Consider the following 100,064-nt stretch of genomic DNA (forward strand, 5'->3'; position numbering starts at 1 on the left):
GCCCCCCCCCCCCCCCGCGGCGGGGCGCCCCCCCCCCCCCCCCCCGCGGGCCCCCCCCCCCCCCCCCCCGCTTCTCGGCTTGGCGCTGACGCACCGCTCGTTCGCCTACGAGAGCGGCGGGATCCCGCACAACGAGCGCCTCGAGTTCCTCGGCGACTCGGTGCTCGGTCTCGCCGTGACGACGATGCTCTACACGCGCTTCCCCGAGCTCGAAGAGGGACAGCTGGCGAAGCGGCGTGCGAGCGTCGTGTCGACGGTGGCGCTGGCCGAGGTCGCGCGCGCGATCGGGCTGGGCCAGCACCTTCGCCTGGGCAGGGGTGAGGAGCTCACCGGCGGGCGTGACAAGGACTCGATCCTCGCGGACGCCATGGAGGCCGTCATCGGCGCGACGTATCTGTCGGCCGGCAGCGAGGTCGCGGCCGCGATGGTGCTGCGCCTCGTCGAGCCGCTGCTGCAGGACCCCGAGCGCTACGGCGCCGCGATGGATCCCAAGACGGCGTTGCAGGAGATCGCGGCGAGGCAGGGACTGACCCCTCCTGCGTACGCGGTGGAGGCGAGCGGCCCCGATCACGACCGTCGTTTCGTCGCGACGGTGACCGTGGGCGAGCTCGTCGCCACGGGCGAGGGAACGAGCAAGAAGACGGCCGAGATGGCCGCCGCGCTCGACGCCTGGCGTCGGCTGAGCGAGCCTGCCGGCGCGCGCGCCTGACGCATGCCCGAGCTTCCGGAGGTCGAGGTGGTCCGCGCGGGCCTGGCTCCCGCCGTGGCCGGTGCGCGCGTGCGGGGGGTGGAGGCGCATGACCCGCGGGCCCTGACCCGTCACGTCGGCGCTCCGGCCGACTTCGAGGCGCGCCTCACCGGCCGGGAGATCGCCGGCACGGCGAGGCGCGGCAAGTTCCTGTGGATGCCCCTCTCCGACGATCCGGCCCGCGGGCCGGAGGCGGTGATGGTGCACCTCGGAATGAGCGGCCAGATGCTGCTGCGCGCTCCGGGGGCGCCGGCCGAGCGGCACGAGCGCGTGCGGGTCTGGATCGAGCATCCGGATCACGGTGAGCTCGCGGTGGTCTTCGCGGACCAGCGCACGTTCGGCTCGTTGGCGATCGACGAGCTCGTGCCCACTCCCGACGGGAACCCCGGCGGCTTCGGCGACGCGGCGCCCCTCGTGCCGCGTCAGGCGGCGCACATCGCCCGCGATCCCCTCGACCCCGCGTTCGACGACGCGCTGTTCCGGCGGAGGCTGTCGGGCAAGGCGTCGGCGGTGAAGCGCGTGCTGCTCGACCAGACGGTCGTGAGCGGCGTCGGCAACATCTACGCCGACGAGGCGCTATGGGCGTCGCGCATCCACCCCGAGACGCTCGGTCGCGATCTGTCGACGCGAGCGGCGAACCGCCTGCTGGCGGAGGTGCGGGCCGTGCTGGCCAAGGCCCTCGCCGAGGGAGGCACGAGCTTCGACGCGCAGTACGTCAACGTGAACGGCCAGGCGGGGTACTTCGCGCACTCCCTGAACGCCTACGGGCGGCGCGGCAAGCCGTGCCCCCGCTGCGGCACCACGATCGTCCGCGAGCGGTTCACGAATCGTTCGAGCCACGTCTGCCCGCGCTGCCAACGCCGACCGATGCGCGTCGAGACCTGAGCGCAGCCGTGCGACGGCGCGCCGTCGGCGGGGTTCTCCCACTGCTTCGGCGTCACGACGGCTCGTCTAATCCGGCGCCGTTCTCGTCGTGATAGACGTCGCGCGCGACCGGCACGGCATACGTCCAGTCGAACGGGAAGAGGTCTCGCTCCTCGGCATCCAGAGCACGGCGGACACGCGTCGTGTCCGAGGGGGACATCCACGCTCCGTCGATCTTCCACTGCACGCTCACGAGGCCCCCGCCCGCTGAGGTGTCGACCTCGAAGACGGAGGGGATGCGATCGCCGCGTGGCAGGGTCGTCGTTCCGGCGATCCAGTACACGCCGTCGTCCTCGGGCACGATCTCGACCTGAAGCACCGTCGGAGCGTGCGAGCGAGGGGCGATGCGGATGACGAAGCTCGGCGACCCGTTCAGCAGGTTCAGCCATCGGACCGTAGCGGCGTCCGGCTCGGTCATCGGCGATCAGCTTCCGGCCGCTCGGTACCTGCGCAACTGCATCCTCTTCGGCGGCTCCGGGCCGCCGCGATGACCTGCCGGGTCGCGGCGAGCTTCTCGTCGTAGCTGCCGGGCGCGCTGCCGGAGGACTTCTGCTCCCAGCCCGGGGGCGCATGCAGCGCATCGCTCCAGGCGAACAGCTCGGGCTGCGCCGGCACCTCGCCGAGCGTCGCGCGACCGTCGCCCGCCGGCTGCTCCGGCGCTGTCGGCACCGTCATGAGCGGGGACCGAACACGTCGGCGGAGGTCAGGTCGTCGAAGCGGGCGAGCAGCCGGTATCCGTCGTAGACCTCGGTGCGGTCGGCGAAGACCCGGGCGGTGCGGATGATGCCCGTGCCGCGCATCGAGGGGGCGCGAACCTGGTCCGGCTCTCCGGCGATGTGGATCACGACCTCCATGCCAGGGCCGCCCGTGCCGGGAGGGAGCGGCCCGATCGCGTCGAATCCGCCGTACTGCTCGCCGATACGGGTCAGCACCTCCGCGATGAACGGTGTGGGTCCCAGGGGTGGCTCGGGCTCGGAGGGCGTGCGTCGGAACAGTCCCATGTGTCGTCTCCTCAGCGGCGGTCGGTGGCGGGTCGGGTACGCGCAGCCGAGCAGGCGAGCCCGATGCCGTGCAGGATCGCCTCGGCCTGCTGCCGGCGATCGGGCGCGCTGCGGTGAGCGATGCGCGGGAAGTCCTGAAGGGGGTCGGCGTCGCGGATGGCGTCGGTGCCGGATGTCCAGCCCTCGCCGTCGAGGACGCTGCTGCCGTAGAACCAGCCGACGACGAGGTCGTGCGCGTCCCGGGGATCGAGTCTCCCGTGCTCTGTGAGCGCCATGATCGTCTCGCTGAGGATGAAGGAGCATCGCCCGAGCACTGGGCCCCGGCGCAGCAGCGAGACCGTGCCCGGGGTGGACAGGACGCGCACGGCTCGGTCGGCGAGCTCGAGGAGCGCGCAGTGGGCGCACTCGTGATCGAGCAGCTCCTGCGGCTCGAGACGTCCCAGCCGCTCGTCGGCGAGGTCGTGCCAGATCGCGTCCAGCGACGGGAAGTAGGTGTAGAGCGCGTTGACGGCGACGCCGACCTCCGCGGCGACGCCTCGCAACGAGATGCCCTCGACCCGCCCGCGGTCGACGAGAAGCCGGTCGGCGGCGCGAAGGACGCCCTCCGCCGTGATGCCCCCGCGCGGGCCGCGTGCCGCCATGGACTCCTCCTCGAGATCGCTGGTCGACAGACGTCGCCGCTCCGTGTACAACTAAGTATGTACAGTGTACAGACTCGAGTTGGAAGACAGAGTGACCCCGCCGACCGACCGCCCGCTCCGTGATCCCGCATCCGAGCTCGCCGAGCGCATCCGTGCCAGGCGGCTGCCCGAGGCCGTCGTGCAGATCGCCACCCGCGGCGGTGCGGCGGTGCATCCGGCCCTCGGGTATCGCGCCGCAGACGTGTGGGAGAGACCGGACGGGCCTGCGTGGGAGATCGTGGCCGCCTCGGGTCGCCAGGATCTCGTGCCGCTGTGGACGTGCGGGACCGTGGCGGTCTTCTCCGCCGCCGACGGCTCGTTCCTGCAATGGGACGCGGAGGAGGACGGGCCGTGGGCGGTCTGGCCGGACTTCGCCGGGGCGGTGCGCGACCTGCTCACCGATCTCTGGGAGGACGACGCCGACGACGGAGACCGTGCCGTGATCGCACGGCTGCTCCTGCCGGAACATGAGATCGCCGCAGCGCTGGTCCCGGAAGAGCGGTGAGGACGACGGACGCATGAACATCTTCTTTCCCGAGGTCGAGCTGCCCGGGTCGCGACAGGTGCGAGTGCATGAGCGCATCGCCGCGCATCGTCGCGGGACTGCGCGGCGTGATCGAGGAGATGTTCTCGAACGACTGGTACGACGAGCGCGCAGAGGCGCTGTTCGCTCGTCCGGCGGTCGGAAATCCGGTCCATCGTGCTGACCGGCGAGCCGCCCGCGGCCGTCGGCGATGTCATGGATCAAGTGATATCACGAATTACTTAAGCTAAAACGCTTAATTGAGCGACCGTATTAGTGTACTGTCGTCGCATGGCCGTCACGATCATCTCCGACGTCGTCTCGTCGCGGAACGCTCCGGACCGGAACGCGCTGCAGCGCGAGATCGAATCGGCGGCGCTGGCCGTCGAGAAGGCGCATCCGCGCGCGGCGCAGCCATGGTGGCCGACTGCCGGAGACGAGTTCCAGGCCGTGTACGACACGATCGAGGACGCTCTGGTCGCCACCCTGTATCTGCAGCTCGCGCTGCCCGAGGGCATCGCCTGTCGGTTCGGGATCGGCGTGGGCGACATCACGCCCGTCGAGTCGTCGCTCGCCGACGCCATCCAGGATGGTCCGGGCTGGTGGGCCGCACGCGAGGCCGTGCAGCGTGCCGAGGAGCGGGACCGGGGCCGGTTTCCCGGAGGACGCTCCTGGCTGACCGTGCACGAGACCGCGTCGGCGGAGCTCCGCGCCCAGGAGGGCATCGTCAACGCCTACCTGCTGCTGCGCGACCAGGTCGTGGCCGACATGAACGCGCGCGCCCGTCGTGCCGTGTTCGACAGCTGGCTCGGGCTGCAGCAGAAAGAGATCGCGGAGAAGGAGGGCGTCACTCAGGCGGCCGTGTCGCAGGCGATCAACAAGCCGCTGGTGCGGGCTCTGCGGCTCGGGGCGAAGGATCTGGGCCTTCCCACCGGCTGACGTCACCGCAGCGCGGCGGACAGCTCCAACGCATCGGCCGCGAGCTGCGCCGAGGTGTCGGCGTCGCGCATCCACAACGGCACGGAGCGGGTCGCGATGCCCGCTCGCTCCAACGGCGCGACGGCATCGCCGTCGGCCTCGTCGACCAACCACCCGTCGAGCACCCCGCCGGCGTCCCGGGCTCCGTAGAGACGCCCGACCGCCTCCGCGGACGTCTCCACACCGATCGCGGCGAGGCACGCGTCCGCCATGCCGCGCACGACGCCGCCGGAGATGATGCCCGACACGCCGACGACCGGGGCCCCTGCGGCGGCGAGAGCCTCGCGGATCCCGGGCACCGCGAGGAGGGGCCCCACCGAGACGACCGGGTTGGAGGGGGCGATCAGCACGGCGTCCGCGCCGGCGATGGCCTCGAGCGCACCGGCCGAGGGCGTCGCGCGTCCGATGTCGCGCTGGACGAAGCCCGTCGCGGGCAGCTGCGCGCGGTGACGGACCCACCACTCCTGGAAATGGATCCGCTCGCCGTCGGCCAGGAGGACGTGGGTGTCGATCTCCGCATCGGTCGCGGGGTGCAGCGTCGCGCCCAGGTCCCAGCGCGACCCCAGACGGCGATACACCTCGGACACCGACAGCCCGTCGCGCAACCACGCCGTCCGGGCGATATGCGTGCCGAGGTCGAGATCGCCGAGCGTGAACCAGTCGGGCGCGGTGCCCCACGCGGCGAGCTCCGCGGACACGCGCTCCGACTCGTCGGCGCGCCCCCACCCCCGCTCGGCGTCGTTCACCCCCGCGAGCGCATACAGCAGGCTGTCGTGGTCCGGGGCGATCCGGAGCCCCGACACCCACCAGTCGTCGGCGGTGTTGACGACCACGTCGATGCGGTGGTCTCCTCCGTCGCGTCGCACGTGCTCGCGCAGGCCCTTCACGAAGCGGGCGCAGCCGACGCCGCCGCCGATCACGGTGTAGTTCACCCCACAACCGTAATCGGGGCGGCGCCGCGCAGGCGCCGAGGCCTCCGTGCGAGCGCGCCGGGCTCAGGCCAGCCTCTTCTCCCACGCGCCCGCGTAGCCCGCGGGTGCGAAGCCGACGGCCTCGTTCACGTCGAGCATGTACCGGTTCTCCTCGGCGTTGAACGTCGAGACGACGGGCGACTCCGGGACGTGCTCGTGCCAGCGCTGCAGGCCGATGCACTTGACGATCGTGCCCAGGCGCCGACCGCGGTGCTCGGGCATGACGAGCGTGCCCCACTGGCTCGTCGGGCGTGTGCGATCGCGTGCGATCGACAGCTCGTTGAACGCGGCGACCTCGCCCGTCGGCTCATGGATCACCAGGGTGACGCCCATGAGCACTCCCGCCTCCGCGAAGCGGACGTCGCGCTGCAGCACCCGTTCGGCGTCCCACACCGACTGCTCGAACGACAGCTCGCCCGCGGGCACGTCCGAGCTCATCCGGGCGATCGCCTTGGCGTAGCCTGCCGCGTACGCAGGGGGAGTGGCGCCGACCCACCAGACCGGGCGGTAGTCCGGGCCGGCCTTCGTCAGCGCCGACTCGAGCAGGCGGCGGACGGCGTCGTACGGGCCGTCGAGGTCGAACGCGCTGTTGCGCTCGACCTGGCCGAGCGCATAGCCCGCGCGGAGCATCCGTCGCGTGGCCGCATCCCTCTCGGGGATCCAGCCGGCGCCCGTCGGCGGCACGAGACGGTCGTCGACCGGGTCCGGCCGGTGGATCGTCCAGGTGTGCAGAAGGGTCCTGCCGTGCCGCCGCGCGATGCGCTCGCTCTCGGCGAGCAGCGCGTCGGCGACGGAACCGTCGTCGTGGCCCTCGGCGAGGACGAGGTCGACCTCGGCCGACTCGCTGGTGGTCTTGTCGATGTCGACGCGCGTGCCGCCGACGACGCGGCCGTCCACGCGGGCGACGGCGCCGACGGTGACGCTGTACGGCGTCTCACGCAGCCGGCCGAGCAGCTCGTGGGGGTCGTCGTCGTGCAGGTCCGTGCCCGAGGCGCGGCGCCATTCCGCGTTGCCGATGCGCACGAGGTCGACGAAGTCCGCCGCGTCGGCGGCGTCGAGCGTCGCCGGCACGACGAGGGGGTCGATGCGGATGTCCATGGGTGGTGCTTCCTTCTGGGTGGTCCTCGTCGAGAGGATCGGTGCCGGGCGGGACGTGCGTCCCGCCCGGCCGGGTGGGATCAGCGGCCGTACTGGCCGGTGTGCGCCGTCAGGGCGCTTCGTGCGCGAGCGCGTTCGACGTCGAGCAGGTGCTCGCGCATCGTGCGTTCGCTGAGCGAGTCGTGGTCGCTCGGAGCAGCCCAGCGCCGCGGCCTCCTCGGCCGCTCCGGCCTGGTGCTCCACAGCAGCAGCTCGAGCCCGACCCACAGCGTCAGCCGCCTGCGCCACCCGACGGAGTCGTGCAGGGCGGTGCGTGCCTCGGGGGCCCGCAGCGCGCGCACGGCCTGTTGGGGAGGGCCGGGCGGATGCGCGAGCTGCGCCGCGCGAGCCTGCGAGTCCTGACCGTGCTCGCGGGCGTCGGCGGGCGCGGTGGTGTTGAGGATGTTCGACATGGTGTCGCTCCTAGGTGTCGGCGCCCCGGCGGGACGCGGTGAGTGCGGCCCCGGACGGGGACGGATGATGGCCCCTTCGGGGCGGATGAGGGCCCCGATCGGGGCGACGGAGCGCGGCGGGACGCGCGCCCGTGACGTGCGGGACGGGTCGGACCGAGCGGACGAGGTCGCGGCTCAGACGCGGTGCAGGGGCTCGTACGAGCCGGCCGCCGACACGATCGCCGTCCGCGTCGTCAGTGGCGACGAGTCGCGCTCACTGCTCGCTCGTGACGAGAGAGGGGAAGCGTGGCCGTCCGATGTCAGCCGAGGACTCGGGACGAGCGGATCGCGCGACGATCCGCTCCCCGTGCCGCGCGAGCGGGGACGGGCGTCGTGCCGCAGAACGGGTTCACTGGCGTGGTGATCATGGCGCCCTCCTCTCAGGCTCGTGGGCTTGCGGAGGACGACACTATCCGCGCCACTCAGCCCACGTCAAGCCGATTCTCAGGATCCGTCCCGCTTCGTGTGCGCGTCGCGCGGCCCGCGGCGGGCCGTCCGGTAGCGTGAATCCCGGCGTTTTCCCGCGATCTGACGGGAAAAGACGGTTCGAGGAGAGGGAGGCGCGAATGCACCTGAAGAGCGTGACGCTCAAGGGCTTCAAGTCGTTCGCGCAGCCGACCACGTTCGCGCTGGAACCGGGCGTGACCGCGATCGTCGGTCCCAACGGATCCGGCAAGTCCAACGTCGTCGACGCGCTCGCGTGGGTGATGGGGGAGCAGGGGGCCAAGACCCTGCGCGGCGGGAAGATGGAGGACGTCATCTTCGCCGGTACCTCGACGCGAGGGCCGCTCGGCCGCGCCGAGGTGCAGCTCACCATCGACAACGCCGACGGTGCCCTGCCCATCGAGTACAGCGAGGTGACGATCAGTCGCACGCTGTTCCGCAACGGCTCCAGCGAGTACGCCATCAACGGCGAGTCGTGCCGACTGCTCGACGTGCAGGAGCTGCTGAGCGACTCGGGTCTGGGGCGCGAGATGCACGTGATCGTCGGGCAGGGGCGGCTCGACGCCGTGCTGCAGGCGACCCCGGAGGACCGGCGCGGGTTCATCGAGGAGGCGGCGGGCATCCTGAAGCACCGGCGCCGCAAGGAGAAGACCCTCCGAAAGCTCGAGGCGATGGAGCAGAACCTGACCCGCCTCAGCGACCTGGCCGGCGAGATCCGGCGTCAGCTCAAGCCGCTCGGCAAGCAGGCCGAGATCGCCCGCGAGGCGCAGACCATCGCGGCGATCGTGCGCGACGCCAAGGCCCGGCTGCTCGCCGACGAGGTCGTGCAGCTGCGCGCGGCGCTCGCCGACCACGCCCGCAGCGAGCATGAGCGCCACACCGAGCGCCTGGTGCTGCAGGAGCAGGTCGACGGCGTGCGGGCGCGCATCGCTCAGCTCGAGCGCGAGCAGAACGCCGAGGCCGTCGACGAGGCACGGCGCGTGGCCTTCGCGCTCGAGCAGGTTCAGGAGCGCCTGCGCGGCCTGTACACCCTGGCGAACCAGCGCCTCGCGCTGCTCGGTGCAGACGACGATCCCGATGCCGTCGCGATCACCGTCACACAGGCGGCGATCGACGAGGCCCGTGCGGAGATCACCGAGATCTCGGACGGTCTGGGCGCCGCCCAGGACGCCGTGCAGGAGGCGGCACGCGCCCTCGTGCGTGCCCGCGGGGAGCTCGACGCCCTCGATGCCGACATCGCGGAGCAGAGCGCGCTGGTCTCTGAGCACGATATGAGGCTGACGGCTCTTGGCGGATCCGCGGAGGCCGCGCAGTCGGCGCTCGCGGCGGTCCGCGGAGGCGTGCTGAGGCAGCAGAACGCGCTCGACGCCGCCAACCAGCGCCGCATCGAGGCCTCCGAGGAACTCGAGCAGATCGACCCCGCCACGACCGTCGAGGGGTCGGCGGCCGAGCACCAGGCGGCGTACGAGGCGGCGCAGCGCGAGACGAACGAGGCCGAGTCGGAGCTGGAGCGCATCCGCGAGGCGCACCGCGCCGCGGAGCGCGAGGCCGACGCGCTGACCGCGAAGGTCGCGGCCCTGTCGAGCGCGCTCGACGTGCAGAACGGCGCGGCCGCGCTCATCGCACGCGGGGGCGAGGGCGTACGGGGGCTCGTCGGCGACGAGGTGCACGTGGAGGCGGGATACGAGGCGGCCATCGCCGCCGTGCTGGGCCCCTTGGCAGAGGGCGTGCTGGTGGAGACCCGCGCCGCGGCGTACGCCGTCGCGCAGGCCGCGCCGGAGTTCGGCGTCGTCGACATCGTGATCGCGGACTCCCACGGGGCGTCGCCGTCTACTCCCGTGGTCCCGGGCGTCGTGGCCGCGAGCGACGTGGTCCGAGCGCCCGAAGGGGTGCTGCGCATCCTCGGGCATGTCGCCGTCGCCGACGATCTCGAGGCCGCCCGCGCCGCGTTCGACGCCGCGGAAGCCGGCGCGAGCGAGCGACTGACCATCGTGACCCGGTCGGGCGAGGTGTGCACGGCGCAGACGCTGCGCGCCGGCACCGGCGAGCGGTCGCGGCTCGAGCTGCAGGCGGAGCGGGACACCGCGGCGAGCCGTCTCGACGAGGTGCGCGTGCAGGTCGACGACCTGTCCATCCAGCGCGCAGAGGCCACGGAGCGCCTCCAGACCTCGCGCCGGCTCGCGAAGGAGGCGCTGCAGGAGCTGCGCGAGCACGACGCCCAGCTGGCGCAGCACGCGGAGCGGCTCAACAAGGCGACCGTCCGCCACGAGGCGGCCGTCGCCGAGTGCGACAGGCTCGAGGCCGGGCTCGCCCAGGCTCAGGGCGCCGTCGCCGACGCCGAGGCCAAGGCGAGGGCCGCCTCGGACGAGCTGAACTCCGCGCTCGAGGCCCCACGGCCCATGCTCGATGCCTCCGCGCGCGACGGCTACCTCGCGGCTCTCGAGGAGGCCCGCGAGGAGGAGATGCGGTCGCGCCTCGAGGTCGAGACCCTCCGCGAGAGGGTGCGCGCCGCCGAGGCTCGGGCAGCGAGCCTCGAACGGCAGCGAGAGCGCGAGAGGGAGGCCGCCGCGGCGGCGGCACGGCGGGCCGTGATCCGCCGTGCCCAGCGAGAGGTCGCCGAGGGGGTCGCGGCCGAGCTGCCGCATCTGCTCGACTCCGTGGATCGGTCCGTCACCGAGGCGCGGGTCGCGCTGGCGGAGGCGGAGGGGGCTCGCGCGACCGTCACGAGCGAACTGCGCGAGCTGCGCGGTCAGGAGGCGGGCCTGCGCGAGCGCCTCGCCGGTCTGACCGAGAGCGTGCACGGCCTGGAGCTGCAGATCCACGAGAAGAAGCTGCACGTCTCGAGCCTGCTGGAGCGTGTCTCCAGCGAGCTTGGTCTCGGCGAGCAGATCCTCGTCTCGGAATATGGACCGGATCAGCCCGTTCCTCGGGATACGGCCGACATCCGACCCGTCGCGGACCTCGTCGAAGGGGTCGAGCGTGACGAGCATGCCGACGAGGGAATGCCTGCGACGATCCCCTTCGATCGGAGGATGCAGGAGCGACGCCTGCGCGACGCCGAGCGCAAGCTGGGTCAGCTCGGACGGGTCAACCCGCTGGCGCTCGAAGAGTTCGCGGCCCTCGAACAGCGCCACAAGTTCCTGACGGAGCAGCTCGACGACCTGGTCGCGACCCGCAAGGACCTGATGACGATCATCGCCGATCTCGACGAGCGCATGCAGACGATCTTCGAGGCCGCGTTCGAGGACACCCGGGTCGCGTTCACCGAGGTCTTCCCGATCCTCTTCCCCGGCGGCACGGGGTCGATCGCCCTGACGAACCCGAACGACCTGCTCACCACGGGCATCGAGGTGTCGGTCAGGCCCGTGGGCAAGAAGATCGAGCGGCTCTCGCTGCTGTCCGGCGGTGAGCGCTCGCTGGCCGCCGTGGCGTTCCTGACGGCGATCTTCAAGGCGCGCCCGAGCCCGTTCTACATCCTCGACGAGGTCGAGGCCGCGCTCGACGACGCGAACCTGGGCCGCCTCCTCGGGGTGTTCGAGCAGCTGCGCGAGTCGAGCCAGCTCATCGTCATCACGCACCAGAAGCGCACCATGGAGATCGCCGACGCGCTCTACGGCGTCTCGATGCGACAGGACGGCGTCTCGGCGGTGGTGGGGCAGCGCATCTCCGAGCGCGCGGCCTCGTGAGCCTCGCGGTCGAGGCCTTCGATGCGATCGCGCCGCGGCTGCGCCGATGGCCCGACGTCGAGGCGCACGACCTGGTCGCGGCCGACGCGAGCGATCGGCTCATCCTGAGCGAGGCGGGCGAGATCGGCGGCGAGGTCGCGGTGATCGGCGACCGCTACGGCGCGCTCGCGCTGTCGCTGCTGACGGCGGATCCCGGCATCCGGATCCGGATCCATCAGGACGCCCTCACGGGGGAGCGGTCGCTCGCAGCGAACGCCGAGGCGCTCGGCATCCCGTTGGACCGCGTGACGTGGCATGACCTCGATTCGTCGCTCGTGGCCGGGGCTCCGCTCGTGCTGCTGCAGCTGCCGCGGTCGCTCGATGCGCTGGACGAGATCGCCGGCGTCGTCGCGACCGCGCCGGACGTGCGGATCGTCGCGGGCGGGCGCATCAAGCACATGACGCTCGGCATGAACGACGTGCTGGCGCGTCACTTCTCGGAGGTGCGCGCGAGCCGCGCCGTGAGCAAGTCGCGCGTGCTGCGCGCAAGCGGGCCCATGACGTGCCGCGGCGACGCGTGGCCACGGGCTCAGGAGCATCCGGACCTCGGCATCACGGTGCGCGCGCACGGCGCGGCGTTCGCGGGCACGTCGGTCGACATCGGCACGCGGTTCCTGCTGGACTTCCTGCCGGACATGCGTGCGGCCGACACGGCGATCGAGCTCGCCTGCGGCACGGGCGTGCTCGCGACCACGCTCGCGAGGCTGCGCCCGGGCGCGCGGACCATCGCGACGGACCAGTCCTCCGCGGCCGTCTCGTCCGCTCGCGCGACAGCCGCCGCGAACGGCGTCGAGATCGAGGTCGTCCGCGACGACGGGCTCGGCGCGCAGCCGGACGCGTCCGCCGACCTCGTCCTGTTGAACCCGCCGTTCCACTCGGGCGCCGCGGTGACCGATGCGATCGCTCCGCGGTTGTTCGCGGACGCCGCGCGCGTGCTGCGCCCCGGCGGCGAGCTCTGGTGCGTCTTCAACTCCCACCTCGGCTACCGCCCGGTCCTCGAGCGCACGGTCGGGCCGACCCGCCAGGCCGGTCGCAACGCGAAGTTCACCGTGACGGCGAGCGTCCGGCGCTGAGACTGATCGGGCGCTCGGCCGTCGGAGACAGCGGGCGCCGCCCCAGTGACATCTGGAAGCGCAGCAGATATCCGTCCGGATCGGCGACGAGGAACTGCCGCACCCCCGCTTCTTCCGCGCCGATTCGGTACCACCTGGTCTCGGGCTCCATGAAGAGGGGGTGTCCCGCCTCGTGCAGCGCCAGGATGATCGGCTCGACGTCGGGGACGGAGATCTGGAAGTTCACGCCCCGCCCGAGCGGACGATCGAGAGGCGCGGTGACCCAGTTCCTTCCGATGCCCTGCTGCTCGAGCATCACGTGCGCGGATCCCGATGAGATGTAGGCGAAGCCCTCGTCCTCGCGCTGGTAGTCGATCGAGAACCCGCAGAGGTCGCACCAGAACGCCATGCTCGCGCGCGTGTCGGTGACGAGAAGCTCAGGGACGAGTCCGGGATCCGCGGGTGAGGTCATGGCTTCATCGTGTCAGCCGTACGAGCGGCCGATCGCCCGGAGTCAGCCGGCGAGCACGTCGGCGTAGAGCGCCCGGGTGCGATCGGCGATCGCGAGCCACGAGAACTCGTCCTCGGCCCGGCGCCTGCCGGCCTCGCCGAGCGCGCGGGCGCGATCCGGCTCCGCCACCATCTCGATGAGCGCGGCCGCGAGGTCGGCGACGAAGCGGTCGGGATCGGTCGGGGTGCCGGTGCCGTCGTCGAGCTGGTCGAGCGGCACGATGGCACCGGTCGTCCCGTGCGCCACCACCTCCGGGATGCCGCCGGTGCCCGTCCCGACCACGGGCGCGCCGCACGCCATGGCCTCGAGGTTCACGATCCCCAGCGGCTCGTAGACCGACGGGCAGACGAACGTCGTCGCCGCGCTCAGCACCGCGCAGAGCTCATGGCGGGGCAGATGACGGTCGATCCAGACGACGCCGTCGCGCGTCTGGCGGAGCTCCGCGACCAGAGCCTCGACCTCCGCCAGGATCTCCGGGGTGTCGGGCGCGCCCGCGCACAGCACCAGCTGCACGTCGGGCGGCAGCAGGCGGGCCGCGCGCAGCAGATACGGCAGGCCCTTCTGACGGGTGATGCGACCGACGAAGACGACCGACGGGCGATCCGGGTCGACGCCGAGGGAGCGCACCGCGTCCGGCGCGTGCACGGGGCGCCAGGCGTCCAGGTCGATGCCGTTGTAGACGACCTGCACCCGCTCCGGGTCGAGGTCGGGGTAGACGCGCAGCAGGTCTCGTCGCATCCCCTCGCTCACGGCGACGACCGCGTCGGCCGCGCCGAGGGACTCGCGCTCGATCCAGCTCGACAGGCGATAGCCGCCGCCGAGCTGCTCGGCCTTCCACGGCCGCAGCGGCTCGAGGCTGTGCGCGGTCGCGACGTGCGGGATGCCGTGCAGCAGCTTCGCGACGTGGCCGGCGAGGTTCGCGTACCAGGTGTGCGAGTGCACCAGATCGGCGCCCGCGGCGTCCCTCGCGATCTCGAGGTCGACGCCCATGGTCTGCAGCGCGCCGTTGGCGTCGCCGAGGCCCGCGGGCACGTCGTACGCGAACGTCCCGGGCTCGTCGCGCGCGGCGCCGAAGCAGCGCACGACGACGTCGATCGCCTGCTCGCCGGAACGGCGGAGCGCCTTCACCAGCTCGGCGGCATGGACCCCGGCACCGCCGTAGACGTCCGGTGGATACTCCCGGGTGAGCAGGTCGACGCGCATGGTGTCAACTTAGTGCGGCGAGGGCGTCGGTGACACTAGTGTCGGCACCAGGTCCACGGAAGGGCGAGGTGGCGCATGGCCGCGACGAAGAAGGTCCTCGGCATCGTCCTCGCGGGCGGCGAGGGAAAACGGCTGATGCCCCTCACCCTCGATCGCGCGAAGCCCGCGGTGCCCTTCGGCGGACACTACCGCCTGATCGACTTCGCGCTGTCGAACCTGATGAACTCCGGCCTGCGACAGGTGGTCGTGCTGACCCAGTACAAGTCGCACAGCCTGGATCGGCACATCTCGACGCTGTGGCGGATGAGCGGGATGTTCAACTCGTACGTCACGTCGGTGCCGGCGCAGCAGCGTCTGGGCAAGCGGTGGTACCTGGGATCCGCCGACGCGATCCTGCAGAGCCTGAACCTCGTCTACGACGAGAGGCCCGACTACATCGTGGTCGTCGGCGCCGACCACGTCTATCGCATGGACTTCGAGCAGATGATCGACGCGCACATCGCGTCCGGGGCGGAGGCGACCGTCGCCGCGATCCGACAGCCGATCTCGCTCGCCGACCAGTTCGGCGTCATCGACGTCGATCCGGACCGCCCCGCCGAGATCCGCGAGTTCCTCGAGAAGCCGGCGGATCCGCGCGGCCTGCCCGACTCTCCGGGGGAGGTGCTCGCGTCCATGGGCAACTACGTCTTCACCGCCGACGCGCTCGTCGAGGCCGTGCGGGCGGACGGTGAACGGGCCGACTCGAACCACGACATGGGCGGCGACATCGTGCCCTACTTCGTCGAACGCGGCACGGCCGGCGTCTACGACATGAAGCACAACGAGGTGCCGGGCAGCACCGCCCGCGACCGGTACTACTGGCGCGATGTCGGCACGATCGAATCGTACTTCGACGCGCACCAGGACCTGATCTCGGTGCTGCCGATCTTCAACCTCTACAACGACGCGTGGCCGATCTTCAGCCGCCAGGACAACCTGCCGCCCGCGAAGTTCACCCGTGACGCACGCGGCACCCTGAGCACCGTGATCGACTCGATCGTCTCCCTCGGATCGGTCATCTCGGGGGCGCACATCGAGCGCAGCGTGCTGGGCGCGCGGACGGTGGTGGAGTCGGGGGCCATGCTGAGCGACTCGATCGTGTTCGATCACACGCGGATCGCCGCGGGCGCGACCGTGCGCCGCGCGATCGTCGACAAGAGCGTCACCGTGGAGACCGGCGCGACGATCGGCATCGATGCCGCGCTCGACCGCTCCCGCGGGTTCACGGTCACCGACACCGGGATCACGGTGGTCGGCAAAGGCGTGACCGTCACTCGGGACTGAGACGGCGCGGCCCCGACGCGAGGCGGCGCGGGCCTGCGTCCGAGGCCGCCCGCGTCCGTGGCCGCCTGCGTCCGAAATAGAGTGGACACCATGGCAGAGAAGTGGTCCCTGGGGCGTGCGCTGCGCGGAGTGTTCGTACGGCCGACGATCGACGACAGCACGTGGGAGGACCTCGAGGCCGCGCTGATCACCGCCGACTTCGGGCCCGACATCGCCGATCAGGTGATCGAGGAGCTGCGCGAGAGCGTGGAGCGCTTCCGCACCACCGACCCGCGCGACCTGCATCGGATGCTGCGGGAGACGCTGGAGGAGCGCTTCGCGAAGTACGACTCCACGCTCACGCTCACGGAGCGCCCGGCGGTCGTGCTCGTGGTCGGCGTGAACGGGGTGGGGAAGACGACCACGATCGGGAAGTTCGCGAACTTCCTGCGCCGTTACGACCGCTCGGTCGTGGTCGGCGCAGCCGACACGTTCCGCGCCGCCGCCGTCGACCAGCTCGCGACGTGGGCCGAGCGCGGCGGGGCGGCCATCGTGCGCCCGGATCGCGAGGGGCAGGACCCGGCCTCGGTCGCCTTCCAGACCATCGACTACGCCAAGCGCGAGGGCGTCGAGATCGTGCTCGTCGACACCGCCGGTCGTCTGCACACCAAGGGCGGGCTCATGGACGAGCTGACGAAGATCCGCCGGGTGATCGAGAAGCAGGCACCGATCAGCGAGGTGCTGCTCGTGCTCGACGCCACCACCGGTCAGAACGGCGTCATGCAGGCGGAGGCCTTCCTGCAGCACGCGGGTGTGACGGGCCTGGTGCTCTCGAAGCTCGACGGCTCGGCCAAGGGGGGCTTCGTCCTGGCGGTGCAGGAGAGGACCGGCATCCCGGTGAAGCTGCTGGGCCAGGGCGAGGGCATCCGCGACCTCACGGGCTTCACCCCCCACGTCTTCGTCCAGTCGCTCGTCGAAGGCTCGATCTAGCGCCTGGGCGGCGGCCGCGGCGGCGAGGGACGGTCGCGCGCGACGCTCAGTCGTTCGGCGCCCGGAGGATCCGGTGGGCGACGTGGACGTCGTCGCCGAGAGCGACGAGTCGATGCGCCAGCTCGGCGGCCGCGGCCTCGAGGGCGTCGTCGTCGAGCGGACCGAGCGCGTCGAGGATGAACAGCGCCGACGTCGTCTCGTCCGTGAGCTGCGTGCGGCGGCCTTGGCGCCAGTTCCATCGTCGGCAGGTGACGCCCCCGTCATCCCGCCAGACGACCTCGCCGCCGTCAGGGTGCTCCGTCGAGGGGGTGCCTCCCGCCATGGTGTCGAACAGCTCGTCTCCGGTGGCGCGCACGAGCTGCGGCGCGCCCTCGTAGCGGTCGAGGTCCTCCCCGCCGATCGGCAGGAGGTGCAGCACCGAGATCGCGTTGTAGAGGTCGGTGAGCCGGTTCACCCGCGGCAGGCCGTCCGATGCCGCGCGGCGCAGCAGCGCCTCGAGGCTGTGACGCGTGCGCTGCGGCTTCGCGCCGAAGTCGCGGTAGGCCTCGCGCCAGGCGGCCACGTGCGGGATCTCCTCGAGCGGGCCCGCTGCGAGGGCAGCCGACGCGGCGGACTCCGCCTCGCGGAGCAGCGCCTCGCCGGCCGCGTCGGTCGGCCCGGGGGAGAGACCGGTCACCCCGAGCAGCGCTGCGCGGTAGTCGGGGCGCAGGGAGAACACCTCTGCCGAGACGACGGCGTGGTCGAGAGCGTGGGTGGGATCAGGCATGCGGGGTCTCCTCCGTGACATGGCCGCCGGCACTCGGGACGCGGCCTCGGGAGCCGGGCTCGAACACGCTCAGCGTGAAGCTGGTGTGGTGCTCCCCGCGGTTGCGGTAGGCGTGGGGGTGATCCCCGGGGAACGCCGTCGCGTCGCCGGGGTGCAGCGTCACCGTGCGGTCGGCGGCGTCCAGGGTCAGGACGCCTTCGCGCACCTGCAGAAGCTCTCGCGTTCCCGGGATGTGGGCGTCGGACTCGTGGGAGTCGCCCGGTGCGAGGGTCCACTCCCACAGCTCCACGACATCGGGGCGGTCGAAGCCGGCGACCAGCGCGCCGCGCCCGCCGCCGGGGCTGCGCCAGAGGATCGCGCCCTCGCCGGCGCGGGTGATGCTCATGGGCCGGTCCCGCACGCGCTCCACCAGCGCCGGCAGCCCGATACCGAGCGCGTCGCTCAGACGGAGCAGGGTCGCCAGGCTGGAGTTCACCGCGCCCTGCTCGACGCTCACCAGCATGCGTCGGCTCAGCCCGGCCTCGGCGGCGAGACGATCGAGGGTCCAGCCATGGGAGAGCCTCGCGGCGCGCACCCGCTCTCCGAGCTCGGCGGCCAGTCGCATGGTCTCCCCGTTCGTGAGTGCAGCATAGTGCACGCTCAGTGCACTATGGACTTCTTCTCGGAACCGCCCTCTCCGGCACGGGCCCCACCCGGGTCTGCCCTCGGGTGTGACGGACACGCGCGGCGACGGGGCGATCTACCGCCGCGGGGGCACGACTGCTTACATAGGGCTATGGCGATCGAACACGACTTCTTCGGGCTGCTGGAGTCGGGCCCCGACGGCTCGATCTTCTGGTCCGAGAACGTCGACCTGGGGGACCAGAACGTGACAGTCGACCTGACCGCTCCCGATCAGGACGACGTCTCCCAGGCCGCCCTCGACGCGGCCGCGGCGATGGTCTCCGCGCTCGAGGAGCTCGACCGCCGTTCGCGCGTCGCGATGCTGGCGGAGGTCGACAACCGGGCCAGCGAGGTGACCGAGTACATCCTCATGCAGCAGGAGACGCTCGGCGACGAGCTGGAGGACTTCCTGGTCGACGTCAGCACCGACCCGGCGGTGGACATCATCCGCTCGCTGCAGCTGATGAGCATGACGATCCTCGCCGACGAGCACGGCGGCGAGGACCCGTTCGCGGTGCTGGAGTACGCGCTCGACCCGGACGCGGCCGACGACGTCCTGCTGGTGAACCTCGACTCCAGCGGGACCGTCCTGTCCGTCACCAGCGCCGACTGAGGAGCCGCCGCCGCCGCGCGGCACGCCGTCCGCCGGTGCGTCAGTCGAGGAGGCTCGCGGCGTCGATGAGCTCGCGTGTGAAGGCGTGCTGCGGCGCGGCGAACACGCGCTCGGTGTCGCCCTGCTCGACGACGCGACCGTGCCGCATCACCGCCACGCGGTCGCTGACCCGTCTGACGACAGCGAGATCGTGCGAGATGAACACCATCGCCAGCCCGTCGTTCCTCTGCAGGTCGAGCAGCAGGTCGAGGACGCCCGCCTGGGTGGTGACGTCGAGGGCCGAGACCGGCTCGTCGCACACGAGGACCTCGGGGCGCGCTGCGAGCGCCCGGCCGATCGCCACGCGCTGCCGCTGACCGCCGGAGAGGGCGGCCGGCCGGCTGCGCGAGAGGTCCGCGTCCAGGCCGACCCGCGCGAGCAGCGCGGCCGGCGAGGGCGCGCCGTCCCTGCGTGCGTCGCGCAGGATACGGCCGACGGTGTGTCGGGGGTCGAACGAGCCCAGCGGGTCCTGCGGGATGAGCCGCAGGCGTGCCCCGGCGCGCGTCCGCACCTCGCCGTCGTCCGGCCGCTCGAGCCCGACCAGCAGGCGCGCGAGGGTCGACTTGCCCGATCCCGATTCGCCGGCGACCCCGAGGACCTCGCCGTCGTGCACCGTCACGTCGACCCCTCCGACGGCCTCGATCGTCCCGCCCGGGGCGGGGTACCGCCGCACCAACGCGGTGCCGGACAGCAGCTCGGCACCGCCCGCGGCCGCGGGTCCTCCGGGCTTCGGCCCGCGGGGCGCGGCACGCAGCAGCGTGCGAGTGGTCGGATGGTCGGGCGACGAGAGGATCCGCGCCGCGTCGCCCTGCTCCACGACCCGTCCGTGCTCCAGCACGGCGATCCGGTCGGCGACGCGCGCCACGGCGGCGAGGTCGTGACTGATCAGGATGAGCCCCGTCCCTTCGTCGCGCAGGCGCGCGAGCAGGTCGAGCACCCGCACGGCGGTGGTGGCGTCGAGCGCCGTGGTCGGCTCGTCGGCGACGATGAGCGGTGCGCCGCCGACGATCGCCGAGGCGATCAGGGCGCGCTGTCGCATGCCGCCCGAGAGCTGGCCGGGGCGCTGCCGGAGGCGCGCCGGGGCCTCCGTGCGTGCCGACCCGCCCAGCGGCAGCCCCGCCGCGTCGAGCGCATCGAGGACGCGGGCGCGGCGATCCGCGCGCCGCACCCCGCGGATCGCCAGCGCCTCGCCGACCTCGGCGCCGATCGTGCGCAGCGGGTCCAGCGACTGCAGCGCGTCCTGGAGCACGAGCGAGACCTGCCGGCCCCTGATCGCGCGCCAGGATCGTTCGGGCAGGCGGCGAACGTCGTCGCCTCCGACCTGGAAGGCGTCCGCCGACACGCGCGCTCCCTCACGGAGTGACAGACCGAGGACCGTGCGCGCGAGCACCGACTTGCCCGCGCCCGACTCGCCCACGATCGCGAGGCACTCGCCGGGCGCGACCTCCAGGTCGACGCCGCTCAGCGCCTCGTGCCACGCGCCGCGGGGGCTGCGCAGCGACACGCGCAGGTCGCGCAGCCGCAGCAGGGGAGCGGTGCCCGTCATCGTCCCTCCGATCCCGCGCCCGACGCGCGGCGGCCGAGCACGGTCAGCACGGTCGCGGTCGCGACGATCGCGGCACCCGGCAGGACCGTCATCCACCACGCCGACGAGATGTACACGCGTCCGGCGTTGAGCATCGCTCCCCACTCGGGCGACGGCGGGAGCGCGCCGAGGCCGAGGAAGCTCAGCGCCGACACCCAGACGATCGCCTGCCCGACGCCCAGCGTGGCCGTGGCCACCAGTGGCCACAGCGTGTTCGGGGCGATGTGACGCACGAACACGGTGAGCGGGCCGGCGCCCTCGTGGCGCGCATAGGCCACGTAGTCGCTGCGCACCACACCGCGCACCCGAGAGCGGAGGATGCGCGCATAGCCCGGTGCGGTGGCGACGCCGATGGCGATGACCGACGCCTGCGTGCCGGGACCGATCACCGCCACCAGCAGCAGTGCCAGGACGAGCGTCGGCAGGGCGAAGAGGACCTCGACGACCCGGGCGATAGCCGTGTCGATCGCCCGGGGCCCCAGCGCTCCGGCGAAGCCGAGCACCAGACCGGCGCCGATCCCGATCGCCGTGGCGGCGAGGCCGATGCCGGCCGAGGCGGCGGCACCGTGAACGACCCGTGCGAACAGGTCGCGGCCCGACTCGTCGGTGCCGAAGGGATGTGTCCACGACGGCGGCGAGAACGCCTCCGACGGTGCGATCGCCAACGGATCGCGGGGGGTCAGCGCCTCCGGAGCGATCACCGCGAGGAGGATCAGCGCCAGCCCGAGCGCGGCCAGGACGCCACCGGGCCTGAGCCTGCGCAGAAGCCTGCCGGTCGGCGTCTCCGTGCCGAGCACGCTCACGAGCCGACCGCCAGCTCGGGGGTGCGTTCGTCCGAGCCACGGCCGCGGAGCGTGCCGGCGGTGCGCAGGCGCGGGTCGACGAGCAGCTCGAGGGCGTCGACGACCGTGACGACCACGACGTACATCACCGCGACGACCACCACCGCGCCGATCACGAGCGGGACGTCGCGGCTCATGGCGGCGTCCAGCAGCAGACGACCGAGCCCTGGCCGCGCGAACAGCGACTCGACGACGACGGCGCCGCTGAGGAGGTTGCCGAACGCCCAGCCCGACAGCGACAGCGCGGGCAGGCTCGCGTGACGCAGCGTATGACTCAGCAGCACCCGCGTCTCACCGGCCCCGCGAGAGCGGGCCGTGACGGCAAACGGCGCCCGATCGGCCTCCTGGAGCGCGTCGCGCGACACCTGGGCGAGGAATCCCGCGATCGGGATGGCGAGCGTTACCACCGGCAGCACCAGGCCCGCCGGGTCTGCGCCGCCGCTGGTCGCGGGCAGGATCCGCAGGGACGAGGCGAACACGAGGATGAGGACCGCGCCCAGCCAGAACTGCGGCATGACGGTGGACACCAGCTCGAGACCGCGCAGCGCCCCCACGGCTGCTCGGCCCGCCCGCCCGCGGGCGGTCTGCGCGATGACCGAGCCGACGAGCGCCAGGATCCAGGCGAGCAGCAGCGCGAGCGCGGCGAGGACGAGCGTCCCCGGCAGCTGCGCCCCGATGAGCTCGGCCACCGGCTGCCGGCGGGCGTACGAGTCGCCCAGCTGGAACGTCGCGACGCGCCACAGCTGCAGCGCGTACTGGACGATCAGCGGCTGGTCCAGCCCGTAGGTCTCTCGCGCGAGCGCCACGGCCTCCGGCCCCGCCTGGGAGCCGGGCCCGCCGAGGATCGCCTCGAGGGGGTCTCCCGATGCCCGCAGGGCGAAGAAGACGATCGTCGCCACGATCCAGACGACGAGCAGCGCGGACCCGATCCGCCGGGCGATCCATGCCGTGACGGATCGGGCGCGCGCCGCCGCTCCGCCCGGCTGCGGGGCAGGGGAGCCCGCCGCGACCACCGGCCGGCTAGCCGGCGAGGCGGGCATCGACGAACGTCGGCGTGGACACGGTGCCGAGCGTCGTCACGCCGTCCACGCCCCGCGTGAGGAAGTGGTTCTGCTGGTCGTACAGCGGCAGGATCGAGTAGCTCTCCAGCACGACACGCTGCGCCTGCGCGTACAGCTCCGCCCGCGCCTCCTCGTCGTGCGTCGCGGAGGCCTGGTCGAGCAGCGCGTCCAGGTCGGGGTCGGAGAGCTGCGACAGGTTGGCGAAGTAGCCGGACGGCGCGGGCGTGATCCCGTCCGAGTGGTAGAGCACGCGCAGCACCTCGGCGCCGACGCGCGTGTACGGCGCGTCCACGGCCTCGTACCGGTACTCGGACTGTCCCTCCGTGTAGCCGATCTCGCCGTACCAGGTGCCGAGGTCGACGGGGCTCAGGATCACCTCGAAGCCCACCTCCGCGACGTTGGCCTGGATCTGCTCGAAGAGCGACTGCTCGGCGGCGACCGACTGGTTGGTGCTCACGGGGAACCTCACCGTCAGGCGCTCCCCGTCCCGCGTGCGCACGCCGTCGTCGTCGCGTTCGGTCCACCCGGCCTCGTCGAGCAGCGAGTTCGCCTCGTCCACGTCGGTGGCGAACAGCGACTCGTCGGAGATGCCCATGGGCTCGCGGCTCGACAGCGGCGAGTAGGACCGCTCGACGGTGTCGAGATAAAGGGACTCGATGCCGGGGCCGGGGTCGGCGGCGCGGACGAACGCCTCGCGCACGCGGACGTCGTCGAAGGGCGCCTGGCTCTGGTTCAGCTCGATGCGGTTGACGGAGCCCGGACGCGGAGCGTTCAGATGCGTGATCTCGTCGCCCGCCTCGGCCGACACGATCGCGTCGGGCTGCGGGTTGTCTATGACGTGCACCTCGCCGGACGTCAGGGCCGCCTGTCGTGTCGCGGCGTCGGGGATGAAGCGCCACACGATCTGGTCGACGTACGCCGCGCCGTCGTGCTGCGCCTCGGGTCCGGGCGTCGCGTAGTCGTCGTTCCGGACGAGGGTGACCTGCTGCTGCGGGACCCACTCGTCGACGATGAACGGACCGGTGCCGATCGGCGCCGCGCAGTTCTCCTCCATGCCGCGAGCGATGCCCGCCGGCGACTGGATCGCGGTCCACGGCATCGACAGCGACTCGAGCAGCGCGGAGTCGGGCTCGGACAGGTGCAGACGCGCGTGCGTCGCGTCGACCGGCTCGACCTCCTCGATCTTCTGCACCGCCAGGTACCCCGTCGACGACTGCGTGGCGGGGTCCTGGAGGTGCTCGATGTTCGTCTTGACCGCCTCGGCGTCGAGCGGAGTCCCGTCCGTGAAGGTGACGCCGTCCTTCAGCGTGATGTCCCAGGTGAGACCGTCGTCCGACACCGCCCATTCCGTCGCGAGCCAGGGCTGGATGACGCCGTCGGCGTCGCGTCCGACGAGGGGCTCGAGGTACTGGGTGCTGAGCAGCGCCTGCGGGTAGTTGCCGCCGACGTGCGGGTCGAGGCAGGTCGGCTCGCCGTCGCCGGTCGCATAGACGAGGGTGCCTCCCTCGACCGGCTCCGACGACTCCTCGCCGGACGGAGCGCACGCGGTGGCGACGAGGGCCACGGCGGAGGCGAGGGCGAGCACGGGCAGGGCGCGACGGAGCATGGGCACCTTCAGGGTGATCGGGTGTTGCCGGGGAATCCGGACTCTGTCCAAGAATACATCCGGAGGCCCGCCCGGGGGCTCGTCCGGGCGAGCGTCGCCGACGGCGGCACCGCGATTCGTCTCGACGGGGCCGACGGTTCCTCCCGGGCCCCGCGCCGCACCGTGAGGCGCGGGGCCCGGCGTCGGTCAGCGTTCGCTGTCGAGATCCGCCATGAACGCGGACGGGTAGCGTTCTCCATGCGCGGCTCCCGCCGGCAGGAGCTCGTCGATGAGCGCGAGGTCCGCCTCGTCGAGGGAGATGGCGCTGTCCAGCATCGACGCGACCTGCTCCGGCCGCCGCGCGCCCACCACGGGCACGATGCCCTCGTCCTGAGCCGCGACCCAGGCGATCGCGAGCTGGGCGCTGGTCGCGCCCTTGGCCCGCGCGAGCTCCTGCAGCCGCTCGACGAGCTCGGCGTTGCGGCGCCGGTTCTCGCCCTGGAACCGCGGGAACATCGCCGCAGCGTGATCGGCGCTGGCACCGGTGCCGCCGATCAGCCCCTTCGCCAGCACCCCGTAGGCGGTGATGCCGATGCCGAGCTCGCGACACGTGTCGAGGATGCCGTTGCCCTCGATGCCGCGACTGAGCAGCGAGTACTCGATCTGGAGGTCGGAGACGGGCGCCACGGCGGCCGCGCGTCGGAGGGTGCCGACGCCCACCTCGCTCAGGCCGATGTGGCGGATGTATCCCTGGTCGACGAGCTCGGCCATCGCGCCGACGGTCTCCTCGATCGGGACGTCGGGGTCGAGCCGGGCAGGACGGTAGATGTCGACGTGGTCCGTCCCGAGGCGCTGCAGCGAGTAGACGAGGGAGCGGCGCACGTTCCGCGGCGAGCCGTCGAATCCGACGGGCGGGGCTCCCGGGGCGAGGTTCGCGCCGAACTTCACGGAGAGCACGACGTCGTCGCGCGAACGTTCGCGCAGGGCGCGGGCGATGAGCATCTCGTTGTGGCCCGCCGCGTAGAAGTCGCCCGTGTCGAGGAGGGTGCCGCCGGCGTCGAGGTACGCGTGGAGCACGCGGATGCCCTCGTCGTCGTCGGACGGGCCGTAGGCGCCGGACAGTCCCATCGCGCCGAGACCCGGGGTGGTGACGGCGGGGCCGGTGCGGCCGAGTGAGCGGATCGGAGGATTTGCGTGTGTCATGTCCTCGACGCTCGTCGTATCCGCGGGCCGCGGGCAGGCGCAGCTCATCCGGGGACGTGCCGTCCCTGGATGGGGCGCGGCGTCCGGAGAAGAATGGCGGGATGATCGATCGCCCCGCCCTCGCCGACTTCCTGCGACGTCGTCGTGAGCAGGTGAGGCCGGCCGACGTCGGGCTGCGCGGCGGCTCTCGCCGGCGGACCCCGGGCCTGCGGCGGGAGGAGGTCGCCCAGCTCGCCGGCATCTCGACCGATCACTACACCCGACTCGAGCAGGCCCGCGGCTCGGCGCCCTCGGCGTCCGTGGTCGCGGCGGTCGCTCGTGCGCTGCAGTGCGACGAGGACCAGCGCGACCACCTCTTCCATCTCGTCGGCATCGAGCCGCCGCGCCGGCGTGGCGAGCCGCACGTGCGCCCGGGCCTGATCCGGCTCGCCGGCCTGCTCGGCGATGTCCCCGTCATCCTCTTCACCGACGTCGGCGAGGTCGTCTGGCGCAACCCGCTCGCCGCCGCGCTGATGACGGACCTCCCGGAGGAGCCGGGACGTGCGCGCAACGTGATCTGGCGGTGGTTCACCGACCCGGACGGCCGCATCGCCCCGCGCGACGACTGGGAGCGCCTGGGGGCCGCGCATGTCAGCGACCTCCGGGCGACCCACGCTCGTCGCGCGGGGGACCCGGACGTCTCGCGGCTCGTGGCCGACCTGCTCCGCGTGAGCGAGGAGTTCCGAGAGCTGTGGCAGCGGCACGACGTCGCGGTGCGCCGGCAGGACCGCAAGACGTTCCTCCACCCGCGCGTCGGCGCGGTCGAGCTGAGGTGCGAGGTGCTGGTCAGCGAGGCGGGCGACGTGCGCCTGCTGGCGTACTTCCCGCTGGAGGGCACGGACGCCGCGGACAGGCTCGACCTGCTCCGCGTGATCGGCACGCAGGACCTGCGCATCGACGCGACCTGACCCCCTCCCGACGCCGGGGCCGGCCGCGGGCGTCGTCGTACGCTGTACGCATGACCACCGCGCGCGCCGGACGCCCGAAGGCCTCGTCGCGCGAGACGCTCGCCGAGGCGGCGTGCGAGCTGTTCCTCGAGAAGGGGTACGAGGCGACGTCCATCGCGGAGATCGCCGCGCGTGCCGGCGTGAGCCGTTCCAGCTTCTTCAACTACGTCGACTCCAAGGGCGCCCTGCTGTGGGGCGGCCTGGACGAGCGCCTCGACGCGCTCGAGCGGCGGCTCGCCGCTGCCGACGGCGACGGCGACGGGACGGCCGCGGTGCGCGAGGGCATCGGCGAGCTCGGTCAGGGGTTCGCGCCCGACGCGCTCGCCCTGGCCTTCGCGAACGCCGAGGCGATGGAGATCGAGGCCGAGCTCGAGCGGGAGACGGCGCTGCGTCAGGCCCGCGTCGGACGGCTGGCGGCCGCGCGGCTGCGCCGCGGCGGGGTGGGCCCGCTCGAGGCGGAGGTGCGTGGAGCGGCGTTCGGCGGTGCGGTCATGGCGTCCATCCGGGCATGGTCGGCCAGCGGCCCCGGTCTGCGTCCGCTCGACGAGGTCCTCGCCTCCGCGCTCGACCTCGTGCCCTGACGCGAGAGCCCCCGCGGGGATCGGAGGCTCTCGCGGCGGTCCGGTCTGGTCATCGGCCGGCGGGCCGCCGAGGGGATGCCCGCGCCGGCTCAGACCGCCTGCAGGAATCCGGCGTCGGCGCCTTCGGCGATGTGCGCGAGGTGCGGCGGGATCTCGCGTCCCTTCGACAGCATCGACTGCGCCCACAGGCGGCCCGCCCGGTACGACGAGCGCACCAGCGGCCCCGCCAGCACGCCCAGGAAGCCGATGCGCTCCGCCTCCGCCTTGAACTCGATGAACTCCTGCGGCTTCACGTAGCGCGCCACCGGCAGGTGTCGCGGGGTCGGACGGAGGTACTGCGTGATCGTGATGATGTCGCACCCGGCGTCGTGCAGGTCCTGCAGGGCCGACACGACCTCCTCCGGCTCCTCGCCCATGCCGAGGATCAGGTTCGACTTCGTGATGAGGCCCGCCTCGTGCCCCTGTGTCAGGACGTTCAGCGAGCGCTCGTAGCGGAACGCGGGACGGATCCGCTTGAAGATGCGCGGCACGGTCTCGACGTTGTGGGCGAACACCTCCGGCCGGGCGTCGAAGATCTGGCCGAGGAAGGCCGGGTCGGCGTTGTGCTCGTTCGCCAGCAGCTCGACGCCCGTGTTCGGGTTCAGGCTGTGGATCCTGCGCACCGTCTCGGCGTTCAGCCAGGCTCCCGTGTCCGGGAGGTCGTCGCGGGCGACGCTCGTCACGGTCGCGTAGCGCAGCCCCATCCGCTGGACGCTCTCGGCGACGCGACGCGGCTCGTCCGTGTCGTACTCGGCGGGCTTTCCGGTGTCGATCTGGCAGAAGTCGCAGCGCCGGGTGCACTGCGAGCCGCCGATCAGGAACGTCGCCTCGCGGTCCTCCCAGCACTCGTAGATGTTGGGGCAGCCGGCCTCCTGGCAGACGGTGTGCAGCTCCTCGCCCTTCACGAGCGACTTGAGCGCCCGGTACTCCGGTCCCTGTTTCGCGACCGTCTTGATCCACTCGGGCTTGCGCTCGATGGGCGTCTGCGCGTTGCGCACCTCGAGTCGCAGCAGCTTGCGGCCCTCGGGCGCTGTGGGCTTCGTCTCGGTCATCTCGTGCCCTCCGTCGTGCTGGTCGGATCCGGTCGCGGATGTCGACTCGGTCACTTCGTTCCCTCGCTCGATCTGGTCGAGCACGGTCGACGCATCATGCGGCGAGCTCCGTCGCGAAGGCCCCGAGGAGAGCCCTTTCGACGGGATCGAGGAGGTCGGCCGGCGACATCCTGCGTCCGAGGACCTCGCTGACGGTGGTGACGCCTGCGTCGGCGATGCCGCACGGCACGATCGCGCCGAACCCGTCCAGGGCGTTGTCGCAGTTGAGCGCGAAGCCGTGCATGGTCGCACCGCCCGCCACGCGCACGCCGATCGCGGCGATCTTGGCGGGGGAGGACCCCGGACGAGACACCCAGACGCCGCTGCGGCCGTCGACCTGCGTGCCCTGCACGTCGACCTCGTCGAGGGCGGCGATCAGCGCGCGCTCGATCCTGCGGACGTGACCGACGACGTCCTTCGGGTCGGGCAGTCGCACGATCGGATAGCCGACGAGCTGGCCGGGACCGTGCCAGGTGATGCGTCCGCCCCGGTCGACCTCGACGACCGGGGTGCCGTCCACGGGAAGGTCCGACGGCTGCGTGCGCACGCCGGCCGTGTACACGGCCTCGTGCTCGAGCAGCAGCAGCGTGTCCTGACGCCGGCCGGCCCGCACCTCGGCGTGCACCCTCCGCTGCAGCTCCCATCCGTCGAGGTACGGCACGTACGTCGGTGCGAGGCCGGCGTGCACGATGTCGAGCATCGGGATCCCTTCGATCATTTATGAACCGCGTCCAACAATACTCTTCCTGATCCGCCCTGGACGTTCCGCCCGTTGCCGGACAGGCGATGGATAAGGGATGGTCTCGATGTGAGGAGTCGCTCATGCCCGATCTGCTCGACCAGCTGCTCGACCGCTCGGCGCCGCCGGCGCCCCGCCGGATCGACACGACGAAGGTGCGCGCGATGGTCCGCGACGCGCGTGCACAGTCGCGGCCGCGCCGCCGTGTGCGCGCCGCGGCCCTCTCCGGTGTGCTCGCCGGCCTCCTTCTCGGAGGGGCGGGCGCGGCGACGGCGGCCTCCGTGTGGGACTGGGGGCCCGACATGGGCGATCCCGACCGGAGCTACGCCTACACGTCGCCCACCTGGGGCGAGTGCGAGCTCCGCTTCGGCGGCTTCGCCGCGTTCAGCGTCTTCGAGCAGGGCGAGGTCGATCGGATCATCGACGACTGGTTCGCCCGGACCGACCTCGACGCCGAGGTGGAGCCGCTCGTGCCGGGCTACCTCGACGGGCTGCAGCGCGATCAGGCCGGCGACCCGGACATGGCGGCCGACCCTCGACTGCCCGACCTCAACGCGTGGACGGCACGAGAGCAGGCCGTGCTGGAGCTCCTCGATCGCGAGCTCCGGGCGAACGGCTACGACGGCACGCTCGGCACCGGAGTCGCCGAGTCGGCGTCCCAGCTGCACTGCGAGGACGAGCAGTGGGGATGAGACGGGACACGGAGCGGCTCACCCGGGCCGTGGAGGCGTCCGCCGACGATCTGCTCGCCTACCTGCAGCGCCGCGTGGGGCCGGACGACGCCCCCGATCTGCTGGGTGAGACCATGGTCGTCGCGTGGCGACGGGTCGGAGAGCTCCCGGGCGACGCGGAACGTGCGCGGATGTGGCTGTTCGGCGTCGCGCGCGGCACGCTGCTGAACCACGCGCGCGGCGAGCGTCGGCGGTGGGCGCTGGCCGACCGCATCCGGCAGCACGCCGCCGACGGCGCTGCGCCGGCGGCGGACGAGGGCGCCGAGGTGCGCGACGCGATCGAGAGGCTCGACGCGGACCTCGCGGAACTGGTGCGCCTCGTGCACTGGGACGGCTTCTCGCTGGGAGAGGCGGCGGAGATCCTGGGGATCCCCGCCTCCACCGCGCGGGGGCGCTACGCGAGGGCGAAGCAACAGCTGCGCGCCACGCTGGCGGTGCGGGCGCCGCTCGGGTGAACGGCGCCCGCCAGGACGGTCTTGCCTCGCGGCTTCCCCGGTGCGTAGCGTGGTGCCCGTCGGCAATCGAGTCTCGGAGGCCAGGATGACCACGACGGATACGACGCAAGGGAAGCTGCGCGGGGCGAGGATCGCGGGGCTGCTGGTGATCATCGGCGGACTGGCGCTGATCGTGGTCGGCGTGGCGATCTGGATCGCCGTGTCGATCCAGCTGCGCGCGGAGAACATCGTGGTGCCGGATGACGCCATGGCGTTCCAGGGGCAGGTGGTGGCCGGCCCGTTCACCGCCTTCGTGCAGGCGGACATCATCCAGCACCATGCGCTCACCGCCAGCGGCGGACTGACGTACGCCGAGCTGGAGCAGGACGACCCCGTGCGCGCGACCATGATGAACGCGTCGTTCCTCAGGGCGTCCCTCTTCACCTCGGTCGTGTCGTTCGGCGTCGCCGCCTTCGCGGTCGGGGTCGGGGTCATCTCGATCCTCCTCGGCTGGGGGCTGCGCAGCGTCGCGAAGTCGCGCGCCGCGCTCGGCGCCTGAGCGTCGCCGGACACTCCGGCCCGCGCCGGTAGAATCGGAGGATCATGGCTACCTTCGGCACGCTCTCCGATCGGCTCACCGAGACCTTCCGCAACCTCCGCACGAAGGGCAAGCTGACGCCCGCGGACGTCGACGGCACCGTGCGGGAGATCCGTCGCGCGCTGCTCGACGCCGACGTCGCGCTGACCGTCGTGAAGGACTTCACCGCGAAGGTCCGCGAGCGCGCCCTCGGCGACGAGGTCAACCGGGCGCTCAATCCCGCGCAGCAGGTGGTGCAGATCGTCAACGAGGAGCTCGTGGGCATCCTCGGCGGCGAGCAGCGCCGGCTGCAGTTCGCCAAGACGGCGCCGACGGTCATCATGCTCGCGGGGCTGCAGGGATCCGGAAAGACGACGTTCGCCGGCAAGCTGGCCCGTCAGCTCGAGAAGGACGGCCACACGCCTCTGCTCGTCGCCGCCGACCTGCAGCGGCCCAACGCCGTGAACCAGCTCCAGGTCGTCGCCGAGCGCGCCGGCGCCGCGATCTACGCCCCGGAGCCCGGCAACGGCGTCGGCGACCCCGTGAGGGTCTCGCGCGACGGCGTCGCGCACGCCAAGCAGAAGCTGCACGATGTCGTCATCATCGACACCGCCGGACGCCTCGGCGTGGACGCCGAGCTGATGAAGCAGGCTGCGGACATCCGCACGGCGACGAGCCCCGACGAGGTGCTGTTCGTCATCGACGCGATGACCGGCCAGGACGCTGTGAACACCGCGAAGGCCTTCCAGGAGGGCGTGGGGTTCACCGGCGTCGTGCTGTCGAAGCTCGACGGCGACACCAAGGGCGGCGCGGCGCTGTCCGTGGCCTCGGTGACCGGACAGCCGATCATCTACGCGTCGACGGGCGAGAACCTCGAGGACCTCGAGCCGTTCCACCCGGACCGCATGGCGAGCCGGATTCTCGACCTCGGCGACATCCTCACCCTCATCGAGCAGGCCCAGCAGGCCTTCGACGAGGAGGAGGCGGCCAAGGTCGCCGAGAAGTTCGCGAAGGACCAGTTCACGCTGGAGGACTTCCTCGAGCAGATGCAGCAGCTCAAGAAGATGGGCTCGATGAAGAAGATGCTCGGCATGCTGCCGGGCATGGGCCAGATGAAGCAGCAGCTCGACGACTTCGACGAGCGCGAGATCGACCGTACCGAGGCCATCATCCGGTCGATGACGCCGGCCGAGCGCGGCAACACCAGGATCCTGAACGGCTCGCGCCGCGCCCGCATCGCGCGCGGCTCGGGGATGACCGTCACCGACGTCAACCAGCTCGTCAACCGCTTCGAGCAGGCCGCCAAGATGATGAAGACCGTCGCCCGCGGCGGAACGCCGAACATCCCCGGCATGGGCCCGATGCCCGGCATGGGCAGGCCCGGCGGGTCGTCGAAGCGCGGCAAGCGGGCCAAGAAGGGCGGGTCGCGCTCGGGCAACCCCGCCAAGCGCGCGGCCGAGAACGCCGGTCTCGCGGCCGCTCCCCAGCAGCCGACGGGCTCCGGCTTCGGGCTGGGCGCGCAGAAGGAGCCCAGCGAGGCCGACCTCGCCGAGATCCAGAAGCTGTTCGGCCGGGGCTGAGCCCCGGGCCGCGCCTTCCCGGCCCGTCCGCGGTTCGCCCGCGGGGTGAGCTCCGGTTATCGTGGGCTCTCGGAGACGGCGGTGAACCTCGCACGCGGTGTCCGGTCGGCGCCGGGGAGGGCACGATGGCTCAGAGCACGCTGTTCGTCCGCGATGTACCCAGCGTCGTCGAGAGCGAGACCGGCTGGGTGGAGAAGTATCCGCGGAAGCGCTGGCAGCGGTGGCTCGTGCGGGTCGGTGCCGCGCTGCCGTTCGCGGCGATCGCGGTCTGGTACCACCTCGCCTCGGGTGGTGACTGGTCGGGCACTCCCAACGGAGAGCTGGCGGCGCGCGTCGGCTCCCTGGACTGGAGCGGACAGAGCCTCGAGGCCATCGGCGCCCTCTACCCGTTCCTCACGAGCCTCACCGCGGCGCTGATCCCCGGCGGTGCGCTCGGCCTCGGCCTCGCCGGCTCGCTCGTCGCGGGTGTGCTGCTGCAGCTCGTCATCAAGGCGATCAAACGACGGGCGTTCCGCGTGGACAACGCCGTGGCGCTCTTCACCGCCCTCGCCGCGACGCCGCTGTTCGCCTACGTCGCGACCACCAACTACGAGGCCACGATGGGCCTGGCGCTGTTCTGCCACGGCATGATCGATCTGCGCCGTTTCGTCTCGTCCGCCAACACGCAGGCGGGCTTCCGCGCCGGCGTGCTGTTCGCCTGCTCTGCGCTGTCGGACTCGACCGGGCTGCTCGCCGCGCCGGCTGCGGCCGCTGCGGGCGTCTTCCTCTTCCCGTCGCGCCTGAAGTCGCGGGGTGCGAACGTGATGGTGGTGCTGTTCCCGACGGTCGCGATGCTCGGATCGCTCGCGCTGCTCGGAACCGTCTTCGGGGCCGGGCCGTTCGCGCTGTTCGGGTCGGACCCCGGGTGGGACCCGGCGCTCGTCTCGGCCTTCGTCGCGAGCATGCAGACGCCGAGCGGGTGGGCCTTCCTCGCCCCCGCCGCCGTGCTGCTGGTCTCCGGTCTCGTCCTCGGCTTCCGCTGGGCCTCCCTCACCAGCGTCATCATCACGGCGCTCATCCTGCTGGCCTACTTCCTCGCCGTCACGCCCGTGGGGACGGCCGGAAACGCCTACGCGATGCAGCTCATCGTCGCGATCGCGATCACGCCCGCGTTCCCGAGGGGCTGGCGGCGGCACGTGGTCACCGCGACCGGCGTCCTGCTGTTCGCGATCGGCTGGATCAGCGCCTTCTCCCGCACCACGCTCATCTCGTGGGTCGAGGTGCTCACGGCAGGAGGCCTCTCGTGACCGTCCCCGCATACGACGCCGCCCTCCTCGACGTCGGCCTGCGCCGACGCTACGGGGCCGAGGGATGGCTGCCGCTCCGGCGCGAGGCGGGCGGCACGGTCGTCGGCGTCTCCGCGCCGCCCACGCGAGCGCTCCGCAACGACCTCCAGGGCACGCTGGGCACCCCCGTGTCGTTCGAGCAGGTGCCGCAGCGGCGCATCGTCGAGGCGATCGTCCATGCCTTCCCCGAGGCCGTGGCGGAGGACGCCGCCGACGGGCTCTACCACGCCGATCCCGCGCTGTCGGCCCGCGTCGTCCTCTCACGCTCGCAGAAGGTCGGCCTCGTCGTGATCCTCGTGCTCGTGGCCGCGGCGGCGGTGCTCTGGCCGTTCCCGGCGCTGATGACGGTGGTGGCCGTCGCCAGCATCGTGTTCCTGGCGAGCACGCTGTTCAAGTTCGCCGTGTCGCTGCGCGGCGCGCGCTTCGACCTGGTGTCGCGCGTGCGCCCCGACGAGATCGCCGCCCTCTCGGACGAGGAGCTGCCGATCTACACGGTGCTCGTGCCGGTGTTCCGAGAGGCGCGCATCGTGGGACGGCTCGTGGAGAACCTCGGGCGCCTCGACTATCCCGCCGACAAGCTCGAGGTGCTCATCCTGGTCGAGGAGGAGGACGACGAGACCCGCGACGCGATCGCGGAGTCGGACCCGCCGCAGAACTTCGTCGTCGTGACGGTGCCCAAGGGCCACCCGCAGACCAAGCCGCGAGCGTGCAACGTCGGCCTCTCGGTCGCGCGGGGCGAGTTCCTGGTCATCTACGACGCGGAGGACGCCCCCGAGCCGGACCAGCTCAAGAAGACGGTGATCGCGTTCCGCGGCTCCGGCCCGGAGACCGTGGTGCAGCAGGCCGCGCTGAACTACTTCAACGTGCGCGAGAACGTGCTCACCCGCATGTTCTCGCTCGAGTACAGCTACTGGTTCGACTACATGCTGCCGGGTCTGGACGCCGCTCGGCTCCCCATCCCGCTCGGAGGGACGTCCAACCACTTCCGCACCGCGGCGCTGCGCGAGCTGGGCGGCTGGGACCCGTACAACGTCACGGAGGACGCCGACCTCGGCATCCGGGCGAGCGCGCTCGGCTACCGGGTGGGCGTCGTCGACTCCACGACCATGGAGGAGTCGACATCGCGCATGGGCATCTTCGTGGGGCAGCGCAGCCGCTGGATCAAGGGCTACATGCAGACGGCCCTCGTGCACGCGCGCCGGCCCTTCCACCTCACCCGGCAGGTCGGCTTCCGGTCGTTCTGGGCGTTCGCGCTGCTCATCGGGGGCACCCCGCTGACGTTCCTCGGGGTCCTGCCGTTCACGGCGCTGCTCATCGGCTCGTTCTTCGTGCCCTGGGCGGCGATCGCCGTGTCCTTCCCGCCCGTGGTGCTGTGGCTGTGCCTGGCCAACTTCCTCATCGGCAACGCGCTCATGGTCTACCTGAACATGATGGGCCCCTACAAGCGGGGCCTCTTCTGGCTCGTGCCGTGGGCGCTGCTGAACCCGATCTACTGGCTCCTGCACTCGCTCGCGTCGTACAAGGCGCTATGGCAGCTGATCGTCAAGCCGCACTACTGGGAGAAGACCGAGCACGGCCTGTCGACCCACCCCGCCCCCGGCACGACGCAGGAGAACGCCGGCTGACGCCGTCCGAGACGCGAAGGGGGCCAGGCAGCACGAGCTGCCCGGCCCCCTTCGCGCTTCCGAAGGTCAGCGCACGTCCTCGTCCACCCAGTCCATCGACTTGCTGACGGCCTTGCGCCACAGTCGCAGCTGGCGATCGCGCTCGTCCGCCTCCAGCTCGGGCTCCCAGCGGCGGTCCTCCTGCCAGTTGGCGGAGAGGTCGTCGAGGCCCGACCAGAACCCGACCGCGAGGCCGGCGGCGTAGGCGGCGCCGAGGGCGGTCGTCTCCGCCACGACGGGCCGGACCACGGGCACGCCCAGCACGTCCGCCTGGAACTGCATCAGCGCGTCGTTGGCGACCATGCCGCCATCGACCTTCAGCTCGGACAGGTCGACGCCGGCGTCGGCGTTGACGGCGTCGATCACGTCGCGCGTCTGGAACGCCACGGCCTCGAGGGCGGCACGCGCGATATGGCCCTTGTTCGCGTAGCGGGTCAGGCCGACGATGGCGCCGCGGGCGTCGGGGCGCCAGTAGGGCGCGTACAGGCCCGAGAACGCGGGCACGACGTACACGCCGCCGTTGTCCTCGACCGTCGTCGCGAGCCGCTCGACGTCGGGCGCGGACGAGATGATGCCGAGCTGATCGCGCAGCCACTGGATGAGCGAGCCGGTCACCGCGATCGACCCCTCGAGCGCGTAGTGCGTCGGCGCGTCTCCCAGCTTGTAGCCGACGGTCGTGAGCAGCCCGTTCTTCGAGTGGACGATCTCCTCGCCGGTGTTGAAGATGAGGAAGTTGCCGGTGCCGTAGGTGTTCTTGCTCTCGCCGGTCTCGAAGGCGGCCTGGCCGAAGGTCGCCGCCTGCTGGTCGCCGAGGATGCCCGCGATCGGCGTCTCCCGCAGCAGGGAAGAGCTCTCGGCGGCGCCGTACACCTCGGAGGACGAGCGGATCTCGGGCATCATCGAGCGCGGCACGCCGAAGGCCTCGAGGATGTCGTCGCGCCACTCGAGCGTCTCGAGATCCATGAAGAGCGTCCGCGAGGCGTTGGTGACGTCGGTGGCGTGGACGCCGCCGTCGGAGCCGCCCGTGAGGTTCCACAGCACCCAGCTGTCGGTCGTGCCGAACAGCAGGTCCCCGGCCTCGGCCTTGGCGCGCGCGCCGTCGACGTTCTCGAGGATCCACGCGATCTTGGTGCCCGAGAAGTAGGTGGCCAGCGGCAGGCCGACGACGGGCTTGAAGCGGTCGACGCCGCCGTCGGCCGCGAGGCGGTCCACGATCGACTGGGTGCGCGTGTCCTGCCAGACGATCGCGTTGTAGACGGGCTTGCCGGTGGTCTTGTCCCACACCACGGCGGTCTCGCGCTGGTTGGTGATGCCGACGGCCGCGATGTCGTGACGGGTCAGGTCGGCCTTCGCGAGCGCGACGCCGATGACCTCCTGGACGTTGCGCCAGATCTCGAGCGCGTCGTGCTCCACCCAGCCGGGCTGCGGCAGGATCTGCTCGTGCTCCTTCTGCCCGACGGAGACGATCGATCCCTTCCGGTCGAAGACGATGGCTCGGCTCGAGGTCGTTCCCTGGTCGATAGCGATGATGTATTCAGCCATGATGTTCCCCTTCGAAGTGGATGGCGGTCAGGCGAGGTTGAGGACGACGGGTGCGAGGAGCGCCGCGAGCGCGCCGCCGACGAGCGGGCCGACGACGGGGACCCACGCGTAGGACCAGTCGCTCGAGCCCTTCCCCTTGATGGGAAGGATCGCGTGCGCGATGCGCGGGCCGAGGTCGCGGGCGGGGTTGATGGCGTAGCCGGTGGGGCCGCCGAGGGAGGCGCCGATGCTGACGACGAGCAGGGCGACGGGCAGGGCGGTGAGCGGTCCGAGGGCGCCCGGCACGCCGACCTCGACGTCGCCGTAGTCGGCGAACGCGAGGATGACGAACACCAGCACGAACGTCGCGATGATCTCCGTGACCAGGTTGTGCCCGTAGGAGCGGATCGCGGGACCGGTGGAGAACACGCCGAGCTTGTTCGCCGGGTCCTCCTCCTCGTCGAAGTGCTGCCGGTACGCCGCCCAGGCCAGCACGGCTCCGATGATCGCGCCGACGAGCTCGGCGGCCGTCGCCACGAAGAACATCGGGACGTCGATCGTCCCGCTGATGAGCAGGCCCAGCCCGACGGCGGGGTTCAGGATCGCGCCCGAGTAGGCGGAGACCAGCACACCGGCGAACACCGCGAGGCCCCAGCCCCAGTTGATCATCAGCGTGCCGCCGCCGAAGCCCTTCGACTTCGCCAGGATCACGTTGGCGACCACGCCCGCGCCGAGCAGGATCAGCATCGCCGTGCCGACCAGCTCGGACAGGAAGTACAGCCCGAGATTCACGTCTTGCATGTCTTCATCGACCTTTCATGCACGGCCCCTCTGCCGTGTGCCATTGCGGTGAGCGGGCGGCGGTCGCCGCCCGGAGGGTTCAGGAGGCGCTGCCCGCCAGCGCCACTCCGTGACGATCGGCCAGCAGCGCTCGCGTCGCGGCGATCTCCTCCGCGCGGCGGGAGTCGTCCCAGCCGAGCAGGGGGGCCAGACCGTCGGCGATCTCCGACAGCGTCTCGGCGTCGCCGTCGCCCGTGAAGGCGACCGCCGTGCGGCGCAGCGCGACGTCGGCCAGGTGGACGACGTGCTCGCGGGTGACCATCCAGCCCAGCTCTCCCGTGGACAGCGGGCTGCGCTCGAGCGGGACGTCGTCGTGGGCCTCGATGTGGGCCCAGACGTCCGCAGCGCGCGTGCCGTAGCGCTCGAACAGCACGGACGCGCGGTCGTCGGCGCCCGGCAGGCGCAGGCGGAGCCACGCGTCGCGGTCGGCGTCGGTGCGCGGGAAGTCACGACCGCCGCCGATGGTGCGACCCACCGTGCTGACCCGGCGCTCACGTCCGAGCAGGCCGAGAACGGTGTCGGAGAGCGACTCGCCGAGCGCCCGGAAGGTGGTCCACTTGCCGCCGACGAGGCTGACGAGCGGCGTCCGCTCCGAGCGGTCCACCTCGACCCGGTAGTCGCGCGACACGAAGCCCGGCGCGGTGTCCTCGTGGCGGGGGAGCGGGCGGATTCCGGAGAAGCGGTACACGATCTGGTCGCGGTTCACCGGGATCGCCGGGAACACGTGCCGGATCAGGTCGAAGAAGTAGTCGACCTCCTCCTCGGTGCACACCGCGGGCTCCCGGGGGTCGGCGTCGATGTCGGTGGTTCCGACGAGCACGCGCCCCTTGAGCGGGTAGATGAGCACGATCCGTCCGTCGGAGTGCTCGAAGAAGATCTCGCGACCTCCCGTGGCCTCCAGCAGCTCGGGGTGGTCGAGCACGATGTGCGAGCCCTTCGTGCCGCCCATGAAGCGGGTCGACGTTCCGAGGGCCTCGTTCGTGAGGTCCGTCCAGGGCCCCGAGGCGTTGACGACCACGTCGGCGGCGACGGTGAACTCGGCGCCGGTCTCGAGGTCGCGCAGCGTGACGCCGTCGGCCGTGCGGGCGATCGCCTCGACGTAGTTGAGCGCGGCGGCCCCGGCGTGGGCGTCGACGCCGTCCTGCAGCACGTCGAGCGCGAGGCGCTCGGGGTCGTGCATGGAGGCGTCGAAGTAGGTCGCCGTGTACTTCACCTCCGGGTCGAGGTGCGGCAGCTGCTCGAGGGACTTGCGACGGCCGTGGAAGCGGTGACGCGGGACCGTGCCGCCTGCACGCGAGAAGGTGTCGTAGATCATCAGGCCGAGCTTGATGAGCAGGGCGCCCCGCTCGGTGTGCTTGCCCTGGCGATGGGTCAGGAACCGCAGGGGAGCGGAGAGCACGCCCGAGAACGTGGAGTAGATCGGGATCGTGGTCTGCAGGGGCTTGACGTAGTGCGGGGCGATCTTCAGCAGGCCGTTGCGCTCCTGCACGGATTCGCGCACGAGCCGGAACTCGCCGTTCTCCAGGTAGCGGATGCCGCCGTGGATCATGTGGCTCGACGCGGCGGACGCTCCCGAGGCGAAGTCGCCGCGCTCCACGAGCAGCACGTCGACGCCCTGCAGGGCGAGATCGCGGAACGTGGAGATGCCGTTGATGCCTCCGCCGATGATCAGGACGGACGTCCGGCCGTTCTGCCGTGCGGTCCTCACCGCGTCGCGCTCGCTTCGCTGGGGCGTCGTATCCATCGTCTGTCCTTTCAGCCGCTGACTGCCAGCCTCCGACGTCTTGGCACATCCGCGCAAGCCGCGTGCACATATGTGCAGAATGGGTTCCATGAGCGACTCCTCCGACGCCGGCCGACGCCGGATCCCCGGCGACCGCCGAGCGGACGCCGCGCGCCTGGCCGCGCAGCTCTACTACCTCCAGGACATGACGATGGCGTCGATCGCCGACGAGATGGCGCTGTCCCGCTCCTCGGTCTCTCGGCTCCTCGGCTACGCGCGGGAGACGGGCATCGTGGACATCCGCATCAGCGAGTCGAGCGCGAACGACGGCGCCCTGGAGCAGGAGATCCGCGACCGCTACCACGTCACGGCACACGTCGTGCCCATGCCCGGCGCGGTGAGTGAGATCGACAGGCTCGACCGGGTGGCCATGACCGCGGCGCGGCTGCTGACGCAGTTCGTCGAGTCGAACATGATGATCGGCGTCGCGTGGGGATCGACGCTCGGCGCGGTCAGCCGTCACCTGCCGACGAAGGAGCTGCACGGGGTCACGGTCGTCCAGCTCAACGGGGCCGGCAACATGCAGACGACGGGGATCGAGTACGCCAGCGAGATCCTGCAGCGATTCGGGCAGGCGTTCAGCGCGCGCGTGCAGCAGTTCCCCGTGCCGGCCTTCTTCGACGACCCCGCCACCCGCGAGGCGATGTGGCGCGAGCGCAGCACCCGGCGCGTCCTGGAGATGCAGGCGCGGATGGACCTGGCGGTCTTCGGCATGGGCTCGCCCACCGCCGACGTGCCGAGCCGCGTGTACGCGGGCGGCTACCTCGACCGCGCGGACTTCCGCAGCCTCGCCGAGGACCACGCCGTGGGGGACGTGGCGACGGTGTTCTTCCGTGCCGACGGCACCTGGCGGGACATCCGGCTGAACGCGCGCACGACGGGGCCGGGCCTCGACAGGCTCCGTCGGGTGCCGAGGCGGGTCGGCGTGGCGGCCGGCGCTCACAAGGTCGCTGCGCTGCGCGCGGCGATGGTCGGCAGGCTCGTCACCGACGTCGTGGTGGACGACACGCTGGCGTGGCGCCTGATGACGAGCTGACCGCAGCGGCGACGGGCGCCACGGGTGCGGGACTCAGGCCTCGCCGGGCGCGTCGAGGCGGCCGAGACCGATGCGGTCGCGCAGGGTGGGTCCGCTGCGGAACTCCCGGATGAGCGAGCGGGCGACCTCGTTCAGGTCGCCGTCGCTCGCGTCCGCGACCGCGATCTGGCGCTGGTAGCTGGCCCCCCGGTCCAGGATCGCGCCGATCTCGGCGAACTCCCTGGCGCACTTCAGCTCCGCGGCGATGGGCTCCAGCCGATCGAGCGTCTCGCGCAGATGATCGCTGACCAGCCGCTGCGTGCCCTCCCGGTCGACGATGGCCCGCGCGTCGAGCCCGTATCGCGCCGCACGCCACTTGTTCTCGCGCGTGAACCAGGGCTGCAGCGCAGGCAGCTCACGGCCCTCGTCGAGGTCGCGGGAGAACGACTCCACCAGGGTCTGCACCAGCGCTGCGACCGCCGCCAGCTCGGGCAGCGTCGACATGCCGTCGCACGCGCGCACCTCGATCGTGCCCCAGTGCGCGGCCGGCCGGATGTCCCAGCGCACCTCCGTCGCGTCGGCGATCACGCCCGTGTGCTGCATGTCGTCGATGTACGACTCGTACTCGCTCCACGTCTGCAGCTGCCACGGCAGGCCGGTCGTCGGAAGCTGCTGGAACACCTGTGCGCGGTTGGACGCGTAGCCGGTGCGCTCGCCCGCCCAGAACGGGCTCGACGCGGAGAGCGCCTGCAGGTGGGGGATGTAGCCGGTGAGCGCGTGGATGATCGGGAAGACCTTGTCGACGTCGTCCACCCCCACGTGGACGTGGATGCCCCAGATCATCTGGTTGCGTCCCCACCACTGCGTGCGGTCGATCAGCTTCGCGTACCGTGTCTTGTCCGTCACCTCCTGGTCGAACCACCGCGCGAACGGGTGGCTCCCGGCGCACATGAGCTCGATCCCGAGAGGGTCGGCCTGCTCCCGCACGGTCCCTATGGCGTCCGAGATGTCGTCGACGGCGGCCGCCACCGTGTCGCCGACGCCGCTGGTCACCTCCACCGTGTTGGTCAGCAGCTCCGCCGTCACCGTGTGCCGCTCGTGGGCCGTCGCCTCCTCCAGCGCCGGCATGATCTCGGGCGCGCGCCCCACCAGGTCGCCCGTCTCGGGATCGGCCAGCATCAGCTCCCACTCGATGCCGACAGTGGAGCGGGCAGAGGGGGCGAAAGCGATCGTCATCCGCTCAGTGTGGATGTCCCGGCACGCCGGCGGCAAGCTGTTCGCGACGCCTCGCGTCATCTGGCAGAATGGAGGGTCGGACCGGGTGGCTCGACCCTCTATCCAGCCCCATGTCCGAACTCTTAGAGCTTCCGCCCGCGTGCACAACCCCACGCGCAGGCGACTGGTTCGTCTCGTTTCCACACCACACAGGAGAATCGTGGCTGTCAAGATCCGTCTGAAGCGCCTGGGCAAGATCCGTGCGCCGTACTACCGCATCGTCGTCGCCGACTCGCGCACCAAGCGCGACGGTCGCGTGATCGAGGAGATCGGCAAGTACCACCCCACCGAGGAGCCCTCGTTCATCGAGGTCGACTCCGAGCGTGCGCAGTACTGGCTGTCCGTGGGCGCCCAGCCCACCGAGCAGGTTCGCGCCATCCTCAAGATCACCGGCGACTGGGGCACCTACAAGGGCGAGAAGGGTGCGACGAGCACCCTGAAGACCGCCGACGAGAAGGGCGACTACGTCGCCGACTCGTCCAAGAAGTCGGTCATCAAGCCCAAGGTCGAGAAGAAGGCCGAGGAGCCCGCAGCGGCTCCCGCCGACGCCGAGGCCTCCGAGGACGCCTCGACCGAGGCCGCCGAGTAATCGTGCTGGCCGCCGCGCTCGAGCACCTCGTCAAGGGGATCGTCGATCACCCGGACGACGTGCGCATCGACTCGTCCGCCTCGTCTCGCGGGGACGTGCTGGAAGTGCACGTCCACGCGGACGACCGTGGTCGGGTGATCGGGCGCGGCGGCCGTACCGCGAAGTCCCTTCGCACACTCGTCGCCGCTCTCGCGGACGGCAAGCGGGTGCGCGTCGACGTCGCGGACGACTGACGTGGCCGCTGCGAAGCCGGCCCGCAACCAGCTGCGCGTCGGCCGCCTCGTCAAGGCCCACGGGCTCAAGGGCGCCCTCAAGCTTGAGCTGTACACGGACGCCCCCGACGGACGGTTCGTCCCAGGCGCGTCGTTCACCCTGCAGGTGCCGGAGCACTCGCAGTGGCACCGCAAGACCATCACCGTGCGTGAGTTCCGCTGGATGAACCAGAACCCCGTGGTCTTCTTCGAGGGCGTCGACGACCGCAACTCCGCCGACACGCTCGTGCGGGCCATTCTCTGGGTCGACGAGGACGAGGACGCCCCCGCCGAGCCGAACGCCTGGTACGACCACCAGCTGGTCGGCCTGGACGTGGTGCGCGCCTTCCCCGACGGTGAGAGCGCCGTCGTCGGCAAGGTGGCACGCATCGACCATTTCCCCGCCCAGGACCTCCTGGTCGTGAAGACCCGCGACGACGAGGTGCTCGTCCCGTTCGTCGCCGCCATCGTGCCCGAGGTCGACGTCGAGGCAGGACGCGTCGTGGTGACCCCGCCCGCCGGCCTCTTCGAGGACCTCGCCGAGGCCGACACGGCCTCGGAGCCGGAGAAGCCCGCCTCCGAGGGGTGATCCGCGTGCGCATCCACATCGTCACCATCTTCCCGGCGTTCTTCGATGTCCTGGATGTCTCGCTGATCGGCAAGGCCCGCGAGAAGGGCCTGCTCGACCTGCGCGTCCACGACCTGCGCGACGCCGCGCACGACCGGCATCGCACCGTTGACGACACGCCCTACGGCGGGGGCGCGGGGATGGTCATGAAGCCCGAGCCGTGGGGCGTGACGCTCGACGACGTGCTGGGCGCCGCGGCGGACGAGCCCTTCGAGGGCGTGCTGGTCGTGCCGACCCCCTCGGGAGAGGTGTTCTCGCAGGCGCTGGCCCGCGAGCTCGCGCAGGAGCGTCAGCTGGTCTTCGCCTGCGGCCGCTACGAGGGCATCGATCAGCGCGTCGTCGACCACTACGCGAGCCGCGGCCGGGTCCGCCTGGTGAGCATCGGCGACTACGTCCTCAACGGCGGCGAGGTCGCCTCGATGGCGATGATCGAGGCCGTCACCCGCCTGATCCCCGGCTTCATGGGCAACCCTGAGAGCCTCCTCGAGGAGTCGCACGAGGACGGGCTGCTCGAGTACCCGATCTACACCAAGCCGGCGCTGTGGCGCGGCCTCGAGGTGCCGCCCGTGCTGCTCAGCGGCAACCACGGTGCCGTGGCGGCGTGGCGGCGGGAGCAGAGCATCGAGCGCACGCGCGAGCGGCGACCCGACCTGCTCGACGGCTGACCGCCGCCCGACGCGACGCTCGTAGACTCGGGACATGGACGAGGTCGGGACGACGCAGCGAGCGGCCGTCATCACGGTCAGCGATCGATCGGCGCGAGGCGAGCGGGAGGACCTCTCGGGTCCCGAGGCCGTGGCCGCGCTGCGGGTGGGCGGTTTCGACTGCGAGGACGCGGTCGTCGTGCCGGACGGCGCGGACAGCGTGGAACGCGCGCTGGTGGCGATGATCGCGGCGGGAGCCGTGGTGATCGTGACGACCGGCGGCACCGGGCTGGGCCCGCGCGACGAGACGCCGGAGGGCACTCGTCCCGTCCTCGAGCGCGAGATCCCCGGCATCGCGGAGGAGCTGCGTCGGATCGGGGCCGCCGAGAAGCCGGCCGGGATGCTGTCGCGCGGGCTGGCGGGGGTCGCGCGCGGTGCGCTGGTGGTGAACCTGCCGGGGTCGCCGGCGGCGGTGCGCAGCGGCATGCCCGTCGTGCTGTCGGTCGCGAGGCACGTGACCGGGCAGCTCGCGGGGGAGGACCACTGAATGGGCGAGCCGGTCGCCGGAGCCGTCAGGATCGCCCGGGTGTCGGAGACGGAGATCCGGCTCGATCGTCACGTCGAGGCCGTCGACGACCCGCGGATGGGCGCGGAGACGTCGTTCGTCGGGCGTGTCCGCGACCATGATCCGGACGCCGCCGGCACGGTCACGGCGCTGGAGTACACATCGCACCCGGACGCGGAGGCCACACTGCACGCCATCGCTGAACGCGCCGCGTCGGCGCACGGGGCGATCGTCGCGGTGAGCCACCGCATCGGCCGGCTGGCGGTCGGCGAGGCCGCAGTCGTGATCGCCGTCGCGGCCCCGCATCGCGCCGAGGCGTTCGCCGCGTGCCGCGAGGTGATCGAGGACATCAAGCGCGAGCTGCCGGTGTGGAAGCGCCAGATCGAGGCCGACGGGACCACCGGGTGGAAGGGACTCGGCGGCTGATCCCGAGTGATCGAGTGGTCGAGCGTTCGTCCGGCTGATCGACGAGGACGGCGCTCAGCCGCCCGCGAAGGGCGGCAGCACGTCGACCGTCTCCGCGTCGCCGAGGGCGGCGTCGTCGTCGCGGCGCTCCCCGTCGACCAGCACCGCGCAGCGCGGCAGGATCCCGCCCAGCCCCGGGTAGTCGGCGGCCAGCGCCTCACGGAGCGCGCCCAGGGTCGTCTCCGGGCGATCCTCCTCCGGCCGCCCGGCCGCCTCCTCGGCCGCGGCGAAGTACCGCACCCGGGTCACGTCGGGCTCCACGATTTGGCCAGTGCGACGATCTCGCCGACGGCGGCCTCGACGTCGGCCGGTGAGCCGCCCTTCCGCCCCGCGGAGAGGCCGGCCAGGAACGCGGTCAGCGGGGCGGCGGGGCGGGCGACACCGTGGGCGACGTCGCGCGCGAGGTCCAGGATCAGGGGGATCGAGACCTCCGCCGGGTCGATGCCCAGACGCTCGCTCGCGGCCCGCGTCCACTCGGCCAGCGCCTCGGGCGGCAGGGTCCGGTTCTTCTTCTCTTCCGTCATCGTTCGCCTTCCTCCCTCGTCCAGGAGCCGCTGCGGCCCCCCGTCTTGGCGACGATCTCGGCGTGCTCGATGCGCGCCGACCGGTCGACGCCCTTGACCATGTCGACGACGGACAGAGCGGCGACGGTGACCGCCGTGAGCGCCTCCATCTCGACACCGGTGCGATCCGCGGTGCGCACCGTCGCGACGATGGCGACCCCGTCGTCCTCGATCTCCAGATCCACGGTGGCGCCGTGCACGCCGATCACATGGGCCAACGGCAGCAGGTCCGCGCACTTCTTCGCTCCCTGGATGCCGGCGATGCGGGCCACCGCCAGCACGTCGCCCTTCGGCACCGCGCCGTCGCGGAGCGAGCGCACCGTCTCCGCCGCCACGCGCACGAAGCCGCGCGCCGTGGCCGAGCGCACGGTCGGCTGCTTCTCTGTCACGTCGACCATGCGGGCGTGGCCCGCGCCGTCCAGATGGGTGAAGCTCATGAGATCAGCATGACATCGACGAGGTCGCCCGCTTCGATCGCCTCGGTCTCGGCCGCCACGACGGCGTAGGCCTCGGCATGGGCGAGGCCGGCCGCCAGGTGCGATCCGGAGCCGCCGCCGGTCGCCGGCCGCACGGTCCACGCGGCGGGATCCACGCGGTCGAGAGCTGCCGGAAGGTATTGGCGACGCCCGGGCGGCGTGCGCCAGGAGGTGGCGGCGGGCAGGCGCAGAACGGGCCGGTGCAGGCTCTCGCGGCGCTGCATGGCCAGCAGCGCGGGGCGCACGAAGGTCTCGAACGACACGGCGACGCTCACCGGGTTTCCCGGCAGGCCGAACAGCAGGGCGCCGGTGGCGAGCCGACCGAACGCCTGCGGCTTGCCCGGCTGCATCGCGACCTTCGAGAACGCCACCTCGTCTTCGAGCACCTGCTTCACCACCTCGTACGCACCGGCGCTGACGCCGCCCGTGGTGACCACGACGTCGGCCGTGCGCGCGTCGGCGAGCACGGCCCTCAGCTCATCAGGCTCATCGGTGACGCGCGCCACTCGCAGCAGCTGGCCGCCGGCCGCCGTCACGAGGCCGGCCAACAGGGTGGCGTTCGACTCGGGGATCTGCCCATGGGAGAGCTCGGCGCCCGGATCGGCGAGCTCGGTGCCGGTGGAGACCACGACGACGCGCGGCGCACGCGAGACCACGACCCGGTCGGATCCGCTGGCCGCCGCCGCCGAGAGCTGCAGGGGACCGAGCACGATGCCGGCGGGAAGCACGGCGTCGCCCGCCCGCAGGTCCTCGCCGCGTCCGCGCACGTGGACGCCCGGGCGCAGGGGCGCGTGCAGCACGGAGATCTCGCCGAGCGAGTCGTCGAGTCCGCCCGAGGTGTCCTCGAAGGGCACGATCGCGTCCGCCGTGGTCGGCATGGGCGACCCGGTCATGATGCGTGCGGCCTCCCCGGCCCCGAGGACGGGGTCGTCTCCTGTGCCCGCCGGCAGATCGGCGACCACGCGCAGTCGTGCCGGCCGGTCGGGCGAGGCGCCCACCACATCGGCGAACCGCACCGCGAACCCGTCCATGGCCGAGTTGTCGAATACCGGCACGTCGACAAGCGCCAGCAGCGGCTCGGCGAGGGTCAGACCGGTCGCCTCCCGCAGGGGCAGCGTGATCGTCTCCGTCGGCACGATGGCGGCGAGCACGTCCGCGAGCTGCTCCTCGACCGTCCGCATGCCGGGCGAGCCGGTCATCGCGCCGCCGCCGGCATTGCGAGCGGCCCTCTCCAGGCGAGTAGTCCGCCCTCGAGCGTCACCGCGTCGAGGCCACGGCCGGCGAGCGCCGCCGCCGCCTGTGCCGAGCGCACGCCGCCGCGGCACACGACGGCGACTCCCCGGCCACCGGCCTCATCCCGTACCCGCCGGGCGACGCCGTCGGGGTCGGCGCGCACCTCGCCGAGCGGCACGTGGAGCGAGCCGGGGATCATCCCCGTCCGCAGCTCGTCGATCTCGCGCACGTCGACGACCAGCGGCGCGTCCGGCTGCTCCAGCCGTTCGGCGAGCGCGGCGGGTCGGATGCGCTCGGGAACCGCTCCGATGCGGCTCTCGACCGGACCGGGAGCCGATGAGCCACCGGCGACCGCGGCGCGGGGAGAGGGATCGCGTGGCGGCGCGTCCTCGCGCGCGACGCCCTTGAGGGGGACGGTCCGCTGCGACGCGCGCAGGCCGTCGATCACGAGGACACGACCGAGGAGGGGCTCGCCGATCCCGGCGATCAGCTGGATCGCCTGGGTCGCCATGAGCGCGCCGACCTGCAGGCACAGCGAGCCCAGCACGCCGACCTCCGCGCACGTGGGCACGTCCCCCGCGCTGCCCGTCGGATAGAGATCGGACAGACGCACGGCCGGGATGCCCGCCGGCGGCGCCGACCAGAAGACCGTCACCTGTGCGTCGAACCCCTGCACGGTGCCCCAGACGAGGGGCACGCCGAGCTGCTCGCACCCGGCCGCCACCGCCTCGCGGGTGTCGAAGGTGTCGCTGCCGTCGAGCACGAGATCCGCCCCCGCGAGGAGATGCGCGGCGTTGTCCGGCGTGAGTCGCTCCCGCACGGCGTGCACGCGCACCTCGGGAGCCAGGTCCGAGGCCGCGCGGGCGGCGCTCAGCGCCTTCGGCTCTCCGACGTCGGCGACGCGGTGCATCAGCTGACGCTGCAGGTTGGACAGCTCGACGACGTCGTCGTCGATCACGGTCAGCGTGCCGACGCCGGCGGCCGCGAGCGCCATAACGGTCGGGGACCCGAGGCCACCGGCGCCGACGATCGCGACGTGCGCGGCGGCGAGCCGTCGCTGTCCGACCTCGCCGAGCGGCACGAGCACGTGATGCCGCGCGGTGCGTTCCCTCTCGCCCGGAGAGAGCGCGGCGACGGGCTCGACCAGGGGTGCCAGTGATGCAGCGGCCATGGGCACAGCCTACGACCGGAGCGGCCGACGGGGCCCGGCGCGTCTTCTCTCAGGCGTCGTCCTCCGGCAGCTCCCGCGCGAGGCGGAGGGCGAGCGCCGTGCGGTCGGGCTGGTCGAGCTTGCGCAGTAGCGCCGAGACGGTGTTCTTCACCGTCCCGTGCGCGAGATGCAGACGGGCCGCGATCTCCGCGTTCGGCAGCCCGCGCGCGACGAGGTCGGCGACGGACCGTTCCGCGTCCGTGAGACCCGGGTCGCGGGGCCGCGGCGGGGGAGCGAGCGCGGAGCGGGCGACCCGCGGGTCGAGCACCAGCCCGCCGTCCACGACCTGCCGGATGGCGGCGCTGAGCGCATCCGTGGAGACGTCCTTCAGCAGGAAGCCGGCGGCGCCCGCGTCGAGCAGCGCTCGGACGAGTCGGGCGTCGTCGAAGGTCGTGAGAACGAGCACCGGCAGCCCGGGATGATCCGCGGCGCAGCGGCGCACCAGCCCCAGCCCGTCGAGGGTCGGCATGCGGGCGTCGGCCAGCACGACGTCCGGGGCGAGCTCCGGGATGAGCGCGAGCCCGCGCAGGCCGTGCTCGGCCTCTCCGACCACCTCGATGCCGTCGTCCGTCTCCAGGATCATCCGCAGTCCGCGGCGCAGCAGTTCCTGGTCGTCGACGATCAGCACCCTGATCCGGGCCCGCGTCATGCCGGTCCGCCAGCGGGCGCGGGCACCGTCGAGACGCGCGGCAGGGCGATCCCGACGCGGAAGCCGTCCGTCTCCGGGCCCGCCTCGAATCGTCCGCCGAGGGACTCCGCGCGGGACCGCAGCGAGCGCAGGCCGAACCCCTCGGCGTGACCGTCCTCGCCCGCGACGCGACCGCCGTCGTCCTGGATCACGGCCTCCACCCCGTCGGCGCCCGCCTCGACGCGCAGCCGCACGGACGTCGCGTTCGCGTGACGCACCACGTTCGTCAGCCCCTCCTGCACGAAACGCAGCAGAAGGAGCGAGTGTTCGCGGGGCAGTGCCGCGTCGTCCCCCTCCACCGAGACGCGGATGTCGATGCCGGTCCCACGGAAGGCGTCGGCGACGGCGTGGAAGGCCTCGGCGTCGCGCAGCGCGCCGAGCTCCACGGGATGCATCGCCCGCACGAGCCGGCGCATGGCGTCGAGCGTCTGCCCGACGAGCGCTCGAGCGCGAGCGAGCTCGTCCTGCGCGGCGTCGCGGTCGTCGACGCGCGCGGCGTAGTCGAGCGAGAGGCCGATCGCCGTCAGGCGGTGTCCGAGGTCGTCGTGCAGGTCGCGCGCGGTCCGCTCGCGCTCGTGCGCGAGCACGAGGTCGCGGTCGGCGCCGATGCGCCTTCGCAGCTCCGCGTTCGCCTCGTCCAGGCGGGTGAGCGCGTCGTGCAGCGCGTCGCCCACGCGCAGGCTGTCGCGCAGCACGACCCCGACGGCGGCCGCGATGCCCGCGAGCACGGCCGCCCCGATCGCCTCGGTGTACGTGGTCTCCACGGAGCTTCCCGCGCCGAGGTGCAGCACCACCACGAGGGCCACGAGTCCCGCCGCATAGGCCCACAGCACGAGTCCGCGGGCGAAGGTCACCCCGAGGACGAGGCACGCCGCCCACACGATGCCGTAGAAGAGCGAGCCGTTTCCGAGCGCCATGGTCGCCGTCGCCACCACCGCGAACGCGACCGCCGCCGTGCGGGATCGCTGGCCCGACCGGCGCCAGAGCACCCAGACGATCACGGCGACAGCCAGCAGCAGCACCACGGTCACCGTCATCCACACCGGTCTGCTGTCGTAGGAGTGCAGCACCATGAGGGCGGGCCCCGCCATGCCGATGCCCGCCGCGAGGTCGAGCAGCGCGGCGCGGAGCGGCGGGACGCGCGGCGGGATGCGGGGCACGCCCACAGCCTAGGCATGCGCGGCGGAGCCGACACGTGACCGGGGTCACGTCCTCGCCCGGGGGAGGTGACCCCGGTCATCGGCGCGCGTGACCCGGGCCCGGTCCGTCGGGCGGGGCGCCCTCCGTAGCGTTCCGGCCATGGACATCTCCGCCCCCGCCGTCCGCGGCGCGACCATGCCGGATCCCGGCCCCGAGCCGAGGCTCGGCGTCGGACCCCTCGGCATCTCGATCCGCCTCGTCGTCGCCGTCGTCGTGCTGATGGCCGCCAACCTCGTGGCCGGGTCGGTTCCCGCGCTCGCGATGCTGGTCCCGGGCGCCGTCGAGGCGCTCTCCGGGTCCTCCCCGTGGGGCTTCGCGCTGTCCTTCGCGATGCAGGCGCTCGTGCTCGCCATCGTGCTGGTCGCCGTGCGCTCGTGGATGCGGTGGGTCGAGCGCACGCCCCTGCGCGAGGCGGGGTGGCGCTGGGCGCCGCGCTCGGCGCTCTGGGCGCTCCTCGGCGTGGTCGTCTCGGCGGCCTCCGTGCTCGGCGTCACGGCCGTGCTGCCGGCGACGGGACCGGTGCTCGACGAACGATCGCTGACGGGAGACCAGGCGACGACGTCGACCACGGTCGTCCTGCTCGTGGTCTACTACCTCGGCCTCGCCTTCCTCCAGCAGGGCATCCCCGAGGAGCTGCTGTTCCGGGGCTGGCTGCTGTGGCGCCTCCGGGACCGCCCCGTGATCGCGGTGACGGTGACGACGCTCGCGTTCACGGTCATCCATCTGGTGTCGCAGGGCGGCCAGCAGTCGCCCGCGGAGCACCTGATCTACCTCGCGCTGCCTTTCGGCTTCGCGCTGCTCGCGACCGGTCTGCTGCTCTGGACGACGTCGCTGTGGGCGGCGGTCGGGGTGCACGGCGGGTTCCACGTCGGCAACTACCTCGCAGCCGTCTATCTGCCTCAGGTCGACGCGGTCACGTCGTGGCTCGTCGTCGGCGGGGCGCAGGCCGCGCTCGGCCTGCTGCTCGTCGTCACCGCCCTCCGGCGCGGGCGGCGGATCCTCGACGGATCGAGCTGACTCCGGCGTCGCGGCCCGAGGCCCGGGCGGGCGACCGTAGGCTGGGACGATGACGCGACGGAGCGAATCGTGACGGCGGTGCCGATCACGATCGGCATGCGCCCCGCGCCCGTCGCCGGCGCGGAGGCGGGGACGGGGCCGCTCGTCGACACCTTCGGCCGGGTGCACCGCGATCTGCGGATCTCCCTCACCGACCGTTGCTCGCTGCGCTGCACCTACTGCATGCCGGAGCAGGGCAACGAGTGGCTCGCCCGCACGAGCATCCTCACGCTCGACGAGATCGAGCGCGTCGCGCGCGTCGCCGCGTCAGCGGGCATCAGCACGTTCCGGCTGACCGGCGGGGAGCCTCTGCTGCGGACCGACATCGTGGACGTCGTCCGCCGGCTCGCGGCGATCGAGGCCGTCGCGCCCGACGGGACCCGCAGCCCGGTCCAGATCGCGATGACGACCAACGGCATCCGCCTGCCCGAGTTGCTGCCCGGCCTGATCGACGCGGGCCTGACGCGCCTGAACATCTCGATCGACACGCTGCGGCGCGAGCGTTTCCGCGACCTCACGCGCCGCGACCGACTGGACGACGTCCTCGACGGGATCGCGGCGGCCGCAGCCTCGGGGCTGCGCCCCCTGAAGCTCAACGCCGTGGCGGTGCGCGACGTGAACGAGGACGAGCTGGTCGAGCTGGTCGAGTTCGCGGTGGCCCATGACGCGCAGCTGCGGTTCATCGAGCAGATGCCGCTCGACGCGGGGCACACGTGGTCGCGCGAGCGCATGGTGACCCGAGAGGAGATCCTCGAGACGCTCTCGCGGCGCTGGCGTCTCACGCCCGTGCCCGGGCGCGGGGGAGCGCCGGCCGAGACGTGGATCCTCGACGGCGGCCCGCACCGGGTCGGTGTGATCGCCTCGGTCACCGCGCCGTTCTGCGGTGCTTGCGACCGTCTGCGCCTCACGGCGGATGGTCAGTTGCGCAACTGCCTGTTCTCGACGACCGAGTTCGACCTGCTGCCCATCCTGCGGAGCGAAGGCGCCGATCTCGACGCCGAGCTCGACGCGATGATGCGCGGCTGCATCCTGCGCAAGCTGCCCGGGCACGCGATCGACGACCCGTCGTTCCTGCAGCCGACCCGCGGCATGAACGCCATCGGCGGCTGAGCGCACGACCGCCCGCCCACGCCGGCCCCGAGCACTCCGCTCGACACCGCACCGCCGCGTCGAGACCGCGCTTCCTGCGCTACACCGCGCCCGCGGAACGAGACCGAGCTTCCTGCGCGAGACCGTCGCCGACGGTCCCGGTCTCGCTCAGGACCTGCGGTCTCGCGCAGGACTTGCGGTCTCGGTCTGTGCGGGGGTCAGAGGCCCGTGCGGTCGGTGAGGACGATCGGGCCATCGGCGGTGATCGCGATCGTGTGCTCCGAGTGCGCGCCGCGTGAGCCGTCGACGCTGCGCAGGGTCCAGCCGTCGGGGTCCGTCACCAGCTCGTCGGTGGTCTGCAGGAACCAGGGCTCGATCGCGATGACCAGGCCGGGCTTGAGGGGGAACCCGCGTCCCGGACGGCCGTCGTTGGGCACGTGCGGATCGCCGTGCATCACGCGGCCGACCCCGTGACCGCCGAAGTCGGTGTTGATGCTGAGGCCCTCGCCGTGCGCGACGGCCGCGATCGCCGCGGAGATGTCGCCGATCCGGTTGCCGGCCGTGGCCGCCGCGATCGCGGCGTCGAGCGCTCGCTCGGTCGTCTCGATCAGCGCGAGGTCCTCGTCGCGCGGGGTGCCGACGACGAACGAGACGGCGGAGTCGGCGACCCATCCGTCGACGGACGCGGCGAAGTCGAGGGTGACCAGGTCGCCGTCGCGCAGCGAGTAGTCGTGGGGGAGACCGTGCAGGACCGCGTCGTTGATGGACGTGCAGAGCACCTTGCCGAACGGGCTCGCCCCGAACGACGGGTGGTAGTCGATGTAGCAGGACTCGGCGCCCGCCTTGCGGATCATCTCGTGTGCGCGACGGTCGATGGCGAGCAGGTTCGTGCCCACCTTGGTGTCCTCGCGCAGCGCCGCGAGGGTCTCTGCGACGAAGCGGCCCGCCGGCCGCATCCGCTCGATCTCGGCAGGGGTGCGCAGTTCGATCATGAGGATCCTCTCGGTCGCCTCCCATTCTTCCCGATGAGCGGCTGAGACTTCCCCCAGCGCACGGTGTGACGCCTCAGCCGCGGCGTAGCATCTCGACATGACGCTTCGCCGGGCCTTCCTCCGCTGGCTGTGGTTCGCCGCCGCCGTGCTCCCGCTGTGGCTGCTGATCGGCTGGGGCGTCTTCAACGCCAGCGGATGGACGTTCCTGTGGGTGCTGTTCATCGCCCTCCCGTCGGTCGCGGTGACGCAGCTCGTGCTGACGCTGCTCGCGCGTGCGCGTCCGTCCGTCCGTCGCACCGGTGCCGTCTCCTGGCTGGACGTCGCCGGCTTCGGCGTGTGGCACGTGCTGACGATCGCCGTCGGCTTCTACAGCGAGGCGTGGTTCGGGCTGACGCTGACGCTCGCGATCGCAGCCGCGATCGGCGTGCTCTGGCTGCAGCTCTGGCAGCTGTGGCGTGAATCCGCGCCGGCACGCCTCCTCCGCGACGCCACGGACGATGCCCGACGCACCCTCGGCGACGATCCCTTCGCCTCGCGGCCCCGGGGCGCCGCCCCGGTGATCGTCGTCGAGGAGCGGACGCCGCCGCGCTCCTGACTCCGACCGGCTCCGCCGTCCCGGATTGGCGCGCGGCCGCGGGGCGTGGCACAATGGTCCGGTTGTGCCGTGGCCGCACGCCTGTCGGTGTGCCGCGCTTCGCCGCTCTGCCTCAGGGGAGCCGAGGGTCGTCAGACCTCACCGCACACGCAGACAATCCTTGAAACCAACGCGGCCGACCTGTGGCGGCTGCAGGAAGTGATCAGACATGCACATCCTCGACGCCGTCGACGCGGCCTCGCTGCGCTCGGACATCCCGACCTTCGCCCCCGGTGACACCGTCAAGGTGCACGTGAACATCATCGAGGGCAGCCGCTCGCGTATCCAGGTGTTCCAGGGCGTCGTCATCGCCCGCCAGGGCGACGGCGTGCGCGAGACCTTCACGGTCCGCAAGATCAGCTTCCAGGTCGGCGTGGAGCGCACCTTCCCGGTGCACTCGCCCGTCATCGACCACATCGAGGTCGTGACCCGCGGTGACGTTCGCCGCGCCAAGCTGTACTACCTGCGCAACCTGCGCGGCAAGAAGGCGAAGATCAAGGAGAAGCGCGACAACGGCTGAGCCGATCCGCTCCTCCGGAACACCCCGTGGCCCGTCGGCCACGGGGTGTTCCGCGTCGTGGGCCGAGGCGCTCCGACACGTTCGGGGGATCGTCGGCACGCCGTCCGCCTACCCGCGACGGATGTGCGAACCTTGAGCAAGTGCGCCGGACGGCGCTCGGCAGTCGAAGGATCCCATGAGCAGCGAGCCCCCCGCCTCCGCGGCGCCGATGTCCCGACGCAGTCGCCGCGACGAGGACCGCGAGGAGCGGCCGGGCCGCTCCCGAGGCTGGATCGTCTTCCTCCGCGACGTCGTCGTGATCATCGTCATCGCGGTGGTCGTGTCGTTCCTGGTGAAGACCTTCGTCGTCCGCTCCTTCTTCATCCCCTCGGCGTCGATGGAGGACACGCTCGTCATCGACGACCGCATCCTGGTCGATGAGCTCACGCCGCGCTGGAACGACTACACCCGGGGCGAGGTCGTGGTCTTCAAGGATCCGGGCGGCTGGCTGGACACGCCGCCCGCCGCTCCGATGACGCCGCCCGCCGCCGCCGTCGACTGGCTGCTCAGTCTCGTGGGGCTCTCGGCATCGGACTCGGACGATCATCTGGTCAAGCGGATCATCGGGCTCCCGGGGGACCACGTCGTCTGCTGCAACGCCCTCGGTCAGATCACCGTCAACGACGTGCCGATCGACGAGCTCGACTACCTCAAGCTGCCGGACGGCGACACGGAGGCGTCCAACGACCCGTTCGACGTGACCGTGCCGGACGACGCGCTCTGGGTGATGGGCGACAACCGCGATCGGTCGAAGGACTCCCGGTACAACACCGACCAGCCGGGCAACGGCTTCGTGCCGCTCGAGAACGTCGTCGGCCGAGCCTTCCTGCGCACCTGGCCGCTCGACCGGTTCGGAGCGATCGACGCGCACCCGGAGGTGTTCGCGGGAGTGCCGGATCCGGAGCCGGGAGAGAGCCGCTGATGGCTGTGGCGATCCCGACGCTCGCCGTCGAGCGGGAGCTGCTGCGGGAGGCCCCGCTCGTGTTCGCCTGCGACGAGGTCGGCCGCGGCGCGCTGGCGGGGCCCGTCGCCGTGGGCGCCTCGGTCGTCGACGCGGACTCGGCCACGATGGAGGTTCCGGTCGGGCTGCGCGACTCGAAGCTCGTGCCGGAGCCGAAGCGCGCCGACGTCGCCGAGCGTGCGGCCGGGTGGGTGCGTGCGAGCGCCGTCGGGTGGGCCGACGCGGGAGAGATCGACGAGGTCGGCATCATGCGGGCGCTGGGGCTCGCCGCCATCCGCGCCCTCGCGGCACTGGAGGAGCTGGGCTTCGCGCCGGCGACCGGCGTCGTGCTGCTGGACGGCAACCACGACTACATCACGCCCGCGGGGGCCGCCGGCCTCGACGTGCGACCGGTGATCAAGGCCGACAGGGACTGCGCGTCCGCGTCGGCCGCGTCGGTGATCGCGAAGGTCGCCCGGGATGCGCGCATGGTCTCGTTGCACGACGAGCATCCGGCATATGAGTGGCAGCGCAACAAGGGATACGCGAGCGCCGCCCACCGCTCGGCCATCCGGGAGGTCGGGCTCAGCGCCCATCACCGTCATTCGTGGGCGATCGCCGACGCCCCGGTGCTGTTCTGACCGCGCGCCGTGGGGGCCTCGCGCGCGGCCTAGGATGGACTCACCATGGATGACGAGGTGTTCGACGACTACGACCGCGAACTCGAGCTGGCGCTGTACCGCGAGTACCGTGACGTCGTCTCGCAGTTCCAGTACGTGATCGAGACCGAGCGGCGCTTCTACCTCGCGAACGACGTCAGCGTGGTGCGGCACGACACCGAGCACGACTTCTACTTCGAGCTCACGATGACGGACGTCTGGGTGTGGGACATCTATCGCGCCGACCGCTTCGTGAAGTCTGTGCGTGTGCTCACGTTCAAGGACGTCAACATCGAGGAGCTGTCGCGCCCCGATTTCCAGCTGCCCGAGGAGCTCTCGCTCGACGGGAAGTGAGAGGGAGCGGCGCGGACGGCTCATCTGCGCGCCGCCAGCCGCCACCCGGCCGCCGAGGACTCGACGCGCCCGTCGAGCTCGAGGAGACCGAGCTCCGGCCCCACCTCGGCGAACGCCAGGCCGGAGCGGCGGGCGATGTCGGGCAGGTCGCGCCACGAGCGCGCCGAGAGGGCGTCGAGCACGCGCAGCGACTCCGGTCGCTGTCGCTCGGGCGTCGCCGGCGGTCCGTCACGCCAATCGCCCAGCATCTCGAGCACATCGCCCGGCGCGGTCACGCAGGCGGCGTCGTACTCCCGCAGCAGTCGATGGCAACCCTCGGACGCCGCGCTCGTGACGGGGCCGGGGACGGCGCCGAGCGGGCGGCCGAGGGCCGCCGCGTGTCCGGCGGTGTTGAGGGATCCGCTGCGCCATCCTGCCTCGACCACGACCGTCGCGCCGCTGACCGCCGCGATCAGACGGTTGCGCAGGAGGAACCTGAACTTCGTCGGCGTCGTGCCCGGCGGCACCTCGCTCACGATCGCGCCGTGCTCGGCGATGCGGGCGAACAGGTGGGCGTGCGCCGCGGGGTAGACGCGGTCCGCGCCGCCGGCGACGATGGCGATCGTCGCCCCGCCCGCTCCGAGGGCGGCCCGATGGGCTGCGCCGTCGATGCCGTACGCGCCACCCGAGACGATCGTGACGCCCTGGGCGGCGAGATCGCCGGCGAGGTGTCCCGAGACGTGCTCTCCGTAGGGGGTGGCCGCACGCGCGCCGACGAGAGACGCCGAGCGAGCCAGTCTGCCGAGGGTGGAGACGTCTCCGCGCACCCAGAGGGCGACGGGCGCGTGCACGCCGAGGTCGGCGAGCCGTTCCGGCCAGGGATCGCCTTCCGGCGTGATCATGGCGATGCCTCCGCGGGCGGCGCGCCGGGCCGCCTCGGCGTGCGGCGCCGCAGCGAGCCGCGGGTGCCAGCGACGGAGCGCCGTGCGGAGATCGTCCTCGGCGACGCCCGGGACCTCGGCGGGGCGGCCTCCGTCGAGCGCCCTCTCGACCACACGAAGCGCCTCGATCGGCCCGAGCGCGTCGATCAGCGCGCCCGCCACGCCGTCGCCCGGCTCCGCCAGGCCGCTCCACACCGCGCGCGCGGCGATCGTCTCGAGGTCGCCGATGCTGCTGTCGATGGTCGAGACCGCGGCGCGGAGATCACGATCGGACAGGAGACTCACGGCGGTCATGCCGCGATGCCCTTCTTCAGGAAGAGTGCGTGACCGATGTCGGCCGACGAGGGCTCGTCGCGCCCGCCGAGGTCCGCGAGAGTCCACGCGACGCGCAGGATGCGGTCGTAGCCGCGCAGCGTGATCGCACCGCGTTGCAGAGCGGTCTCGAGCGACCGCCGGGCGTCCGCGGAGACGGCGCGTGGCCCCTGACGCAGCCAGGAGCCCGGCACCTCGGCGTTGAGGCGCCAGGGCGTCCCGCGCAGGCGCGCGGCGGCGCGATCCCGTGCCTGCGCCACCCGATCGCGAGCCTCTGCGGTGCTGACGGCCGGTCCGTCCTCCTGCCTGCTGGACGCGACGCGCTGCAGCCGAAGATCGATGTCCAGCCGGTCGAGCAGGGGGCCCGAGAGCTTCGCGAGGTAGCGGCGTACGACGCTGGGCGCGCAGGTGCAGGTGCCGCCGCGAACGCCGAACTCGCCGCAGGGGCACGGGTTCGTCGCCAGGACGAGCTGGAACCGTGCGGGGAACTCCGCGCGGAACCCCGCGCGGTGGATCTCGATGCGCCCCTGCTCGAGGGGCTGCCGCAGCGCATCCAGGACGCCGGAGGGCGCCTCCGCGGCCTCGTCCACGAACAGCACGCCGCGCGAGGCGCGCGCCACGGCGCCGGGCCGCGCCGCACGGGATCCGCCTCCCACGAGCGCCGCGACGGACGCCGAGTGGTGCGGGGCCTCGAAGGGCGGCGTGCGATCGAGTGCCACGATCGGCTCGCCCGCCAGCGACCGGAGCGAGGCGACCTCGAGGGCGGCCGCGTCGTCGAGCGCCGGAAGGATCCCCGGCAGCCTGCGGGCCAGCATCGTCTTGCCGGCCCCCGGCGGCCCCGACATGAGCAGATGATGCCCGCCCGCTGCGGCGGCTATCAGCGCCTCGACGGCGGCCGGCTGTCCGACCACCTCGGCGAGGTCGAGTGGCTCGCCCGGGCGTGCGGCACGGGCATGCGCCGGCACAGGCTCGAGGTCGGGCACCTCGATGTCCGCGCCGTGCCAACGGGCGACCTCTGCGAGCGAGACGGCACCCAGCACCTCGACGTCCGGCACGAGCTGAGCCTCCGCGAGGTTCGCCCGGGGCACGACGAACCGATCGAAGCCACGACCCGCCGCCGCGTGAACGGCGGGGAGCACTCCCGGGACCGGTCGAAGGCGACCGTCCAGCCCGAGCTCGCCGATGTGCACGGTGCGAGCGAGCGACTCGGGCAGCACGAACCCGTCGATCGCGAGAGACGCCACCGCGATCGCGACGTCGAAGCCCGTGCCCTGCTTGGGCAGCCCGGCGGGGGAGAGGTTGACGGTCACCCGTCGGTCGGGCAGGCGCATGTCGCTGTTCTCGCAGGCGTTCATGACGCGGCGCTGGGCCTCGCCCAATGCCTTGTCGCCGAGCCCGATGATCTTGAACTCGGGCTTCTGCGCGGTGATGTCGGCCTCGACCTCGACGAGCTCGCCGCGCAGGCCGGTCAGCGCGACGGCCCATGTGCGGGCGACCCTCATCGCAGCCCCTCCAGGTGCTCGAGGGTGCCGGTGCGGGGATCGCTGCCGACGATGGCGATGGCGTCGACGCGGATCCGTCGTCGCCGTACCAGGCCCGGATGCGCCGCGCACCAGGCGAGCGCGACGCGCCACATCCTGTCGAGCTTGCGGTCGTCGATCGCGGTGAACGGGTGGCCGTACCCGATGCCGCTGCGCGTCTTCACCTCCACGGCGGCCACCCGCGTGCCGCGTGCCGCGACGATGTCGATCTCGCCCTCTGGGCATCGCCAGTTGCGGTCGAGGATCTCGTAGCCGTGTGCGGCCAGGTGCGCCGCGGCGCGGTCCTCACCCGCCCGTCCCAGGTCGTCCTTGCGTGCCATTCCCCGAGCCTCGGCGACCTGCCGTCGCCCGTGGGCCGGTTCTCCCGCCGACTCGAACAACCTCGACGCTCGCGGGCGTGGGAGCGACAGGACACGCGGACCGAGAAGGGGTCTCGAACGGTGCCGTGCTCCGGAAGCGTGCCCGGCGGCGGGCAGGCTGTCGCCGCTGGGCGGGTCGTCGCCTCGCCGCCGCCCGGGGGCGTCAAGCTGGAGGCATGCGGATGACGCAGGCGATCGAGGCGTTCGCGGACCAGCTCGAGAAGGTGCGGCGGCTGTCTCCGGCGACCGTGCGGGCCTACCGCAACGACCTGCGCGACCTTCAGAGGAGCACGGGCGACGCCGAGCTCGTCGAGGTCGATCTGGAGCACCTGCGCGAGTGGCTCTGGCAGGCGACCAAGCGAGGCGACGAGCGCTCCACGCTGGCGCGGCGAACGTCGGCGGCGCGGGCGTTCTTCCGCTGGGCGCACGAGGAGGGACTCATCGACGCGGACCCCGGCCTGCGGCTCGTCGCGCCGAAGCGCGGACGCACGCTGCCGCAGGTCGCCACGGCCGATGCGCTCCGCGACGTGCTCGACGGGCTCGAGCGGGCTGCCGCGGAGGGCGAGCCGGTCGCGTTGCGCGACCATGCGGTGCTCGAGCTGCTGTACGGCTCCGGCGTGCGCGTGTCGGAGCTGTGCGGTCTCGATGTGGACGACCTCGATCTCGACCGCGGCACGGCCCGTGTGCTGGGCAAGGGCGCCAAGGAGCGCGTGGTGCCGTTCGGCGTGCCCGCCCGTCGTGCCGTCGGCGCCTACCTCACCCGTTCGCGTCCCGTCCTGGCGGCCAGGGCCGCCACGTCGTCCGCGTCGCTGTTCCTGGGGGTCCGCGGCGGACGCCTCGGCGCCCGAGCGGTGTACGACCTCGTCGCGCGCGAGGTCGGTCCCGTCGTCGGCTCGAGCGCCGTGGGCCCGCATGCCCTGCGGCATTCGGCTGCCACCCACCTGCTCGACGGCGGGGCCGACCTGCGCGCGGTGCAGGAGCTGCTGGGTCACGCCAGTCTCGGCACGACCCAGATCTACACCCACGTCTCGTCGGAGCGCCTCGCCGCGGCGTACCGGCTCGCCCATCCGCGGGCCTGACGCCCCGTCGCGTCCGCGTCGCCACCGCGGCCGAGCGGGACCATGGAGGTGGCGGGTGCCGCCCGCCGCGATCCGCCTCTCAGGTGCTCCCGCAGCAGGGCAGCAGCACGGCTCGCGGCACGCCGCCGAGGAGCAGCAGGGGGTTCACGTACTGGCCGTCGAGCCGCACGCCGAGGTGCAGCGAGCCGGCCGAGGAGTGCCCGCCGGTCGCGACCTCTCCCACCGGGTGTCCCCGGGCCACCGTGTCGCCGGGGGAGAGGTCGGAGAGCACGGGCTCCAGAGTGGAGACGAGGCCTCCGCCGTGATCGATCGTGACGAGCGGCCTGTCGACGACCGTGCCGACGAAGGCGACCACTCCGGATGCCGGCGCCCGAACCGCTGAGCCGACCGGCGCCGCCAGATCGATGCCGCGGTGGCCAGGACCGTACGCGTGGGAGGGCGCGGCGTACTGCGCCGTGATGCGGACGTCGCCGTCGACGGGCCAGATCCATGGCTCCGCGGATTCGATCCGCGCGTCGGTGCCGGGGTCGGATGCGGTCGCGCTGCCGAAGGCGGCGGTCGGAAGGATGGCCACCGCGGCGGCCAGTATCAGCACGAGCGGGCGGCCGGGTCGGGTCATGGATCCAGCGTGCTCGAGAGGACGCGCGCGGTCCGCGGCCCGGACGCAGCTGGGGAGAACGGGGCCGCGGAGAGGTGCCGTGGAGGACACTCGGAGGCCGCTCGGCCCGTGCCCCGCACCACTCGCCGACCGTCGCGCCGCGCGTCCTCGGCAGGCACGCGCCCTGATACACTGGCAGTCGCATCCCGCATGTCGGGATGACTACGCGTGCCCAGAGCGACGCCCCATCTCCGGATGGAGGTCGCGGCATCCACTCCCAACGGTCCCTCTCGAGGGCGGGAGTGCGCCGGGCGCCAGGCTCGCCGGTCGACCGACCGGCAGATCAACCGAGACGGCACGAAACCGCCCCAGGGCGGCCGTGCCCAGAAACAAGGAGAAAGACCATGGCTGTGGTCACCATCCGCCAGCTGCTCGACAGCGGCGTGCACTTCGGACACCAGACGCGTCGGTGGAACCCGAAGGTGAAGCGCTTCATCCTCACGGAGCGCAGCGGCATCCACATCATCGACCTCCAGCAGTCGCTGACGTACATCGACAAGGCGTACGACTTCGTCAAGGAGACCGTCACCCGCGGCGGCACCGTGCTCTTCGTCGGCACCAAGAAGCAGGCGCAGGAGGTGCTCGCCGAGCAGGCGACCCGCGTCGGCCAGCCCTACGTCAACGAGCGCTGGCTCGGCGGTCTGCTGACCAACTTCCAGACCGTCTCGAAGCGCCTCGCCCGGATGAAGGAGCTCGAGGAGCTCGACTTCGACGACCCGGCCGGCACGGGCTTCACGAAGAAGGAGCTGCTGCTCAAGAAGCGCGAGCTCGACAAGCTGCACAAGTCGCTCGGCGGCATCCGCAACCTCGCGAAGACGCCGTCGGCCCTGTGGGTCGTCGACGCCAAGCGCGAGCACCTTGCGATCGACGAGGCCAAGAAGCTGGGCATCCCGGTGATCGGCATCCTCGACACCAACGTCGACCCCGACGACCTTCAGTACCCGATCCCGGGCAACGACGACGCGATCCGCTCTGTCTCGCTGCTGACGCGCATCATCGCGGACGCCGCGGCCGAGGGGCTGCAGGCCAAGCACAACCCCGAGGGCGACGCCGAGCCGCTCGCCGAGTGGGAGCGCGAGCTGCTCGAGACCCCGGCGGACGCTCCGGCCGAGCAGGAGGCGCCGGCCGCTGACGCCGAGGCCCCCGCCGAGGTCGAGACGCCGGCTGCCGAGGCCGAGGCCGAGGCCCCCGCCGAGGCGGAGACCGCAGCCGCCGAGACCACCGAGAAGTAAGTCGTCCGGATCCGAACCGGATCCACCGAACCTGAGGAGCCAGCACCCATGGCCAACTTCACCATCGCCGACATCAAGGCGCTGCGCGAGCAGCTCGGAACGGGCATGGTCGACACCAAGAAGGCGCTCGAGGAGGCCGACGGAGACGTCGAGAAGGCCACCGAGATCCTTCGTCTCAAGGGCGCGAAGGGCAACGCGAAGCGTGCCGACCGCTCGACGAGCGAGGGCCTGGTCGCCGCTCGCGAGACCGGTGCCAACGTGACGCTGATCGAGCTCGCCTGCGAGACCGATTTCGTCGCGAAGAACGACCGCTTCATCGCGCTGGCGGACAAGGTGGCGGACGCCGCGGCGGCCGTCGCCGCCGACTCGGCCGAGGCCGCGCTGGCCGCCCCTGCGGGCGACCAGACGGTCGAGCAGCTGATCTCGGACGAGGCCGCCATCATCGGCGAGAAGGTCGAGCTGCGTCGCGTGCGCACGCTGTCGGGCGACGCCTTCCAGGTGTACCTGCACAAGACCAGCAAGGACCTGCCGCCGCAGGTCGGCGTCGCCGTCGCCTTCACGGGCGACGACGCCGAGACGGCGCGCAGCATCGCCCAGCACATCTCGTTCGCGAACCCGTCGTACCTGACGCGCGACGAGGTGCCCGAGGCCGAGGTCGAGAAGGAGCGCGAGCTCGTGACCGAGCTCACGCGCCAGGAGGGCAAGCCGGAGGCCGCCCTGCCGAAGATCGTCGAGGGTCGTCTGAACGCCTACTTCAAGCAGGTCGCCCTGCTCGACCAGGCGTACGCGAAGGACGACAAGCAGTCCGTGAAGCAGGTGGCCGACGCCGCCGGCATCACGGTCACCGGCTTCGTCCGCTTCAAGGTCGGCGCGTAAGAGCGTTCCGGGCGCTCTTGCAGCCTGAACCGTAGCGTCTGCGAAGGGGGCTCGGATCCACGGATCCGGGCCCCCTTTCCGCGCGCGGAACCGGGCTCCGCGCCCACCCACGCGCACGGGGTGCTGCCGCCGTCACGGGTAGCGTTAGGTCAGCGACGAGAGGAACACACGTGATCGATGAGAAGACCGGACGCCGCCGCGTCCTGCTGAAGCTCTCCGGCGAGGCCTTCGGCGGCGGCCAGCTGGGTGTGAACCCGGACGTCATCAGCCAGATCGCGCGTGAGATCGCCGCGGCGACCGACGAGGTCGAGGTCGCCGTCGTGGTCGGCGGCGGAAACTTCTTCCGCGGCGCCGAGCTCAGCCAGCGCGGCATGGACCGCGGACGCGCCGACTACATGGGCATGCTCGGCACGGTCATGAACGCGCTCGCGCTGCAGGACTTCCTCGAGCAGGCCGGAGCGGCGACGCGCGTGCAGTCGGCCATCACGATGACGCAGGTCGCCGAGCCCTACATCCCGCGTCGCGCCGTGCGCCACCTCGAGAAGGGCCGCGTGGTGATCTTCGGCGCCGGCGCGGGCCTGCCCTACTTCTCGACCGACACGGTCGCCGCGCAGCGTGCGCTCGAGATCGGGGCCGACGAGGTCCTCGTGGCCAAGAACGGCGTCGACGGCGTCTACACGGCCGACCCCCGCACCGACCCGACCGCGACGCGGCTCGACACCGTCAGCTACTCGGACGCCCTCGTCAAGGGCCTCAAGGTGGTCGACTCGACGGCGTTCAGCCTGTGCATGGACAACCGGATCGACATGCGCGTCTTCGGCATGGAGCCCACCGGTAACGTCACGAAGGCCCTGCGCGGCGACAAGATCGGCACCCTGGTCACCGCCTGACCGGTGGAGCGGAACGACCGCTCTGCGGCGTCGCTCCGCTCCCAGAGCGTGCACAGCGTGCACACTAAACTCTTCAGCAACACCCTCATGAATGGAGTCACCGTGATCGCGGACGTCCTGGCCGAAGCCACCTCCCGCATGGACCGCGCCGTCGAGGCGGCGAAGGAGGACTTCGCGACCGTGCGCACGGGGCGCGCGAACCCGCAGCTGTTCCAGAAGGTCCTCGTCGACTACTACGGCACGCCGACGCCGCTCCAGCAGCTCGCGTCGCTCGCCAACCCGGAGGCGCGCACCCTGCTCGTCACCCCGTACGACAAGTCGGCCCTGCGCGCCATCGAGGAGGCCATCCGCGAGATGCCGAACCTCGGCGCGAACCCCACCAACGACGGCAACCTGCTGCGCATCACGATGCCGGAGCTGACCAGCGAGCGCCGCAAGGAGTTCGTCAAGCTGGTCCGGTCCAAGGGCGAGGACGCCAAGGTCCGCGTCCGCGGCATCCGTCGTCAGATCAAGGACGACCTCGACGCGCTGCGCGACGAGATCGGAGAGGACGAGATCGCGCGCGCCGAGAAGGAGCTCGACGCTCTGACGAAGGCGCACGTGGACAAGATCGACGAGGCCCTCAAGCACAAAGAGGCCGAGCTCCTCGAGGTCTGACCACATGAGCGATGTTCCCGAGGCCGAAGGGGGCGCGCCCGGCGCGACGCCGCCGGAGCCCGCGGCGCCGAGAGGCGAGCACACCGCGGCGTTCCAGGCCAAGTTCCGCGCCGCTCGCAGCGAGTTCGAGCAGCACGCCGCGCACGCCCGCGGCCAGTTCGACGAGGCGAACGAGCGGATCAAGGAGCGCACGGGTCGCGACCTGATCCTCGCGATCGCGATCGGCGTCGCCATCGGCGTCGTCACGGTCTCGTCGCTGGTGTTCGTGAAGTGGACGTTCCTCATCTTCGCCCTGGCGGCGGTGGGGCTGGCGGTGTTCGAGCTCGCTCGCGCCCTGCAGGCCGGCGGGCGCCGCATCGACCTCGCCCCGCAGCTCGCGGTCGTGCCGCTGCTGCTGGTCTCGGCGTACTTCGGCGACCTGTGGCTGCACTGGTCGATGCTGTTCGCGGGCATCGCGCTGGTGGTCGTCTGGCGCCTCATGGCGCAGATGGTCGCGCAGGACGGGCGGGTGTACGCCGACGTGCTCGCCGACGCCGTCGTGAGCGCCTTCGTGCCGGTCTACGTGACGTTCCTGGCGAGCATCGCGCTGGTGCTGCTGCGTGAGGACGGCGGCGAATGGTGGGTCCTGGCGTTCATCATCGTGGTCGTCATCGCGGACACCGGCGCCTATGCCGCCGGCCTGGCGTTCGGCCGACACCCGATGGCTCCGCGGATCAGCCCCAAGAAGACCTGGGAGGGCCTGGCCGGCGCGGTCGTGGCGTCTCTGGCCGCCGGTGCCCTGCTCGCGCAGTTCATGCTCGGGCTGCCGTGGTGGGCAGGCCTGATCATCGGCGCCGTGCTCGTCGGCACGGCCACGGCGGGCGACCTCGGCGAGTCGATGCTCAAGCGCGACCTGGGCATCAAGGACATGAGCTCGTGGCTGCCCGGCCACGGCGGGGTGCTGGACCGGCTCGACAGCATCCTGCCGTCGGCCACCGCGGCGCTCGCCCTGCACCACCTCCTCTCACCGCTGGGAGCAGCATGACCGAGCAGCAGACCGTCCGCACGCAGCCCTTCCCGCTCGCCCAGGGGCGCGAGAAGGGGTACGACCGCGACGCCGTGGACGGGTTCCTCGCCCGGGCCCGCCACGTGTTCGAGGAGGACGGCGTCGCACCCGCCGGAGACGAGCTCGACGCGAGGGCGGTGCGCGAGACGGCCTTCCCGCTTCGGCGCGGCGGATACCAGATCGCCGCGGTCGATGCCGCACTCGGTCGCGTCGAGGACGCGTTCGCCGCGCGCGAGCGAGAGCAGGCGATCGCCGCGATGGGGCCGGAGGCGTGGGTCGAGAGGGCGCGCGCGGACGCCCAGGTCGTGCTGGATCGCATGAGCCGCGCCCGCGGGGAGCGCTTCGATCGCGTGGGGCCGTTCGCCTACGGCTACGCCTCGTCGGAGGTCGACCTGGTGACCGACCGTCTCACCCGCTACTTCGAGTCCGGGGATCCGGTGACGGTCGAGCAGGTGCGCGCGGCGGCGTTCCGCTCGGTGCGGGGCGGTTACCGCGAGGAGCAGGTCGACGCGCTGCTCGACGCGGTCGTCGACGTGATGCTGGCGGTCCGCTGACCGGCCGGTCACGATTCGGTCACGCCCCTTCATGACATCCGCGGGGGAGCCGGGTTACACTCGAAGAACTGTGACTTCCGCCAACGAGACCCGAACCCGCGCGACGGACCAGTCGAGGCAAGCGGTCGTCCCGCTCAAGCGCCAGCCCCACGCGTTGCCCCGGCGACGTGACGCGCGAGCCGCGGTGACGACGCGATCGTCGGCTCCGGTGGCCGTGCGCCTCAGCCGACGCCGCAGCGTGGCGGGCGTCTTCGCCGGTCTGGCTGCGTTCGGGTTCCTCGCCGCCTATCTGGTGCCGACCACCGCGGCCCTCGCAGAGGGCGTGTCCTCGTCGTCGTTCGACGTCGCCGCCGCCGACGCACAGGTGTACTCCGCCGCAGCGGACGTCGTCGCGACCGGTCCGGTGCTCACCGGCGGCTACGCGATGCAGCTGCAGGCGCAGGCAGACGGTGCGCCGCACGTGAAGGCGTCGCTCGAGGAGTGGCTGACGTACGCCGAGGAGAAGTCGGTGGACGTGCCGGACGGCGCCTCCCGCGAAGAGGTCCAGGAGCTCATCGCCGAGGCGGCGACCGCCGCCGAGGAGGCCACCGAGTCGCAGGCCGCGGGCACCTCCGTGATCCAGTCGGCGTTCTACACGGGCGGCGGCGCCCCCGCCGATTGGATGACCGCCGCGGGCATCGCCGAGGGCGACCAGGGGTACGTCGACTACATCGTCTCCCGCGAGAGCGGCTGGAACCCGAACGCGACGAACGCATCGTCCGGCGCCTGCGGGCTGGTCCAGGCGCTGCCGTGCAGCAAGGTTCCCGGCGGCGGCTACGACCCCGTCGCCAACCTGCAGTGGGCGAACGGCTACGCGGTGGGCCGGTACGGCAGCTGGGCGAACGCCTACGCGTTCTGGACCTCCAACCACTGGTGGTAGGCCGCACCGCATGCCTCGCTCGAACCGTCGGCGTCGCGACGGGCGCGACGACGACTCGCTCGATCGGCTGATCGCAGGCTGGCGGCGCACGGAGACCCGTCGCGGACGCGAGTTCTCGGTGCAGCCCGTCTCCGGCGCGCGGTCGGAGAAGACCTACACGTGTCCGGGCTGCGGCGGCTCGATCGGGGTCGGTGTCGCCCACCTCGTCGTGTGGCGGGAGGACGGAGTGTTGGGCTCTGCGGCGGACCTCGCCGCTCGCCGGCACTGGCACACGCACTGCTGGAGGACGGCCTGACGGCCGTGGACGGAGGACGCACATGGAGATCCGCGGAGCCACGCTGCTGCCCGCCGAGCGCACCGAGATCGAGCTGCGCACATCAGACGGGCTGACGCTCGTCGGCGAGCTCGCGGTGCCCGTCGACCACGAGCCGGTGGCCACGCTGGTCACGCTGCACCCTCTGCCCACCCACGGCGGGTTCATGGACTCGCACATCATCCGCAAGGCCGCCGCGCGGCTGCCCGCGCTGGCGGATCTCGCCGTGCTGCGCTTCAACACCCGGGGCACGACCTCGCCGCGCGGCACGAGCGACGGGGCGTTCGGCGACGGGGTCGCCGAGGAGGCCGACGTCGCCGCCGCGATGTCGTTCGTGGCCGAGCGCGGCCTGCCGGCGCCCTGGCTGCTCGGCTGGTCGTTCGGCACCGAGCTCGCGCTGAAGTACGGGCGGCAGCATGACGTCCGCGGAGCGATCCTGCTGTCCCCGCCGCTGCACCGCGCGACCGACGAGGATCTGCGCGGCTGGGCCGGCGACCCGCGTCCGCTGGTCGCGCTGATCCCGGAGTTCGACGACTACCTCCGGCCCGCCGAGGCCGCCGAGCGGTTCTCCGTCGTCCCGCACGCCACCCTGATCCCGGTGGAGGAGGGCAAGCACCTCTGGGTGGGGGAGAAGCAGACGTCTCGTGTGCTGAGCGAGATCGTCGGCGTCGTCAATCCCGCCGCGCTGCCGCTGCCCACCGAGTGGTCCTGACCCTCTGAGGGCCGAGGCCGCCATGACCTGCCGCTCCTGCCAGACGAGGGGCGGCGGTCGGCGACCAGCGAGCGAGCGTCTCAGCGCTCGTTCATACGCGGGATGACCACCTGCCGGTAGATGATCAGGATGCTGGCGGCCACCGGGATCGCGATCAGCGCGCCCAGCAGTCCGAGCAGCGCGCCGCCGGAGAGCGCGGCGACCACGACCACGCCGCCCGGAACCGAGACCGCGCGGCTCATGATGCGCGGCGACAGGACGTACGCCTCGATCTGCATGTAGATCAGGTAGTAGACGGCGGCGATCAGCGCCGTCGTCGGGGATCCGAGCCCCGGGATGAGGCACGTGAGCGCGATGATCGTCGAGCCGGTGATCGTGCCCACCAGCGGGATCATCGAGCCCAGGAAGGCGATCACGGCGAGCACCGCGGGGAAGGGCGCCTGGATGATGTTGAGGAACACCAGGCTCAACGCGCCGTTGATGAGCGCGAGGCTCACCTGGCCCATGACGTAGTAGCCGACGGAGTCGGTGATCTGGTCGGCGAGCGACACGAAGGTGGGACGCTTCGAGGCCGGCGCCAGCTGGTAGATCGCGCGCTTGAGGGACGGCGTCGAGGCCGTGAAGTAGATCATCAGGATCAGCACGATGAAGGCGCCGAACACGCCGTTCGCGACGCCCAGGGTCAGGCCGACGACGCTCTCGCCGATGAGGTCGAGGTTTCCGAGCAGCCAGTCCTGCAGGTTCGAGAAGACCTGGTCGATCGCGTCCGCCTGGAAGTAGACCAGGAGCCATTCGCGGGCGTCGTCCATCCAGGTGCCCTGGTTCACGATGGTCGTGACGCGCTGGACGAGCTGGGTGATCTGCTCGATCAGGACCGGCAGGATGATGAGCACGATCCCGGTGAACAGCCCGAGCACGGCGACGAGCGTGATGAGCACCGCGGCCCAGCGCGGCAGCCGCCGCCGCTCGAGCCAGGACACCACCGGGTCGAGGCCGAGGGCGATGAACAGCGCGGTGCCGACGTAGAGCAGGATCGTCGACAGCGTCTGCACGCTCTGCAGCAGCAGGATTCCCAGCCCCACGCCGAGGGTCGCGACCAGAGCGACACGGAACGGGTTGTGGATCTTCACTCGTCCTCCTGAGGGGCTCTTCCCGGGCGTATCCGCCGGTCACGTCAGGATAGGGGCCACAGCGCTCGGAACCGCGCTACGACCTGCTCGTGGGCGACATTCAGGACGTGTCGCTAGTCTGAGGAGTCGTCCCGCAACGCGCGGGACAGCAGTGCTTCCCGACGGGAGGACGGCCCGTGGCCGGACACCGTCGAGTGTGTCGAGACCCGGCCAACCGTGTGGCGGGTCGTGTGAGGAGTCGGATTCGTGCGTTTCGTCTGGGCGGTCATCGCCTTCGTGCTCGCGGCGGCGCTGATCGGCGCCGGCATCGCGCAGCGCACCGTGTTCCTGGGGCCCGACACCGCCACCGTGCGGATCGACTCGTCGGGCGAGCAGCCCTACACCCTGGTCGACGCCGACGTCTTCCGCGCCCACTCGGGCACGCAGACGCTCGAGATCACCGGCGATGCGCAGGTGTACGCGGCGTACGGGCGCACGGCTGACATGGAGGCGTGGCTCTCCGACGCGCCCTACGCACACGTCACCCTGGACGACGAGGCGACCCAGGCCTCGGCTGTGCCGGAGATCGCGACCGAGGCGTCCGACGGCGAAGGGGACTTCGCAGGACGGGACCCGCGCGGCTCCGACCTGTGGCTGCAGGAATACGAGGCGGACGGCGAGCTGTCCACGCGCCTTCAGCTGCCGGAGGGCGTGAGCGTGCTGATCGCCTCGGACGGCACCGCGCCGGCCCCGTCCGAGGTGTCGATTCAGTGGCCGATCTCGAACGCGACCCCGTGGGCCGGTCCGCTCATCGTGGCGGGGGGTCTGCTGCTGCTGCTGGGGCTGATCCTCTACGCGCTCGGCGTGCGTCATGTGCGGCGCTCCCGCGGACCGCGCCGCAAGGGCGTGGTCATGCCGCCGACCGAGCCGCTCGCCGTGCGCGGCGCTCGATCCCGTGCGGGCGTGGCGGCTCCGGAGCCCCGTAAGGAGATCGGACCGTCCGACGAGGTCGACGCCGATCGGCCGGGCGACGAGCCCACTCCCGACGAGCCGGCGGCAGGCGCCGGCGAGGGGTCCGCGCAGGGACAGCGCCCCGGGACACGACGGGGGAGGCGAGCGCTGATCGCGGTGCCCGCGTTCGGTCTGAGCCTCGCGCTGCTCACCGGCTGCTCTCCCGACATCTGGCCGCAGGTCGCACAGACGCCCACGCCCACCCCGACGCCGACGGTCGTCGCGCCGGAGAACCAGCAGGCGCCGGCGCTGACCGATGCGCAGGCGTCGCGCATCGTCCAGGAGATCTCCGAGACCGTCGCGGCCGCTGACGAGGCGCGCGACATCGATCTCGCCGCCCAGCGGCTCGACGGCGTCGTCCTCGACCTGCGCAAGGTGAACTACGACATCCGCGGCGAGGTCGAGGACTATCCGGCGCCGTCGGCCATCCCCGGGGCAAGCGTGCGCGTGCTGCTCCCGCAGGCGTTCGACGAGTGGCCGCGCTCCGCCATGGTGGTCGTTGAGCCCGACGACGACGAGCAGGCGCCGCCCACCATCCTCACCATCAGCCAGGCCGACCAGTGGGCGGACTACAAGGCGACCAGCATCGCGAGCCTCGAGGCGGCGGTCGAGATCCCGAACCTCGCCCCGTCGTGGCTGGGAGCGGCGCTCGTGCCGCCGGACTCCTCCTTCCTCGCGATCGCGCCGAACGCCCTCGGCGACGCGTACGCGGACATCCTCGCGAACGGAGAGGACAGCGAGTTCGCCTCGCTGTTCGACCTGGACGGCGACATGTTCCGGGTCGCGGTGGAGGAGGCCCGCGCCGAGACGCTCGCCGGGTTCAACGAGACCGCGGCAGAGACGGGCGAGATGCGCTTCGAGCAGAGCGCGGGTCCCGGTGAGCCGCTGGCCCTCGCGACGCTCGAGAGCGGCGCGATCGTCTCGGTCACGGTGGACACGAGGATCGTCACCCGCCCCACCGTGGAGGACGGCGTGGTCAAGTTCGCCGACAACAAGGGCGTCGTGGCGCTCGTCGGCGAGGAGACCTCGACGACCGGCGTGATCGAGACCGCGACCAACCAGCTGTTCTTCTCCGTCCCGGCGCGCGGATCGAGCGAGAAGATCCGCCTGCTCGGCTACGCCTCCGGCCTCAGCGGCGCCCAGCTCATCGAGGACGAGCCCGCCGGGGAAGAACAGTGACCCGCCTTCGCGTTGCACCGTGACGGTGCCGCGCCCTTCAGCCGTGCCGAGTAACCGTCGAAAGGTGACCGATGAGTGACGCCTCCTCCCCGCTGAACGCCGCCGCCCTGCGCGGCGCCGTCGACCTGTCCTCGCTGCGCAACCGGCCCGCGCCGGGCGCCGCGCCCTCCGCTCCCGCATCGTCGGGCGGCTCGTCGTCCCTGGCGTTCGATGCGACGGAGCAGAACTTCGGCGAGGTCCTGGAGCTGTCGCGCCGCGTCCCGGTGGTCGTCGCCCTCTGGTCCCCGCGGAGCGGGCAGGTGGATGCCGGCCTCGAGAGCGCGGTCGTGGCGCAGGGCGGCCGGCTGGTGCTCGCGCGCATTGACGTCGACGCGAACCCGCAGATCCTGCAGGCGTTCCGCCCGCAGTCGATCCCGATGGCGATCGCGTTGATCGGCGGCCAGCCGGTGCCGCTGTTCGCCGGCCCCGCCCCTGTCGAGCAGCTCGGCGACGTGTTCGCGCAGCTGCTGCAGCTGGCCGAGCAGAACGGCGTCACGGGCGCGGTCCCGGCGGAGGGTGTGACGGACGGCGAGGACGCACCGGAGGAGCCGCCGCTGCCCCCTCTGCACGCCGAGGCGTACGCGGCCATCGAGGAGGGCGACTACGACCGCGCTGTCGCGGCGTACGAGAAGGCGCTCAAGGAGAACCCGCGCGACGAGGACGCCCGAGCGGGCCTCGGCCAGGTCAGCCTGCTGGCGCGTGTGCAGGGCATCGACCTGCATGACGCGCGGCAGGCGGCGGCCGCCGCCCCGCGTGACGTGGCGGCGCAGCTCGTCGTCGCCGACCTCGATGTCGCGGGCGGCCACGTCGACGACGCGTTCGACCGGCTGCTCGAGCTGTTCGCGGCGCTGCCGTCCGACGAGCGGGCTCCCGTGCGGGAGCGCCTCGTCGAGCTGTTCGGGGTGGTCGGCGCCGCCGACCCGCGTGTCGTCCGCGCTCGCGGGCGTCTGACCTCGCTGCTGTACTGACCCGGATGTCCCCATCGCGATGAGGGCGACGGATCCGCGGAAGGGCAGCAGATGACGGTCTACCTCGACCACGCCGCCACCACGCCGCTGCGCGCGGAGGCACGGGAGGCCTGGCTCGCGGCTTCCGAGGAGGTCGGCAACCCGTCTTCGATCCATGGGGCGGGCCAGCGCGCCCGGCGCCTGCTGGAGGACGCACGGGACCGCCTCGCTGCGGTGCTCGACTGCCAGCCCATCGAGGTCGTCCTCACCTCCGGCGGCACCGAGTCGGTCAACCTCGCGCTGAAGGGCCTGTGGTGGGCTCGTCGGGACGACGCCGATCTCGTCGTCCTCCCCGACGGAGAGCACCACGCGACGCTCGACACCGTCGCGTGGCTGAGCGAGCACGAGGGCGCCCGCGTCGTGCCCGTCGCCGTCGACGCCGAAGCCAGGATCGCGCCGGAGCGCTTCGGGGCGGCTCTCGGCCCCGACGTCGCGCTGGCGACGGCGCTCGTGGCGAACAACGAGGCCGGCACGGTGAACGACGCCGCTGCGCTGGCGGAACTGGCGGCCTCGCAGAGCGTCCCCCTGCACCTGGACGCCGTCGCGGCGTTCGGGCACGTGCCGGTCTCGTTCCGTGGATGGCGCGCGGAAGCGACGGGACCGTCGGGGCTCGTCGCGCTCAGCGTGTCCGGGCACAAGATCGGAGCGCCGGTCGGCACCGGAGCGCTCGTGGTGTCGCGCGACGCACGCGTGTCGGCCCTGTTGCACGGCGGCGGGCAGCAGCGCTCCCTGCGATCGGGCACCCAGGACGTGGCGGGCGCGACGGCCCTGGCGGTGGCCGCCGAGCTCGCGGAGGCCGAGCGCGAGGCCGAGGCGGCGCGTCTGTCCGGGCTGCGCGACAGGGTCATCGCCGGCGTGCGGGCGAGCGTGCCGGACGCCGTGCTGCTCGGCGACCCGACGCGCAGGCTGCCCGGCAACATCCACCTCCACCTGCCGGGAGCCCCGGGCGAGTCCCTGCTGTATCTCCTCGACCTCGCGGGCATCGCGGCGTCGACGGGATCGGCCTGCCAGGCAGGGGTGCCGGAGCCGTCGCACGTGGTGACGGCCATGGGGCTGGACGAGCGCGCGGCGCGGCAGGTGCTGCGCGTCACGCTCGGCCGCACGACGGTCGCGGGCGACGTCGATGCGCTGCTCGCGGTGCTGCCCGACGCGTACCGCCGGGCCGCCGGGCTCTGAGACGCCGCCCGCAGCGGTCGCCTCAGAAGTCGCGCCAGCGGTCGCCGAACGCCGTCGACAGGATCGCGACGAGATAGAGGCCCGCGGTGACGGCGAGCGCCGCGCTCAGGCCCACCGCGTCGACTCCGAGGCCGGCGACCAGGCTGCCGAGGGGCATGGCGGCGGTCACGCCGGCGGAGATGGCGCCGAGCACACGCGCCCGGATCGCGACGGGGATGAGGCGCAGGAGCGCCGAGTCGATGAGCGGGTTGAGGGGACCGGCAGCGAGGCCCGACACGACGAGGACGGCGACGACGACCGGGAACGGCGGCGCGAGCGCCAGGACGAGATACGGCGGCACGCCTCCGACGAGGAACAGCACGACGTACAGCGCGTGGCGGGGGACACGGTCGCCCACGAGGCCGTAAAGGGCGGCGCCCGCCAGCGCGCCGCCAGCGGAGCAGGCGATCATGACGCCGAGCGCGGCGCCGTCGTCTCCGAGGTCGGCGGCGTACAGGGGCTTCAGCACCGTGAGGCCCGCGACGTCGATCGCGTTCGTCAGGACGACCATGACGACCACCGCCCGCACGAGGGGCGTGCGCAGCACGAACCGGACGCCCAGGGTGAGAGCCCGCCACCCCTCGGCGGGGGTCCCGGCGCCGTCGGCCGGCACGGGCAGCGCGACGCGAGGGATCCACAGGACCGTCAGGACGATCGCCGACGCGAAGGCCGCAGCCGTCACGAGCATCGCGACGGCCGCCCCCGCCGTGGCCACGAGCGTCCCTGCCAGGGCGGCGCCGAGGAGCGTCGCCGTGCGTGACACGGTGGCCTGCGCCGCCGCGGCCCGCGCGAGCGGGATCCGCGCGAGGTCGCACAGCTCGGGCAGCTGGCTCGACCGCGCGGCGTTGCCGGGGGCGTCGAGCAGGTTCGACAGGAACACCAGACCCAGCAGCGCACCGAGGGGGAGCGCGTCGACCGCGGCCAGCACGGGGATCGCGAGGACCGTGAGGCCGCTCGCGGCATCCGCCAGGATGCTGGCACGGCGGAAGCCGAGACGGTCCACGACCACGCCGCCGAGGAGACCGCCGATCATCAGAGGCAGGGTCGCCACGACCCCCGCCGCGGCCACCGCCCAGGGCGTGCCGGCGATCTGCAGAGCCAGCAGCGGCACCGCGACCACCGTGACGGCGTTGCCGGTACGCGATGCCCCGTCCGCCGCCAGCAGCGCGACGAGCGGCGTCCTGCGTCGTGCCGTCATCCGGTCCTCGGTCACGGCTGGCGGAAGGCCGCGTAGATGACGCGCACCGGTCGTGCGTCGGCGCGGTCCCGATCGCCGCGCTCGTGCCACCGCGCCGCCAGCGCCTCCAGCTCGTCACTCAGCTCGCGCAGCTCGTCGGGCGTGAGCCACGCGTGGTCGTCGCCGATGGTGGCGGCGGCGATCCACTCCGGTTGCAGGGTCTCCTCCGCCTCGAGGTACGCCAGCTCGTCCGCGGCGTACCGCTGCACGATCGCCTGCCGCATGGCGCGGCCCGCGACGCGCTGCTCCGGGTCCGCCTGGAGATCGATCGGCTCGAAGGCCGTGGTCTCGGCGGACGCCCGCCACCAGCGCTCCCGTCCGTCGCGTGCGAGATCCGGCGCCTGCTCCACGAAACCGTGGCGCTCGAGCGTGCCGAGGTGGTAGCTGATGGACCCCGGGGCGGCGTCGAGCCTCTCGCTCAGCGCTCCGACGGGTTGCGGACCCTCCATCCGCAGCGAGCCGACGATGCGCAGGCGCAGGGGGTGCGCGAGCGCTCTCAGGGCGGAGGGGTCGGACACGTGGACGCGGGTGCGCGAGGTCATGTCTGCACGCTAGTCCCACAATGAATGTTGTGCAACGGTTCTTGTGTAATTCTCGATCGACGCCCGAGATGCCGGCCGCGCCCAGCCGCTGGCAAATACACTGGAGGCATGCGGATCCTTGCGGCCATGAGCGGTGGAGTGGACTCCGCCGTCGCCGCCGCCCGCGCGGTGGAGGCGGGCCACGACGTGGTGGGCGTGCATCTCGCGCTGTCGCGTGCGGGCGGGACGCTGCGAGCGGGAAGCCGCGGGTGCTGCACGGTCGAGGACGCCATGGACGCCCGACGCGTGGCCGACCGTCTCGGCATCCCGTTCTACGTCTGGGACTTCTCCGAGCGCTTCCGCGACGACGTGATCGACGACTTCGTGGCGGAGTATCAGGCCGGGCGCACGCCGAACCCCTGCATGCGCTGCAACGAGCGCATCAAGTTCGCTGCGCTGCTCGAGCGCGCGCTGGAGCTGGGCTTCGACGCGGTCTGCACCGGCCACTACGCGATCCTGCGGGAAGGCGAGCGCGGTCTCGAGCTGCACCGATCGAGCGAAGAGGCGAAGGACCAGTCGTACGTGCTGGGCGTGCTGACCGCCGAGCAGCTGGCCCACACCTACTTCCCCCTGGGCGAGACGCCGTCGAAGGCGCTGGTCCGAGCAGAGGCCGAGGCGAGGGGCCTGACCGTCGCGTCGAAGCCGGACAGCTACGACATCTGCTTCATCCCCGACGGCGACACGCGAGGCTGGCTGGCGGATCGCGTCGGCGCTGCGCCCGGCGAGATCCTCGACCGCTCGGGCGAGGTCGTCGGCAGCCATGACGGCGCCCACGCGTTCACCGTCGGGCAGCGCAAGGGGTTGCGGCTGGGCGTGCCGGCGCCGGACGGCAAGCCGCGCTTCGTGCTCGAGGTGCGCCCGGTGACCAACACCGTGGTCGTCGGCCCGCGGGAGGCGCTCGCCGTCGGCGAGCTCGCGGGCTCCCGCTACACCTGGGCCGGCGCGGAGCCCGACGATGCCCGCGAGGCGTTCGTGTGCGACGTGCAGGTGCGCGCGCACGCCGACCCGGTGCCGGCGACGGCCGTCGTCCGGGACGGCGAGCTGTCGGTGGTGCCGGACGAGCCGCTGCACGGCGTGGCGCCGGGCCAGACGGCGGTGCTCTACGACGGCACGCGCGTGATCGGGCAGTGCACGATCGACCGCACCGTCTCCGCCGCGCCGGTGCCGGCCTAGCGGCTCGCCCGGGGCGGCGCAAGCCACCGGGAATGTCGGCGCCGCTTCGTAGACTTGAGCCGTGGCCGACCGTGTGAAAGACCTTCCCGACCTCACGCTCGACGAGGCTCGCGCGGAGGCCGACGAGCTGACGGAGCGCATCCTCGAGGCGAAGGACGCGTACTACGGTCGCGACACGTCCCTGGTCGACGACGCGACGTACGACGGCTGGCTCCGCAGGCTCGAGGCCATCGAGCGCGCGCACCCCGAACTGGCGGGGCAGGACTCGCCGACGAGGATGGTCGGCGCCGCCGAGACCACGGCGTTGGCGACGATCGAGCACGCCGAGCGGATGCTCAGCCTCGACAACGTGTTCTCGGTCGACGAGCTGCGGGAATGGTCGCTCAAGACCCAGGACGCCGCGGGGCGCGAGGTCGCGTGGCTGACCGAGCTGAAGATCGACGGCCTGGCGATCAGCCTACGGTACGAGCACGGCGCGCTGACCTCCGCCGCCACCCGCGGCGACGGGCGGGTCGGCGAGATCGTGACCGACAACGCACTGCGGCTGGCGGACATCCCCGAGCGTCTGTCCGGCGAGGGGCATCCGGCGATCGTCGAGGTGCGCGGCGAGGTGTTCATCCCGGTCGCCGCGTTCGAGCGGCTCAACGCGTTGCAGGCCGAGCTCCGCGACCGCGCGGTCGCCGAGGCGCGGGAGCGTGCCGAAGGGCGCAAGGCCGGCAGGGATTTCGACGAGGAGCGAGCTCAGACCGCCGCGGCGCGTCGCTTCCCGGCGTTCGCCAACCCGCGCAACGCCGCGAGCGGCGGGCTGCGTCAGCAGCTCGAGAAGAAGAGCGGGCTCGAGCTCGAGTCGGCGCTCGCCCGCATCGGCTCGCTGCGGCTCTACGTGCACGGCATCGGCGCGTGGCCCGATCCGCCCGTCTCGGCGCAGAGCGAGGTCTACTCGCTGCTGTCCCAGTGGGGGCTGCCCACGAGCCCGCACAACAAGGTCTGCCGGGGCATCGACGAGGTCGTCTCGTTCGTCGAGCACTTCGGCGAGAACCGCCACTCCGTCGAGCACGAGCTCGACGGCATCGTCATCAAGGTCGACGAGCTCGCGCTGCACGACGAGCTCGGCGCGACCAGCAGAGCACCTCGTTGGGCGATCGCGTACAAGTACCCGCCCGAGGAGGTCCACACGCGCCTGCTCGACATCGTGGTGTCGGTGGGGCGCACGGGCCGGGCGACGCCGTTCGCGATCATGGAGCCGGCGCACGTCGCCGGCAGCGTCGTGCGCCAGGCCACTCTGCACAACCAGGACGTGGTGAAGGCGAAGGGCGTCCTCATCGGCGACGTCGTCGTGCTGCGCAAGGCGGGCGACGTCATCCCCGAGGTGCTGGGACCGGTGGTCGACCGCCGGGACGGCAGCGAGCGCGCGTTCGTGATGCCGGACGACTGCCCGGAGTGCGGCACGCCCCTGCGGCCGATGAAGGAGGGCGACATCGACCTCCGGTGCCCGAACCCGAAGGACTGCCCGGCGCAGGTGCGCGGGCGCGTGGAACACGTCGGATCCCGCGGCGCCCTCGACATCGAGGCCCTCGGCGAGGTGACCGCTGCGGCCCTGACACAGCCGAGCTCGCCGGCGGAGCCGCCGCTGCGCACCGAGGCGGGCCTGTTCGATCTCAGCCTCGAGCGCCTGTTCCCGATCGACGTCGTCGTCAGGGACGCGGAGACGGGCCTGCCCCGCGAGGACGCGTCGGGCAAGGCGAAGTCGCGCAGCCCCTTCCGCCGCAAGCGTCGGCTCAGCGGCAAGGACGCCGATCCGGCGTTCGACCCCGACGGGCCGTTCGACGGCGACGCGTCGCACATCGTGTCCTCGCAGGCGGTGAAGCTGCTCGACGAACTCGAGAAGGCCAAGACGAAGGAGCTGTGGCGCGTCCTCGTCTCGCTGAACATCCGCCACGTCGGCCCGGTCGCCGCGCGCGCGCTGGCCGCCTACTTCGGGTCGCTCGACGCGATCCGCTCGGCCACGCGCGACGAGCTCGCGGCCGTCGAGGGCGTCGGCGGGATCATCGCCGACTCGCTGCTCGACTGGTTCGAGGCCGACTGGCACCGCGAGATCGTCGAGCAGTGGGGCGCGGCGGGCGTCCGCTTCGACACCCCCGGGCATCCCGGCCCCGGCGCCGCGGTGGGCGAGGACGGCGTGCTGGCGGGTCTCACGGTCGTCGCCACGGGATCGCTCGAGGGCTACACGCGAGAAGAGGCCCAGGAAGCGATCGTCCAGGCCGGTGGCAAGGCGGCGTCGAGCGTGAGCAAGAAGACCGACTTCGTCGCCGCCGGGCCGGGTGCCGGATCCAAGCTCGCCAAGGCCGAGCAGCTGGGCGTGCGGATCCTCGACGCCGCGCAGTTCCACCTGCTCGTCACCGAGGGGCCGGCGGGGCTGCCGGCGCCCGAGGACGAGCCGGCCGCCGAATAGGCTCGGAGCATGGATCAGCGCACCCTCGGACGCACCGGCCGCGACGTCTCCGTCGTCGGTCTCGGCACCTGGCAGCTCGGCGGCGACTGGGGGAGGGTCGAGCAGGGCGAGGGGCTCGCGGTGCTCGACGCGGCGTACGAGGCCGGGGTCACCTTCTTCGACACCGCCGACGTTTATGGCGACGGCCGCAGCGAGCAGACGATCGGACGGTGGCGGCAGGCGAACCCGGGAGCGGAGGTCGTCGTCGCCACGAAGATGATCCGTCGATCCGCCGGCCACGACCTCGAGGCGGCGACGGCGGAGAACTTCCGCGCCTGGACCGATCGATCGCGTCGCAACCTCGGAGTGGACACCCTCGACCTCGTGCAGCTGCACTGCCCAACGAGCGAGGTCTACGGGGCGGACCGGGTGTTCGACGACCTCGACGCGTTGGTGTCCGACGGTGCGATCGCCGCGTATGGAGTGAGCGTCGAGACGGTCGCGGAGGCGCTGCGGGCGATCGAGCGACCCGGCGTGGCGAGCGTGCAGATCATCCTCAACGCCTTCCGCCGCAAGCCGCTCGACGACGCGCTGCCCGCAGCCTCGGCAGCCGGGGTCGGCGTCATCGCACGTGTCCCGCTGGCCAGCGGTCTGCTGAGCGGGCGATACACGCGCGAGACGACGTTCTCGGACGACGACCATCGCGTCTACAACCGTCACGGCGAGGCGTTCGACGTGGGCGAGACGTTCTCCGGCGTCGACTACGACACCGGCGTCGACGCGGCACAGCGCTTCGCGGCGCTCGCTCGCGAAGCGGGTCTCGAGCCCGCGGCGGCGGCGCTGGCGTGGGTGGCGCAGCAGCCCGGCGTGACGACGGTCATCCCGGGCGCGCGAAACCCCGAGCAGGCGCGGGCGAACGCCGCTGCCGGCTCGATCGCGCCGCTGCCGCAGGACTTCCTCGAGGGCGTGCGCGACCTCTACGACGAAGCGATCCGGCCCCTGGTCCACGACCGCTGGTGAGCGAGTCCCGTGGCTCGGGCGAGGCGGTCTCGATCGGTCCGGCGACGCCCGCCGACCTGAGGCTGCTCGCCGACATCGAGCGCGCCGCCGATGCACTGTTCGATACGATCCTCGGCGGTATCTGCTGGGACGAGTCGCCGACCGGCGTTCAGCGCGCAGCGGACGGAGGATTCATCCTGACCGCTGTCGTCGCGGGGGTCGTCATCGGCTTCTCCCACGTCCTCGAGCCGCCTGGGGATCCTCATCTCGAACAGCTGGCCGTGCATCCCCGCTGATCCGAGGAATGCCTCCTCGTATGTGCGCCACCGCGGAGGAACGGCGTCCGCCCGATCGAGGAGAAGCACCGGGCGGAGGCCGCCTCGCGCAGAGACGTCCGCGACTCTGCACATCTCCTCGATCCCTGCGCGGCGGCTCCGCCTCGTTGCGCCCGAGAGAGGATCCTGCGTCGCGGGGATCATCCCTCTGATCCCCGCGACGCGGCGGGATCAGTCCCGACGGTGGCGCGGCTTGCGCGCAGGGCGCTCATCGCCCCGGTCGTCGCGCCGGTCACGGCCCCCGTCGTACGAGCGGCGGTCGCCGTCGCGCTGAGGACGGCGACCCGGTGCTCCTCGATCCGGCTTGATTTCGATCAGCTTCCCCGAGATGCGGGTGTCGCGCAGCTTCTCGAGAACGCGGCGGTCGAGGCCTGCAGGCAGCTCGACGATCGAGAAGTCCGGCCGGATCGCGATCGCGCCGAAGTCGTCGCGACCGAGCCCGCCCTCGTTCGCGAGGGCGCCGACGATCTGGCGCGGCTCCACGCGGTGCCGTCGACCCACCTCGATGCGGTACGGCTCGTAGTCGCCGCGGCCGCGCCGCGGCGGGCGGTCCTCGCGCTGCTCGCGGCCGCCGGTGCGCTCCCGGGGCGGACGGTTGTCGCGCGCGACCGCGGCGGCGAGCGCGTCGTCGCCCGCCTCCAGGAGCAGCGGCTGATCGCCCTGCGCCACGATCGCCAGCGCGGCCGCCACGTCGACCTCCGGGACGTCGTGGTTGCGCACGTAGTGGGCGATCACATCGCGGTAGACGTCGAGGCGGCCGGTGTCCTGCAGCGCCTCGGTGATCGCGTCGTCGAACCTGGCCAGGCGGGTGCTGTTGACGTCCTCCGCCGTGGGCAGCTGCATCTGCGTCGGCTGCTGGCGGGTCGCCTTCTCGATGTGGCCGAGCAGGTAGCGCTCGCGCGGGGTGATGAAGCTGATGGCGTCGCCCGTGCGGCCGGCGCGGCCGGTGCGGCCGATCCGGTGCACATACGACTCGGTGTCGGTGGGGATGTCGAAGTTCACGACGTGGCTGATGCGCTCCACGTCGAGTCCGCGTGCGGCGACGTCCGTCGCGACGAGGATGTCGAGCTTCGCCTCCTTGAGCTGGTTCACGGTCCGCTCGCGCAGGTTCTGCGGGATGTCGCCGTTGATCGCCGCAGCCGAGTACCCGCGGGCGCGCAGCTTCTCGGCGAGCGTCTCGGTCTCGTTCTTGGTGCGGACGAACACGATCATCCCGTCGAAGTTCTCGACCTCGAGGATGCGGGTGAGGGCGTCGACCTTCTGGGCGTAGGAGACGACCAGGTACCGCTGCGTGATGTTCGCGTTCGTGGCCGTCTTCGACTTCACGGAGATCTCCTCCGGGTCGCGCAGGTACTGCTGCGCGATGCGCCGGATCTGCGGCGGCATCGTGGCGGAGAAGAGCGCGACCTGCTTCTCCTCGGGGGTCTGCGACAGGATCTGCTCGACGTCCTCGGCGAAGCCCATCTTGAGCATCTCGTCGGCCTCGTCCAGCACCAGGTAATCGAGCTCGGAGAGGTCCAGCGTGCCCTTCGCGAGGTGATCCATGACGCGGCCGGGCGTGCCGACGACGATCTGCACGCCGCGTCGCAGCGCCGAGAGCTGGACGCCGTAGCCCTGACCGCCGTAGACCGGCAGCAGGCGCACGTCGGGCATCTGCGTCGCGTACGACTCGAACGCCTCGGCCACCTGGAGCGCCAGCTCGCGCGTGGGCGCGAGCACGAGCGCCTGCGGGATCTTGCGCGCCGTGTCGAGCCGCTCGAGGATCGGCAGCGCGAACGCCGCGGTCTTGCCGGTGCCCGTCTGCGCCATGCCGACGACGTCACGACCGCTCAGGAGCGTGGGGATCGTGGCCCGCTGGATGGGCGAGGGCGTCTCGTAGCCGAGCTCACGGATGGCCGACAGCACCGACCCCGTGATCCCGAGCTCCTCGAAGCCGGGCTCGGCGGGGGCGTCGGTCGGCTCGGGCTGGTCGGCGTCTCGTGTGCTCACCCGCCAACGCTACCGTCCGCGGATGTGCGAACGCCGGATCGCGCCGCCCGTCGGGCCGCCCGCCGCGTCAGCTCGTCGTGAGGGCCTGGATGCGCTCCTTCACCTGGCGGCGCAGCACCTTGCCGATCATCGACTTGGGCAGCTCGTCGACGACGAAGATGCGGCGCGGCACCTTGTACGGCGTGAGGATCCCGCGGACGAAGGCACGCACGGCCTCGACGTCGATCTCGGCGCCCTCGTCGGCGACGACGGCGGCGACGACCTCCTCGCCGCTGTGCGGGCTGACGAGCCCGACGACCGCCGCATCGGCCACGTCGGGGTGCTGGCGCAGCGCGTTCTCGACCTCCGTCGGGGCGACGTTGAAGCCGCCGGTGATGATGAGCTCCTTGATCCGGTCGACGATCCGCACGAAACCGGCGTCGTCGATGGTGACGATGTCTCCCGTGCGGAACCATCCGTCGACGAACACCGTCTCGGTCTCCTCGGGCTTGCCGTAGTAGCCGCCGAACACCTGCGGCCCGCGCACCAGCAGCTCGCCAGGCTGGCCGGGCTCGACGTCGCGCGTCGGGTCGTCCGGGTCGACCACGCGGCATTCGGTGCCGGGCAGCGGCAGGCCGATGCTGCCGGCGACGCGATGCGTCGCGACCGGGTTCGCCATGAGGACCGGGGAGCACTCGCTGAGCCCGTATCCCTCGACGAGGAACCCGCCGGACTCGGCCTCGAACGGCTCGACGAGCTCCGCGGACAGCGCCATCGCGCCCGAGATCGCGATCTCGGTGCCGGCGAGCGAGACGCCCCGCTCCTTCGCGCGCTTCAGCAGCCGCTCGGCGATGGGCGGGACCAGCGGCAGGAAGGTCGCGGGATGTCTTCTCACCGCGTCGAGCACCATGTCCGGGTCGAACTTCGGGAACAGCACCAGCCGCGCGCCCATCGACATCGCGAACGTGAGGCACAGCGTCAGTCCGTAGGCGTGGAACATCGGCAGCACCGCGTACACGCTGGTGCCGCGCCCTCGCGCGATGGTCGGCACCCACGCCCGAGCCTGCGCGGCGTTCGCGAGCAGGTTGCGGTGGGTCAGGGCCGCGCCCTTCGGGGTGCCCGTGGTGCCGGAGGTGTACTGGATGATCGCGAGGTCGTCGGTGGCGGGGCGCGGATGGGACGCCGGAAGGGGAGAGGGATCCAGCAGCTCCTCCCAGCGGATCGCGCCGCGCACCTTCTCCGTGAGCTGGGCGCGGGCCTCGCGGGCCTTCGCGATCGGCAGGCGCAGGGCGGCCCGTGTCGTGAGCGGCATCGCCCGGGTCACGTCGACGGAGACGAGCGTGCCGACGGCGAGATCGGCCGGGAAGTCCTGGATCGTCCGGGCGACCTTGCTCCAGACGATGGCGTGCTTCGCGCCGTGATCCTCGAACTGCTTGCGCATCTCGCGTGCGGTGTAGAGCGGGTTGTGCTCGACCGCGACGGCGCCGAGCCGCAGGACCGCGTAGAACGCGACGATGTGCTGCGGGCAGTTGGGCAGCACGATCGCGACGGGGTCGCCTTTACGCACGCCTCGCGCGTGCAATCCCGCGGCCGCTCGGTCGATGGCCGTGTTGAGCTCGGCGTAACTGGTCGTCCGCCCGAAGAACTGGAGCGCCGGCGCATCGGGGAACTCCGCCCCGGACGCCGCCACCAGATCGAGGAGCGAGCCGGAGACGGGCTCGAGGTCGGCGGGCACGCCGTCTGCGTAGCTGCTCACCCAGGGACGCGGCGGATCGTACGTGGTCACCCGACCAGCCTATTGCGGCGCCCCGGTCCCGTGCGGAGCCCCGCCCGGTGCGCGGCTCCGGTGGCCCACTCCTCACCGCGTAGACTCGCGGGGTGTCTGAAATCACCCCCGATCTCGTGCGCCATCTCGGTGTGCTCGCCCGGATCCAGCTGAGCGACGAGGAGGTGACCCGCCTGACCGGAGAGCTCGACGCGATCGTCGACAACATCGCCAAGGTCTCGCAGGTCGCGACCCCGGATGTGCCGGCGACGAGCCACCCGATCCCGATGCAGAACGTCTTCCGGCCCGACGAGGTCACCGAGACGCTGACCACCGCGCAGGCGCTGCAGAACGCGCCCGACGCAGACGGGTCGCGCTTCCGCGTGACCGCGATCCTGGGGGAGGAGCAGTGACCACGGACATCACCCGCCTGAGCGCTGCCCAGCTCGCGGAGAGGCTGGCCGCGCGCGAGGTCTCGAGCGTCGAGGCGACCCGGGCCCACCTCGACCGTATCGCCGCCGTCGACGGCGACGTGCACGCGTTCCTGCACGTGTCGGACCGCGCGCTGGACGTCGCGGCCGACATCGACCGCCGTCGCGCCGCGCGCGAGGAGCTCGGCGAGCTCGCCGGCGTGCCGCTCGCGGTGAAGGACGTGCTGGTCACGACCGACATGCCGTCGACGTCCGGTTCGAAGATCCTCGAGGGCTACATGTCGCCGTACGACGCGACCGTCGTGGCGCGCTCCCGCGCCGCCGGTCTCGTGCCGCTGGGCAAGACGAACATGGACGAGTTCGCAATGGGGTCGTCGACCGAGCACTCGGCGTACGGACCGACCCGCAACCCGTGGGATCTCGGGCGCATCCCGGGCGGGTCCGGGGGCGGCTCGGCGGCGGCCGTCGCGGCGTTCGAAGCCCCGTTGGCGCTGGGCTCCGACACGGGCGGCTCCATCCGCCAGCCCGCGCATGTGACCGGCACGGTCGGCGTGAAGCCGACGTACGGCGGGGTGAGCCGGTACGGCGCGATCGCGCTCGCGTCGAGCCTGGACCAGGTGGGGCCCGTGACGCGCACGGTGCTCGACGCCGGCCTGCTGCACGACGTCATCGGCGGTCACGACGTGCACGACGCCACGTCGCTGCCGGATGCGTGGCCGTCCTTCGCGGAGGCCGCCCGCGAGGGTGCGCGCGGAGACGTGCTGAAGGGCCTGCGGATCGGCGTCGTGAAGGAGCTCCCTGACAGCGGCTTCCAGCCAGGCGTCGCGGCCTCGTTCCGCGAGTCGCTGGCCAGGCTCGAGGCGCAGGGCGCGGAGATCGTCGAGATCAGCGCCCCGCACTTCGAGTACGCCGTCGCCGCGTACTACCTGATCCTGCCCGCCGAGGCGTCGAGCAACCTCGCGAAGTTCGACTCCGTGCGCTTCGGCATGCGCCTGGACGTGCCGGGAGGCACCGTGGAGGACGTCATGTCCGCGACCCGCGACGCGGGCTTCGGCCCCGAGGTCAAGCGGCGCATCATCCTCGGCACCTACGCGCTGTCGGCGGGCTACTACGACGCCTACTACGGCAGCGCGCAGAAGGTGCGGACGCTGATCCAGCGCGACTTCGACCAGGCCTTCCGCTCGGTCGACGTCGTCGCCACGCCGTCCGCTCCGACGACCGCCTTCAGGATCGGCGAGAAGATCGACGACCCGCTGTCGATGTACCTCAACGACCTGACGACCATCCCCGCGAACCTCGCAGGCGTGCCGGGGATCTCCGTGCCGTCGGGCCTCGCGGCCGAGGACGGCCTGCCGGTCGGCATCCAGTTCCTCGCCCCCGCCCGCGAGGACGCGCGGCTCTACCGCGTGGGCGCGGCGCTGGAGGCGTTGCTCGTCGACGAGTGGGGCGGCTCGCTGTTGGACCGCGCCCCCGACCTGACCGGAAACGACGTGAAGGGGGCGACCCGCTGATGGCCCGCGCCAAGCTGATGGACTTCGACAAGGCGCTGGAGCTGTTCGAGCCGGTGATCGGCCTCGAGGTGCACGTCGAGCTCAACACGAGGACCAAGATGTTCTCGCCGGCGGCCAACCCCGCCCATGCGGACAACCACGACGCCGAGCCCAACACGCTCGTGGCGCCGGTCGACATGGGCCTCCCCGGCTCGATGCCGACCGTGAACGCGGAGGCGATCCGCTCGTCGATCAGCCTCGGCCTGGCCCTGGGCTGCTCGATCGCGCCGTCCAGCCGCTTCGCCCGGAAGAACTACTTCTACCCCGATCTCGGCAAGAACTACCAGATCAGCCAGTACGACGAGCCCATCGCGTTCGAGGGTCAGGTCGAGGTCGAGCTGTCGGACGGCGAGATCGTCACGGTGCCGATCGAGCGTGCCCACATGGAGGAGGACGCCGGCAAGCTGACCCACGTCGGCGGCGCCACCGGTCGCATCCAGGGCGCCGAGTACTCCCTCGTGGACTACAACCGCGCCGGCGTGCCGCTCGTCGAGATCGTCACGAAGCCGATCTTCGGCGCCGAGCACCGCGCGCCCGAGCTCGCCAAGGCCTACCTCGCGACGATCCGCGACATCGCGATCGCTCTGGGCATCTCCGAGGCGCGCATGGAGCGCGGCAACATCCGGTGCGACGCGAACGTCTCGCTGCGCCCGCGCGGCGCCGAGAGGCTCGGCACGCGCACCGAGACGAAGAACGTCAACTCGATGCGCTCGGTCGAGCGGGCGGTGCGCTACGAGATCCAGCGGCAGGCCGCGATCCTCGAGGCCGGCGGGACGATCACGCAGGAGACCCGCCACTGGCACGAGGACACCGGCGAGACCTCGCCCGGTCGTCCGAAGTCCGACGCGGACGACTACCGCTACTTCCCGGAGCCCGACCTGCTGCCCGTCGAGCCGTCGGCGGAGCTGATCGACGAGCTGCGTGCAGCGCTCCCCGAGCAGCCGGCAGAGCGTCGTCGCCGGCTGAAGGCCGAGTGGGGCTTCACCGACCTGGAGTTCCAGGACGTCGCCAACGGCGGCCTGCTGGCCGAGGTGCAGGCGACGGTCGCGGCCGGCGCTACCCCCGCGGCGGCGCGCAAGTGGTGGACCGGTGAGATCACGCGCGTCGCGAACGTCGAGGGCCGGGAGCCCGCCGAGCTCGTGACGCCGGAGAACGTCGCCGCGCTGCAGGGGCTCATCGACGAGGGAACGCTCACCGACAAGCTGGCCCGACAGGTGCTCGAGGGCGTCATCGCCGGCGAGGGCACCCCGCAGCAGGTCGTCGACGCCCGCGGTCTCGCGGTCGTGTCGGACGACGGCGCGCTGATCGCCGCGATCGACGAGGCGCTGGCCTCGCAGCCGGACGTGCTCGAGAAGATCCGCGACGGCAAGGTGCAGGCCGCCGGTGCGATCATCGGCGCCGTGATGAAGGCGATGAAGGGTCAGGCCGACGCCGCGCGGGTGCGCGAGCTCATCCTGACGCGCGCAGGCGCGGAGGGGGCATAGGCCACGTCTGACGGGAGCCGCCGCAGGGGCAGCGCCGATGATGCCGCGGGCGCACCGACGGGGTCCGATGTCCCGGCGTGACCGCGGTCGAGCGACGTGGCTCGCGGTCGCGTCGGTCGGCCTCGCGCTCTGTGCCGGCGCGGCCTCCGCCTCGGCGTCTACCGTGGCGGAGCCGCATGCGGCCGCTGCCGTCGAGGGCTCGGAGCCGTCCACGCGGAACGAGGTCGCGGCCGCGCTGGCGGGATACATCGTCGACGGGATGTCGACGGACGAGCGCGCCGCGGCCGTCGTGATGGGCCACGTCGGGGGCACCGACCCCGACCGGCTCGGACGGTACGTCGCCGACGGCCGCCTCGGCGGATTCCTCCTGATGGGCTCGAACGTCCCCGATGACGAGCGCGCGCTACGCGAGGTGACCGACGCCGTCGACGGCGAGGACGGCGGGCTCCCGCTGCTCGTGGCCATCGACGAGGAGGGCGGGACGGTCGCCCGGCTGCCGTGGGACGACGGGCCGGCCGGCGTCGAGCTGCAGGGGCGCGACCCCGGCGACGCGGAGGCGGCCTTCGACGAGCGAGGCGGACTGCTGGAGCGTGCGGGGATCACCGTGAACTTCGGCATCGTCGCCGACGTCGGCACGCGCACGAGCGGCTTCATCCGGCCTCGCGCGCTCGGCGCGGACGCCGCCGGAGCGTCCGACCGTGTCGCAGCCGCGGTGGCGGGAGAGCGACCGTATGCGCTCTCGACGCTGAAGCACTTCCCCGGGCACGGCGCCGCGCCGGGCGACTCGCACAGCGTCATCCCGGAGACCTCTCTGTCGGCGGACGACTGGCGGACGCAGCACGCGCCGCCGTTCGAGGCCGGCATCGAGGCGGGCGCCGAGATGGTCATGACCGGGCATCTGCGGTTCACCGAGATCGACGACGCGCCGGCGTCCCTCTCCCCGCGCTGGTACGCGATCCTCCGCGACGACCTGGGGTTCGAGGGCGTCGCGATCACGGACGATCTGGGGATGCTGCTGTCCTCCGGTGACGCGCGGTACGCCGACCCGGTGCGCAACGCGGTCACGGCGATCGGGGCCGGCGCCGACATGGTGCTGATGGTCGCGGGGTCGGACGAGGACACGGCCACGGAGATGGCCGAGGGGATCGCCACCGCCGTCGCCGACGGCGAGCTCCCCGAGGACCGTCTCGCCGAGGCGACCACCCGCGCGGTGGCGGCGCGCGTACTGGCGTCGGGTCTTCTCGACGGGCCCGAGTTCGACTGAGCTCTCAGCGCGATGTCGGCGGTTCGCGGGAGAATGAGGACATGGGGCGAGCGGACGGATCGGGGCGCATCGTGTCGTCCGTCGACGCGGACGACACCGGCACCGGCATCCTGCACGTCGACATGGACGCGTTCTATGCGTCGGTCGAGCTGCTCGACGATCCGTCGCTGAAGGGCAAACCCGTCGTCATCGGTGCGCCGGACGGCCGCTCGGTCGTCTCGAGCGCGTCATACGAGGCGCGCCGATTCGGCGTGCGCTCGGCGATGCCGATGGCGCATGCGCTGCGGCTCTGCCCCCAGGCCACCGTGGTGCTGCCGCACTTCGACCGCTATCGGGCGGTGTCGGCGCAGGTCATGGAGATCTTCCGCGGCTTCACCCCGCTCGTCGAGCCGCTGTCGATCGACGAGGCGTTCCTCGACGTCCGCGGAGCGCGGCGTCTGTGGGGGAGCCCGGGACGCATCGCGCGACTGATCCGGGAGCGCATCGTCGCGGAGGTCGGCATCACCGCGAGCGTCGGCGTGGCGGCGACGAAGCACGTCGCGAAGATGGCGTCGACCATGTCGAAGCCCGACGGCCTGCTGATCGTGCCGGCCGAGCGCACGCAGGAGTTCCTCGACCCGAAGTCGGTGCGGGCGATGTGGGGAGTGGGCCCGAAGGCGGCCGAGGCGCTGGAAGCGCGGGCGATCCGCACGATCGGAGACGTCCGCAGCACACCGGTCCATGTGCTCGAGCGCGTGGTCGGTCCGGCCGGCGCGCGGCGCATCTCCGAGCTGGCACGGGGTCTCGACGCGCGGTCGGTCGAGACCGAGCGCGCCGAGAAGAGCATCGGCCACGAGGAGACCTTCGAGACCGACGTCGCCGACATCGAGGTGCTGCGCGCCGAGCTGCTGCGGCTCTCCGATCGCGTCGGCGTCCGTCTGCGGCGCGCAGGCGTGGAGGCCGCCGGAGTGGCGATCAAGGTGCGCTTCTCCGACTTCTCGACGATCACCCGGTCGGCGACGCTCGCCGAGCCGTCGGCGGTGGGCCAGCGGATCGCGGAGGCGTCGCGCGAACTCCTCGCAGGGGTCGACATGCGGCTGCCGGTGCGGCTGATCGGCGTCCGCGCCGAGCGGCTGCGTCCGGCGGGGTCGGGCGGGGCGGCGTTGTGGGACGACGACGAGGACTGGCGACGCGTCGAGGGGACGCTGGACGACGCGCTCGCGAGGTTCGGCAACGGCGCCGTGACACGAGCGGCGTTCCTCGGGCGGGGGGAGCGGCCCGTGCATCTGCCGTCGCACCCGCGACCGCCCATGGACTCCGACTGACGGTTCGCCTGCGGTCGGCGGCGTGTCGCAGGCGGCGAGTCCCGCGCCGACGGCCGAGACGGCGCCGGCCCTCCCGCTACGCGCTCGCTCCGCCTAGGGTGTAGTCATGCCCAACATCGCACTGGAACTCGGTAAGGCGTCCGCGAACATCGGCGTGAAGAGCGCCTACGGCGAGCAGCAGGACGTCGACGGGGTGCGCGTCATCCCCGTCGCCGCGACCTGGTCCGGGTTCGGGGGCGGGTCGGACGACGCCGGCAACGGCGGCGGCGGTGGCGGCGGCTTCTCGGCGCCCGTCGGAGCGTACATCCGTCGCGGCGACACGATCGTGTTCGAGCCGAACGTGGTGTCGCTGATCGCCGTGTCGATCCCGTTCGTGTGGGTCGCCGGCCGGGTGCTCGCCCGCATCATCCGTGCCCTCAAGAAGTAGCCGCCCGGATCCCTTCCCCGCGGCTCACGACGCCGCTTTCGCGTCCATCGCGGAGGCGGTCAGTCGGCTGGAGAGCGACGCGGCGCTGATCGTGATCGACGGTCAGAGCGGCGGAGGCAAGACCACGCTGGCGCGCCGCCTCGTCGACGAGTGGCCCAGGGCAGGGGAGACGCCGCAGCTGGTGGAGCTGGACTCGTTCTATCCGGGATGGGACGGTCTCACCGAGGGCACGCGGCTGACGCACGAGTGGCTGGTGGCGCCGCACGCGGCGGGCGAGGTCGGCCGCTGGCGCCGGTTCGACTGGGACGCGCTCGTCTTCGCCGAGCGCCACGAGGTGGACCCGCAGCGCCCTCTGATCGTCGAGGGTTCCGGGGCCCTGACATCCGAGGGCGCGGTTCTGGCAGACCTGACCGTCTGGGTGGAGGCCCCGGAGGCGTCCCGCAGGCGCCGCGCGCTCGACCGCGACGGCGACGCATACGAGCCGCACTGGGAGCGTTGGGCCGCGCAGGAGCGCAGGCATCTCGCGACGCACGACCCGCGTGCGGTCGCCGAGCTGGTGGTGCGGCTGCCCTAGTCGGCACCGCCGCGCAGATCCGGCTCGGCGGCCTGCACGAGGACCTCCAGCCGATAGCCCAGCCAGTCGTAGACGCCGAACCGCGGGTCCTCCGGGTCGTGCTCCTCGTCGTCCTCGTGGATGCCGAGCCGAGTCGCGACGACGAGGCGCACCGCGGCGAGCGTGCGCAGCCACGCCTCCACGCTGTCGCCTTCCAGCGACACGTCGACGCGCGCGAGCTCGTCCTGCACCCGCTCGACGCGCGACAGGTCGTCCAGCACGACCCGAGCGTCGTTCGCGCGGCGGCGCAGCAGATCCGACCGGGTGAGCGCGCGGAACTCGCGCGATGCCTCCGCGTCCTCGGGATACACATCGGGCGTCAGGCGCTCGAGCGCTGGGTCCGGCGCCGACGGCGTGCTGTCGACCAGATCGGCGAACTGACGCACGAGGTCGGCGAGATGGGTCGTCTCGATGCGCGTCAGCGACAGGACGACGGCACGCTCCGTCATGAAGCCGCCCTCCTCACCGTGGCCCAGAGGCCGTAGTCGTGCATCGCCTGGGCGTGCAGCTCCATCTGCTCGCGCGCGCCCTCGGCCACGACGGCGTGACCCTCGTGGTGCACGGCGAGCATCAGCTCCGTCGCGCGTGCGGCGCTGTAGCCGAAGTACTCGCGGAAGACGCGCGTCACATAGCTCATCAGGTTGACCGGGTCGTTCCAGACCACCGTCTGCCACGGCACGCTCGGGTCGACGCGGTCGTCCAGACGCGTGTCCTCGTCGAGATCCGGCGTCGCGATGCTCAGCGCGGTCATGCCCATCCCAGTTCGTGCAGTCGGTCGTCGTCGATGCCGTAGAAGTGCGCGATCTCGTGCACCAGGGTCGTGTGGATCTCGTCCCGAAGCTCGTCCTCGGTCTCGCACCTGTCCAGGTGCGGCTCTCGGTAGACGATGATCCGGTCCGGCAGCTCGCCCATGCCGTATCGGTCGCGCTCGGTCAGAGCGAGCCCGTCGTAGAGCCCGAGCAGATCGAGCGAGCCGTCCTCCGGGCGATCCTCGACGACGAACACGACGTTGTCCAGCCCGTCGACCATGTCGTCCGGCAGGGCGTCGAGCTCCTCGATCACCAAGCGCTCGAACGCGTCGGCGTCGATCTCCCTCATCCGCCGACCTGCGAACGACCGCCGCGACACTCGAACCTTCGGCTCAGGATCGCTCCTCACTCACTGGGGTGGCTGACGGGGCTTGAACCCGCGACCCCCGCGACCACAACGCGGTGCTCTACCAACTGAGCTACAGCCACCGTGGCCCCCGATCGACTCGGGGACAACCTCTTTATTCTGTCACACTTCTGGTCCGAACGATGACACCACCGAGGACGCGATCGCGCGTGCGGCGTCGCTGGTCGGCCCGGGCTCGGGCACGAAGACGGCACGGCGGTAGTACTCCAGCTCTCGGATCGACTCGAGGATGTCGGCGAGCGCCCGGTGGCCGCCGTCCTTGGCAGGCGCGTGGATGTAGGCGCGGGGGAACCAGCGACGCGAGAGCTCTTTGACGCTGGACACGTCGACGCTGCGATAGTGCAGATACGTGTCCACCGCGGGCATGTACTTCGCCAGGAACATGCGGTCCGTGCCGATCGTGTTCCCGGCCAGGGGCGCCTTGCGCGCCTGGGGGGCGAGCCGCTTGATGTACTCCAGCGACAGCCGCTCGGCCTCCGCCAGGGAGACGCCGCCGTCGAGCTCGTCGAGCAGCCCCGACTTGCGATGCATCTCCGTCACGAACTCGCCCATGTTTTCCGTGGCCGCCTGCGACGGCTTGATGACGACCTGGAACCCCGGGTCCAGGATCCGCAGCTCGAAGTCGGTCACGACGATCGCGATCTCGACCAGCTCGTCGACCGAGAGGTCGAGGCCCGTCATCTCGCAGTCGATCCAGACGAGCCGGTCGTTCTCGGAGGCGCCTACCATGCCCCCAGCCTATCGACGCTCGGCGACGGGCCTGACGCGGAGGGGCCTGCCCGGAGCGGTACCGTATAGGGAGGCCCCCTTAGCTCAGTGGACAGAGCAGCAAGCTTCTACCTTGTCGGTCGAGGGTTCGAATCCTTCAGGGGGCGCTCTCGGGGTCGCGGTCCCGGTCTGCCGTCTTCTCCCGACGTCGCGCGCGCCACTCCCTCGTGTACTGCCTGCGACGCTCGCGGCACGCGTCGCAGCGACAGTTGTGGCGCCCCTTGGCGCCGCCGCCATGAGGGACGACGCGCCGCTGCGGCTCGAGGTCCGGGGAGGCGATCTCGTCACCGCGGACGAGGAGGTGTTTCCGGAACCCGCCACGTGCCGCTCCTCGTCGGCGGTGGCAGTTCGCGCACACCACCTCGCACTTGGCGATCTCCGCCTCGATCGCCTTCCAGGAGCGCGTGGAGCCGCCGACGCCGCGGGCGATGTCGAACAGCTTCTCCTTTCCCGGGAGGTGGTCGAACTCGAGCACGACGATGTCGGCCTCTCCGCAGTCCACGCACGGGTGTCGCTCGAGATGGGCGACGACGCGGAGGAAGTTGCGATGGCGGTGCCGAGCCTGAAGCTCGTAGAGGCGGGCGCGATCCATGCCCACGACATTAGAACATATGTACGACATTGCGGATCGTGGTCTGGAGGGCTTCCCGAGGGGCGGGACCCGGCGTAGCCTCGCTGGCGACGAAGGGAGTCGACGATGACGACGACGCACGCACGACGTCTGTACGTGGCCTACGGTCCGGCGGGGGCGGTGGGGATCGTCCGGGAGGTCGAGGACGGACGGTTCGCCGTCACGATGGCCGGCGCCGATGCGCCCGTGGGGGAGTATGCAGGCCTGGACGTCGCGAAGAACGCCCTCGTCTCGCACCTCAGGCCGGGGTCGGGGCGACCGGAATTCCGGCAGCACTGACCTCCCGCGTGCGCCGCGTGTCGAGCAGTCTCAGGGCGACATCGGCGCAGGGGCCGATGAGTAGGGCGTAGACGACCGTCCCGAGCCCGACGGTGCCGCCGAGCAGCCAGCCGAGCCCCAGCACCGTGAGCTCCACTGTGACCCGTGCGCGCCAGACGGGCCATCCCGCCCGGCGATGCAGGCCCGTCATCAGGCCGTCGCGCGGGCCCGGGCCGAAGCGCGCTCCGACATAGAGCCCCGTCGCGAGGCCGACCAGGGCGATGCCGCCGAGCAGCAGGGCGATGCGCGCGGGCAGCGCATCGATCGGCGGGATCAGGTCGAGGGTGACCTGGATGGCGGGGCCGACGACGAGGATGTTCAGCACGGTGCCGATGCCCGGGCGCTCGCGCAGGGGGATCCATGCGAGCAGCACCAGCGCTCCGAGCAGCGTGACGACCCATCCGACGCCGAGCCCGGTGTGGAAGGAGAGCCCTTCGGCGAGCACCGTCCACGGGTCGAGCCCGAGGCCGGCCTCGACCGTCAGTGCGACGCCGACGCCATAGAGCGGCAGACCGACGGACAGCTGGGCGATGCGGCGCGTGAGCGAGGCGTGGAACATGGCTCCAGTCCAGCCAGAGATTGGCATTTGGTAAAGATGCCAATCTCGCTAATGTGGATACATGGCAGATTCTCGACTGTCCGCTCGTGCGCTCGACGCGCTGCTCGGCCCCTGGCGGACGAGAGAGCCCGCGTACGAGGCGCTGGCCGACGCGATCCGTCTCCTGTGCCTGGACAACCGCATCGCCCCGCAGACGGCGCTGCCGGCGGAACGCGAGCTCGCCGCGCGTCTCGGGGTGAGCCGCACCACGGTCGCGGCCGCCTACCGCAGCCTGCGAGCCAGTCGTCACATCGAGAGCGTCCGCGGATCCGGCAGCATCACCCGCCCGCTCGGGCGGCGCGATCTCGGGCGCGTGGCGGCCGATGCCGAGTCCACCGACCTGCAGCAGGCGAGCCCCGCCGCGTGGCCGGGGCTGGCGGCGGTGTACGCGGAGGTGGCGGGGGACGCCCCCTCGGTGATGGCGAGGCCCGGCTACGACGTGACAGGTCGTCGGGGCCTGCGCGAGCAGATCGCGCGTCGCTACACCGAGCGCGGGCTGCCGACGGAGCCGTCCCAGGTGATGGTGACGAACGGCGCGCAGAGCGCGATCTCCCTGCTCGCCCTCCTGCTGGTGTCGCGCGGCGATCGCGTGCTGCTCGAGACCCCCACCTACCCGCACGCCGCCGAGGTGTTCGCCCGTCAGGGCGCGCGACTCGTCGGGGTGCCGGTGATCGTGGGAGCGGGGTGGGACCTCGAACGCGCGGAGCACGCGATCCTCCGTTCCCGACCCGGCGTCGTCTACCTGATGCCGGACTTCCACAACCCGACCGGGGAGTCGATGGCACCGGAAGCGCGCGTGCGGGTGGCCGAGCTGGCCCGCTCTGTGGGCGCGCTCGTCATCGTCGACGAGACGACCGCGGAGCTGGGCGTCGAGCACGTGTCGTCGCCCGTGCCGTTCGCGGCAGCCGCCGGCGCAGACGGCGTCGTCACACTCGGCTCACTCGGGAAGACGGTATGGGGAGGGCTGCGGATCGGCTGGATCCGGGCCGACGTCGACCTGGTCCGTCGCCTCACGGCCGCGCGGCCGACGACCGACCTCGGCACACCGGAGTTCGAGCAGGCCGTCGCCGAACGTCTGATGCCCGTCATGCCCGAGGTGCTGCGTCAGCGCGCGGAGCTGCTGCGCGCGGGCCGCGACGCGATCGTCGACGTCCTGCGGCGCGACCTGCCCGAGTGGGACGTGCCGCACGTCTCGGGCGGAGTGTCCCTCTGGGTCGGTCTCGGCGCGCCCCGCAGCTCGGCGCTGACCCTCGCCGCGCGCCGGCGGGGGCTGCTGCTGTCGGCGGGACCCCGCTTCTCGGTCGGCGGCGGGCACGAGCGCCATCTCCGAGTGCCGTTCACGGCACCCGCGCCGGTGCTGTCGCAGGCGGCCCAACTGCTCGTCCAGGCATGGCACGACGTCGCCGACCTGCGGTTCGACGCGGGCGAGACGGCGCCGCTGGACGCCGTGGTCTGACCGTCGTCAGGAGCGGAGGCTCGCGACCGCCTCGTCCGCGCCCCAGAACTCGCCGACCTCGACGAAGCGGCCCGCCGCGCCGCCCGGACGGGGCGGAAGCTGCAGGCGCTCCGCACGGAAGCGGACGCCGAGCGGATGATCGACCTGCCGGAGGTGCCCGATGACGCGATCGTCCGGCGCGACGACCCGCCACAGAGCGGCGCCGGCGCGTGCCAGCCTCTCGCGCCCGCGGAGGGCTGGGGCGGCGACGGGAACGTCGGGGGCGAATGCGGTGTTGTCCATGAGGGCTCCTCTCTGCGAACGACGATAGGAGGGGCCACCGACATCCAGTGCGCCGCCGACGGACGTCACGGAGCGGCGTACGGTTGATGCGAGCGAGCAGCTGCCGCGGAAGCGGCGAGAGGAGTACGACATGCAGACCTTCGTCCTGGCCGGTGGATGCTTCTGGTGCCTGGATGCGGCCTACCGGGCGCTGCAGGGAGTGGAGAGCGTCGTCTCCGGCTACACCGGCGGCACGACGCCGGATCCCGACTACGAGCTCGTCTGCACCGGTGCGACCGGGCATGCCGAGGCGGTGAAGATCACGTTCGACCCCGAGCGGATCCCCGCGGACGTGATCCTGGACGCCTTCTTCACCATGCACGACCCGCGTCAGCTCAACCACCAGGGGGCAGACCGCGGCACGCAGTACCGATCGGCGATGTTCCCCGCGGACGACGCTCAGCGGGAGCTCTTCGAGGCGGCACGCACGCGGGCGTCGGACATCTGGGACGCGCCGATCGGGGACGCGGAGGGGACGATCGTCACGACGATCGAGCCGCTCGGGGTCTTCTACGACGCGGAGGACTACCACCAGGACTTCTTCGCGAAGAACCCCACGCAGGGGTACTGCCTCGCGGTGGCGGCGCCGAAGGTGAACAAGGTCCGCGCACGGTTCGCGCAGTTCGCCGCCTGACGGCCTCTCGTCCACAGCCCTGACGATCGCCCCCGTTCTTCGACGGACGGGGCGATCCGTTCTGCCGCCCCGCGGCGCCGGGCACAGTCGTGTCGAGGCCGCGCGCCCCGGGGCGCGGTCGCAGCCGGGGGTGGTCTCCGGCTGCGGAAGGGACGACCATGAGCGACATCATCACGATCACCGGCAACATCGCGACCGAGCCCACGAGGAGCGCGCTGCCGAACGGCGTGCCGGTCACGCGGTTCCGCCTCGCGAGCGCGCAACGCAGGTACGACCGCGAGGCGGGGGCCTGGGTCGACGGCTCCACCAACTGGTACAGCGTCTCGGCGTACCGCGCGCTGGCGGACAACGCCGGGGCGTCCCTGAACAAAGGGGAGCGGGTGGTCGTCACCGGCCGCCTCCGTCTGCGGGCGTGGGAGAGCGATGGGCGTAAGGGAATGGAGGCCGAGATCGACGCGGACGCGCTCGGGCACGACCTCCGCTTCGGCACGACGTCGTTCCGGAGGTCGGGGCAGCGCGCGACCGTCGGCGAGACGGCCGCGGACGGGTGGGCGGTGCCGGGTGAGCAGCCCGGCGACGACGAGCCCGCGCCGGAGCCCAGCGAGCGGACCGAGCAGGCCGAGACGCCGTTCTAGACTCGGCGCGTGACCATGCGCCGCGCCGTTGGACGGGCCCCTGGCCCGCGAAGGACGTGCTCGCCGGCCGCCACGCGCGCGCTCGCCCTCGTCGTCGTGATCGGTGCGGCGGTGACGTCGGTCTCATGCGCCCCCACGGCTCCCCCGGCGCCGGGCGCCTCGCCGTCGCCCTCGGTGAGCGCCTCGGCGACGAGCGAGCCGGCCGCTCCCGAGGCGCCGGCGCTGGTGCCGGAGGGCACGGCCGATGACAATCTGCCGTACTTCTCCGCGATCGTCGATGAGGTGTGGGGCTCCGACCGGCGAGGAGAGGGCCGTGCGTACGTGGATGCGCTCGTCGAGGCCGGCTTCGACCGGGTCGCCATGCAGGTGACGGAGGACCTCACCACCGTGGGCAACCCGGCGGAGTCGATGCAGTTCTCGGTGCGCTGGGACGATCAGTGCCTGATCGGCCAGGTCGGCCCGGACGTCGGGGAGACGGTCGCACGCGTGCTGCCCGCCCTGGAAGACGGCACCGTGTGCCTGCTCGGCGACACCCGTCCGATCGACTGGTGACCGGAACGCCCCGTGACGTGAGGCGATCCCGTCCTAGACTGGGATCAAATGGCTGAATACATCTACTCAATGGTGCGCGCCCGCAAGACGGTGGGCGACAAGCTCATCCTCGACGACGTGACCATGGCGTTCCTGCCCGGTGCGAAGATCGGCATGGTCGGCCCGAACGGCGCCGGAAAGTCGACGATCCTGAAGATCATGGCGGGGCTCGACCAGCCGTCGAACGGCGAGGCGAAGCTCACGCCCGGCTTCAGCGTCGGCATCCTCATGCAGGAGCCGGAGCTCGACGAGTCGAAGACCGTGCTCGAGAACATCCAGGACGGCATCGCGATCAAGGCGAAGGTCGACCGCTTCAACGAGATCTCGGCGCTCATGGCGGAGCCGGACGCCGACTTCGACGCGCTCCTCGCCGAGATGGGCACGCTGCAGGAGGAGATCGACGCGGCCGACGGCTGGGACCTCGACTCTCAGCTCGAGCAGGCGATGGACGCGCTGCGCACGCCGCCCGCGGACGCCGCCATCGCGCCGCTCTCGGGCGGTGAGAAGCGCCGCGTCGCGCTCGCGAAGCTGCTGCTGCAGAAGCCCGACCTGCTGCTCCTCGACGAGCCCACCAACCACCTCGACGCAGAGAGCGTGCTGTGGCTCGAGCAGCACCTGCAGTCGTACAAGGGCGCCGTGATCGCCATCACCCACGACCGGTACTTCCTCGACCACGTGGCCGAGTGGATCGCCGAGGTCGACCGCGGCCGTCTGTACCCGTACGAGGGCAACTACTCGACCTACCTCGAGAAGAAGGCCGAGCGCCTCGACGTGCAGGGCAAGAAGGACGCCAAGCTGCAGAAGCGCCTCAAGGAGGAGCTCGAGTGGGTGCGCTCCAGCGCGAAGGGCCGCCAGACGAAGTCGAAGGCGCGTCTGGCCCGCTACGAGGAGATGGCGGCCGAGGCGGAGCGGACGAGGAAGCTGGACTTCGAGGAGATCCAGATCCCCGCCGGGCCGCGACTCGGCAGCATCGTGATCGACGCGAAGAAGCTGCAGAAGGGCTTCGATGGGCGCACGCTCATCGAGAACCTGAGCTTCAACCTGCCCCCGAACGGCATCGTCGGCATCATCGGCCCCAACGGCGTCGGGAAGACCACGCTGTTCAAGACGATCGTCGGCATCGAGCCGCTCGACGGCGGCGAGCTGAAGATCGGCGAGACGGTCAAGATCAGCTACGTCGACCAGAGCCGCGCGAGCATCGACCCCGAGAAGACGCTCTGGGAGGTCGTCTCGGACGGCCTCGACATCATCACGGTCGGCAAGACCGAGATCCCGTCGCGCGCCTACGTGTCGAAGTTCGGCTTCAAGGGACCGGACCAGCAGAAGAAGGCCGGCGTCCTGTCGGGCGGCGAGCGCAACCGGCTGAACCTCGCTCTCACGCTCAAGGAGGGCGGCAACCTGCTGCTCCTCGACGAGCCGACCAACGACCTCGATGTGGAGACCCTGAGCTCGCTCGAGAACGCTCTGCTCGACTTCCCCGGCTGTGCTGTGGTCATCACCCACGACCGGTGGTTCCTCGACCGCATCGCGACGCACATCCTCGCCTACGAGGGCACCGACGAGAACCCCTCGCAGTGGTACTGGTTCGAGGGCAACTTCGAGGCCTACGAGGCGAACAAGGTCGAGCGTCTGGGCCCCGAGGCGGCGCGACCGCACCGCACCACGCACCGCAAGCTCACGCGCGACTGACACCGCGCACGAAGAGGCGGGGGGGGGGCGGGGGGGGGGGGGGGGCGGGGGGGGGGGGGGGGGGGGGGGGGGGGGGCGCCCCCC

107 protein-coding genes and 2 tRNA genes are annotated in these 100,064 nt (G+C 72.1%); 62 read left to right on the top strand and 47 right to left on the bottom strand.

The features are described from left to right. Nucleotides 1-79 precede the first annotated feature (79 nt). Both rnc and mutM read left to right on the top strand, forming a co-directional pair. Complete coding sequence (rnc, locus tag K5S26_RS05095) at nucleotides 80-709, top strand: ribonuclease III (RefSeq protein ID WP_221856577.1); 630 nt, start codon at nucleotides 80-82, stop codon at nucleotides 707-709. 3 nt (nucleotides 710-712) lie between these two features. Beyond that, entirely contained in the window at nucleotides 713-1,633 is a 921-nt protein-coding gene (mutM, locus tag K5S26_RS05100) for a bifunctional DNA-formamidopyrimidine glycosylase/DNA-(apurinic or apyrimidinic site) lyase (RefSeq protein ID WP_221856579.1), read from the top strand. Between the two features lie 52 nt (nucleotides 1,634-1,685). Here the strand turns inward: mutM and K5S26_RS05105 are convergent, their stop codons facing one another. Genes K5S26_RS05105 through K5S26_RS05120 form a run of 4 tightly spaced genes read right to left on the bottom strand, consistent with a single transcriptional unit; the run spans nucleotide 1,686 to nucleotide 3,314 of the window. Next, nucleotides 1,686-2,090, bottom strand: a complete 405-nt coding sequence (locus K5S26_RS05105; RefSeq protein ID WP_221856581.1) for a hypothetical protein — start codon at nucleotides 2,088-2,090, stop codon at nucleotides 1,686-1,688. Continuing rightward, nucleotides 2,087-2,347 carry a hypothetical protein gene (locus K5S26_RS05110; RefSeq protein ID WP_221856583.1) on the bottom strand — a complete coding sequence of 87 codons (261 nt, stop codon included), beginning with the start codon at nucleotides 2,345-2,347 and terminating at the stop codon, nucleotides 2,087-2,089. Before K5S26_RS05110 ends, K5S26_RS05105 begins: the two co-directional genes overlap by 4 nt. Then, entirely contained in the window at nucleotides 2,344-2,673 is a 330-nt protein-coding gene (locus K5S26_RS05115; protein ID WP_221856585.1) for a hypothetical protein, read from the bottom strand. Before K5S26_RS05115 ends, K5S26_RS05110 begins: the two co-directional genes overlap by 4 nt. An 11-nt stretch (nucleotides 2,674-2,684) precedes the next feature. Further along, nucleotides 2,685-3,314, bottom strand: a complete 630-nt coding sequence (locus K5S26_RS05120; protein ID WP_221856587.1) for a TetR/AcrR family transcriptional regulator — start codon at nucleotides 3,312-3,314, stop codon at nucleotides 2,685-2,687. A gap of 91 nt (nucleotides 3,315-3,405) precedes the next feature. Here K5S26_RS05120 and K5S26_RS05125 point away from each other — a divergent pair, with 91 nt between their 5' ends. Together K5S26_RS05125 and K5S26_RS05130 are read left to right on the top strand one after the other, a co-directional pair. Further along, on the top strand, nucleotides 3,406-3,858 hold the full coding sequence (locus K5S26_RS05125; protein WP_221856588.1) for a hypothetical protein: 453 nt from the start codon (nucleotides 3,406-3,408) through the stop codon (nucleotides 3,856-3,858). 309 nt (nucleotides 3,859-4,167) lie between these two features. Beyond that, entirely contained in the window at nucleotides 4,168-4,815 is a 648-nt protein-coding gene (locus K5S26_RS05130; RefSeq protein WP_221856590.1) for a SatD family protein, read from the top strand. 2 nt (nucleotides 4,816-4,817) lie between these two features. Here K5S26_RS05130 and cofD read toward each other — a convergent pair whose 3' ends face one another. The 3 genes from cofD to K5S26_RS05145 all read right to left on the bottom strand — a co-directional run bounded on the left by cofD (nucleotide 4,818) and on the right by K5S26_RS05145 (nucleotide 7,375). Next, nucleotides 4,818-5,786 carry a 2-phospho-L-lactate transferase gene (cofD, locus tag K5S26_RS05135; RefSeq protein WP_221856592.1) on the bottom strand — a complete coding sequence of 323 codons (969 nt, stop codon included), beginning with the start codon at nucleotides 5,784-5,786 and terminating at the stop codon, nucleotides 4,818-4,820. 63 nt (nucleotides 5,787-5,849) lie between these two features. Next, entirely contained in the window at nucleotides 5,850-6,923 is a 1,074-nt protein-coding gene (locus K5S26_RS05140; protein ID WP_221856594.1) for a GNAT family N-acetyltransferase, read from the bottom strand. Between the two features lie 80 nt (nucleotides 6,924-7,003). Further along, nucleotides 7,004-7,375, bottom strand: a complete 372-nt coding sequence (locus K5S26_RS05145) for a hypothetical protein (protein ID WP_221856596.1) — start codon at nucleotides 7,373-7,375, stop codon at nucleotides 7,004-7,006. Nucleotides 7,376-7,980: 605 nt separating this feature from the next. On the opposite strand from K5S26_RS05145, the gene smc reads away from it, so the two are divergent. Both smc and K5S26_RS05155 read left to right on the top strand, forming a co-directional pair. Then, on the top strand, nucleotides 7,981-11,544 hold the full coding sequence (gene smc / locus K5S26_RS05150; protein WP_221856598.1) for a chromosome segregation protein SMC: 3,564 nt from the start codon (nucleotides 7,981-7,983) through the stop codon (nucleotides 11,542-11,544). Beyond that, nucleotides 11,541-12,656, top strand: coding sequence for a class I SAM-dependent methyltransferase (locus K5S26_RS05155; protein ID WP_221856600.1), 1,116 nt, complete (start codon nucleotides 11,541-11,543; stop codon nucleotides 12,654-12,656). Before smc ends, K5S26_RS05155 begins: the two co-directional genes overlap by 4 nt. Here K5S26_RS05155 and K5S26_RS05160 read toward each other — a convergent pair. After that, nucleotides 12,628-13,107 carry a bleomycin resistance protein gene (locus K5S26_RS05160; protein WP_221856602.1) on the bottom strand — a complete coding sequence of 160 codons (480 nt, stop codon included), beginning with the start codon at nucleotides 13,105-13,107 and terminating at the stop codon, nucleotides 12,628-12,630. The two genes, K5S26_RS05155 and K5S26_RS05160, sit on opposite strands and share 29 nt — an antisense overlap. 42 nt (nucleotides 13,108-13,149) lie before the next feature. After that, a complete protein-coding gene (gene glgA / locus K5S26_RS05165) occupies nucleotides 13,150-14,349 on the bottom strand; it encodes a glycogen synthase (RefSeq protein WP_221856604.1) in 1,200 nt (399 codons plus the stop codon). A 75-nt stretch (nucleotides 14,350-14,424) separates the two neighbouring features. Between glgA and glgC the strand changes: the two genes are divergently transcribed. Together glgC and ftsY are read left to right on the top strand one after the other, a co-directional pair. Further along, nucleotides 14,425-15,672, top strand: coding sequence for a glucose-1-phosphate adenylyltransferase (gene glgC / locus K5S26_RS05170; protein WP_221856606.1), 1,248 nt, complete (start codon nucleotides 14,425-14,427; stop codon nucleotides 15,670-15,672). A gap of 90 nt (nucleotides 15,673-15,762) precedes the next feature. Next, a complete protein-coding gene (gene ftsY / locus K5S26_RS05175; protein WP_221856608.1) occupies nucleotides 15,763-16,641 on the top strand; it encodes a signal recognition particle-docking protein FtsY in 879 nt (292 codons plus the stop codon). A gap of 46 nt (nucleotides 16,642-16,687) precedes the next feature. On the opposite strand, the gene K5S26_RS05180 is transcribed toward ftsY, so the two are convergent. Further along, nucleotides 16,688-17,407: a B3/B4 domain-containing protein gene (locus K5S26_RS05180; RefSeq protein WP_221856610.1), complete on the bottom strand. Its 720-nt coding sequence runs from the start codon at nucleotides 17,405-17,407 to the stop codon at nucleotides 16,688-16,690. Continuing rightward, entirely contained in the window at nucleotides 17,400-18,011 is a 612-nt protein-coding gene (locus K5S26_RS05185; RefSeq protein ID WP_221856612.1) for a helix-turn-helix domain-containing protein, read from the bottom strand. The genes K5S26_RS05180 and K5S26_RS05185 overlap by 8 nt, the downstream gene beginning before the upstream one ends. Nucleotides 18,012-18,182: 171 nt before the next feature. Here K5S26_RS05185 and K5S26_RS05190 point away from each other — a divergent pair, with 171 nt between their 5' ends. Then, nucleotides 18,183-18,683: a DUF2004 domain-containing protein gene (locus K5S26_RS05190; RefSeq protein WP_221856614.1), complete on the top strand. Its 501-nt coding sequence runs from the start codon at nucleotides 18,183-18,185 to the stop codon at nucleotides 18,681-18,683. 40 nt (nucleotides 18,684-18,723) lie between these two features. On the opposite strand, the gene K5S26_RS05195 is transcribed toward K5S26_RS05190, so the two are convergent. The 5 genes from K5S26_RS05195 to K5S26_RS05215 form a co-directional block, all read right to left on the bottom strand. Next, on the bottom strand, nucleotides 18,724-20,268 hold the full coding sequence (locus K5S26_RS05195) for an ATP-binding cassette domain-containing protein (RefSeq protein ID WP_221856615.1): 1,545 nt from the start codon (nucleotides 20,266-20,268) through the stop codon (nucleotides 18,724-18,726). Next, nucleotides 20,265-21,110, bottom strand: a complete 846-nt coding sequence (locus K5S26_RS05200) for an ABC transporter permease (protein WP_308122772.1) — start codon at nucleotides 21,108-21,110, stop codon at nucleotides 20,265-20,267. The genes K5S26_RS05195 and K5S26_RS05200 overlap by 4 nt, the downstream gene beginning before the upstream one ends. Then, nucleotides 21,107-22,189 carry an ABC transporter permease gene (locus tag K5S26_RS05205; protein WP_221856617.1) on the bottom strand — a complete coding sequence of 361 codons (1,083 nt, stop codon included), beginning with the start codon at nucleotides 22,187-22,189 and terminating at the stop codon, nucleotides 21,107-21,109. The genes K5S26_RS05200 and K5S26_RS05205 overlap by 4 nt, the downstream gene beginning before the upstream one ends. Then, entirely contained in the window at nucleotides 22,170-23,816 is a 1,647-nt protein-coding gene (locus K5S26_RS05210; protein WP_221856619.1) for an ABC transporter substrate-binding protein, read from the bottom strand. Before K5S26_RS05210 ends, K5S26_RS05205 begins: the two co-directional genes overlap by 20 nt. Nucleotides 23,817-24,002: 186 nt before the next feature. After that, nucleotides 24,003-24,998, bottom strand: coding sequence for an aldo/keto reductase (locus K5S26_RS05215; protein WP_221856621.1), 996 nt, complete (start codon nucleotides 24,996-24,998; stop codon nucleotides 24,003-24,005). Between the two features lie 101 nt (nucleotides 24,999-25,099). Here K5S26_RS05215 and K5S26_RS05220 point away from each other — a divergent pair, with 101 nt between their 5' ends. Beyond that, on the top strand, nucleotides 25,100-25,945 hold the full coding sequence (locus K5S26_RS05220; protein WP_221856623.1) for a helix-turn-helix transcriptional regulator: 846 nt from the start codon (nucleotides 25,100-25,102) through the stop codon (nucleotides 25,943-25,945). Nucleotides 25,946-25,995: 50 nt separating this feature from the next. Next, nucleotides 25,996-26,565: a TetR/AcrR family transcriptional regulator gene (locus K5S26_RS05225; RefSeq protein WP_221856626.1), complete on the top strand. Its 570-nt coding sequence runs from the start codon at nucleotides 25,996-25,998 to the stop codon at nucleotides 26,563-26,565. Between the two features lie 89 nt (nucleotides 26,566-26,654). Here the strand turns inward: K5S26_RS05225 and lipA are convergent, their stop codons facing one another. Next, entirely contained in the window at nucleotides 26,655-27,656 is a 1,002-nt protein-coding gene (gene lipA / locus K5S26_RS05230; protein WP_221856820.1) for a lipoyl synthase, read from the bottom strand. Between the two features lie 94 nt (nucleotides 27,657-27,750). Then, nucleotides 27,751-28,395, bottom strand: a complete 645-nt coding sequence (gene lipB / locus K5S26_RS05235) for a lipoyl(octanoyl) transferase LipB (protein ID WP_221856822.1) — start codon at nucleotides 28,393-28,395, stop codon at nucleotides 27,751-27,753. 122 nt (nucleotides 28,396-28,517) lie between these two features. On the opposite strand from lipB, the gene K5S26_RS05240 reads away from it, so the two are divergent. The 6 genes from K5S26_RS05240 to K5S26_RS05265 all read left to right on the top strand — a co-directional run bounded on the left by K5S26_RS05240 (nucleotide 28,518) and on the right by K5S26_RS05265 (nucleotide 34,706). Beyond that, nucleotides 28,518-29,126 (top strand): hypothetical protein, encoded by a 609-nt coding sequence (locus tag K5S26_RS05240; protein WP_221856628.1) that lies wholly within the window; start codon nucleotides 28,518-28,520, stop codon nucleotides 29,124-29,126. Next, the gene (locus tag K5S26_RS05245; protein ID WP_221856630.1) at nucleotides 29,123-29,620 is read left to right on the top strand and encodes an RNA polymerase sigma factor; all 498 of its coding nucleotides are present in this window, start codon (nucleotides 29,123-29,125) and stop codon (nucleotides 29,618-29,620) included. The genes K5S26_RS05240 and K5S26_RS05245 overlap by 4 nt, the downstream gene beginning before the upstream one ends. Before the next feature lie 85 nt (nucleotides 29,621-29,705). Further along, nucleotides 29,706-30,158 carry an aromatic ring-opening dioxygenase LigA gene (locus tag K5S26_RS05250; RefSeq protein WP_221856632.1) on the top strand — a complete coding sequence of 151 codons (453 nt, stop codon included), beginning with the start codon at nucleotides 29,706-29,708 and terminating at the stop codon, nucleotides 30,156-30,158. A gap of 44 nt (nucleotides 30,159-30,202) precedes the next feature. Beyond that, a complete protein-coding gene (ffh, locus tag K5S26_RS05255; RefSeq protein ID WP_221856634.1) occupies nucleotides 30,203-31,756 on the top strand; it encodes a signal recognition particle protein in 1,554 nt (517 codons plus the stop codon). A gap of 125 nt (nucleotides 31,757-31,881) precedes the next feature. Beyond that, complete coding sequence (locus K5S26_RS05260) at nucleotides 31,882-33,042, top strand: hypothetical protein (RefSeq protein WP_221856636.1); 1,161 nt, start codon at nucleotides 31,882-31,884, stop codon at nucleotides 33,040-33,042. After that, nucleotides 33,039-34,706 (top strand): glycosyltransferase, encoded by a 1,668-nt coding sequence (locus tag K5S26_RS05265; protein WP_308122773.1) that lies wholly within the window; start codon nucleotides 33,039-33,041, stop codon nucleotides 34,704-34,706. The genes K5S26_RS05260 and K5S26_RS05265 overlap by 4 nt, the downstream gene beginning before the upstream one ends. Before the next feature lie 66 nt (nucleotides 34,707-34,772). Here the strand turns inward: K5S26_RS05265 and glpK are convergent, their stop codons facing one another. The 3 genes from glpK to K5S26_RS05280 form a co-directional block, all read right to left on the bottom strand. Then, nucleotides 34,773-36,287: a glycerol kinase GlpK gene (gene glpK / locus K5S26_RS05270; protein ID WP_221856638.1), complete on the bottom strand. Its 1,515-nt coding sequence runs from the start codon at nucleotides 36,285-36,287 to the stop codon at nucleotides 34,773-34,775. 27 nt (nucleotides 36,288-36,314) lie between these two features. Next, nucleotides 36,315-37,067, bottom strand: a complete 753-nt coding sequence (locus K5S26_RS05275; protein ID WP_221856641.1) for an MIP/aquaporin family protein — start codon at nucleotides 37,065-37,067, stop codon at nucleotides 36,315-36,317. A 79-nt stretch (nucleotides 37,068-37,146) separates the two neighbouring features. Beyond that, entirely contained in the window at nucleotides 37,147-38,850 is a 1,704-nt protein-coding gene (locus tag K5S26_RS05280; RefSeq protein WP_221856643.1) for a glycerol-3-phosphate dehydrogenase/oxidase, read from the bottom strand. An 88-nt stretch (nucleotides 38,851-38,938) separates the two neighbouring features. On the opposite strand from K5S26_RS05280, the gene K5S26_RS05285 reads away from it, so the two are divergent. Continuing rightward, nucleotides 38,939-39,925 carry a sugar-binding transcriptional regulator gene (locus K5S26_RS05285; RefSeq protein WP_221856644.1) on the top strand — a complete coding sequence of 329 codons (987 nt, stop codon included), beginning with the start codon at nucleotides 38,939-38,941 and terminating at the stop codon, nucleotides 39,923-39,925. 33 nt (nucleotides 39,926-39,958) lie between these two features. On the opposite strand, the gene K5S26_RS05290 is transcribed toward K5S26_RS05285, so the two are convergent. Next, on the bottom strand, nucleotides 39,959-41,140 hold the full coding sequence (locus K5S26_RS05290; protein ID WP_221856645.1) for a glutamate--cysteine ligase: 1,182 nt from the start codon (nucleotides 41,138-41,140) through the stop codon (nucleotides 39,959-39,961). A 199-nt stretch (nucleotides 41,141-41,339) separates the two neighbouring features. Here K5S26_RS05290 and rpsP point away from each other — a divergent pair, with 199 nt between their 5' ends. From rpsP to K5S26_RS05320, 6 genes are read left to right on the top strand one after another with little or no spacing between them, the layout of a single operon-like run. After that, nucleotides 41,340-41,768, top strand: coding sequence for a 30S ribosomal protein S16 (rpsP, locus tag K5S26_RS05295; RefSeq protein WP_221856646.1), 429 nt, complete (start codon nucleotides 41,340-41,342; stop codon nucleotides 41,766-41,768). Nucleotides 41,769-41,770: 2 nt separating this feature from the next. Continuing rightward, on the top strand, nucleotides 41,771-42,001 hold the full coding sequence (locus tag K5S26_RS05300; protein WP_221856647.1) for an RNA-binding protein: 231 nt from the start codon (nucleotides 41,771-41,773) through the stop codon (nucleotides 41,999-42,001). 1 nt (nucleotide 42,002) lies between these two features. Beyond that, the gene (gene rimM / locus K5S26_RS05305; protein ID WP_221856648.1) at nucleotides 42,003-42,608 is read left to right on the top strand and encodes a ribosome maturation factor RimM; all 606 of its coding nucleotides are present in this window, start codon (nucleotides 42,003-42,005) and stop codon (nucleotides 42,606-42,608) included. Nucleotides 42,609-42,613: 5 nt separating this feature from the next. Next, nucleotides 42,614-43,312, top strand: a complete 699-nt coding sequence (trmD, locus tag K5S26_RS05310; protein ID WP_221856649.1) for a tRNA (guanosine(37)-N1)-methyltransferase TrmD — start codon at nucleotides 42,614-42,616, stop codon at nucleotides 43,310-43,312. 34 nt (nucleotides 43,313-43,346) lie between these two features. Next, the gene (locus tag K5S26_RS05315; protein WP_221856650.1) at nucleotides 43,347-43,838 is read left to right on the top strand and encodes a MogA/MoaB family molybdenum cofactor biosynthesis protein; all 492 of its coding nucleotides are present in this window, start codon (nucleotides 43,347-43,349) and stop codon (nucleotides 43,836-43,838) included. Then, complete coding sequence (locus K5S26_RS05320) at nucleotides 43,839-44,282, top strand: molybdenum cofactor biosynthesis protein MoaE (RefSeq protein ID WP_221856651.1); 444 nt, start codon at nucleotides 43,839-43,841, stop codon at nucleotides 44,280-44,282. A 54-nt stretch (nucleotides 44,283-44,336) separates the two neighbouring features. Here the strand turns inward: K5S26_RS05320 and K5S26_RS05325 are convergent, their stop codons facing one another. Genes K5S26_RS05325 through K5S26_RS05355 form a run of 7 tightly spaced genes read right to left on the bottom strand, consistent with a single transcriptional unit; the run spans nucleotide 44,337 to nucleotide 49,651 of the window. Then, nucleotides 44,337-44,570, bottom strand: coding sequence for a MoaD/ThiS family protein (locus tag K5S26_RS05325; RefSeq protein WP_221856652.1), 234 nt, complete (start codon nucleotides 44,568-44,570; stop codon nucleotides 44,337-44,339). Further along, a complete protein-coding gene (locus K5S26_RS05330; protein WP_221856654.1) occupies nucleotides 44,567-44,845 on the bottom strand; it encodes a DUF6457 domain-containing protein in 279 nt (92 codons plus the stop codon). The genes K5S26_RS05325 and K5S26_RS05330 overlap by 4 nt, the downstream gene beginning before the upstream one ends. Next, nucleotides 44,842-45,321, bottom strand: a complete 480-nt coding sequence (gene moaC / locus K5S26_RS05335) for a cyclic pyranopterin monophosphate synthase MoaC (protein WP_221856656.1) — start codon at nucleotides 45,319-45,321, stop codon at nucleotides 44,842-44,844. Before moaC ends, K5S26_RS05330 begins: the two co-directional genes overlap by 4 nt. Next, entirely contained in the window at nucleotides 45,318-46,559 is a 1,242-nt protein-coding gene (locus K5S26_RS05340) for a molybdopterin molybdotransferase MoeA (RefSeq protein ID WP_246603598.1), read from the bottom strand. The genes moaC and K5S26_RS05340 overlap by 4 nt, the downstream gene beginning before the upstream one ends. Continuing rightward, complete coding sequence (locus K5S26_RS05345; RefSeq protein WP_221856658.1) at nucleotides 46,556-47,764, bottom strand: ThiF family adenylyltransferase; 1,209 nt, start codon at nucleotides 47,762-47,764, stop codon at nucleotides 46,556-46,558. The genes K5S26_RS05340 and K5S26_RS05345 overlap by 4 nt, the downstream gene beginning before the upstream one ends. 49 nt (nucleotides 47,765-47,813) lie before the next feature. Next, entirely contained in the window at nucleotides 47,814-48,452 is a 639-nt protein-coding gene (locus K5S26_RS05350; RefSeq protein ID WP_221856660.1) for a response regulator transcription factor, read from the bottom strand. Continuing rightward, the gene (locus K5S26_RS05355) at nucleotides 48,449-49,651 is read right to left on the bottom strand and encodes a sensor histidine kinase (protein ID WP_221856662.1); all 1,203 of its coding nucleotides are present in this window, start codon (nucleotides 49,649-49,651) and stop codon (nucleotides 48,449-48,451) included. Before K5S26_RS05355 ends, K5S26_RS05350 begins: the two co-directional genes overlap by 4 nt. Before the next feature lie 139 nt (nucleotides 49,652-49,790). Here K5S26_RS05355 and K5S26_RS05360 point away from each other — a divergent pair, with 139 nt between their 5' ends. Then, complete coding sequence (locus K5S26_RS05360; RefSeq protein ID WP_221856664.1) at nucleotides 49,791-50,708, top strand: CPBP family intramembrane glutamic endopeptidase; 918 nt, start codon at nucleotides 49,791-49,793, stop codon at nucleotides 50,706-50,708. A 96-nt stretch (nucleotides 50,709-50,804) separates the two neighbouring features. Beyond that, complete coding sequence (gene moaA / locus K5S26_RS05365; RefSeq protein ID WP_221856828.1) at nucleotides 50,805-51,857, top strand: GTP 3',8-cyclase MoaA; 1,053 nt, start codon at nucleotides 50,805-50,807, stop codon at nucleotides 51,855-51,857. Between the two features lie 197 nt (nucleotides 51,858-52,054). Here the strand turns inward: moaA and map are convergent, their stop codons facing one another. After that, nucleotides 52,055-52,828: a type I methionyl aminopeptidase gene (gene map / locus K5S26_RS05370; protein WP_221856666.1), complete on the bottom strand. Its 774-nt coding sequence runs from the start codon at nucleotides 52,826-52,828 to the stop codon at nucleotides 52,055-52,057. Between the two features lie 97 nt (nucleotides 52,829-52,925). Between map and K5S26_RS05375 the strand changes: the two genes are divergently transcribed. The 5 genes from K5S26_RS05375 (at nucleotide 52,926) to K5S26_RS05395 (ending at nucleotide 55,974) form a co-directional block, all read left to right on the top strand. Next, on the top strand, nucleotides 52,926-53,423 hold the full coding sequence (locus K5S26_RS05375) for an MFS transporter permease (protein WP_221856668.1): 498 nt from the start codon (nucleotides 52,926-52,928) through the stop codon (nucleotides 53,421-53,423). 208 nt (nucleotides 53,424-53,631) lie between these two features. Next, the gene (rplS, locus tag K5S26_RS05380; protein WP_221856670.1) at nucleotides 53,632-53,982 is read left to right on the top strand and encodes a 50S ribosomal protein L19; all 351 of its coding nucleotides are present in this window, start codon (nucleotides 53,632-53,634) and stop codon (nucleotides 53,980-53,982) included. Nucleotides 53,983-54,190: 208 nt separating this feature from the next. Then, nucleotides 54,191-54,943: a signal peptidase I gene (gene lepB / locus K5S26_RS05385; protein ID WP_246603679.1), complete on the top strand. Its 753-nt coding sequence runs from the start codon at nucleotides 54,191-54,193 to the stop codon at nucleotides 54,941-54,943. Next, nucleotides 54,943-55,602 carry a ribonuclease HII gene (gene rnhB / locus K5S26_RS05390; RefSeq protein WP_221856674.1) on the top strand — a complete coding sequence of 220 codons (660 nt, stop codon included), beginning with the start codon at nucleotides 54,943-54,945 and terminating at the stop codon, nucleotides 55,600-55,602. The genes lepB and rnhB overlap by 1 nt, the downstream gene beginning before the upstream one ends. A 45-nt stretch (nucleotides 55,603-55,647) precedes the next feature. Continuing rightward, nucleotides 55,648-55,974, top strand: coding sequence for a DUF2469 domain-containing protein (locus K5S26_RS05395; RefSeq protein WP_221856676.1), 327 nt, complete (start codon nucleotides 55,648-55,650; stop codon nucleotides 55,972-55,974). A gap of 20 nt (nucleotides 55,975-55,994) precedes the next feature. Here K5S26_RS05395 and dprA read toward each other — a convergent pair whose 3' ends face one another. From dprA to K5S26_RS05410, 3 genes are read right to left on the bottom strand one after another with little or no spacing between them, the layout of a single operon-like run. Continuing rightward, nucleotides 55,995-57,188, bottom strand: coding sequence for a DNA-processing protein DprA (dprA, locus tag K5S26_RS05400; protein ID WP_221856677.1), 1,194 nt, complete (start codon nucleotides 57,186-57,188; stop codon nucleotides 55,995-55,997). Beyond that, entirely contained in the window at nucleotides 57,185-58,708 is a 1,524-nt protein-coding gene (locus K5S26_RS05405) for a YifB family Mg chelatase-like AAA ATPase (RefSeq protein WP_221856679.1), read from the bottom strand. Before K5S26_RS05405 ends, dprA begins: the two co-directional genes overlap by 4 nt. After that, nucleotides 58,705-59,067 (bottom strand): YraN family protein, encoded by a 363-nt coding sequence (locus K5S26_RS05410; protein ID WP_221856681.1) that lies wholly within the window; start codon nucleotides 59,065-59,067, stop codon nucleotides 58,705-58,707. Before K5S26_RS05410 ends, K5S26_RS05405 begins: the two co-directional genes overlap by 4 nt. 215 nt (nucleotides 59,068-59,282) lie before the next feature. On the opposite strand from K5S26_RS05410, the gene K5S26_RS05415 reads away from it, so the two are divergent. Further along, nucleotides 59,283-60,185 (top strand): tyrosine recombinase XerC, encoded by a 903-nt coding sequence (locus K5S26_RS05415; protein ID WP_221856683.1) that lies wholly within the window; start codon nucleotides 59,283-59,285, stop codon nucleotides 60,183-60,185. A 79-nt stretch (nucleotides 60,186-60,264) separates the two neighbouring features. Here K5S26_RS05415 and K5S26_RS05420 read toward each other — a convergent pair whose 3' ends face one another. Then, nucleotides 60,265-60,804: a murein hydrolase activator EnvC family protein gene (locus K5S26_RS05420; protein WP_221856685.1), complete on the bottom strand. Its 540-nt coding sequence runs from the start codon at nucleotides 60,802-60,804 to the stop codon at nucleotides 60,265-60,267. Nucleotides 60,805-61,187: 383 nt separating this feature from the next. On the opposite strand from K5S26_RS05420, the gene rpsB reads away from it, so the two are divergent. The 9 genes from rpsB (at nucleotide 61,188) to K5S26_RS05465 (ending at nucleotide 68,041) form a co-directional block, all read left to right on the top strand. Next, nucleotides 61,188-62,075, top strand: coding sequence for a 30S ribosomal protein S2 (gene rpsB / locus K5S26_RS05425; protein WP_221856686.1), 888 nt, complete (start codon nucleotides 61,188-61,190; stop codon nucleotides 62,073-62,075). 48 nt (nucleotides 62,076-62,123) lie between these two features. Next, complete coding sequence (gene tsf / locus K5S26_RS05430; RefSeq protein WP_221856688.1) at nucleotides 62,124-62,951, top strand: translation elongation factor Ts; 828 nt, start codon at nucleotides 62,124-62,126, stop codon at nucleotides 62,949-62,951. A 170-nt stretch (nucleotides 62,952-63,121) separates the two neighbouring features. After that, nucleotides 63,122-63,841 carry a UMP kinase gene (gene pyrH, locus K5S26_RS05435; protein WP_221856690.1) on the top strand — a complete coding sequence of 240 codons (720 nt, stop codon included), beginning with the start codon at nucleotides 63,122-63,124 and terminating at the stop codon, nucleotides 63,839-63,841. 102 nt (nucleotides 63,842-63,943) lie between these two features. Further along, nucleotides 63,944-64,498, top strand: a complete 555-nt coding sequence (gene frr, locus K5S26_RS05440) for a ribosome recycling factor (RefSeq protein WP_221856830.1) — start codon at nucleotides 63,944-63,946, stop codon at nucleotides 64,496-64,498. Nucleotides 64,499-64,502: 4 nt separating this feature from the next. Beyond that, nucleotides 64,503-65,522, top strand: coding sequence for a phosphatidate cytidylyltransferase (locus K5S26_RS05445; protein ID WP_221856692.1), 1,020 nt, complete (start codon nucleotides 64,503-64,505; stop codon nucleotides 65,520-65,522). Continuing rightward, complete coding sequence (locus tag K5S26_RS05450) at nucleotides 65,519-66,097, top strand: DivIVA domain-containing protein (RefSeq protein ID WP_221856695.1); 579 nt, start codon at nucleotides 65,519-65,521, stop codon at nucleotides 66,095-66,097. The genes K5S26_RS05445 and K5S26_RS05450 overlap by 4 nt, the downstream gene beginning before the upstream one ends. A 184-nt stretch (nucleotides 66,098-66,281) precedes the next feature. Continuing rightward, nucleotides 66,282-67,016 carry an aggregation-promoting factor C-terminal-like domain-containing protein gene (locus K5S26_RS05455; protein WP_221856696.1) on the top strand — a complete coding sequence of 245 codons (735 nt, stop codon included), beginning with the start codon at nucleotides 66,282-66,284 and terminating at the stop codon, nucleotides 67,014-67,016. Between the two features lie 10 nt (nucleotides 67,017-67,026). Beyond that, on the top strand, nucleotides 67,027-67,311 hold the full coding sequence (locus K5S26_RS05460; protein ID WP_221856698.1) for an Rv1322 family protein: 285 nt from the start codon (nucleotides 67,027-67,029) through the stop codon (nucleotides 67,309-67,311). Nucleotides 67,312-67,333: 22 nt separating this feature from the next. Continuing rightward, nucleotides 67,334-68,041 carry an alpha/beta hydrolase gene (locus K5S26_RS05465; protein ID WP_221856699.1) on the top strand — a complete coding sequence of 236 codons (708 nt, stop codon included), beginning with the start codon at nucleotides 67,334-67,336 and terminating at the stop codon, nucleotides 68,039-68,041. An 80-nt stretch (nucleotides 68,042-68,121) separates the two neighbouring features. Here the strand turns inward: K5S26_RS05465 and K5S26_RS05470 are convergent, their stop codons facing one another. After that, complete coding sequence (locus K5S26_RS05470; RefSeq protein WP_221856701.1) at nucleotides 68,122-69,171, bottom strand: AI-2E family transporter; 1,050 nt, start codon at nucleotides 69,169-69,171, stop codon at nucleotides 68,122-68,124. A 246-nt stretch (nucleotides 69,172-69,417) separates the two neighbouring features. Here K5S26_RS05470 and K5S26_RS05475 point away from each other — a divergent pair, with 246 nt between their 5' ends. The 3 genes from K5S26_RS05475 (at nucleotide 69,418) to K5S26_RS05485 (ending at nucleotide 73,562) form a co-directional block, all read left to right on the top strand. Next, nucleotides 69,418-71,340, top strand: coding sequence for a DUF8094 domain-containing protein (locus K5S26_RS05475; protein WP_221856703.1), 1,923 nt, complete (start codon nucleotides 69,418-69,420; stop codon nucleotides 71,338-71,340). A gap of 71 nt (nucleotides 71,341-71,411) precedes the next feature. Beyond that, on the top strand, nucleotides 71,412-72,347 hold the full coding sequence (locus tag K5S26_RS05480) for a tetratricopeptide repeat protein (RefSeq protein ID WP_221856705.1): 936 nt from the start codon (nucleotides 71,412-71,414) through the stop codon (nucleotides 72,345-72,347). Nucleotides 72,348-72,398: 51 nt separating this feature from the next. Next, entirely contained in the window at nucleotides 72,399-73,562 is a 1,164-nt protein-coding gene (locus tag K5S26_RS05485; protein WP_221856707.1) for a cysteine desulfurase family protein, read from the top strand. 22 nt (nucleotides 73,563-73,584) lie between these two features. Here K5S26_RS05485 and K5S26_RS05490 read toward each other — a convergent pair whose 3' ends face one another. Continuing rightward, the gene (locus K5S26_RS05490; protein ID WP_221856709.1) at nucleotides 73,585-74,799 is read right to left on the bottom strand and encodes an MFS transporter; all 1,215 of its coding nucleotides are present in this window, start codon (nucleotides 74,797-74,799) and stop codon (nucleotides 73,585-73,587) included. An 11-nt stretch (nucleotides 74,800-74,810) separates the two neighbouring features. Continuing rightward, on the bottom strand, nucleotides 74,811-75,380 hold the full coding sequence (locus K5S26_RS05495) for a winged helix-turn-helix domain-containing protein (protein WP_221856710.1): 570 nt from the start codon (nucleotides 75,378-75,380) through the stop codon (nucleotides 74,811-74,813). 108 nt (nucleotides 75,381-75,488) lie between these two features. Between K5S26_RS05495 and mnmA the strand changes: the two genes are divergently transcribed. The 4 genes from mnmA to K5S26_RS05515 all read left to right on the top strand — a co-directional run bounded on the left by mnmA (nucleotide 75,489) and on the right by K5S26_RS05515 (nucleotide 80,318). After that, on the top strand, nucleotides 75,489-76,592 hold the full coding sequence (gene mnmA, locus K5S26_RS05500) for a tRNA 2-thiouridine(34) synthase MnmA (protein ID WP_221856712.1): 1,104 nt from the start codon (nucleotides 75,489-75,491) through the stop codon (nucleotides 76,590-76,592). A gap of 61 nt (nucleotides 76,593-76,653) precedes the next feature. Then, complete coding sequence (gene ligA / locus K5S26_RS05505) at nucleotides 76,654-79,044, top strand: NAD-dependent DNA ligase LigA (protein WP_221856714.1); 2,391 nt, start codon at nucleotides 76,654-76,656, stop codon at nucleotides 79,042-79,044. 9 nt (nucleotides 79,045-79,053) lie between these two features. Next, nucleotides 79,054-80,043: an aldo/keto reductase gene (locus K5S26_RS05510; protein WP_221856716.1), complete on the top strand. Its 990-nt coding sequence runs from the start codon at nucleotides 79,054-79,056 to the stop codon at nucleotides 80,041-80,043. Next, the gene (locus K5S26_RS05515; protein WP_221856718.1) at nucleotides 80,040-80,318 is read left to right on the top strand and encodes a hypothetical protein; all 279 of its coding nucleotides are present in this window, start codon (nucleotides 80,040-80,042) and stop codon (nucleotides 80,316-80,318) included. Before K5S26_RS05510 ends, K5S26_RS05515 begins: the two co-directional genes overlap by 4 nt. Nucleotides 80,319-80,528: 210 nt before the next feature. On the opposite strand, the gene K5S26_RS05520 is transcribed toward K5S26_RS05515, so the two are convergent. Together K5S26_RS05520 and K5S26_RS05525 are read right to left on the bottom strand one after the other, a co-directional pair. Further along, on the bottom strand, nucleotides 80,529-82,346 hold the full coding sequence (locus K5S26_RS05520) for a DEAD/DEAH box helicase (protein ID WP_221856720.1): 1,818 nt from the start codon (nucleotides 82,344-82,346) through the stop codon (nucleotides 80,529-80,531). Between the two features lie 67 nt (nucleotides 82,347-82,413). Next, a complete protein-coding gene (locus K5S26_RS05525; protein WP_221856721.1) occupies nucleotides 82,414-84,111 on the bottom strand; it encodes a long-chain-fatty-acid--CoA ligase in 1,698 nt (565 codons plus the stop codon). Between the two features lie 92 nt (nucleotides 84,112-84,203). Between K5S26_RS05525 and gatC the strand changes: the two genes are divergently transcribed. From gatC to K5S26_RS05560, 7 genes are all read left to right on the top strand, one after another. After that, nucleotides 84,204-84,503, top strand: a complete 300-nt coding sequence (gene gatC, locus K5S26_RS05530) for an Asp-tRNA(Asn)/Glu-tRNA(Gln) amidotransferase subunit GatC (RefSeq protein ID WP_308122777.1) — start codon at nucleotides 84,204-84,206, stop codon at nucleotides 84,501-84,503. Next, nucleotides 84,500-86,032, top strand: coding sequence for an Asp-tRNA(Asn)/Glu-tRNA(Gln) amidotransferase subunit GatA (gene gatA, locus K5S26_RS05535; RefSeq protein WP_221856723.1), 1,533 nt, complete (start codon nucleotides 84,500-84,502; stop codon nucleotides 86,030-86,032). The genes gatC and gatA overlap by 4 nt, the downstream gene beginning before the upstream one ends. After that, a complete protein-coding gene (gatB, locus tag K5S26_RS05540) occupies nucleotides 86,032-87,555 on the top strand; it encodes an Asp-tRNA(Asn)/Glu-tRNA(Gln) amidotransferase subunit GatB (protein WP_221856725.1) in 1,524 nt (507 codons plus the stop codon). Before gatA ends, gatB begins: the two co-directional genes overlap by 1 nt. Nucleotides 87,556-87,718: 163 nt before the next feature. Beyond that, nucleotides 87,719-88,819, top strand: coding sequence for a glycoside hydrolase family 3 N-terminal domain-containing protein (locus K5S26_RS05545; RefSeq protein ID WP_308122778.1), 1,101 nt, complete (start codon nucleotides 87,719-87,721; stop codon nucleotides 88,817-88,819). Nucleotides 88,820-88,860: 41 nt separating this feature from the next. Then, nucleotides 88,861-90,123: a DNA polymerase IV gene (gene dinB / locus K5S26_RS05550; protein ID WP_221856729.1), complete on the top strand. Its 1,263-nt coding sequence runs from the start codon at nucleotides 88,861-88,863 to the stop codon at nucleotides 90,121-90,123. A gap of 106 nt (nucleotides 90,124-90,229) precedes the next feature. After that, nucleotides 90,230-90,550 carry a hypothetical protein gene (locus K5S26_RS05555; protein WP_221856731.1) on the top strand — a complete coding sequence of 107 codons (321 nt, stop codon included), beginning with the start codon at nucleotides 90,230-90,232 and terminating at the stop codon, nucleotides 90,548-90,550. Further along, nucleotides 90,534-91,124, top strand: coding sequence for a nucleoside/nucleotide kinase family protein (locus K5S26_RS05560; protein WP_308122780.1), 591 nt, complete (start codon nucleotides 90,534-90,536; stop codon nucleotides 91,122-91,124). Before K5S26_RS05555 ends, K5S26_RS05560 begins: the two co-directional genes overlap by 17 nt. Here K5S26_RS05560 and K5S26_RS05565 read toward each other — a convergent pair. The 5 genes from K5S26_RS05565 to orn all read right to left on the bottom strand — a co-directional run bounded on the left by K5S26_RS05565 (nucleotide 91,121) and on the right by orn (nucleotide 93,068). Beyond that, nucleotides 91,121-91,612, bottom strand: a complete 492-nt coding sequence (locus tag K5S26_RS05565; RefSeq protein WP_221856733.1) for a DUF2017 family protein — start codon at nucleotides 91,610-91,612, stop codon at nucleotides 91,121-91,123. The two genes, K5S26_RS05560 and K5S26_RS05565, sit on opposite strands and share 4 nt — an antisense overlap. Beyond that, nucleotides 91,609-91,914, bottom strand: a complete 306-nt coding sequence (clpS, locus tag K5S26_RS05570) for an ATP-dependent Clp protease adapter ClpS (RefSeq protein WP_372454384.1) — start codon at nucleotides 91,912-91,914, stop codon at nucleotides 91,609-91,611. The genes K5S26_RS05565 and clpS overlap by 4 nt, the downstream gene beginning before the upstream one ends. After that, nucleotides 91,911-92,261: a metallopeptidase family protein gene (locus K5S26_RS05575; protein ID WP_221856737.1), complete on the bottom strand. Its 351-nt coding sequence runs from the start codon at nucleotides 92,259-92,261 to the stop codon at nucleotides 91,911-91,913. The genes clpS and K5S26_RS05575 overlap by 4 nt, the downstream gene beginning before the upstream one ends. 64 nt (nucleotides 92,262-92,325) lie before the next feature. Further along, a tRNA-His gene (locus K5S26_RS05580) sits at nucleotides 92,326-92,401 on the bottom strand. A 40-nt stretch (nucleotides 92,402-92,441) separates the two neighbouring features. Then, nucleotides 92,442-93,068, bottom strand: a complete 627-nt coding sequence (orn, locus tag K5S26_RS05585) for an oligoribonuclease (protein ID WP_221856739.1) — start codon at nucleotides 93,066-93,068, stop codon at nucleotides 92,442-92,444. A gap of 73 nt (nucleotides 93,069-93,141) precedes the next feature. On the opposite strand from orn, the gene K5S26_RS05590 reads away from it, so the two are divergent. Continuing rightward, a tRNA-Arg gene (locus K5S26_RS05590) sits at nucleotides 93,142-93,214 on the top strand. Here K5S26_RS05590 and K5S26_RS05595 read toward each other — a convergent pair. Further along, a complete protein-coding gene (locus K5S26_RS05595) occupies nucleotides 93,205-93,699 on the bottom strand; it encodes a hypothetical protein (RefSeq protein ID WP_221856741.1) in 495 nt (164 codons plus the stop codon). The genes K5S26_RS05590 and K5S26_RS05595 overlap by 10 nt on opposite strands. 105 nt (nucleotides 93,700-93,804) lie before the next feature. Here K5S26_RS05595 and K5S26_RS05600 point away from each other — a divergent pair, with 105 nt between their 5' ends. After that, entirely contained in the window at nucleotides 93,805-94,017 is a 213-nt protein-coding gene (locus tag K5S26_RS05600) for a methyltransferase (RefSeq protein ID WP_221856743.1), read from the top strand. Here K5S26_RS05600 and yczE read toward each other — a convergent pair. Beyond that, nucleotides 93,977-94,615 carry a membrane protein YczE gene (yczE, locus tag K5S26_RS05605; RefSeq protein WP_221856745.1) on the bottom strand — a complete coding sequence of 213 codons (639 nt, stop codon included), beginning with the start codon at nucleotides 94,613-94,615 and terminating at the stop codon, nucleotides 93,977-93,979. The genes K5S26_RS05600 and yczE overlap by 41 nt on opposite strands. A 61-nt stretch (nucleotides 94,616-94,676) precedes the next feature. On the opposite strand from yczE, the gene yczR reads away from it, so the two are divergent. Continuing rightward, a complete protein-coding gene (gene yczR, locus K5S26_RS05610; protein ID WP_221856748.1) occupies nucleotides 94,677-96,110 on the top strand; it encodes a MocR-like transcription factor YczR in 1,434 nt (477 codons plus the stop codon). Between the two features lie 6 nt (nucleotides 96,111-96,116). Here yczR and K5S26_RS05615 read toward each other — a convergent pair whose 3' ends face one another. Then, the gene (locus K5S26_RS05615) at nucleotides 96,117-96,392 is read right to left on the bottom strand and encodes a hypothetical protein (protein ID WP_221856750.1); all 276 of its coding nucleotides are present in this window, start codon (nucleotides 96,390-96,392) and stop codon (nucleotides 96,117-96,119) included. Nucleotides 96,393-96,522: 130 nt separating this feature from the next. Between K5S26_RS05615 and msrA the strand changes: the two genes are divergently transcribed. The 4 genes from msrA (at nucleotide 96,523) to ettA (ending at nucleotide 99,980) form a co-directional block, all read left to right on the top strand. Continuing rightward, the gene (msrA, locus tag K5S26_RS05620) at nucleotides 96,523-97,065 is read left to right on the top strand and encodes a peptide-methionine (S)-S-oxide reductase MsrA (protein WP_221856751.1); all 543 of its coding nucleotides are present in this window, start codon (nucleotides 96,523-96,525) and stop codon (nucleotides 97,063-97,065) included. 158 nt (nucleotides 97,066-97,223) lie between these two features. Next, nucleotides 97,224-97,700 (top strand): single-stranded DNA-binding protein, encoded by a 477-nt coding sequence (locus K5S26_RS05625; RefSeq protein ID WP_221856753.1) that lies wholly within the window; start codon nucleotides 97,224-97,226, stop codon nucleotides 97,698-97,700. Between the two features lie 15 nt (nucleotides 97,701-97,715). After that, nucleotides 97,716-98,252 carry a DUF6993 domain-containing protein gene (locus K5S26_RS18635; protein ID WP_246603688.1) on the top strand — a complete coding sequence of 179 codons (537 nt, stop codon included), beginning with the start codon at nucleotides 97,716-97,718 and terminating at the stop codon, nucleotides 98,250-98,252. A gap of 48 nt (nucleotides 98,253-98,300) precedes the next feature. After that, nucleotides 98,301-99,980 carry an energy-dependent translational throttle protein EttA gene (gene ettA, locus K5S26_RS05635; RefSeq protein WP_221856755.1) on the top strand — a complete coding sequence of 560 codons (1,680 nt, stop codon included), beginning with the start codon at nucleotides 98,301-98,303 and terminating at the stop codon, nucleotides 99,978-99,980. Nucleotides 99,981-100,064 lie beyond the last annotated feature (84 nt).

The organism is Microbacterium marinilacus (assembly GCF_019753765.1).
In the GTDB taxonomy this organism is placed as follows: Bacteria; Actinomycetota; Actinomycetes; order Actinomycetales; family Microbacteriaceae; genus Microbacterium; species Microbacterium marinilacus.

Excerpts from the sequence above, each read along its gene's own strand:
- lipB (WP_221856822.1), bottom strand. The coding sequence starts at position 28,395 with ATGCTCGACATCGTGCACGCCGGCCTCGCACCGACGTACGTGCCGTAC.
- dprA (WP_221856677.1), bottom strand. The coding sequence starts at position 57,188 with ATGACCGCCGTGAGTCTCCTGTCCGATCGTGATCTCCGCGCCGCGGTC.
- lepB (WP_246603679.1), top strand. The coding sequence starts at position 54,191 with ATGTCCCGACGCAGTCGCCGCGACGAGGACCGCGAGGAGCGGCCGGGC.
- K5S26_RS05280 (WP_221856643.1), bottom strand. The coding sequence starts at position 38,850 with ATGGATACGACGCCCCAGCGAAGCGAGCGCGACGCGGTGAGGACCGCA.
- K5S26_RS05285 (WP_221856644.1), top strand. The coding sequence starts at position 38,939 with ATGAGCGACTCCTCCGACGCCGGCCGACGCCGGATCCCCGGCGACCGC.
- K5S26_RS05600 (WP_221856743.1), top strand. The coding sequence starts at position 93,805 with ATGACGACGACGCACGCACGACGTCTGTACGTGGCCTACGGTCCGGCG.
- K5S26_RS05510 (WP_221856716.1), top strand. The coding sequence starts at position 79,054 with ATGGATCAGCGCACCCTCGGACGCACCGGCCGCGACGTCTCCGTCGTC.
- msrA (WP_221856751.1), top strand. The coding sequence starts at position 96,523 with ATGCAGACCTTCGTCCTGGCCGGTGGATGCTTCTGGTGCCTGGATGCG.
- K5S26_RS05480 (WP_221856705.1), top strand. The coding sequence starts at position 71,412 with ATGAGTGACGCCTCCTCCCCGCTGAACGCCGCCGCCCTGCGCGGCGCC.
- K5S26_RS05625 (WP_221856753.1), top strand. The coding sequence starts at position 97,224 with ATGAGCGACATCATCACGATCACCGGCAACATCGCGACCGAGCCCACG.
- dinB (WP_221856729.1), top strand. The coding sequence starts at position 88,861 with ATGGGGCGAGCGGACGGATCGGGGCGCATCGTGTCGTCCGTCGACGCG.
- K5S26_RS05445 (WP_221856692.1), top strand. The coding sequence starts at position 64,503 with ATGAGCGATGTTCCCGAGGCCGAAGGGGGCGCGCCCGGCGCGACGCCG.
- glgC (WP_221856606.1), top strand. The coding sequence starts at position 14,425 with ATGGCCGCGACGAAGAAGGTCCTCGGCATCGTCCTCGCGGGCGGCGAG.
- rplS (WP_221856670.1), top strand. The coding sequence starts at position 53,632 with ATGCACATCCTCGACGCCGTCGACGCGGCCTCGCTGCGCTCGGACATC.
- K5S26_RS05160 (WP_221856602.1), bottom strand. The coding sequence starts at position 13,107 with ATGACCTCACCCGCGGATCCCGGACTCGTCCCTGAGCTTCTCGTCACC.
- K5S26_RS05240 (WP_221856628.1), top strand. The coding sequence starts at position 28,518 with ATGCCCGATCTGCTCGACCAGCTGCTCGACCGCTCGGCGCCGCCGGCG.
- K5S26_RS05290 (WP_221856645.1), bottom strand. The coding sequence starts at position 41,140 with ATGACGATCGCTTTCGCCCCCTCTGCCCGCTCCACTGTCGGCATCGAG.
- mutM (WP_221856579.1), top strand. The coding sequence starts at position 713 with ATGCCCGAGCTTCCGGAGGTCGAGGTGGTCCGCGCGGGCCTGGCTCCC.
- K5S26_RS05260 (WP_221856636.1), top strand. The coding sequence starts at position 31,882 with ATGGCTCAGAGCACGCTGTTCGTCCGCGATGTACCCAGCGTCGTCGAG.
- smc (WP_221856598.1), top strand. The coding sequence starts at position 7,981 with ATGCACCTGAAGAGCGTGACGCTCAAGGGCTTCAAGTCGTTCGCGCAG.
- glpK (WP_221856638.1), bottom strand. The coding sequence starts at position 36,287 with ATGGCTGAATACATCATCGCTATCGACCAGGGAACGACCTCGAGCCGA.
- K5S26_RS05140 (WP_221856594.1), bottom strand. The coding sequence starts at position 6,923 with ATGGACATCCGCATCGACCCCCTCGTCGTGCCGGCGACGCTCGACGCC.
- clpS (WP_372454384.1), bottom strand. The coding sequence starts at position 91,914 with ATGACCGCGCTGAGCATCGCGACGCCGGATCTCGACGAGGACACGCGT.
- K5S26_RS05565 (WP_221856733.1), bottom strand. The coding sequence starts at position 91,612 with ATGACGGAGCGTGCCGTCGTCCTGTCGCTGACGCGCATCGAGACGACC.
- rnhB (WP_221856674.1), top strand. The coding sequence starts at position 54,943 with ATGGCTGTGGCGATCCCGACGCTCGCCGTCGAGCGGGAGCTGCTGCGG.
- K5S26_RS05555 (WP_221856731.1), top strand. The coding sequence starts at position 90,230 with ATGCCCAACATCGCACTGGAACTCGGTAAGGCGTCCGCGAACATCGGC.
- K5S26_RS05120 (WP_221856587.1), bottom strand. The coding sequence starts at position 3,314 with ATGGCGGCACGCGGCCCGCGCGGGGGCATCACGGCGGAGGGCGTCCTT.
- K5S26_RS05375 (WP_221856668.1), top strand. The coding sequence starts at position 52,926 with ATGACGCTTCGCCGGGCCTTCCTCCGCTGGCTGTGGTTCGCCGCCGCC.
- K5S26_RS05395 (WP_221856676.1), top strand. The coding sequence starts at position 55,648 with ATGGATGACGAGGTGTTCGACGACTACGACCGCGAACTCGAGCTGGCG.
- K5S26_RS05185 (WP_221856612.1), bottom strand. The coding sequence starts at position 18,011 with ATGCGACTGGCCGCCGAGCTCGGAGAGCGGGTGCGCGCCGCGAGGCTC.
- K5S26_RS05320 (WP_221856651.1), top strand. The coding sequence starts at position 43,839 with ATGGGCGAGCCGGTCGCCGGAGCCGTCAGGATCGCCCGGGTGTCGGAG.
- rpsB (WP_221856686.1), top strand. The coding sequence starts at position 61,188 with ATGGCTGTGGTCACCATCCGCCAGCTGCTCGACAGCGGCGTGCACTTC.
- K5S26_RS05420 (WP_221856685.1), bottom strand. The coding sequence starts at position 60,804 with ATGACCCGACCCGGCCGCCCGCTCGTGCTGATACTGGCCGCCGCGGTG.
- K5S26_RS05330 (WP_221856654.1), bottom strand. The coding sequence starts at position 44,845 with ATGACGGAAGAGAAGAAGAACCGGACCCTGCCGCCCGAGGCGCTGGCC.
- K5S26_RS05450 (WP_221856695.1), top strand. The coding sequence starts at position 65,519 with ATGACCGAGCAGCAGACCGTCCGCACGCAGCCCTTCCCGCTCGCCCAG.
- map (WP_221856666.1), bottom strand. The coding sequence starts at position 52,828 with ATGATCGAACTGCGCACCCCTGCCGAGATCGAGCGGATGCGGCCGGCG.
- K5S26_RS05460 (WP_221856698.1), top strand. The coding sequence starts at position 67,027 with ATGCCTCGCTCGAACCGTCGGCGTCGCGACGGGCGCGACGACGACTCG.
- tsf (WP_221856688.1), top strand. The coding sequence starts at position 62,124 with ATGGCCAACTTCACCATCGCCGACATCAAGGCGCTGCGCGAGCAGCTC.
- K5S26_RS05615 (WP_221856750.1), bottom strand. The coding sequence starts at position 96,392 with ATGGACAACACCGCATTCGCCCCCGACGTTCCCGTCGCCGCCCCAGCC.
- K5S26_RS05485 (WP_221856707.1), top strand. The coding sequence starts at position 72,399 with ATGACGGTCTACCTCGACCACGCCGCCACCACGCCGCTGCGCGCGGAG.
- moaA (WP_221856828.1), top strand. The coding sequence starts at position 50,805 with ATGCGCCCCGCGCCCGTCGCCGGCGCGGAGGCGGGGACGGGGCCGCTC.
- K5S26_RS05465 (WP_221856699.1), top strand. The coding sequence starts at position 67,334 with ATGGAGATCCGCGGAGCCACGCTGCTGCCCGCCGAGCGCACCGAGATC.
- K5S26_RS05405 (WP_221856679.1), bottom strand. The coding sequence starts at position 58,708 with ATGAGGGTCGCCCGCACATGGGCCGTCGCGCTGACCGGCCTGCGCGGC.
- lipA (WP_221856820.1), bottom strand. The coding sequence starts at position 27,656 with ATGACCGAGACGAAGCCCACAGCGCCCGAGGGCCGCAAGCTGCTGCGA.
- K5S26_RS05360 (WP_221856664.1), top strand. The coding sequence starts at position 49,791 with ATGGACATCTCCGCCCCCGCCGTCCGCGGCGCGACCATGCCGGATCCC.
- K5S26_RS05250 (WP_221856632.1), top strand. The coding sequence starts at position 29,706 with ATGACCACGACGGATACGACGCAAGGGAAGCTGCGCGGGGCGAGGATC.
- K5S26_RS05345 (WP_221856658.1), bottom strand. The coding sequence starts at position 47,764 with ATGGCCGCTGCATCACTGGCACCCCTGGTCGAGCCCGTCGCCGCGCTC.
- K5S26_RS05225 (WP_221856626.1), top strand. The coding sequence starts at position 25,996 with ATGACCACCGCGCGCGCCGGACGCCCGAAGGCCTCGTCGCGCGAGACG.
- K5S26_RS05495 (WP_221856710.1), bottom strand. The coding sequence starts at position 75,380 with ATGACCTCGCGCACCCGCGTCCACGTGTCCGACCCCTCCGCCCTGAGA.
- ftsY (WP_221856608.1), top strand. The coding sequence starts at position 15,763 with ATGGCAGAGAAGTGGTCCCTGGGGCGTGCGCTGCGCGGAGTGTTCGTA.
- K5S26_RS05145 (WP_221856596.1), bottom strand. The coding sequence starts at position 7,375 with ATGTCGAACATCCTCAACACCACCGCGCCCGCCGACGCCCGCGAGCAC.
- K5S26_RS05315 (WP_221856650.1), top strand. The coding sequence starts at position 43,347 with ATGGACGAGGTCGGGACGACGCAGCGAGCGGCCGTCATCACGGTCAGC.
- K5S26_RS05245 (WP_221856630.1), top strand. The coding sequence starts at position 29,123 with ATGAGACGGGACACGGAGCGGCTCACCCGGGCCGTGGAGGCGTCCGCC.
- K5S26_RS05130 (WP_221856590.1), top strand. The coding sequence starts at position 4,168 with ATGGCCGTCACGATCATCTCCGACGTCGTCTCGTCGCGGAACGCTCCG.
- K5S26_RS05205 (WP_221856617.1), bottom strand. The coding sequence starts at position 22,189 with ATGCCCGCCTCGCCGGCTAGCCGGCCGGTGGTCGCGGCGGGCTCCCCT.
- K5S26_RS05415 (WP_221856683.1), top strand. The coding sequence starts at position 59,283 with ATGCGGATGACGCAGGCGATCGAGGCGTTCGCGGACCAGCTCGAGAAG.
- K5S26_RS05105 (WP_221856581.1), bottom strand. The coding sequence starts at position 2,090 with ATGACCGAGCCGGACGCCGCTACGGTCCGATGGCTGAACCTGCTGAAC.
- moaC (WP_221856656.1), bottom strand. The coding sequence starts at position 45,321 with ATGAGCTTCACCCATCTGGACGGCGCGGGCCACGCCCGCATGGTCGAC.
- K5S26_RS18635 (WP_246603688.1), top strand. The coding sequence starts at position 97,716 with ATGCGCCGCGCCGTTGGACGGGCCCCTGGCCCGCGAAGGACGTGCTCG.
- K5S26_RS05115 (WP_221856585.1), bottom strand. The coding sequence starts at position 2,673 with ATGGGACTGTTCCGACGCACGCCCTCCGAGCCCGAGCCACCCCTGGGA.
- K5S26_RS05220 (WP_221856623.1), top strand. The coding sequence starts at position 25,100 with ATGATCGATCGCCCCGCCCTCGCCGACTTCCTGCGACGTCGTCGTGAG.
- mnmA (WP_221856712.1), top strand. The coding sequence starts at position 75,489 with ATGCGGATCCTTGCGGCCATGAGCGGTGGAGTGGACTCCGCCGTCGCC.
- orn (WP_221856739.1), bottom strand. The coding sequence starts at position 93,068 with ATGGTAGGCGCCTCCGAGAACGACCGGCTCGTCTGGATCGACTGCGAG.
- K5S26_RS05110 (WP_221856583.1), bottom strand. The coding sequence starts at position 2,347 with ATGACGGTGCCGACAGCGCCGGAGCAGCCGGCGGGCGACGGTCGCGCG.
- gatB (WP_221856725.1), top strand. The coding sequence starts at position 86,032 with ATGGCCCGCGCCAAGCTGATGGACTTCGACAAGGCGCTGGAGCTGTTC.
- ffh (WP_221856634.1), top strand. The coding sequence starts at position 30,203 with ATGGCTACCTTCGGCACGCTCTCCGATCGGCTCACCGAGACCTTCCGC.
- K5S26_RS05410 (WP_221856681.1), bottom strand. The coding sequence starts at position 59,067 with ATGGCACGCAAGGACGACCTGGGACGGGCGGGTGAGGACCGCGCCGCG.
- K5S26_RS05350 (WP_221856660.1), bottom strand. The coding sequence starts at position 48,452 with ATGACGCGGGCCCGGATCAGGGTGCTGATCGTCGACGACCAGGAACTG.
- K5S26_RS05215 (WP_221856621.1), bottom strand. The coding sequence starts at position 24,998 with ATGACACACGCAAATCCTCCGATCCGCTCACTCGGCCGCACCGGCCCC.
- K5S26_RS05490 (WP_221856709.1), bottom strand. The coding sequence starts at position 74,799 with ATGACGGCACGACGCAGGACGCCGCTCGTCGCGCTGCTGGCGGCGGAC.
- K5S26_RS05575 (WP_221856737.1), bottom strand. The coding sequence starts at position 92,261 with ATGAGGGAGATCGACGCCGACGCGTTCGAGCGCTTGGTGATCGAGGAG.
- yczE (WP_221856745.1), bottom strand. The coding sequence starts at position 94,615 with ATGTTCCACGCCTCGCTCACGCGCCGCATCGCCCAGCTGTCCGTCGGT.
- yczR (WP_221856748.1), top strand. The coding sequence starts at position 94,677 with ATGGCAGATTCTCGACTGTCCGCTCGTGCGCTCGACGCGCTGCTCGGC.
- K5S26_RS05340 (WP_246603598.1), bottom strand. The coding sequence starts at position 46,559 with ATGACCGGCTCGCCCGGCATGCGGACGGTCGAGGAGCAGCTCGCGGAC.
- K5S26_RS05210 (WP_221856619.1), bottom strand. The coding sequence starts at position 23,816 with ATGCTCCGTCGCGCCCTGCCCGTGCTCGCCCTCGCCTCCGCCGTGGCC.
- ettA (WP_221856755.1), top strand. The coding sequence starts at position 98,301 with ATGGCTGAATACATCTACTCAATGGTGCGCGCCCGCAAGACGGTGGGC.
- K5S26_RS05195 (WP_221856615.1), bottom strand. The coding sequence starts at position 20,268 with ATGACGGGCACCGCTCCCCTGCTGCGGCTGCGCGACCTGCGCGTGTCG.
- K5S26_RS05180 (WP_221856610.1), bottom strand. The coding sequence starts at position 17,407 with ATGCCTGATCCCACCCACGCTCTCGACCACGCCGTCGTCTCGGCAGAG.
- glgA (WP_221856604.1), bottom strand. The coding sequence starts at position 14,349 with ATGCGCGTCGACCTGCTCACCCGGGAGTATCCACCGGACGTCTACGGC.
- K5S26_RS05190 (WP_221856614.1), top strand. The coding sequence starts at position 18,183 with ATGGCGATCGAACACGACTTCTTCGGGCTGCTGGAGTCGGGCCCCGAC.
- K5S26_RS05275 (WP_221856641.1), bottom strand. The coding sequence starts at position 37,067 with ATGCAAGACGTGAATCTCGGGCTGTACTTCCTGTCCGAGCTGGTCGGC.
- K5S26_RS05595 (WP_221856741.1), bottom strand. The coding sequence starts at position 93,699 with ATGGATCGCGCCCGCCTCTACGAGCTTCAGGCTCGGCACCGCCATCGC.